106 protein-coding genes (2 of these 106 running past the window's edge) are annotated in these 115,343 nt (G+C 54.6%); 57 read left to right on the top strand and 49 right to left on the bottom strand.

Features of this window, described 5'->3' with window-relative positions; genetic code table 11:
- The 3 genes in view from ftsX to ftsY are tightly spaced (at most 6 nt apart) and all read right to left on the bottom strand, a layout consistent with a single transcriptional unit that may run on beyond the window.
- Positions 1 to 81 carry the start of a permease-like cell division protein FtsX gene (gene ftsX / locus FVB43_RS14950; RefSeq protein ID WP_133846608.1) on the bottom strand. It extends 912 nt beyond the left edge of the window, so only the first 81 of its 993 coding nucleotides appear in the window; it begins with the start codon at positions 79 to 81; the stop codon falls past the left edge of the window.
- Positions 71 to 739, bottom strand: coding sequence for a cell division ATP-binding protein FtsE (gene ftsE, locus FVB43_RS14945; protein WP_133846607.1), 669 nt, complete (start codon positions 737 to 739; stop codon positions 71 to 73). The genes ftsX and ftsE overlap by 11 nt, the downstream gene beginning before the upstream one ends.
- Positions 740 to 745: 6 nt before the next feature.
- Positions 746 to 2,164, bottom strand: a complete 1,419-nt coding sequence (gene ftsY / locus FVB43_RS14940) for a signal recognition particle-docking protein FtsY (protein ID WP_167864250.1) — start codon at positions 2,162 to 2,164, stop codon at positions 746 to 748.
- A 174-nt stretch (positions 2,165 to 2,338) separates the two neighbouring features.
- Between ftsY and rsmD the strand changes: the two genes are divergently transcribed.
- A complete protein-coding gene (gene rsmD / locus FVB43_RS14935; protein ID WP_133844251.1) occupies positions 2,339 to 2,944 on the top strand; it encodes a 16S rRNA (guanine(966)-N(2))-methyltransferase in 606 nt (201 codons plus the stop codon).
- Positions 2,934 to 3,203, top strand: coding sequence for a DUF1145 family protein (locus FVB43_RS14930; protein WP_133844253.1), 270 nt, complete (start codon positions 2,934 to 2,936; stop codon positions 3,201 to 3,203). Before rsmD ends, FVB43_RS14930 begins: the two co-directional genes overlap by 11 nt.
- A gap of 64 nt (positions 3,204 to 3,267) precedes the next feature.
- Here FVB43_RS14930 and FVB43_RS14925 read toward each other — a convergent pair whose 3' ends face one another.
- A complete protein-coding gene (locus tag FVB43_RS14925; protein WP_133844255.1) occupies positions 3,268 to 3,627 on the bottom strand; it encodes a DUF2500 domain-containing protein in 360 nt (119 codons plus the stop codon).
- Positions 3,628 to 3,779: 152 nt separating this feature from the next.
- Here FVB43_RS14925 and FVB43_RS14920 point away from each other — a divergent pair, with 152 nt between their 5' ends.
- The gene (locus FVB43_RS14920) at positions 3,780 to 4,406 is read left to right on the top strand and encodes a lysoplasmalogenase (protein WP_133844257.1); all 627 of its coding nucleotides are present in this window, start codon (positions 3,780 to 3,782) and stop codon (positions 4,404 to 4,406) included.
- Positions 4,407 to 4,716: 310 nt separating this feature from the next.
- A complete protein-coding gene (locus FVB43_RS14915) occupies positions 4,717 to 6,984 on the top strand; it encodes a zinc/cadmium/mercury/lead-transporting ATPase (protein WP_159337807.1) in 2,268 nt (755 codons plus the stop codon).
- 239 nt (positions 6,985 to 7,223) lie between these two features.
- Here the strand turns inward: FVB43_RS14915 and tusA are convergent, their stop codons facing one another.
- On the bottom strand, positions 7,224 to 7,469 hold the full coding sequence (gene tusA / locus FVB43_RS14910; RefSeq protein ID WP_133844261.1) for a sulfurtransferase TusA: 246 nt from the start codon (positions 7,467 to 7,469) through the stop codon (positions 7,224 to 7,226).
- 206 nt (positions 7,470 to 7,675) lie between these two features.
- Between tusA and FVB43_RS14905 the strand changes: the two genes are divergently transcribed.
- Together FVB43_RS14905 and FVB43_RS14900 are read left to right on the top strand one after the other, a co-directional pair.
- Positions 7,676 to 8,341 carry a 7-cyano-7-deazaguanine/7-aminomethyl-7-deazaguanine transporter gene (locus tag FVB43_RS14905; RefSeq protein ID WP_133844263.1) on the top strand — a complete coding sequence of 222 codons (666 nt, stop codon included), beginning with the start codon at positions 7,676 to 7,678 and terminating at the stop codon, positions 8,339 to 8,341.
- Positions 8,342 to 8,499: 158 nt separating this feature from the next.
- Positions 8,500 to 9,060, top strand: coding sequence for a DcrB family lipoprotein (locus FVB43_RS14900; RefSeq protein ID WP_167864249.1), 561 nt, complete (start codon positions 8,500 to 8,502; stop codon positions 9,058 to 9,060).
- A gap of 58 nt (positions 9,061 to 9,118) precedes the next feature.
- On the opposite strand, the gene iolE is transcribed toward FVB43_RS14900, so the two are convergent.
- From iolE to iolD, 4 genes are all read right to left on the bottom strand, one after another.
- On the bottom strand, positions 9,119 to 10,015 hold the full coding sequence (iolE, locus tag FVB43_RS14895; protein ID WP_133844267.1) for a myo-inosose-2 dehydratase: 897 nt from the start codon (positions 10,013 to 10,015) through the stop codon (positions 9,119 to 9,121).
- Positions 10,016 to 10,059: 44 nt separating this feature from the next.
- Entirely contained in the window at positions 10,060 to 10,944 is an 885-nt protein-coding gene (locus FVB43_RS14890; RefSeq protein WP_133844269.1) for a sugar phosphate isomerase/epimerase family protein, read from the bottom strand.
- 91 nt (positions 10,945 to 11,035) lie between these two features.
- On the bottom strand, positions 11,036 to 12,049 hold the full coding sequence (iolG, locus tag FVB43_RS14885; protein ID WP_167864248.1) for a bifunctional inositol 2-dehydrogenase/D-chiro-inositol 1-dehydrogenase: 1,014 nt from the start codon (positions 12,047 to 12,049) through the stop codon (positions 11,036 to 11,038).
- A gap of 199 nt (positions 12,050 to 12,248) precedes the next feature.
- Complete coding sequence (gene iolD, locus FVB43_RS14880; protein WP_167864247.1) at positions 12,249 to 14,189, bottom strand: 3D-(3,5/4)-trihydroxycyclohexane-1,2-dione acylhydrolase (decyclizing); 1,941 nt, start codon at positions 14,187 to 14,189, stop codon at positions 12,249 to 12,251.
- Positions 14,190 to 14,786: 597 nt separating this feature from the next.
- Here iolD and FVB43_RS14875 point away from each other — a divergent pair.
- Both FVB43_RS14875 and FVB43_RS14870 read left to right on the top strand, forming a co-directional pair.
- Positions 14,787 to 16,709 (top strand): bifunctional 5-dehydro-2-deoxygluconokinase/5-dehydro-2-deoxyphosphogluconate aldolase, encoded by a 1,923-nt coding sequence (locus FVB43_RS14875; protein WP_167864246.1) that lies wholly within the window; start codon positions 14,787 to 14,789, stop codon positions 16,707 to 16,709.
- A 243-nt stretch (positions 16,710 to 16,952) separates the two neighbouring features.
- The gene (locus FVB43_RS14870) at positions 16,953 to 17,807 is read left to right on the top strand and encodes a MurR/RpiR family transcriptional regulator (RefSeq protein ID WP_159337799.1); all 855 of its coding nucleotides are present in this window, start codon (positions 16,953 to 16,955) and stop codon (positions 17,805 to 17,807) included.
- Positions 17,808 to 17,962: 155 nt separating this feature from the next.
- Here the strand turns inward: FVB43_RS14870 and iolB are convergent, their stop codons facing one another.
- Entirely contained in the window at positions 17,963 to 18,784 is an 822-nt protein-coding gene (iolB, locus tag FVB43_RS14865; protein WP_133844279.1) for a 5-deoxy-glucuronate isomerase, read from the bottom strand.
- Positions 18,785 to 18,831: 47 nt separating this feature from the next.
- Positions 18,832 to 20,337, bottom strand: coding sequence for a CoA-acylating methylmalonate-semialdehyde dehydrogenase (locus FVB43_RS14860; RefSeq protein WP_133844282.1), 1,506 nt, complete (start codon positions 20,335 to 20,337; stop codon positions 18,832 to 18,834).
- A gap of 573 nt (positions 20,338 to 20,910) precedes the next feature.
- Between FVB43_RS14860 and FVB43_RS14855 the strand changes: the two genes are divergently transcribed.
- Complete coding sequence (locus FVB43_RS14855) at positions 20,911 to 21,726, top strand: TIM barrel protein (protein WP_167864245.1); 816 nt, start codon at positions 20,911 to 20,913, stop codon at positions 21,724 to 21,726.
- Positions 21,727 to 21,845: 119 nt separating this feature from the next.
- Here the strand turns inward: FVB43_RS14855 and FVB43_RS14850 are convergent, their stop codons facing one another.
- A complete protein-coding gene (locus FVB43_RS14850; RefSeq protein ID WP_133844287.1) occupies positions 21,846 to 23,054 on the bottom strand; it encodes an MFS transporter in 1,209 nt (402 codons plus the stop codon).
- A 151-nt stretch (positions 23,055 to 23,205) separates the two neighbouring features.
- Between FVB43_RS14850 and FVB43_RS14845 the strand changes: the two genes are divergently transcribed.
- The 4 genes from FVB43_RS14845 to FVB43_RS14830 all read left to right on the top strand — a co-directional run bounded on the left by FVB43_RS14845 (position 23,206) and on the right by FVB43_RS14830 (position 27,885).
- Positions 23,206 to 23,910: an ABC transporter ATP-binding protein gene (locus FVB43_RS14845; RefSeq protein ID WP_133844289.1), complete on the top strand. Its 705-nt coding sequence runs from the start codon at positions 23,206 to 23,208 to the stop codon at positions 23,908 to 23,910.
- A complete protein-coding gene (locus FVB43_RS14840) occupies positions 23,907 to 24,881 on the top strand; it encodes an ABC transporter substrate-binding protein (RefSeq protein WP_133844292.1) in 975 nt (324 codons plus the stop codon). The genes FVB43_RS14845 and FVB43_RS14840 overlap by 4 nt, the downstream gene beginning before the upstream one ends.
- Before the next feature lie 44 nt (positions 24,882 to 24,925).
- Positions 24,926 to 26,581 carry an ABC transporter permease gene (locus FVB43_RS14835; RefSeq protein ID WP_167864244.1) on the top strand — a complete coding sequence of 552 codons (1,656 nt, stop codon included), beginning with the start codon at positions 24,926 to 24,928 and terminating at the stop codon, positions 26,579 to 26,581.
- Between the two features lie 266 nt (positions 26,582 to 26,847).
- Positions 26,848 to 27,885 (top strand): AI-2E family transporter, encoded by a 1,038-nt coding sequence (locus FVB43_RS14830; protein WP_133844297.1) that lies wholly within the window; start codon positions 26,848 to 26,850, stop codon positions 27,883 to 27,885.
- Positions 27,886 to 27,948: 63 nt separating this feature from the next.
- Here the strand turns inward: FVB43_RS14830 and FVB43_RS14825 are convergent, their stop codons facing one another.
- Entirely contained in the window at positions 27,949 to 28,635 is a 687-nt protein-coding gene (locus FVB43_RS14825) for a FadR/GntR family transcriptional regulator (RefSeq protein ID WP_133844299.1), read from the bottom strand.
- Between the two features lie 261 nt (positions 28,636 to 28,896).
- On the opposite strand from FVB43_RS14825, the gene FVB43_RS14820 reads away from it, so the two are divergent.
- Positions 28,897 to 30,186 carry an MFS transporter gene (locus tag FVB43_RS14820; RefSeq protein WP_167864243.1) on the top strand — a complete coding sequence of 430 codons (1,290 nt, stop codon included), beginning with the start codon at positions 28,897 to 28,899 and terminating at the stop codon, positions 30,184 to 30,186.
- 62 nt (positions 30,187 to 30,248) lie between these two features.
- Positions 30,249 to 31,436, top strand: a complete 1,188-nt coding sequence (uxuA, locus tag FVB43_RS14815) for a mannonate dehydratase (protein WP_133844304.1) — start codon at positions 30,249 to 30,251, stop codon at positions 31,434 to 31,436.
- 52 nt (positions 31,437 to 31,488) lie between these two features.
- Here uxuA and FVB43_RS14810 read toward each other — a convergent pair whose 3' ends face one another.
- The gene (locus FVB43_RS14810; protein ID WP_133844306.1) at positions 31,489 to 31,818 is read right to left on the bottom strand and encodes a DHCW motif cupin fold protein; all 330 of its coding nucleotides are present in this window, start codon (positions 31,816 to 31,818) and stop codon (positions 31,489 to 31,491) included.
- Positions 31,819 to 31,856: 38 nt separating this feature from the next.
- Positions 31,857 to 32,078, bottom strand: a complete 222-nt coding sequence (locus FVB43_RS14805) for a hypothetical protein (RefSeq protein ID WP_167864242.1) — start codon at positions 32,076 to 32,078, stop codon at positions 31,857 to 31,859.
- A 48-nt stretch (positions 32,079 to 32,126) separates the two neighbouring features.
- On the opposite strand from FVB43_RS14805, the gene FVB43_RS14800 reads away from it, so the two are divergent.
- On the top strand, positions 32,127 to 33,698 hold the full coding sequence (locus FVB43_RS14800) for an EAL domain-containing protein (protein ID WP_133844310.1): 1,572 nt from the start codon (positions 32,127 to 32,129) through the stop codon (positions 33,696 to 33,698).
- Positions 33,699 to 33,703: 5 nt separating this feature from the next.
- Here the strand turns inward: FVB43_RS14800 and FVB43_RS14795 are convergent, their stop codons facing one another.
- Positions 33,704 to 34,228, bottom strand: coding sequence for a hypothetical protein (locus FVB43_RS14795; protein WP_167864241.1), 525 nt, complete (start codon positions 34,226 to 34,228; stop codon positions 33,704 to 33,706).
- Positions 34,229 to 34,657: 429 nt separating this feature from the next.
- Here FVB43_RS14795 and proP point away from each other — a divergent pair, with 429 nt between their 5' ends.
- On the top strand, positions 34,658 to 36,163 hold the full coding sequence (proP, locus tag FVB43_RS14790; protein WP_159337789.1) for a glycine betaine/L-proline transporter ProP: 1,506 nt from the start codon (positions 34,658 to 34,660) through the stop codon (positions 36,161 to 36,163).
- Positions 36,164 to 36,234: 71 nt separating this feature from the next.
- On the opposite strand, the gene FVB43_RS14785 is transcribed toward proP, so the two are convergent.
- On the bottom strand, positions 36,235 to 39,258 hold the full coding sequence (locus tag FVB43_RS14785; protein WP_167864240.1) for an autotransporter family protein: 3,024 nt from the start codon (positions 39,256 to 39,258) through the stop codon (positions 36,235 to 36,237).
- Positions 39,259 to 39,723: 465 nt separating this feature from the next.
- Here FVB43_RS14785 and ahr point away from each other — a divergent pair, with 465 nt between their 5' ends.
- Positions 39,724 to 40,740: an NADPH-dependent aldehyde reductase Ahr gene (ahr, locus tag FVB43_RS14780; protein ID WP_133844318.1), complete on the top strand. Its 1,017-nt coding sequence runs from the start codon at positions 39,724 to 39,726 to the stop codon at positions 40,738 to 40,740.
- Between the two features lie 57 nt (positions 40,741 to 40,797).
- Here ahr and FVB43_RS14775 read toward each other — a convergent pair whose 3' ends face one another.
- Positions 40,798 to 41,814: a LacI family DNA-binding transcriptional regulator gene (locus FVB43_RS14775; protein ID WP_167864239.1), complete on the bottom strand. Its 1,017-nt coding sequence runs from the start codon at positions 41,812 to 41,814 to the stop codon at positions 40,798 to 40,800.
- 464 nt (positions 41,815 to 42,278) lie between these two features.
- On the opposite strand from FVB43_RS14775, the gene FVB43_RS14770 reads away from it, so the two are divergent.
- The 5 genes from FVB43_RS14770 (at position 42,279) to FVB43_RS14750 (ending at position 49,827) form a co-directional block, all read left to right on the top strand.
- Positions 42,279 to 42,995, top strand: a complete 717-nt coding sequence (locus tag FVB43_RS14770) for a gluconate 2-dehydrogenase subunit 3 family protein (RefSeq protein WP_167864238.1) — start codon at positions 42,279 to 42,281, stop codon at positions 42,993 to 42,995.
- 37 nt (positions 42,996 to 43,032) lie between these two features.
- Positions 43,033 to 44,805 (top strand): GMC family oxidoreductase, encoded by a 1,773-nt coding sequence (locus tag FVB43_RS14765; RefSeq protein ID WP_167864237.1) that lies wholly within the window; start codon positions 43,033 to 43,035, stop codon positions 44,803 to 44,805.
- 1 nt (position 44,806) lies between these two features.
- The gene (locus tag FVB43_RS14760; protein ID WP_167864236.1) at positions 44,807 to 46,120 is read left to right on the top strand and encodes a c-type cytochrome; all 1,314 of its coding nucleotides are present in this window, start codon (positions 44,807 to 44,809) and stop codon (positions 46,118 to 46,120) included.
- Between the two features lie 329 nt (positions 46,121 to 46,449).
- The gene (fhuE, locus tag FVB43_RS14755) at positions 46,450 to 48,609 is read left to right on the top strand and encodes a ferric-rhodotorulic acid/ferric-coprogen receptor FhuE (protein ID WP_242462154.1); all 2,160 of its coding nucleotides are present in this window, start codon (positions 46,450 to 46,452) and stop codon (positions 48,607 to 48,609) included.
- A 135-nt stretch (positions 48,610 to 48,744) separates the two neighbouring features.
- On the top strand, positions 48,745 to 49,827 hold the full coding sequence (locus FVB43_RS14750; RefSeq protein WP_133844320.1) for a diguanylate cyclase: 1,083 nt from the start codon (positions 48,745 to 48,747) through the stop codon (positions 49,825 to 49,827).
- On the opposite strand, the gene FVB43_RS14745 is transcribed toward FVB43_RS14750, so the two are convergent.
- From FVB43_RS14745 to FVB43_RS14735, 3 genes are all read right to left on the bottom strand, one after another.
- Positions 49,806 to 51,098: an NAD(P)/FAD-dependent oxidoreductase gene (locus tag FVB43_RS14745; protein WP_133844324.1), complete on the bottom strand. Its 1,293-nt coding sequence runs from the start codon at positions 51,096 to 51,098 to the stop codon at positions 49,806 to 49,808. The genes FVB43_RS14750 and FVB43_RS14745 overlap by 22 nt on opposite strands.
- 20 nt (positions 51,099 to 51,118) lie before the next feature.
- Positions 51,119 to 51,541, bottom strand: coding sequence for a RidA family protein (locus FVB43_RS14740; RefSeq protein ID WP_133844326.1), 423 nt, complete (start codon positions 51,539 to 51,541; stop codon positions 51,119 to 51,121).
- 151 nt (positions 51,542 to 51,692) lie between these two features.
- Positions 51,693 to 52,832, bottom strand: a complete 1,140-nt coding sequence (locus FVB43_RS14735) for an ornithine cyclodeaminase family protein (protein ID WP_133844328.1) — start codon at positions 52,830 to 52,832, stop codon at positions 51,693 to 51,695.
- 181 nt (positions 52,833 to 53,013) lie between these two features.
- Here FVB43_RS14735 and FVB43_RS14730 point away from each other — a divergent pair, with 181 nt between their 5' ends.
- Together FVB43_RS14730 and FVB43_RS14725 are read left to right on the top strand one after the other, a co-directional pair.
- Positions 53,014 to 53,847, top strand: coding sequence for an AraC family transcriptional regulator (locus tag FVB43_RS14730; protein WP_238337090.1), 834 nt, complete (start codon positions 53,014 to 53,016; stop codon positions 53,845 to 53,847).
- Between the two features lie 180 nt (positions 53,848 to 54,027).
- Positions 54,028 to 55,422, top strand: a complete 1,395-nt coding sequence (locus tag FVB43_RS14725) for an APC family permease (protein WP_133844332.1) — start codon at positions 54,028 to 54,030, stop codon at positions 55,420 to 55,422.
- Positions 55,423 to 55,550: 128 nt separating this feature from the next.
- Here FVB43_RS14725 and betA read toward each other — a convergent pair whose 3' ends face one another.
- From betA to betI, 3 genes are read right to left on the bottom strand one after another with little or no spacing between them, the layout of a single operon-like run.
- Complete coding sequence (gene betA / locus FVB43_RS14720) at positions 55,551 to 57,230, bottom strand: choline dehydrogenase (protein ID WP_133844334.1); 1,680 nt, start codon at positions 57,228 to 57,230, stop codon at positions 55,551 to 55,553.
- 20 nt (positions 57,231 to 57,250) lie between these two features.
- Complete coding sequence (betB, locus tag FVB43_RS14715) at positions 57,251 to 58,723, bottom strand: betaine-aldehyde dehydrogenase (protein ID WP_133844336.1); 1,473 nt, start codon at positions 58,721 to 58,723, stop codon at positions 57,251 to 57,253.
- A 34-nt stretch (positions 58,724 to 58,757) separates the two neighbouring features.
- Entirely contained in the window at positions 58,758 to 59,345 is a 588-nt protein-coding gene (gene betI / locus FVB43_RS14710) for a transcriptional regulator BetI (protein WP_133844338.1), read from the bottom strand.
- A 160-nt stretch (positions 59,346 to 59,505) separates the two neighbouring features.
- On the opposite strand from betI, the gene FVB43_RS14705 reads away from it, so the two are divergent.
- Entirely contained in the window at positions 59,506 to 61,065 is a 1,560-nt protein-coding gene (locus FVB43_RS14705; protein ID WP_167864235.1) for a BCCT family transporter, read from the top strand.
- 61 nt (positions 61,066 to 61,126) lie between these two features.
- On the opposite strand, the gene FVB43_RS14700 is transcribed toward FVB43_RS14705, so the two are convergent.
- Complete coding sequence (locus FVB43_RS14700) at positions 61,127 to 61,768, bottom strand: GntR family transcriptional regulator (protein ID WP_159337786.1); 642 nt, start codon at positions 61,766 to 61,768, stop codon at positions 61,127 to 61,129.
- A gap of 102 nt (positions 61,769 to 61,870) precedes the next feature.
- Here FVB43_RS14700 and FVB43_RS14695 point away from each other — a divergent pair, with 102 nt between their 5' ends.
- Together FVB43_RS14695 and FVB43_RS14690 are read left to right on the top strand one after the other, a co-directional pair.
- The gene (locus FVB43_RS14695; RefSeq protein ID WP_159337784.1) at positions 61,871 to 62,335 is read left to right on the top strand and encodes an OsmC family protein; all 465 of its coding nucleotides are present in this window, start codon (positions 61,871 to 61,873) and stop codon (positions 62,333 to 62,335) included.
- 478 nt (positions 62,336 to 62,813) lie between these two features.
- Entirely contained in the window at positions 62,814 to 63,044 is a 231-nt protein-coding gene (locus FVB43_RS14690) for a transcriptional regulator (RefSeq protein WP_133844346.1), read from the top strand.
- A 39-nt stretch (positions 63,045 to 63,083) separates the two neighbouring features.
- Here the strand turns inward: FVB43_RS14690 and FVB43_RS14685 are convergent, their stop codons facing one another.
- Entirely contained in the window at positions 63,084 to 64,268 is a 1,185-nt protein-coding gene (locus FVB43_RS14685; protein ID WP_159337782.1) for a BaiN/RdsA family NAD(P)/FAD-dependent oxidoreductase, read from the bottom strand.
- Positions 64,269 to 64,510: 242 nt separating this feature from the next.
- On the opposite strand from FVB43_RS14685, the gene pitA reads away from it, so the two are divergent.
- Positions 64,511 to 66,010: an inorganic phosphate transporter PitA gene (gene pitA / locus FVB43_RS14680; protein WP_133844350.1), complete on the top strand. Its 1,500-nt coding sequence runs from the start codon at positions 64,511 to 64,513 to the stop codon at positions 66,008 to 66,010.
- Between the two features lie 84 nt (positions 66,011 to 66,094).
- Here the strand turns inward: pitA and uspB are convergent, their stop codons facing one another.
- Positions 66,095 to 66,430, bottom strand: a complete 336-nt coding sequence (uspB, locus tag FVB43_RS14675) for a universal stress protein UspB (RefSeq protein WP_133844352.1) — start codon at positions 66,428 to 66,430, stop codon at positions 66,095 to 66,097.
- Between the two features lie 312 nt (positions 66,431 to 66,742).
- Between uspB and uspA the strand changes: the two genes are divergently transcribed.
- A complete protein-coding gene (gene uspA, locus FVB43_RS14670) occupies positions 66,743 to 67,180 on the top strand; it encodes a universal stress protein UspA (RefSeq protein WP_133844354.1) in 438 nt (145 codons plus the stop codon).
- A 64-nt stretch (positions 67,181 to 67,244) separates the two neighbouring features.
- On the opposite strand, the gene rsmJ is transcribed toward uspA, so the two are convergent.
- Together rsmJ and prlC are read right to left on the bottom strand one after the other, a co-directional pair.
- Positions 67,245 to 68,033 (bottom strand): 16S rRNA (guanine(1516)-N(2))-methyltransferase RsmJ, encoded by a 789-nt coding sequence (gene rsmJ / locus FVB43_RS14665; protein WP_167864234.1) that lies wholly within the window; start codon positions 68,031 to 68,033, stop codon positions 67,245 to 67,247.
- Between the two features lie 7 nt (positions 68,034 to 68,040).
- A complete protein-coding gene (gene prlC / locus FVB43_RS14660; RefSeq protein WP_133844358.1) occupies positions 68,041 to 70,083 on the bottom strand; it encodes an oligopeptidase A in 2,043 nt (680 codons plus the stop codon).
- 226 nt (positions 70,084 to 70,309) lie between these two features.
- Between prlC and FVB43_RS14655 the strand changes: the two genes are divergently transcribed.
- Both FVB43_RS14655 and FVB43_RS14650 read left to right on the top strand, forming a co-directional pair.
- Positions 70,310 to 71,134 (top strand): CPBP family intramembrane glutamic endopeptidase, encoded by an 825-nt coding sequence (locus FVB43_RS14655; protein WP_133844360.1) that lies wholly within the window; start codon positions 70,310 to 70,312, stop codon positions 71,132 to 71,134.
- A 94-nt stretch (positions 71,135 to 71,228) separates the two neighbouring features.
- Entirely contained in the window at positions 71,229 to 72,071 is an 843-nt protein-coding gene (locus tag FVB43_RS14650) for a 23S rRNA (adenine(2030)-N(6))-methyltransferase RlmJ (protein WP_133844363.1), read from the top strand.
- A 112-nt stretch (positions 72,072 to 72,183) separates the two neighbouring features.
- On the opposite strand, the gene rnz is transcribed toward FVB43_RS14650, so the two are convergent.
- The gene (gene rnz / locus FVB43_RS14645) at positions 72,184 to 73,098 is read right to left on the bottom strand and encodes a ribonuclease Z (protein ID WP_167864233.1); all 915 of its coding nucleotides are present in this window, start codon (positions 73,096 to 73,098) and stop codon (positions 72,184 to 72,186) included.
- 223 nt (positions 73,099 to 73,321) lie between these two features.
- Here rnz and FVB43_RS14640 point away from each other — a divergent pair, with 223 nt between their 5' ends.
- The 5 genes from FVB43_RS14640 to FVB43_RS14620 all read left to right on the top strand — a co-directional run bounded on the left by FVB43_RS14640 (position 73,322) and on the right by FVB43_RS14620 (position 76,353).
- A complete protein-coding gene (locus FVB43_RS14640; RefSeq protein WP_167864232.1) occupies positions 73,322 to 74,179 on the top strand; it encodes a YPO3983 family protein in 858 nt (285 codons plus the stop codon).
- Entirely contained in the window at positions 74,163 to 74,627 is a 465-nt protein-coding gene (locus FVB43_RS14635) for a DUF943 family protein (protein WP_167864231.1), read from the top strand. The genes FVB43_RS14640 and FVB43_RS14635 overlap by 17 nt, the downstream gene beginning before the upstream one ends.
- 83 nt (positions 74,628 to 74,710) lie before the next feature.
- A complete protein-coding gene (locus tag FVB43_RS14630) occupies positions 74,711 to 75,190 on the top strand; it encodes a DUF943 family protein (RefSeq protein ID WP_167864230.1) in 480 nt (159 codons plus the stop codon).
- A 133-nt stretch (positions 75,191 to 75,323) separates the two neighbouring features.
- The gene (locus FVB43_RS14625) at positions 75,324 to 75,791 is read left to right on the top strand and encodes a DUF943 family protein (protein ID WP_167864229.1); all 468 of its coding nucleotides are present in this window, start codon (positions 75,324 to 75,326) and stop codon (positions 75,789 to 75,791) included.
- Positions 75,792 to 75,873: 82 nt separating this feature from the next.
- The gene (locus FVB43_RS14620; protein ID WP_167864228.1) at positions 75,874 to 76,353 is read left to right on the top strand and encodes a DUF943 family protein; all 480 of its coding nucleotides are present in this window, start codon (positions 75,874 to 75,876) and stop codon (positions 76,351 to 76,353) included.
- Positions 76,354 to 76,447: 94 nt separating this feature from the next.
- On the opposite strand, the gene rtcR is transcribed toward FVB43_RS14620, so the two are convergent.
- The gene (gene rtcR / locus FVB43_RS14615) at positions 76,448 to 78,031 is read right to left on the bottom strand and encodes an RNA repair transcriptional activator RtcR (protein WP_133844378.1); all 1,584 of its coding nucleotides are present in this window, start codon (positions 78,029 to 78,031) and stop codon (positions 76,448 to 76,450) included.
- A gap of 515 nt (positions 78,032 to 78,546) precedes the next feature.
- On the opposite strand from rtcR, the gene FVB43_RS14610 reads away from it, so the two are divergent.
- The 10 genes from FVB43_RS14610 (at position 78,547) to gorA (ending at position 87,770) form a co-directional block, all read left to right on the top strand.
- On the top strand, positions 78,547 to 79,680 hold the full coding sequence (locus tag FVB43_RS14610; RefSeq protein ID WP_133844380.1) for a slipin family protein: 1,134 nt from the start codon (positions 78,547 to 78,549) through the stop codon (positions 79,678 to 79,680).
- Between the two features lie 2 nt (positions 79,681 to 79,682).
- The gene (locus tag FVB43_RS14605) at positions 79,683 to 80,900 is read left to right on the top strand and encodes an RtcB family protein (RefSeq protein ID WP_133844382.1); all 1,218 of its coding nucleotides are present in this window, start codon (positions 79,683 to 79,685) and stop codon (positions 80,898 to 80,900) included.
- Positions 80,901 to 80,917: 17 nt separating this feature from the next.
- On the top strand, positions 80,918 to 81,700 hold the full coding sequence (locus tag FVB43_RS14600) for a nucleotidyltransferase domain-containing protein (RefSeq protein ID WP_167864281.1): 783 nt from the start codon (positions 80,918 to 80,920) through the stop codon (positions 81,698 to 81,700).
- Between the two features lie 174 nt (positions 81,701 to 81,874).
- Positions 81,875 to 82,723 (top strand): YPO3983 family protein, encoded by an 849-nt coding sequence (locus tag FVB43_RS14595; RefSeq protein WP_159337759.1) that lies wholly within the window; start codon positions 81,875 to 81,877, stop codon positions 82,721 to 82,723.
- Positions 82,707 to 83,171 (top strand): DUF943 family protein, encoded by a 465-nt coding sequence (locus tag FVB43_RS14590; RefSeq protein WP_167864227.1) that lies wholly within the window; start codon positions 82,707 to 82,709, stop codon positions 83,169 to 83,171. The genes FVB43_RS14595 and FVB43_RS14590 overlap by 17 nt, the downstream gene beginning before the upstream one ends.
- Before the next feature lie 152 nt (positions 83,172 to 83,323).
- Complete coding sequence (locus FVB43_RS14585) at positions 83,324 to 84,175, top strand: YPO3983 family protein (protein ID WP_167864226.1); 852 nt, start codon at positions 83,324 to 83,326, stop codon at positions 84,173 to 84,175.
- Complete coding sequence (locus FVB43_RS14580; protein ID WP_133844386.1) at positions 84,159 to 84,623, top strand: DUF943 family protein; 465 nt, start codon at positions 84,159 to 84,161, stop codon at positions 84,621 to 84,623. The genes FVB43_RS14585 and FVB43_RS14580 overlap by 17 nt, the downstream gene beginning before the upstream one ends.
- Positions 84,624 to 84,776: 153 nt before the next feature.
- Positions 84,777 to 85,640 (top strand): YPO3983 family protein, encoded by an 864-nt coding sequence (locus tag FVB43_RS14575; protein ID WP_167864225.1) that lies wholly within the window; start codon positions 84,777 to 84,779, stop codon positions 85,638 to 85,640.
- Positions 85,624 to 86,085 (top strand): DUF943 family protein, encoded by a 462-nt coding sequence (locus FVB43_RS14570; protein ID WP_167864224.1) that lies wholly within the window; start codon positions 85,624 to 85,626, stop codon positions 86,083 to 86,085. Before FVB43_RS14575 ends, FVB43_RS14570 begins: the two co-directional genes overlap by 17 nt.
- A gap of 332 nt (positions 86,086 to 86,417) precedes the next feature.
- The gene (gorA, locus tag FVB43_RS14565; protein WP_167864223.1) at positions 86,418 to 87,770 is read left to right on the top strand and encodes a glutathione-disulfide reductase; all 1,353 of its coding nucleotides are present in this window, start codon (positions 86,418 to 86,420) and stop codon (positions 87,768 to 87,770) included.
- Positions 87,771 to 87,899: 129 nt separating this feature from the next.
- Here gorA and FVB43_RS14560 read toward each other — a convergent pair whose 3' ends face one another.
- On the bottom strand, positions 87,900 to 88,964 hold the full coding sequence (locus FVB43_RS14560) for a LacI family DNA-binding transcriptional regulator (RefSeq protein WP_133844395.1): 1,065 nt from the start codon (positions 88,962 to 88,964) through the stop codon (positions 87,900 to 87,902).
- A gap of 471 nt (positions 88,965 to 89,435) precedes the next feature.
- On the opposite strand from FVB43_RS14560, the gene FVB43_RS14555 reads away from it, so the two are divergent.
- From FVB43_RS14555 to FVB43_RS14545, 3 genes are all read left to right on the top strand, one after another.
- Positions 89,436 to 91,808 carry a membrane-bound PQQ-dependent dehydrogenase, glucose/quinate/shikimate family gene (locus tag FVB43_RS14555; protein WP_167864222.1) on the top strand — a complete coding sequence of 791 codons (2,373 nt, stop codon included), beginning with the start codon at positions 89,436 to 89,438 and terminating at the stop codon, positions 91,806 to 91,808.
- Positions 91,809 to 91,987: 179 nt separating this feature from the next.
- On the top strand, positions 91,988 to 92,965 hold the full coding sequence (locus FVB43_RS14550) for a hypothetical protein (RefSeq protein WP_167864221.1): 978 nt from the start codon (positions 91,988 to 91,990) through the stop codon (positions 92,963 to 92,965).
- 23 nt (positions 92,966 to 92,988) lie between these two features.
- Positions 92,989 to 93,849 (top strand): hypothetical protein, encoded by an 861-nt coding sequence (locus FVB43_RS14545; RefSeq protein ID WP_167864220.1) that lies wholly within the window; start codon positions 92,989 to 92,991, stop codon positions 93,847 to 93,849.
- Between the two features lie 65 nt (positions 93,850 to 93,914).
- Here FVB43_RS14545 and FVB43_RS14540 read toward each other — a convergent pair whose 3' ends face one another.
- From FVB43_RS14540 to FVB43_RS14530, 3 genes are read right to left on the bottom strand one after another with little or no spacing between them, the layout of a single operon-like run.
- A complete protein-coding gene (locus tag FVB43_RS14540) occupies positions 93,915 to 95,786 on the bottom strand; it encodes an amidohydrolase (protein ID WP_197931292.1) in 1,872 nt (623 codons plus the stop codon).
- Entirely contained in the window at positions 95,776 to 96,360 is a 585-nt protein-coding gene (locus FVB43_RS14535) for an antibiotic biosynthesis monooxygenase (RefSeq protein WP_133844403.1), read from the bottom strand. Before FVB43_RS14535 ends, FVB43_RS14540 begins: the two co-directional genes overlap by 11 nt.
- 40 nt (positions 96,361 to 96,400) lie before the next feature.
- Positions 96,401 to 97,042, bottom strand: coding sequence for a hydrolase (locus tag FVB43_RS14530; RefSeq protein WP_133844405.1), 642 nt, complete (start codon positions 97,040 to 97,042; stop codon positions 96,401 to 96,403).
- A 130-nt stretch (positions 97,043 to 97,172) separates the two neighbouring features.
- On the opposite strand from FVB43_RS14530, the gene FVB43_RS14525 reads away from it, so the two are divergent.
- Complete coding sequence (locus FVB43_RS14525) at positions 97,173 to 98,081, top strand: LysR family transcriptional regulator (protein ID WP_133844407.1); 909 nt, start codon at positions 97,173 to 97,175, stop codon at positions 98,079 to 98,081.
- A 42-nt stretch (positions 98,082 to 98,123) separates the two neighbouring features.
- Here the strand turns inward: FVB43_RS14525 and FVB43_RS14520 are convergent, their stop codons facing one another.
- On the bottom strand, positions 98,124 to 98,996 hold the full coding sequence (locus FVB43_RS14520) for an EamA family transporter (protein WP_133844409.1): 873 nt from the start codon (positions 98,994 to 98,996) through the stop codon (positions 98,124 to 98,126).
- Positions 98,997 to 99,058: 62 nt separating this feature from the next.
- On the opposite strand from FVB43_RS14520, the gene FVB43_RS14515 reads away from it, so the two are divergent.
- Positions 99,059 to 99,595: a MarR family winged helix-turn-helix transcriptional regulator gene (locus FVB43_RS14515; protein WP_133844411.1), complete on the top strand. Its 537-nt coding sequence runs from the start codon at positions 99,059 to 99,061 to the stop codon at positions 99,593 to 99,595.
- A 118-nt stretch (positions 99,596 to 99,713) separates the two neighbouring features.
- On the opposite strand, the gene FVB43_RS14510 is transcribed toward FVB43_RS14515, so the two are convergent.
- Positions 99,714 to 101,291, bottom strand: coding sequence for an MFS transporter (locus tag FVB43_RS14510; protein ID WP_133844413.1), 1,578 nt, complete (start codon positions 101,289 to 101,291; stop codon positions 99,714 to 99,716).
- 2 nt (positions 101,292 to 101,293) lie between these two features.
- Positions 101,294 to 101,419, bottom strand: coding sequence for a hypothetical protein (locus tag FVB43_RS24760; protein ID WP_259152251.1), 126 nt, complete (start codon positions 101,417 to 101,419; stop codon positions 101,294 to 101,296).
- Between the two features lie 174 nt (positions 101,420 to 101,593).
- Between FVB43_RS24760 and FVB43_RS14505 the strand changes: the two genes are divergently transcribed.
- Positions 101,594 to 102,412: an alpha/beta fold hydrolase gene (locus tag FVB43_RS14505; RefSeq protein ID WP_167864219.1), complete on the top strand. Its 819-nt coding sequence runs from the start codon at positions 101,594 to 101,596 to the stop codon at positions 102,410 to 102,412.
- 203 nt (positions 102,413 to 102,615) lie between these two features.
- Here FVB43_RS14505 and FVB43_RS14500 read toward each other — a convergent pair whose 3' ends face one another.
- The 4 genes from FVB43_RS14500 to FVB43_RS14485 all read right to left on the bottom strand — a co-directional run bounded on the left by FVB43_RS14500 (position 102,616) and on the right by FVB43_RS14485 (position 106,535).
- Complete coding sequence (locus FVB43_RS14500; protein WP_159337736.1) at positions 102,616 to 103,470, bottom strand: alpha/beta hydrolase; 855 nt, start codon at positions 103,468 to 103,470, stop codon at positions 102,616 to 102,618.
- Positions 103,471 to 103,700: 230 nt separating this feature from the next.
- Positions 103,701 to 104,624 carry a substrate-binding domain-containing protein gene (locus FVB43_RS14495; RefSeq protein ID WP_159337734.1) on the bottom strand — a complete coding sequence of 308 codons (924 nt, stop codon included), beginning with the start codon at positions 104,622 to 104,624 and terminating at the stop codon, positions 103,701 to 103,703.
- Positions 104,625 to 104,733: 109 nt separating this feature from the next.
- Positions 104,734 to 105,510, bottom strand: a complete 777-nt coding sequence (locus tag FVB43_RS14490) for a TIM barrel protein (RefSeq protein WP_159337732.1) — start codon at positions 105,508 to 105,510, stop codon at positions 104,734 to 104,736.
- A gap of 5 nt (positions 105,511 to 105,515) precedes the next feature.
- Positions 105,516 to 106,535, bottom strand: coding sequence for a Gfo/Idh/MocA family oxidoreductase (locus FVB43_RS14485; RefSeq protein ID WP_159337729.1), 1,020 nt, complete (start codon positions 106,533 to 106,535; stop codon positions 105,516 to 105,518).
- A 193-nt stretch (positions 106,536 to 106,728) separates the two neighbouring features.
- On the opposite strand from FVB43_RS14485, the gene FVB43_RS14480 reads away from it, so the two are divergent.
- Together FVB43_RS14480 and FVB43_RS14475 are read left to right on the top strand one after the other, a co-directional pair.
- Positions 106,729 to 108,705 carry a sigma-54-dependent Fis family transcriptional regulator gene (locus FVB43_RS14480; RefSeq protein WP_167864218.1) on the top strand — a complete coding sequence of 659 codons (1,977 nt, stop codon included), beginning with the start codon at positions 106,729 to 106,731 and terminating at the stop codon, positions 108,703 to 108,705.
- A 48-nt stretch (positions 108,706 to 108,753) separates the two neighbouring features.
- Positions 108,754 to 109,425 carry a TerC family protein gene (locus tag FVB43_RS14475; protein WP_133844426.1) on the top strand — a complete coding sequence of 224 codons (672 nt, stop codon included), beginning with the start codon at positions 108,754 to 108,756 and terminating at the stop codon, positions 109,423 to 109,425.
- Between the two features lie 78 nt (positions 109,426 to 109,503).
- Here FVB43_RS14475 and FVB43_RS14470 read toward each other — a convergent pair whose 3' ends face one another.
- The 5 genes from FVB43_RS14470 to FVB43_RS14450 form a co-directional block, all read right to left on the bottom strand.
- Complete coding sequence (locus FVB43_RS14470; protein WP_133844428.1) at positions 109,504 to 110,001, bottom strand: TIGR00645 family protein; 498 nt, start codon at positions 109,999 to 110,001, stop codon at positions 109,504 to 109,506.
- A gap of 130 nt (positions 110,002 to 110,131) precedes the next feature.
- A complete protein-coding gene (locus FVB43_RS14465; RefSeq protein WP_133844430.1) occupies positions 110,132 to 110,437 on the bottom strand; it encodes a type II toxin-antitoxin system RelE/ParE family toxin in 306 nt (101 codons plus the stop codon).
- Positions 110,415 to 110,681 carry a type II toxin-antitoxin system ParD family antitoxin gene (locus FVB43_RS14460; protein WP_133844432.1) on the bottom strand — a complete coding sequence of 89 codons (267 nt, stop codon included), beginning with the start codon at positions 110,679 to 110,681 and terminating at the stop codon, positions 110,415 to 110,417. The genes FVB43_RS14465 and FVB43_RS14460 overlap by 23 nt, the downstream gene beginning before the upstream one ends.
- A gap of 93 nt (positions 110,682 to 110,774) precedes the next feature.
- Positions 110,775 to 110,993, bottom strand: a complete 219-nt coding sequence (locus FVB43_RS14455) for a hypothetical protein (RefSeq protein ID WP_133844434.1) — start codon at positions 110,991 to 110,993, stop codon at positions 110,775 to 110,777.
- Between the two features lie 13 nt (positions 110,994 to 111,006).
- A complete protein-coding gene (locus FVB43_RS14450) occupies positions 111,007 to 111,339 on the bottom strand; it encodes a helix-turn-helix domain-containing protein (protein WP_133844436.1) in 333 nt (110 codons plus the stop codon).
- Positions 111,340 to 111,543: 204 nt separating this feature from the next.
- Between FVB43_RS14450 and FVB43_RS14445 the strand changes: the two genes are divergently transcribed.
- On the top strand, positions 111,544 to 112,455 hold the full coding sequence (locus FVB43_RS14445) for a LysR family transcriptional regulator (RefSeq protein WP_133844438.1): 912 nt from the start codon (positions 111,544 to 111,546) through the stop codon (positions 112,453 to 112,455).
- A gap of 7 nt (positions 112,456 to 112,462) precedes the next feature.
- On the opposite strand, the gene FVB43_RS14440 is transcribed toward FVB43_RS14445, so the two are convergent.
- Positions 112,463 to 113,368, bottom strand: a complete 906-nt coding sequence (locus tag FVB43_RS14440; protein WP_159337725.1) for a siderophore-interacting protein — start codon at positions 113,366 to 113,368, stop codon at positions 112,463 to 112,465.
- Positions 113,369 to 113,560: 192 nt separating this feature from the next.
- Here FVB43_RS14440 and FVB43_RS14435 point away from each other — a divergent pair, with 192 nt between their 5' ends.
- Positions 113,561 to 114,691 carry a GNAT family N-acetyltransferase gene (locus FVB43_RS14435; protein ID WP_159337723.1) on the top strand — a complete coding sequence of 377 codons (1,131 nt, stop codon included), beginning with the start codon at positions 113,561 to 113,563 and terminating at the stop codon, positions 114,689 to 114,691.
- Positions 114,692 to 114,710: 19 nt separating this feature from the next.
- On the opposite strand, the gene FVB43_RS14430 is transcribed toward FVB43_RS14435, so the two are convergent.
- Positions 114,711 to 115,343: the 3' portion of an ABC transporter ATP-binding protein gene (locus FVB43_RS14430; protein ID WP_167864217.1), read on the bottom strand. 1,200 nt of this gene lie beyond the right edge of the window; the window shows 633 of its 1,833 coding nt (coding positions 1,201-1,833); the start codon falls outside the window, past its right edge — the gene reads right to left on this strand; it ends in the stop codon at positions 114,711 to 114,713.

Below are 115,343 nucleotides of genomic sequence, written 5' to 3'. Positions count from 1 at the left end.
TTTCAGCGCTTTGCTTTTAGATGGCACCTTCTGCTTCACCGCTTTGGCTGCTGCCGGGCGGGGATTGCGCTTATTCGCCACGATGACCTCCGTGCAAACGTCCCTGGTTTAGCGTCATCAGTCGATACTGACGGCTGCCAATCAGTCCCATATCATGCGTCGCCATCAGAACGGTGACGCCCACACGGTTGAACTCTTCAAACAGACGCAGAATATCTTCTGATAATGCCTCATCAAGATTACCGGTTGGTTCATCCGCCAGCAGAACGGCGGGCTTGTTGACGACCGCACGGGCGATGCCCACACGCTGTTGTTCACCGCCAGACAGCTGAATCGGGAAGCTTTTTGCTTTATCGAGCAGGCCAACTTTATCCAGTGCGGCTGAAACGCGACGGCGAATATCTTCACCGCTGGCCCCGCTGATAATCAGCGGGATCGCCACGTTGTCATACACCGAGCGATCCATCAGCAGATGGTGATCCTGGAAGATCATACCGATCTGACGGCGCAGAAACGGGACTTCACGGCTTTTCAGACGGCTGATGTCGTGGCCGCCAAACCAGATATGCCCGGCACTCGGGCGCTCAATGCCACAGATCAGCTTCAGCAAGGTACTTTTCCCCGCCCCGGAATGTCCGGTCAGAAACGCCATTTCGCCAGGACGCAGATGAAAATCTACCCCCTGCAGCGCTTGCCGACCGCCGAGATAAGCCTTACTGACTTCTTCAAAGCGAATCATCCTAATTTAATCCTCTCGGGCAAAAAGTGCCTCTATAAAATCGTCAGCCTTAAACGATCGTAAATCTTCAATACCTTCGCCAACGCCGATGTAGCGAATCGGAATGTTGAACTGATCTGCCACCGAGAAGATCACCCCACCTTTCGCTGTACCGTCAAGCTTGGTCAGGGTAATCCCGGTCAGGCCGACGGCCTCGTGGAACAGTTTAGTCTGGCTGATGGCATTCTGGCCGGTGCTGGCATCGATTGTCAGCATTACCTCATGCGGCGCCTGCTCGTCGAGCTTCTTCATCACGCGGGTGATTTTTTTCAGCTCTTCCATCAGGTGCGATTTATTCTGTAAACGCCCGGCCGTATCGGCGATCAATACGTCAACGTGGCGCGCCTTCGCAGCCTGGATGGCATCGAAGATCACTGAGGCGGAATCTGCGCCGGTATGCTGCGCCACGACGGGAATATTGTTTCGTTCGCCCCACACCTGCAACTGCTCAACGGCAGCGGCACGGAAAGTATCGCCTGCGGCCAGCATCACGGATTTACCTTCAGCCTGGAACTGACGCGCCAGCTTGCCGATAGTGGTGGTTTTACCCACACCATTGACGCCGACCATCAGGATAACAAACGGCGTTTTCCCCGTAACATCCAGCGGCGCTTCAACCTTAGCAAGAATCTCAGCCATTTCGCTTTTCAGCAGGCCGTACAACGCTTCGGCATCACGTAACTGCTTACGGCTCGCCTGCGCCGTCAGGCTGGCAATAATGCGACGTGTGGTATCCACGCCAACGTCTGCAATCAGCAGCTGCTCTTCCAGCTCTTCAAACAAATCGTCATCAATTTTTTTGCCGCGGAACAGGCCGATGAAACCAGAACCCAGATTTTCACGGGTTTTGACCAGGCTGCGCTTCAGACGGGCAAAGAAACCTTCTTTGGTCGGGCGAACCTGCTCCACCACTGGGTGAAGTTCTTCTTCCACAACCTCAGCGGCCAGGGCAGCCGCTTCGGCTTCGGCACGGGCTGCCGCTTCGGCTTCGGCACGGGCTGCCGCTTCGGCTTCGGCTTCGGCTTCGGCACGGGCAACCGCTTCGGCTTCAGCACGGGCAGCCGCTTCAGCTTCAGCACGGGCAGCTACTTCGGCTTCAGCACGGGCAGCCGCTTCGGCTTCGGCACGTGCTGCCGCTTCGGCTTCGGCACGGGCTGCCGCTTCGGCTTCGGCACGGGCAGCCGCTTCGGCTTCAGCACGGGCAGCCGCTTCGGTTTCGGCGTTGTGAGCGTTTTCAGGGGCAGAGTCAGCGGCAGGGGGCACTTCCGCTGGCGTATCGGCAGAGGGCTGCGGTGATAACGTTTCTTTTACTTCATCCTGTGGCGTCTGTTCTTCGCGCCCCAGACCAAGCCAGGAAAAAAAGCCACGTTTTTTATTCTTTGCCATGGTGCAACCACACTCCTCGCGGGAAAAACGATCCGGTTCCGGTACGAAAATTAATCTGTTAATTAATCTCTTAGTCTAACACTTTCTGCCAAGCGCATCACAGCACCCTTTTTACGTTTCCTCCGCCCGGTTAGCCCGTTAAACTATGCAACAAATTATTAAGAGTTCAGCAAGATGAATAAGAAACCCCGCAGCGGCGCAGCAGGACAAATACGTATTATTGGTGGGCAGTGGCGCGGTCGTAAGCTGCCGGTTCCCGACAGCGCGGGCCTGCGCCCGACCACTGACCGGGTACGCGAAACCCTGTTCAACTGGCTGGCCGCTGATATTCAGCAGGCAAAATGCCTCGACTGCTATGCGGGGAGCGGTGCACTCGGTCTGGAAGCACTGTCACGCCATGCTGCCAGCGCCACATTGCTGGAGCTGGAGCGCCCGGTGGCACAGCAGCTGGAAAAAAACCTCGCGACCCTTGGAGCGAAGAGCGGACGCGTGGTCAATACCAACACCCTGCAATTTCTGGCGCAAAAAGGGGATGAACATCAGCTGGTCTTTATCGATCCACCGTTTCGTCAGGGACTGCTGGAGAAAACCACCCAGTTACTGGAGAGCAACGGCTGGCTGAGCGATGGCGCGCTGGTGTATGTTGAAAGTGAAGTGGAGCACGGCATCCCGCCCGTCCCGGTAAACTGGCAGCTTCACCGCGAGAAAATTGCCGGACAGGTAGCCTACCGCCTGTATATTCGTCACCGTGTTGACAAGGAGATTTCCAATGCTGATTAATGCAGGCCGCGTGCTGATGCTGTTCGTCTGGGCCTTTTTACTGCTTAACGTGGTACACCCGTTCCCGAAACCGCTCACGTACTTTGTTAACGTCGCGCTGTTTTTCATGGTGATTATGCATGGTCTGCAACTGGTGCTGATGCGCACCACTCAACCGAAAGGCGCAGAAAAACTGAGCGGCCTGATGCAGATTAAAGTGTTTTTCTTCGGGGTATTTGAACTGCTGGCCTGGCAAAAGAAGAATTTTCCTAAGCAGTAACCCACCGCGTTCCCTCATCAAGTTCGGAGTCTGTGTGCCGGAAAGATAATTTTCCGGCATCGCATCAGGGTGCTGTCTCAGGCACAAAACTGATAAAGCGTGAACCTTTGACCTTCAGCTCACCTTTACTGCCCTTATCGATCTGATGATAGTCCCCGGCAGTTAACTCCAGCTTAAAATCACCTGCCCCGTTTAACGGGTGGAACCAGGCTTCATAACGCATATCCTCTACCGGAATATGTTCGCGCTGGCGTGAACGGCGGTTCGGTGCCGGGTATTCTCGCTTGGATTTCACTTCCACCACCAGAGACCGTACCGGCGAAGCATCATTAACCGCCACTTCACGCCGCTGCTTAATAAATTGACGGGTTGCTAAGATGGCGATCACGGCCAGTACGATAAAAAAGATCAGAGGGGGCTTCATGTTTTCTTCATCCTCCTGAAGGTAAAAAGGTGAGTATGTGCATCGCGTGCGCAACAGGATACAACCGGAGACCTCTCATTGTCACATCACCCCCCCTTCACCTAGACTGAGTGAAGTTGCATCACTTTCATCTATAACAACAGGGACAATTTATGATTTGGTCATTCCTTGCGGTTCTTTTTTCCGGCTGGCTGTATGTTGATGCCTCCTATCGTGGCCCACAGTGGCAACGCTGGGTATTTAAACCCGTCACCATGTTGCTGCTGCTGGCCTGGGCGTGGCAGGCTCCGGTGCTGGCAACCACTGATTACCTGATTCTGCTGGGCGTACTGGCAACACTGGTGGGTGATGCGCTCACGTTACTGCCCACCAAACGTATGCTGTATGCCATCGGTGCTTTCTTCCTGTCGCACCTGCTTTATACCCTCTACTTCGCCAGCCAGATGACGCTCAGTGTGTTTTGGCCCATCCCGTTAGTGCTGTTGATCGTCGGTGGCGTGGTAATCGCCACGATCTGGAGCCGTCTGGAAGAACTGCGCTGGCCGATCTGCACCTTTTTCGGTATGGCACTGCTGATGGTCTGGCTGGCGACGGAACGTTATTTTGTTCTGCCGTCCGAAGATGCCTTTACCCTGATGGCCGGAGCAATATTGCTGCTGCTGGGTAACATCGTCTGGTTAGTCAGCCATTATCGCCGCCGCTTTAGCGCTGACAGTGCGATTATCGCCGCCTGCTATTTCGGCGGTCACTTTATGATTGTGCGCGCCCTGTGGTTGTAATTTGTACCATACCCTAAATAATTCGAGTTTCAGGACTAAAAGGCTTTAGCCTTTTTGAACCGCGCAACGCGCTGCCCCCCTGGGGCGAGGCCAGGCCGAGTAACGCGGCAAGCCCGCAGGGTGAGCCTCACGGATGAGGCTCATAGTCTCCAGCAGCATAGATAACTATGTGACTGGAGTGAGCGGGTGCAGCCAACGCACCTGAGGCTCGAAGTATGACGGGTATAGCGCTTGACTCTGGAGTCCACTCCAGAGTGTAAGATGGGTATCGACGGGCATTGGTGCCCGCCGATACCTGTCAGGAGGCGTTATGCACCAGCACTCTTCATGTGGTTGTGGTCACCACCACGCCAGTCAACAGCACGGATGCAGCACCCGCCCGCGCCCCGTTATTCAAAAAATCACCGCTGTCAGCGCAGCCAGCGTTGATGCCCCCTGTTGTGAAGATGCAGCCTGCAGTTCGGGGAACGACCCCGATGATGAGGGCGACAGGCCCACTGGCGCTTTAAGCTTTAGCTGGCTGGTGACAGGGATGGACTGCCCGGCCTGCGCACGCAAGGTAGAAACCGCAGTAAAACAACTTCCTCAGGTAGCCATGGCGCGCGTGGTATTTTCCAGCGAAAAACTGCGGGTCGATGCCAGCAGCGATATCCGTGATGACGTTGAACGGGCAGTGGCTCGCGCCGGTTTTCAATTACAGCGCAGCGATGCTCCCACCGCACCTAAAGTTGAACAGAGTTTCTGGCAGGAGAATGTGAACCTGATTCTGCTGGCTGTACTGATGGCGATAAGTGCACTGCTGAGTAGCCTGAATCATCCGGCAGGCACGCTGGCCTTTACCCTGACCACACTGGTTGGCGTCTGGCCGATTGGCCGCAGCGCCCTGCGTCTGATGCGCAGCGGGTCGCCATTCAGCATTGAAACCCTGATGACCGTTGCGGCTCTCGGCGCACTGTTTATCGGCGCTACCGCAGAAGCGGCGATGGTACTGCTGTTGTTTATGCTGGGAGAGCGGCTGGAGTCCTTTGCCGCCGGGCGTGCACGCAAAGGTGTGACTGCGCTGATGGCACTCAAGCCGGATACAGCGCTACGCCTGCGTTCAGGTCTGCGTGAAAACGTGGCGGTGAACGCGTTACGCCCCGGAGATGTCATTGAGGTGGCCGCCGGTGCGCGGCTGCCCACCGATGCGAAACTGCTCAGTGCTTTTGCCAGCTTTGATGAAAGTGCCCTCACCGGGGAGTCAGTGCCGGTTGAACGCCAGAAAAATGAAACCATCGCCGCTGGTTGCCTGAGCGTGGATCGACTGGTGCAGCTGGAAGTAGTGTCCGAACCCGGTAAAAGTGCCATTGACCGCATTCTGCATCTGATTGAAGAAGCCGAAGAGCGGCGCGCGCCTATTGAACGTTTCCTCGACCGCTTCAGCCGTATCTACACCCCGGCCATTATTGCACTGTCGCTGGCAGTAGTACTGGTACCGCCGCTGTTTATGGGGGCTGAATGGCAACCGTGGATCTATAAAGGATTAACACTGCTGCTGATCGGTTGCCCGTGCGCGCTGGTGATTTCCACCCCGGCGGCGATTACCTCCGGGTTGGCTGCTGCGGCACGCCGGGGGGCATTAATTAAAGGCGGTGCGGCGCTGGAAAACCTGGGCAGCGTACGTACCATCGCCTTTGATAAAACCGGCACCCTGACCGAAGGCAAACCGCAGGTCACCGCTATTCTGCCGCTGGCCGCACTGGATGAGGATCAGTTACTGGCAACGGCTGCCGCCATTGAACAGGGTTCCTCCCACCCGCTGGCGCTGGCGATTGTGGCGGCGGCAACAGACCGACAGCTGACCATCCCTGGAGCCGAATCACAACGCGCCCTGGCGGGCAGCGGCGTGGAAGCCGTTGTGAGTGATCGCTTACTTTCCATCTGCGCACCATCAAAACTGCCTGAAGCGTTGCTGGCACCGCAGCGTGAGAACGTGGAAACCCTGGAAAACGCGGGCAATACCGTGGTGCTGATGCATGATGGCCAGCAGCTGCTGGGAATCATCGCGCTGCGCGATACGCTGCGTGCCGATGCCAAAGCTGCACTGGACGAGCTGAAGTCATTGGGCATCCAGGCCGTGATGCTGACGGGCGATAATCCGCGCGCGGCGGCGGCCATCGCCGCTGAGCTGAATATTGACTACCGCGCAGGCCTGTTACCGGAAGATAAAGTCGCGGCGGTCAGCCAGCTTAATCAGCAGCAGCCGGTAGCAATGGTCGGTGACGGCATTAATGATGCTCCGGCGATGAAGGCCGCTACCATCGGTATTGCAATGGGCAGCGGCAGTGATGTCGCACTGGAAACCGCCGATGCCGCACTGACCCATAACCGGCTTAATGGCCTGGCCGCGATGATCCGCCTGTCGCGCGCAACCCATACCAATATCCGCCAGAATGTGGCGTTGGCGCTGGGGCTGAAAGGGCTGTTCCTGGTGACGACGTTACTGGGGATAACGGGACTGTGGCTCGCGGTATTGGCAGACTCGGGGGCGACAGCGTTAGTGACCGCTAACGCACTGCGGTTGTTACGAAAGAAATAGCGGGGTAAACGTTGGGCGAGGCATGCCTCGCCCCTACGGAGTAATGCAACGTTCCGGGGGTATACCAGAGGCCAGGCATCCATCGCCACGACAGGATAGCGCAACGTACCGGATTGTCCCGGGTGTCGGGCATGCATCGCCCACTGGGATAGTGCCGGGTTGTCCCAGGGGTCGGGCATGCATCGCCCACTGGGATAGTGCCGGGTTGTCGTAGGGGTCGGGCATGCCCGACCCACACCTTACAATCCTTTCTTCAGCAAAAACTGATACGGCAGAACATCGGTGTTCTGAGCCACCAGCGTATGCTCCATAAAACGGCAGAAGCCAGGGATATCACGCGTGGTGGCCGGGTCATCAGCGATAATCAACAGGGTTTCACCGTCTTGCATATGGCGCACAGTCTTGCGCACCATCATCACCGGTTCCGGGCAGCGCAGGCCCAGCGCATCTAGGGTCTGATCGGGATTGGCGAAAAGGTCGCTCATGATATTCTCAGTCATTATGTTACGGACGGCGTCTATTTTAGCGCCAGTCGGTGCGTGTGCAAGGATTGCCTGCAACGATAACGTTTGCGTTAAAATTAACCATTGCATTAGCAGGTCAAAGCGGTAATATGCCGCGAATTCGCCTGAGCGAAACACAGACAAATTTTCATGGGTTCCCTCACCCCAATCTAAAAAGGCTGACAACAATGATCGCTTTTTCTACGCGCCAGCGCACCCACGCGCTGGTCTGGCTGTCCCTTTTCCATTTGCTGGTGATCACCTCCAGTAACTATCTGGTGCAGCTGCCGGTGGCAATTTTTGGTTTGCACACCACCTGGGGCGCGTTCAGCTTCCCATTTATCTTCCTGGCGACTGACCTGACGGTACGGATTTTCGGTGCCCCACTGGCACGACGCATTATCCTTGCCGTGATGATCCCGGCGCTGTTTATCTCCTACACCATCTCAGCACTGTTTTATCAGGGTGAATGGCAGGGCTTCGCAGCGCTGGAAGAGATGAATCTGTTTGTTGCCCGCATCGCCTGCGCCAGCTTTATGGCCTATGCGCTCGGCCAGATCCTCGATATCCACGTGTTCAATCGCCTGCGCCAGAAAGCCGCCTGGTGGATGGCACCGGCGGCGGCGATGTTCCTCGGCAATATCAGCGATACCCTCGCTTTCTTCTTTATTGCCTTCTATAAAAGTCCTGACCTGTTTATGGCCACCCACTGGGTGGAGATCGCCCTGGTGGATTACAGCTTCAAAGTGCTTATCTGTATGGTGTTCTTCCTGCCAGCTTACGGCGTGCTGCTGAATGCCGCGCTGAAACGATTAGCAGAGAAATCCAATAGCACCCGCGTCAACTTCGGTTAATCTGAGGTTTGAACTCAGGCCGTTATATACCCCAAGTCATTCGAGCCGCAGCCAACACCGCTGCAGCGTGAAGTACGACGGGTATAAGTTGCTTTTGAAGGCTGAATACGATTGTATAAGCACCTGATCTCTACGCGACCAATGTGAAAGGAACCCTGATGCGTAACTTACTGAAATATGCCGGAATCGCGCTGCTGGTAGCTGGACTGGCTGCCTGTGATGGCAAAAAAGATGAGAAAGCTGCCGCCGATGATAATGGCGTCAGCAGCAGTCAGTCCAATCAGAATGTCACTCTGATGGATGGCAAACTGAGCTTCATCCTGCCGGCAGGCATGTCTGACAAGAGCGGCAAGCTCGGCACTCAGGCGAACAATATGCACGTCTATGCGGATGAGTCAGGCCAGAAAGCGATCATCGTGATTGATGGTGAGAGCACGAACGAAGGTCTGGATGTGCTGGCAGGTCGTCTTGAAGCGCAGCAGCGTAATCGTGATGCACAGCTTCAGGTCGTGACCAACAAAGCCATTACCGTGAAAGGCCAGCCGTTACAGCAACTGGACACCGTGATCTCTGCCAATAACCAGTCTTCATGGTCTTCTGTGGTTCTGGGTAAAGTCGATGGCAAGCTGCTGACACTGCAGATCACGCTGCCTGCGGAAAACCAGCAGCAGGCACAAACCGAAGCGGAAAGCATTATCAGCACCATTCAGCTGAAATAATCTGATGGCATAAAAAAAGCCCCCCGCAACTCTGGTGCGGGGGGCTTTTTATTGGCCGTTACAGCCCGGCGTGTTCGCGAATATACTTACGCGCTTTAACTGCATACTCGAACGGATTAGCCAGCGCAGGGTCCTGCTCCGCTTCCACCACCATCCAGCCTTTGTAGCCGAAATCATCGAGAATTTTAAACACCGGATCGAAATCAATCACGCCATCACCCGGAACGGTGAAGGTGCCTTTCTTCACGCCATCAAGGAATGACAACTTCTGACTCTTCACCTGCGCCACAATCTCATCACGCACGTCTTTTAAGTGCACGTGGTTAATGCGCGGAAGGTATTTCGTCAGGATGGCCAGCATGGCTTCCTGGGATCCTTCAGAGTAGTAAGCGTGGCCGGTATCGAACAGCAGATAAACATCATCGTTGGTCTCGGCCATAAAGCGATCCACCTCGGCAGTGGTCTGAATACCGGTGCCCATATGGTGATGCAGGCCCACTGTCATGCCCTTCTCAGCAGCCAGTTTCGCCAGCTCGTTATAGCCTTCCACCGTCAGACGCCACTGCTCATCGGTAAAGTGAGGTTTCTCTTCCAGCACGGCTTTGGTGGTGCCCTGGATACTCAGGCTCTGCTCTGAACAGCCAATCACTTTTGCCCCCATCGCATGCAGGAAATCACGATGGTTGATGAATTCATCAATGGTTTTCGCTTTATCGCCGTTAGCAAAGAAGGTGCTGAACCAGGCATTGACGATCTCGATACCACGGATGTCCAGCATCGGCTTCAGCACCGCCGGATCTCGCGGGTACTTACTGCCCACTTCACTGCCTGTAAAACCTGCCAGCGCCATTTCACTGACGATCTGCTGGAAAGTATTCTCGCTACCCAGCTCAGGCATGTCATCGTTAGTCCAGCCGATCGGTGCAATAGCCAGTTTGACGTTATCTTTGTTCATGGTGTTACCTCAAAGGTTCACCGGGCGGCCACTGCCGCCCTGCTTTATTTTCTCAGCAGCTCACGCTCGATCAGTTCGCGTGTTTCCACTGCCTGACGATTCATTTTTTCCGGGTAACCGAACAGTGAAGAGGCAATAATTGACTCACCACCGACTTTGAACGTGCGGTTAGCAAAGTCCATATCGCGCAGCGTCTGGAACAGCGTCTGGAAATCGACTTCCCCTTCGCCCACACCCACGTGCTGGTGAATCGTGGCATCAACGCCAGGCGGGTTCACAATATAGCGGCAGTGTTTGGTGTGATTCATGGTGTCCGCGATCAGCACGTGCGACAGGTCGACACCGGAATATTCCAGCATGCTTTTCACATCCCCTTTCCCTTTGTCGTAGAAGAAGGTGTGCGGCACGCTGTAGAGATATTTGACGTTCTCACTGCGGAACGATTTCACCATGTCAGCGGTTTCGTTGCTCTCTTCACAGAAATCCCATGGATGAGACTGGATTTCGATGCGGATGCCTTCACGTTCGACGATAGGCAGCAGCTCTTCCATTGAGCGATAGAACATCTCTTCACAGATTTCAGGTTCGTTCGGGTTACCAGAAAGTTCGGTATTAATCACCTGCACACCGGTTTCAACCGCGATCTCTATCATGCGTTTCCAGTTTCTGACGGCGGCCTGACGGCGCGCTTCGTCCGGACCGGACCAGCGGTACACAACGATATAAGAGGAGATTTCCAGCCCGGTCTCACGCAGCGCGTTTTTGTACTCGGTGATGATTTCGCGGCTGGCTTTTGGATGTTTGTAGAACGGGTTGATCTGCGGATGCGGGGACTGCTCAATATATTTGTAGCCCCAGTCAGCCACCTGGTGAACCATTTTTGTGATGCCCAAATCTCGAATGACATCTACATCAAAGGCAATTTTCATCAGACTCTCCGTGATAAATCAGTACGCTGTTTTACGGTGATCCCCCGTCATATCGACGGGGGTTAAGCGCGTCCGGCCTGTAACCTGACGATCAGTTATTGTAGAAAGCCGGGCGCTGCGGCAGTTCCACCGGCTCAATCGCACCGCTTTCCTGCGCTTTCAGGCAGGCATCGGCAGCGACAGAAGCAGCATAGCCGTCCCAGGCGGATGGCCCGGTCAGCTTGCCTGCGGTGGCGTCGTTAATAAATGCTTGTAATTCAACATCGTAGGCATCAATGAAACGGTCTTTCCAGTCGGTCAGGATAGACGTAGACAGTTTGGCGTCTTTACGCATTTGTACGGCGGACGGCTCTGGCAGTTTGGCGATACCTTCTTCACCCACCACTTCACACTGAATGTCATAACCGTAAGCACAGTTCACGAAGATCTCCACGTCGATGCGAATGCCCTTACGGGTTTCAAACAGCACCACCTGAGGATCACGCAGTTTAGCGTGGGTTTTCGACGTGGAACGTGGGAACACCACCTGTACCGATTTGTAATCATCTTCGGTCAGCCAGCGCAGCACATCCAGCTCGTGGATCAGCGTATTGGTGATCGCCATATCGGTGGTATAGCTTTCCGGCACGGTGGGGTTACGGTGCGCGCAGTGCAGCATCAGCGGCTCACCGATTTCACCTTTGGTGATCACCTCTTTCAGCGCACGATAGCCGCTGTCGTAGGGGCGCATAAAGCCAACCTGCACCAGACGTTTACCAAATTTGATTTCGGCATCAACGATACGACGGCAACCTTCCGCGCTCATCGCCAGTGGCTTTTCACAGAATACCGGCTTACCGGCTTCAATCGCCGCCAGAGTGAACTCTTCGTGAGTCGGGTCCCAGGAGGTTACCAGCAGCGCATCAACGTTCGGTGATTTCACCACGTCATGGCCGTTGGCAAACACTTCCGCTTCAATACCAATGCGTGCCAGGGCCGCTTTGGCACCCTCGACGTTGATATCTGAAACCGCCACCACCTGCGCACCCTGCAGCACTTTACTGCAACGACGGATATGTTCCTGGCCGATAGCGCCCGTTCCGATAACACCTAATTTTAAAGTCATGACAGGTCCTTACATGTAGGGGGATAAGAGCGGGCGAAATAAAAATGCCCGTTAAATAAACAACAAATGTTTATACCCAAAATAATTCTCGCTGCAGGAAGGCGGCAAGCCTGCGAATCCCCAGGAGCATAGATAACTATGTGACTGGGGTGAACAGGCGCAGCCAACGCACCTGCAGCGTGAAGAATGAAGGGTATAATTAATATTCACGCGCCTGGTCGATATGTTCGTTCAGCATCTGGGCCACGGCGTCTACGCGCTCTGATGTGGACACCTGGGCACCGCCTACGCGCCACCAGCTGAAGTATTTGTGGATCATGGTTTTTGGCAGAACTTTAATATCAATCAGCGTTGATACCGTCTGTTTCTGCGCATCAATCAGCGCCGCCTGCAACTGCTCAAGGGTGGTGACGCGATAGGTTTTACAGCCGTAGCCACTGGCGATAGCGGCGAAGTCGACCGGCACAAAGCCGCCGTTCAGTTTGCCGCCGTCGGCATTACGGAAACGGAACTCGGTAGTGAAGCTATCCATACCGTGCTCCATCTGCAGGTTGTTAATACAACCGTTAGTCATGTTATCCAGCAGGATCACGTTGATCTTCGCGCCTTCCTGGATCGAGGTCACCAGCTCGGAGTGCAGCATCATAAAGGAGCCATCACCCACCATCGTGAAGACCTCACGGTGCGGTTCGGCCAGCTTAACGCCCAGTGAAGCGCTGACCTCGTAGCCCATACAGGAATAGCCATACTCGACGTGATAGCTGTTGTAATCTTTGGTGCGCCACATACGTTGCAGGTCGCCCGGCAGACTGCCCGCTGCCGCGACAATCACTGAATCCTTTGGGAGGCGCTCATTGAGCGTACCCAGTACGCTGCTCTGAGTCAGGAAGGAGCCAGTCAGACGGTTAAACTCAGCCCATACCGCTTCGCGATCCATATGATCATCAATTTCCGGCACATAGTCGGTGCCGCTGTAGACGGAAGAATAAACACGCTGGGTTTCTTTCAGCAGTTTGCTCTGCGCCTGTGAGACTTTTTCGCCCCAGCCATTGCTGAAGCCGGTTGCCGCCAGACGGCTGTCGAGTGCGGTCAGGGCTTCCTGCGCATCAGCCACCACCTGAACAGCATCCAGCTTGTAGGCATCAAAGTTGCTGACGTTAATGTTGACGTAGCTGACGTCCGGATTCTGGAAAATCCATTTCGAGGCGGTAGTGAAATCGGTGTAACGTGTACCGATACCAATCACCAGGTCCGCTTCTTTTGCCAGCAGGTTCGCCGCCAGGCAGCCTGTTTCGCCCACACCGCCAACGTTCAGCGGATGGTCAGACACGATGGTGCCTTTGCCCGCCTGGGTTTCAGCGAAGGGAATGTTGTAGCGTTCAGCAAAGGCGCGCAGTGCATCACCCGCGCCGGAGTATTTCACCCCGCCGCCACAGATGATCATCGGTTTTTTCTTACCGGCAATCAGTGCGATTGCATCAGCCAGTTGGCCTTCGGTGGGCAGGCGACGCTCCAGACGGTGGACGCGTTTCTGGAAGAAGTAGTCAGGGAAGTCATAGGCTTCACCCTGCACATCCTGCGGCAGTGAAATCGTGACCGCACCCGTGTCGGCCGGATCGGTCAACACACGCATGGCATTAATACAGGCGGTCATCAGCTGCTCCGGACGGCTGACGCGGTCCCAGTATTTGCTGACGGCGCGGAAAGCATCATTGGTGCTGATGCTCAGATCGTGACTTTGCTCAATCTGTTGCAGAACCGGGTCCGGCTGGCGGGTGGCAAACACATCACCAGGCAGCAGCAGCAAAGGAATACGGTTGGCGGTCGCGGTCGCGGCGGCTGTCACCATGTTCGCGGCACCCGGACCGACGGATGAGGTACAGGCGATAATTTCGCGGCGCAGTTTCTGTTTGGCAAAACCGATAGCCGCATGCGCCATGCCCTGCTCATTACGACCCTGGTAGACCACCAGATCGCCGCTATCCTGTTCCAGCGCCTGGCCTAAGCCCAGTACGTTACCGTGGCCGAAGATAGCGAAAATACCTTTAACAAATTTGGTTTCAACGCCGTCTACCGACAGATACTGGTTGTCCAGGAATCTGACCAGAGCCTGTGCTGTGGTTAATCTGATCTTGCCCATTTGCTCTTCCTTTCAGTATCGGTGGCCACATCATAAGGTCCACCGAGGTTCGCATTTGTGGTCGCCTTGGGATCAAAACGGCGACAGCTATAAGTGAAACGTGAGCCGATTATAAACAAATATTTTTTTCACTAAACACAATTACAGAAGAAACATTTCATTTTGCGAGTGAGATCAAATTCTGCGGTGCAACGGGGGTAAATGGGGTGATTTACATCGGGTAAATGAAACGATAACAATACCTTTACTCCCAAAAGAGAAAAATCGTTTCACTTCAATATGTTCCCTGATGCGCGTTAAGAAAGTTGAGAGGCCGCTCACATCTCTGTGATGCCGTGAAGCGCCACTGCCCCATCGGGTAGTGAAATCCACGATGCAAGAGTTTTAACCACCTCACACTTTTGGGGCAATAATTTCATTTCATATTGAATTTGGAATTTTTATTCCTCATACTTCGCTACATGTTAGATCCGGATGTGATCGGGCTGATGGCTCCGATCTGCTGGAAACGCTCAACAGCATCGGCACTACCCACAATCATTGACGTGGCAGTTAAACGGCAAGGAGGCAGGGTAAAAAACAGAGGAAACAACAGGTATGAGTACACAACAGAAGCCGCTCGATGTGATTTGTATCGGGCGCATCGCTGTCGACCTTTATGGCCAGCAAATCGGTGCGCGCCTTGAAGATGAGACCTCCTTTGCAAAGTATCTTGGTGGCTCCTCTGGCAATGTTGCTTATGGCACAGCGATTCAGGGTCTGAAATCTGCCATGCTGGCACGTGTCGGTGATGAACACATGGGCCGCTTCCTGCGCGAAGAGTTACAACGCGTGGGCTGTGATACCCAGAGCCTGATTACGGATAAAACCCGTCTGACCGGACTGGTGATCCTCGGGATCAAAGATCAGGAAACCTTCCCGCTGGTGTTCTACCGCGATAACTGCGCCGATATGGGCCTGGTCCCGGATGATATCCAGGAAGATTACATCGCCTCCTCACGTGCCGTTGCCGTCACCGGTACGCACCTGTCGCATCCTGATACCCGCGCCGCCGTGCTGAAAGCGCTGGATATTGCACGTCGTCATGGTCTGCGTACCGCACTGGACATCGACTACCGTCCGGTTCTGTGGGGCCTGACCTCACTGGGCGATGGCGAAACCCGCTTTGTGGAATCCGAGCGTGTCACGCAGCAATTGCAGGAAGTGCTGCACTATTTCGATCTGGTGGTGGGAACAGAAGAAGAGTTCCACATTGCGGGTGGCAGCACCGACAGCCTGACTGCGCTAAAAAATGTGCGTAAAGCAACAAAAGCCACGCTGGTGTGCAAACGTGGCCCGCTGGGTTGTGTGGTCTTTGAAGGCGAAATCCCGGACAGCTGGGAACAGACCAAACTGCAAACCGGCGTGCGCGTTGACGTGCTGAACGTACTCGGTGCAGGCGATGCCTTTATGTCTGGCCTGCTGCGCGGCTGGCTCAACGATGAAAGCTGGGAGCAGGCCTGCCGTTACGCGAATGCCTGCGGCGCGCTGGTTGTTTCCCGCCACGGCTGCGCCCCGGCCATGCCGACTAAAGAAGAGCTGGACGACTTCCTGAGCCGTGACAAAGACGTGAAACGTCCGGATCTCGACAGCCGCCTCAACCACCTGCACCGCGTGACCACCCGTAAGCAGCAGTGGAACGAACTGAACATTTTTGCCTTTGACCACCGTAAACAGCTTGCCGATATGGCAGCAGAAGCGGGCGTCAGTGATGCACGTATTCCCGACCTGAAGCTGCTGCTGTTACAGGGCGCGCAGGCTGCGGCGAAAGAAGCCGGTCTGGACGATGGCCGCTGCGGTATCCTGGCAGACACCACTTATGGTCAGCCCGCGCTAAATGCCATCACCGGTAAAGGCTGGTGGATTGGTCGCCCTATCGAATTACCCAGCTCACGTCCGCTGCGTCTGGAACACGGCAACATCGGTTCCCAGCTGATCGACTGGCCGCAGGAGCACGTGGTCAAATGTCTGACTTTCTATCATCCGAAAGACAGCGCAGAGATGCGTCAGGAACAGGATGCGCTGATCCTCGATGTGTGGAACGGCTGTAACAAGTCTGGTCATGAGCTGCTGCTGGAAGTGATCCTGCCGGAGAGCAACCCGGATAAAGATGAGAAATATTATCTGGAGATCCTCACCCATTTCTACAGCCTGGGCATTCAGCCTGACTGGTGGAAGCTGCCTCCGCTGTCACACGCCAGCTGGGAAGCCATCAGCGCGCTGATTGAAAAGCACGATCCACACTGCCGTGGCATTCTGCTGCTGGGCCTGGATGCACCGGAAGCTGAACTGAAAGCAGGCTTTGCTGCCGCCGCGAAATCACCGTGGGTGAAAGGCTTTGCCGTGGGTCGCACCATCTTCGGCCAGCCATCACGTCAGTGGTTGCAGGGTGAGCTGGATGATGCCGCACTGATTGAGAAGGTAAAAAGTAACTACCTGACGCTGATCGGCTACTGGCGTGAGGCGCGTCCGGCGAAATAAAACGCCGTACAGCCGTCCGTATATGTACGGTACGGCCATAAGGGTGACCTGGTATAGGGTCACCCTTTTTTTTTGAAACGAATTTATTATTTTGCGCGGCGCACGCAGAAGGTTACGATTTTGTGAACTGATTCCCAACCCTGATGAAATAGAAGCCGCTGCTTTCGTCATCAAGTGAAATTTTTTGTTCATCTGGTAGAATAACGCACAGAAGAACACTATTTTACTTTTTGCGAGCCGTTAATGACTAATAATCCGACCCAACTTTCTCTGTTGCAGGACGATATCCGTCGCCGCTACGACACTCTCAGTAAACGCCTGAAGCAGGTGGCTCGCTATATTCTTGATAACAGCAACAGCATCGCCTTTGATACCGTTGCCTCTATCGCTCAGCAGGCTGATGTCCCACCCTCTACGCTTATCCGCTTCTCAAATGCCTTTGGGTTTAGTGGTTTCAATGAAATGAAGCAGGTGTTCCGCCAGCATCTGATGGAAGAGACGGTCAACTACACCGAACGCGCACGTTTGTTCCGCCAGACCGCCACCGATGAAACGGCCAGCGCCCCGGAAAGCCCGGCTGAAATCCTCAATGTGTTCACCATGGTCAACTCGCAGGCGCTGCAACAGTTGGCGATGCAGGTCAATCCTGAGCAGCTGGAAAAAGCGGTGAAGATGCTGGATGAGGCTGACAACATTTACGTTATCGGTTTACGCCGTTCATTCAGCGTGGCGTCCTATCTGACTTACGCTCTGCGTCATCTGGAGCGCCGCGCGTTTCTGATCGACGGCCTGGGCGGTATGTTTGCCGAGCAGCTGAGCATGGTGAACCCGAAAGACGTGGTGATTGCCATCAGTTACTCACCGTATGCACGCGAAGCCGTTGAGCTGGTGGAGCTGGGTGCAAAACGTGGCGCACATCAGATCGCGATTACTGACAGCCAGGTCAGCCCACTCGCCGCCTTCAGTGATGTCTGTTTTGTGGTGCGTGAAGCGCAGGTGGATGGTTTCCGTTCCCAGGTCGCCTCGCTATGCCTGGCCCAGACGCTGGCCGTGTCGCTGGCACTGACCAACGTCGACCCGAATAAACCCCGCCCATAAAAAAACGGGTAGCCTGTGAGGGCCACCCGTTTTATCGCTCGTTTTAACATCAACCTTTTATTGCGCCATCGGGCGAGCCATGCCGCGCCCCTACGTCAATGACGGTTTCGTAGGGGGCAGGCATGCCTGACCCCGCGACGATCGTCCATGCGGGATTATCCTTTGCGGGGATACTCATCGCTGTTCACCCAGGCATGATCTTTCTCCCAGGTAAATTTCCACAGACGCACCGGCCCGGCCATCACGTTCAGGTAATAGTTGTCATAACCTGCAACGGTCGACATCGGATGATAACCACGCGGAACGGTAACCACATCCTGATTGTAAGGCGCCATACAGACATCCAGCGAACGGTCGTCGGTATAAACACGCTGCATCGCGAAACCGCGATCCGGGTTGAAACGATGGTAATACGTCTCTTCCAGGTAGGTTTCATCAGGTGAATCTTCCTGATCGTGTTTATGGCTTGGGTACGAACTGGTATTCCCTTCGTCGGTATACACTTCCACCACCAGCAAGCTGTCCGCTGGCTTATCGTCAGGCAGAATGTTGTGTACCAGGCGTTTGTTATTCCCTTTACCACGCTGCTCAACACCGACATCTTCAGGCGCGATCAGACGTGCAGGCAGTTTGCCTTCCGTCGCCGGTGCACTGCACACCGCCAGCTCAAGGTCAGACTCTGCCACCACGACAACCTGCTCGTTATGCGGAACATACACAGAGTAAGGGGGAGTGCGTTCAAACGGCGACATACGTTTGCCGATGTTCGGGAACTCAGCCTGACGGGTTTTCACGGAGGCGAGCCCTGCAACCAGCACCAGGCACAGCTCTTTGCTGCCGCTCTCAAGCGTCAGCGTCTGGCCCTTCTTCAACTGGTATGCATCAAAACCAACATAGCGCCAGCCAGCGCTTTCCGGGGTGACGTGCTGGATACGGCCCTGCGCATCCGGCTGTTTTACTTTGGATAGCAATGACATACAGCCTCTCTGTTCACAGGGGCGAGGCGCACCTCGCCCATATTTAATTATCCCAGCGTAGGCATGCTGAACTCAGATACGGTTTTCTGACCGCTCGGCCAGCGTACGGTGGCCGTTTTCATGCGGGTGTAGAAGCGCACACCGTCCGGCCCGTGCACATTCAGTGCCCCAAACACGGAGCGTTTCCAGCCGCCGAAGCTGTGGAAGGCCATGGGTACCGGAACCGGTACGTTAACGCCAACCATGCCCGCCTGCACTTCACGTACGAAGTCGCGACCGGTATGACCATTGCTGGTGAAGATGGCGCTGCCGTTACCGAATTCGTGGCTGTTCACCAGGTCAAGTGCCGTTTTGTAGTCAGGCGCACGCACGATGCTCAGTACGGGTCCGAAGATCTCTTCACGCCAGATCACCATATCCGTGGTGACGTTATCAAACAGCGTACCACCAACGTAGTAGCCATCAGGATTGCCTTCCACCTGAATGCCACGACCATCAACCACCAGTTTCGCGCCTTCTGCTTCACCTTTGTCGATGTAGCCCAGCACTTTCTTCTGGTGCGCAGCAGAAACAACCGGCCCCATTTCGTTTTCGTCTTTGCCTTTGTGAATGCCAGGGCCAACGCGCAGGGCTTTCACCAGCGGAGTCAGTGCAGCAATCAGTTTGTCTGCGGTGTCGTCGCCCACAGCAACCACAACCGGCAGTGCCATGCAGCGTTCACCGGCGGAGCCGAACGCGCCGCCCATGATGGCATTGACCGTCGCATCCAGATCGGCATCCGGCATCACGATAGCGTGGTTTTTCGCTGCGCCGAAGGCCTGCACACGTTTACCATGGGCGCTGGCGGTGGTGTAGATGTGCTCGGCCACACCGGATGAACCGACGAAGCTCACCGCCTGAACGCGTGGATCTTTGTACAACTGCTCAGCATTTTCGTTCGAGCTGTGGATCACGTTGAACACGCCATCCGGCAGGCCGGCTTCGGTCAGCAGTTCAGCCATACGTACGGACGCTGACGGGTCAAGTGCCGGTGGCTTCAGCACGAAGGTATTACCGCAAGCCAGCGCAATCGGGAACATCCACAGTGGCACCATCGCCGGGAAGTTGAACGGGGTGATACCGGCCACAACGCCCAGTGGCTGCATCAGCGAGTAACTGTCAACGCCAGTACCAACATCAGCAGAGTTCTCACCTTTGATCAGGTGCGGGATACCGCAGGCAAACTCCACCACTTCCAGACCACGGGTCAGTTCACCCAGCGCATCTGACCAGACTTTACCGTGCTCACTGACGATCAACTCGGCCAGCTCATCACGATGCTCTTCCATCAGTGCTTTAAAGTTAAACAGAATACGGGCGCGGCGCAGTGGAGAAGTACGTGACCAGCTATCGAATGCTTCGTGTGCAACGGCAATCGCATTGGCGACTTCATCACTGGTGCTCTGCGTCAGTTCGCGCACCGGCTTACCGGTTGCCGGATCGTAAATCGGAATGGTTTCGTTGCTGGCGCTGAAAGAAGTTTTACCGCCAATAAAGTTTCCTACGATAGTCATGTGCTGGCCTCTTTGAAGTATGAGTTTCCCTCGCAGGCAGTCTGACGTCATACCGCTGCCTTGCCGGGCAAAACCTTGATTCGTGTTGAGACAGTATAATATTGAAATAAATTTTTCAAATATTTCACTTTAGAAAATTCGTTTTTAGCGGCCTGGATCGCATTTTTCAGGGGTAGAGCCCCGGCCATTTCACCCCGGGAATGGACACGGGTAAAAAAAGCCCTCAGCTCAGGCGGTGCGCGGAGCAGTCGTTTCAGGACAACGGTCACATAACGCCACGTTTGGCCCCACTAAAACGCCAGGATTACTCTGTATTTATGCTGGTTTTATCCGGTGTTGAGTGAAATTTTGCGAGACGGATCTAAAAATTTAAATTTCATTATTCACTATATATGAAATAAATGTTCTCTTATGGCCTGTGCATGACCACCGACCAGCCTCGGCGTTAACAAAAATGGCTGGCGGTACGCCCTGACGTGTCGGGTGGCAGAAAGGCAACCCTTGCCATGCCGCTTGAACGCATGACAGGGATGAACTTTTTACCTTCCTACCCTACTCAACAGGAGCCACACGATGGCTATCGATCCAACCCGTTTTTGTATTAACCGTAAAATTGCACCTGCCCTCAGCATCGAGGCATTTTTCCAACTAGTGCAAAAGCTGGGCCTGCATAAAGTTGAACTGCGTAACGATATGAAAGGCGGCAGCGTCACAGACAACCTGAGCCACCAGCAGGTTCGCGATCTGGCAGAAAAGTATGGCCTGGACATTGTCACCATCAACGCACTGTATCCGTTTAACCAGATCAGTGATGACCTGCTGGCCCGTGCCGAAAGTCTGCTGAAAGACGCACAGGGCATTGGGGCGAAAGCGCTGGTCATGTGCCCACTTAATGACGGCACAAAAATTTCAGCCGAAGACACGCAGAAGGCACTGAGCACGCTGGCCCCGTTGTTTGCGCGCTACGGCGTGGAAGGCCTGGTTGAGCCACTGGGCTTCCCGGTGAGTTCACTGCGCTCCGCAGGCCAGGCACAGCAGTTGATTCAACAGGCGGGGGTGCCGTTCAAAATGGTGCTGGATACCTTCCACCACCATCTGTATGAAGGCGCTGAGCAGGACTTTGCCAACGGCATTGATGTGAACCAGATTGGCCTGGTGCATCTGTCTGGTGTCATCGATGGCCGCCCGGTGAACGAGCTGACTGATGAAGAGCGTCTGATGCTGAGTAAGGATGACCTGCTGAAAAGCGTCTGGCAGGTGCAGCGCCTTGAAGAACGGGGCTACACAGGTGTTTACGCCTTCGAGCCATTTGCTTCAGTAATGGATAACTGGAGTGCGGCGGATATCGAACGTGAGATCCGCCAGAGCATTGCATTGTTGCAGAATTAATCAACGGGAGTCGCATTGACAGCGGGCGAGGCATGCCTCGGCCCTACGGGATCCCACGCTGTCGTAGGGGTCGGGCATGCCCGACCCGACAGGCGGCAAATATCTTCATCTTATCTGTGTCATTTGACAACGACCCCTTCGGGGGTCGCTTTTTTCAGCCGCAACGTGGCCACCATCGCCAGACAAACCAGCAGCCCACTCAGCAGATAGATAATCGGCACACCCGCGTAGCTCATCACCAGGCCTGCCAGCGGTCCGGTAATGCCCAGCGCCAGATCCATAAACGCCGTATAGGTTGCCAGCGCACTGCCCTGATTTTGTGGCGGCACCACTTTTACCGCCACCACGCCAATCGCCGGGAACACCAGTGAGAACCCGGCTCCGGTCAGCAACGCACCGACACGTGCCAGCCACGGATCCCACGCCCCCCAGACCATAAACAGGCCGATGGCTTCCACCGCAAAACAGACCAGCGCCACATTCAGCCCGCCGTGGCGGGCAATGGCATTGGGGAACAGTAGCCGGGTACATACAAAGGCCACGCTGAACAACGTCAGCGCAAAGGCCGCGCCATCCCACCCTTTATCCTGATAAAACAGCGTGATAAAGGTCGCAATAACGCCAAAACCCACCGATCCCATTGCCAGCAGCAGGCCAAAACTCCAGATGCGGCCGAGCACAGCGCGGAATGGCAGTGGCTTGCCTTTATTGCTTTTCACCGGGGCTCGTGGTAACGCCAGAAGAATACCCACCAGCGCAATCGCCGTGATAATCCCTGCCAGCAGCATCAGGCCGCCCCAGTGATAAATAGCCACACCAAGCGGTGCGCCAATCGCCATCGCCCCGTAGGTGAAAATCCCGTTCCAGGAGATCACCCGGCCAATATGCAGCGATCCCACCACCCCAACCCCCCACAAGGTTGAGCCGGTCCCGGCAAAGCTCTGTCCAACGCCAAGTATCAGCCGGCCTGCACACAGCAGCAGCAGGCTCAGCAACGGCAGCCCACTGTTCAACGCCGCCAGCAGGTAGCAAATCCCGCTGATAAAGCAGCCGCACAGGCCAACAATCACCACTTTTTTCGGGCCCCACAGGTCGGCATAGCGCCCGGCATGGGGACGACTCAACAGCGTGGTGAAGTATTGCAGGCTGATCACCAGCCCCGCCCAGAAGGCGCTGTAGCCCATCACATCGTGGACATAGCCAGGCAGCACAGCCAGCGGTAAACCGATGGTCATATAGCTGGCGAAATTGAACATCACTACGGAGAAAATACGCAGATTTAAGCGAAAGCCACTTAGCGATATGGCTCCGACGGGCTGCTCAGACATGAAAATCCTGCTCGCAGGGAAAAATGGATGAAATGCCACTATACGCGAAATAGCAGAACCGGTAGCTAGCGCTGGCGTCTTTCTTCCGCCATAAATCCGTCATACAGCCTCCCTATACTTCCCCGCACAAAGTCCCAAAGAGGATAACAAGATGACCTGTTCCCCCACTTCCGTCACGCTGGAAGGCATCCACTATGCCTTCGGCACGCAGACGGTGCTCAACCATCTCGATCTTCATATCGAGGCGGGTAGCATTGTCGCCCTGCTTGGCCCCTCCGGCTGCGGCAAAAGTACCCTTCTGAAACTGCTGGCTGGATTGCTGCAACCGCAGCAGGGCACGCTGCAATTTGGCGAACGCCTGATTGCCAGCCCGGGCCACTGCCTGCCCCCTGAACAACGCGATATCGGTATGGTTTTTCAGGATTACGCCCTGTGGCCGCATATGAGCGTGGCGCAAAACGTTGCCTTTCCCCTGCTGATGCGCCGGGTGGCTGCGCGCGAACGCGACGAGCGGGTGATGGCCGCCCTGCAACGCGTTGGTCTGGCGGATTTCGCCGGGCGTAAACCCGCCGATCTCTCCGGGGGGCAGCAGCAGCGCGTAGCGCTGGCGCGGGCGATTATCGCGGAACCGAAGATTCTGCTGTTCGATGAACCGCTCTCCAATCTTGATCGCGATTTACGTGAATCTCTGTGTCGCGAGATGGCCAGTCTGTTGCGCCAGCTCGGTACGACCGCCGTGTATGTCACCCACGATCGCAGCGAAGCCGAAATGCTGGCTGACCGTATCGTCTGGCTGTCTGCCGGGTCCGTTTCTGCACTTCAAACCGTTACGTCACTCTCTGGGGAACTCGCATGACCTTGTTAAACTCGATGAAAAAAGGAGCACTTTTCGCGATGCTGTTATCTTCCGGCATGATAATGAATGACGCACAGGCGCTGACGGTTTACACCGCCGGGCCGGGATCGCTGGCGAAAAGCCTCGCGGCGGGCTTTGAGAAACAGAGCGGCGTGAAGGTCAATATTTTCCAGGCCACCACCGGCAAGGTCATGGCACGACTGGAGGCCGAACAGGCGAATCCTCAGGCCGACATCCTGATCTCCGCCTCCTGGGATACGGCCGAAGAGCTTGAGAAGCGTGAGTGGCTGCTGCCCTATCAAAGCCCGAATGCCGAAAAGGTGCCCGCCGCGTTCAAAACCGATGCGTATGTGGCACAGGGCATTTCAGCGCTGGGGATTGTCTGGAATACCAAAAGCGGCACCCCGGAGCCGAAAGAGTGGAACGACCTGACCAGTGCAGCCTTTAAAGACCGCGTAACCACCCCCGATCCCTCGCTCTCTGGTGCCTCGCTTGACCTGCTTATCGGCCTGCAAAACAGCATGGGCGACCGGGCCTGGCAGCTGTTCAGTCAGTTGAAGATGAACGGGATGGTGATTGCCGGGCCTAACGCTCAGGCGCTGACCCCGGTGTTACAGGGCGCAAAAGCCGCCGTCTTTGGCGCAGTGGATTACGTTTCCTATAACAGCATTCAGGAGGGTGAAGCGATCAAAGTGATCTTCCCGGCCAGCGGTACGGTGGTGGCACCACGTCCGATGATGATCCTGAAAAGTACGCAGCACGCGGCGGATGCCAAAGCCTTTATCGACTATGTGCTGTCGGAAGAGGGGCAACAGAAAGTGGCCGATGCCTGGTTAATGCCCGCACGTTCTGACGTCGGCGCAAAACGCCCACTGCTCAGTGACCTGAACATTCTGCCAGCCCAAAGCGGTGGTAACGCCGACCGTGGCTCCGTCCTGCAACGCTTTGGCACACTGTTCAGCCATCCTTAATTCTCCCCGGGCGGCGCCTCTGCGTCGCCCCGCAGGAACCCACAATGACCTCTCGTTTACTTCCGCTGCTGACCGTGGCGCTGCTGCTTATTCTGGTCGCCCTGCCGCTGTTGTTTATTCTGCTACAGGCGCTGTTTCCCGCGCTGGCACAGGGATCGCTGGCCGGTGCCTTTACCCCGATCCCGACGCTGCTGGCCGATCCGCAGTTGCCCGCGCTACTCAGCGGTACGCTGAAAACCGGCCTGAGCGTAGCGTTGCTCAGCGCGCTGGTCGGCATTCCTCTCGGCACGCTGCGCGGGCTGTTTCATTTGCCGCTGGCGCGTGTCTGGGATCTACTGCTGCTGATCCCGTTCCTGACTCCACCCTATATTTCTGCCCTCAGCTGGATGCTGGCGCTGCAACATAACGGCTATCTGTATCAGGCGATCGGTCTCGATCTCAACGATCTACTGTTCAGTCAGGGCGGCATTACGCTGGTGATGACGCTGAATATTTTCCCGGTGGTCTACTTTGCCGTGTCGCGCAGTCTGCTGGCGAGCGGACAGCAGCTGGCCATCGTGGCACGGGTACATGGCGCCAGCGCATGGCGGGCTTTCTGGCACATTACCCTACCCATGCTGCTGCCTGCGCTGGCCGCCGGCATCCTGCTGGCCTTTACTCTGGCGATTGAGGAGTATGGCGTTCCCGCCGCGCTCGGTTCACGTGCGGGGGTTGTGATGTTGACCGTTGGTATTGAGGAGCGCCTGGCAGACTGGCCGATCGACCTGCCGGGATCGTCGCTGCTCTCCATGCTGCTGGTGATGGTGGCGCTGGCGGCGTTCGCTTTGCAGAAGAAGCTGGTCGGCAACAAAGATGTCACCAGTATTAACGGCAAGCCCGCGCAGAACAGCGGCATTTCGCTCGGTGCCTGGCGCGCACCGGTGCTGCTGCTGTTTTGCCTGATGGCGTTACTGATGGTGGTGCTCCCGATGAGCTCCATGCTGCTGACGTCACTGCTTTCCACGCTATCCGGCGGGATGCATCTCAGCAATCTGACGCTACGCCATTTCGCGGCGCTGTTTGCGCTACAGGGTGATGCCCTGACGGCGCTCTCCACCAGCCTCGGCCTGGCGCTCGGCGCGGCAGTGATCACCGGGTTGTTAGGGTTTCTGGCGGCCTGGCTGGTGGTGGTACGGCGTATTCGCGGTGCTGCGCTGATCGATGCGTTGTCTCTGCTCCCGGCCGCGCTGCCGGGCGTGGTGGTCGGCGTTGGGCTGATCCTGCTATGGAATCAGCCGTTCTGGCCGCTGACACCCTATAACAGCTGGCCGATCCTGTTGCTCTCCTACTGTTGCCTGCTGCTGCCCTGGCCGGTGCGCTATGTCAGCAGCGCGCTCAAACAACTGGGCAGCAACCTGGAGCCGGCAGCGCGTGTGCACGGCGCCAGCGCCTGGGCAGCATTGCGCCATATCGTGCTGCCGCTGGTGTTCCCCAGCCTGCTGGCCGCAATGCTGATGGTGTTTGCCATCGCCTCGCGCGAGCTGGTGACGTCGCTGCTGCTGGCCCCGGCGGGCACCCAGACAGTATCGGTCTTTATCTGGCGTCAGTTCGAGCAGGGTTCCGTGGGTCAGGGAATGGCGATGGCCAGCATTGCGATGGGCACCGGGCTGGCGTTGATGCTCACTGCGTTGGCGATCCTGCAACGACGCGAGCGCGGATAAATCCGGGTCGGGCGTGCCCGACCCCTACGAAACACCCGCGTGCCCGACCCCGACCCAACACCTGCATACCTTTCCATTGTCACCGGGTCGGGCGTGCCCGACCCCTACAAAACACCCGCGTGCCCGACCCCGACAAAACTTCATTGCCGTAGGGGCGAGGCATGCCTCGCACGTTACCAACGGAAAAACACGACCATTCCTAAAGTGAATGGCTGTCGCGCCAGAGCCGCTACACTTGCTGCGCATATTGTCAAAACGGAGACGCAATGAAGTCATTGCCGCAGGAGAAGATCGGGCAAAATATTTTGCTAAAACTGGCTACGCTGGTGGTAATTCTGGGCGGCATCAAGCTGTCGGCAGAGATCGTGGTGCCGTTCCTGATGGCGCTGTTTTTCGCCATCGTGCTGAACCCGCTGGTGAGCTGGCTGATGCGGCGAAAAATGCGCCGTGGTGTTGCTATCAGCCTGGTCGTGGTGGTGGTGCTGATTGGGCTGGCGCTGCTGATCGCCATGATTGCCGGGTCATTGCAGGAGTTTGGCGAAGTCTACCCACAGCTTCAGGCGCAGGCGGAGCAAAAACTGGCCCTGGTGCAACACGTTGCCGCCCGTTTTCATATCATGATTTCCCCTGAGTCGCTGGCACAGCGGCTGGACCCGAATGCAGTGATGGATGTCGCCACCACCATGCTGGGGCAGTTTTCCGGGGCAATGGCGCAGATCGTTCTGGTGATGATGACGGTGATTTTTATGCTGTTTGAGGTTCATCATCTGCCGTACAAGCTACGTTACGCGCTGGTCAATCCGCAGATCCGTATTGCCGGCATGCATAAGGCGCTGAAGGGGGTCACCCACTATCTGGCACTGAAAACGCTGATCAGTCTGGCAACGGGTGTGCTGGTCTGGCTGGCGCTGCTGGCCCTGGGGGTGAAGTTCGCGCTGCTGTGGGGTGTGGTCGCTTTCGTGCTGAACTTTGTGCCTAATATCGGGCCCGTGATTGCCGGTATCCCCCCCGTGTTGCAGGCGCTGTTGCTGAACACGCCGCTGGAAGCCGGGCTGGTCGCGGCACTGTTTATCGCCATTCATATGCTGCTGGGCAATCTGCTGGAACCCAGAGTGATGGGACGCGGGCTGGGGCTGTCGAGTCTGGTGGTGTTCTTGTCGCTGATATTCTGGGGCTGGCTGCTCGGCCCGGTGGGAATGCTACTCTCTGTCCCACTGACCAGCGTCTGTAAAATTCTGATGGAAACCACCCCCGGCGGCGGCAAGCTGGCGATCCTGTTGGGGAATGGGCGCAAATCAATTTAATCCTCACGGGTCGGGCATGCCCGACCCCTACAAAAACCCTACTGGCCGATATGCCAATCCGTGTTATTCGATAAACAATCGGTCATACACATGCTGTAAATGGCGTTCCATGCAGGCCCGTGCCTGAACGGCATCCCGGGCGATGATGGCACGGGCAATGTCTTCATGATCCTGGTTCATCTCACGCGGGAAATCGCTCTCCGCGTAGTGGCTCTCCAGCCGCACAAAGCGCGAGCTTTTACGTTTATTCCACAGATATTCCATCATATCGCGCAGCACTTCATTCCCGGTCATCTCGGCGATCAGCAAATGGAAACGCTTATCTTCCCGCAGGAATTTCTCATCATTAACGTGTAACTGGATGAGGTCCTGGGTGATCTCCTGCAATTCGGCACGCTGATCGTCACTGCCGTTGCGCGCCGCCAGTTCAGCCGTCATCGCTTCATAGACTTGACGAGCCTGGATCAGCGCCTTCAGGCTGAACTCCTCTTCAACCGGTGTATCTTCGCTTTGCGGCAGCGGATTCATCACGTAAACGCCATTGCCGGTGCGAATTTCCACCCAGCCGGTAATCTCCAGAGCAATCAGAGCCTCACGAATCGACGAACGACTGACGCCCAGCTGCTTCGCTAACTCACGCTCCGGCGGCAAAATGGCACCGGCGGGAAACTGTCCCTTTTTAATGCAGCCAATCAGCAGGTTAGAAATCTGCCGGTAAAGGCGTTCGACTTTCAGTGTTGGTAATTCCATACCCGTTCCAGGCGGCAAAGATGATGGCAGAGCTTATCACAAGGCCCCACAGCCGGGCGAGGCATGCCTCGCCCCTACGGTGTATCTGGCATCACCACCTGATCCCGTATTGGGAAAAATGATCATGCTGCGATCGCGATCACGGAACCCACAGGTCCTTCGCGTTTATGCTCTGGTCCAGCGGCCTGACCACTGGGCCAGACAATGTAACCTGTGACTTTCTGATAAGAAAACGGCCGTTGAGCCGTACAAGGAACACCGATGACGGTTTCAGCCTTTGAATCACCCTTACAAAAATCCAGCCGCCTCAAACGGATACAGACCGTTTCGCTGACGCTGCTGTTCCTCGCCGGGATCATTAACTTCCTCGATCGCGGATCGTTATCGATCGCTAATGCCGCGATCCGCAACGATCTTGGCCTGTCGGCCACCGAGTTTGGCGTGCTGCTCTCGGCATTTTCTCTCTCTTACGGTATTTCCCAGTTGCCCAGCGGCCTGCTGCTGGACCGCTTCGGCCCGCGTATCGTGCTGGGCGGCGGCCTGCTGTTCTGGTCGGTGATGCAGGCGATGGCTGGTGCAGTCAACAGTTTCAGCCACTTCATTATGCTGCGTATTGGTCTGGGGATAGGCGAAGCGCCGTTTATGCCGAGCGGCGTTAAAGTCGTCAACGACTGGTTTAATGCTCGTGAACGTGGCCTGCCGATGGGGATCTTTAACTCCTCAACTACCTTTGGTCAGGCGTTCGCCCCGCCGATCCTCGTGGCGCTAATGCTGGCCTTCGGCTGGCGCATGATGTTTGTGATTATCGGTGTGGCCGGGGTAGCGATTGCTCTCTGCTGGTATGCCTGGTATCGCAACCGCGACCGTTTTGCCCTGACGCCGGAGGAGCAGCAGTACCTCGATCAAGGCTCCACGCCGTCACAGAAAACCCGCGTATCGCTGAAAGAGTGGGGCGCGTTGTTTAAGAAGCGCACCGTATGGGGAATGATCCTCGGCTTCAGCGGCGTGAATTACACCGGCTGGCTGTATCTCTCCTGGCTGCCAGGCTATTTACAGGCCGAGCGCGGTCTGAGCCTGACCAGCACTGGCTGGGTCGCCGCCATTCCCTTTCTGTTTGGTTCGATAGGGATGCTGGTGAATGGCACCGTTGCTGACCGTCTGGCACGCCGTGGCTATGCGCTGGCGAAAACCCGCAAGGCGCTCATCTGCCTGGGCCTGGTCTGTTCCGCTGCCTGTACCCTGTTAGTGGTGCAATCCACCTCAACCGCCATGGCCGTCGGTTTTATCAGTCTGGCGCTGTTCTTTGTGCATTTTGCCGGGACGTCCGCCTGGGGGCTGGTACAGGTCATGGCACCGTCACGCATGGTGGCCTCGGTCAGCAGTATTCAAAACTTCGGTAGCTTTATCTGTGCCTCATTCGCCCCGATTGTCACCGGCTGGGTAGTCGATACCACCGGTTCGTTCAATATGGCGCTGGTGATCTGCTCCTGCGTGACCTTCGCAGGCGCACTGGCTTATTTCTTTATCGTGAAAGATCCGATTGCGGATTAATTAGCTAAATCATTCAACATCAGGGGCGTTATCGCAGGCAGATAGCCCCGAAAGGAGAACGTATGGAACATACATGGCGCTGGTACGGCCCTAACGATCCGGTTTCGCTGGATGATGCTCGCCAGGCGGGTGCGACGGGCATCGTGACCGCTCTGCACCATATCGCTAACGGCGAGGTGTGGCCGGTGGAAGAGATCAAAGCTCGTCAGGCTCTGCTGGCAGAGAAAGGGTTAGTCTGGTCGGTGGTGGAAAGTGTGCCGATCCACGAGTCGATTAAAACCCAGCGCGGCGACTACAAAAAGTACATCGCCAACTATCAGCAATCACTGCGCAATCTCGGTGCCTGCGGCATCGACACCGTGTGCTACAACTTTATGCCGGTGCTGGACTGGACGCGTACCGATCTCGGCTGGACGTTACCGGACGGGGCAAAAGCGTTGCGCTTTGACCATATTGCCTTTGCCGCCTTTGAGCTGCATATCCTGCAACGCCCCGGTGCGCAGCAGGATTATGACGCGCAAGAACAGCGCGAAGCCGCCGCCTGTTTTGCCGCCATGAGCCAGGAAGCGATCGATACCCTGACGCGCAACATTATCGCCGGGCTGCCGGGCGCAGAAGAGGGTTACACGCTGGAACAGTTCCAGGCGCAGTTATCCCAATACGATGGCATCGACAAAGCGCAGTTGCGTGAACATATGGCCGAATTTTTGCGTGCCATCGTGCCGGTGGCGAAAGAAGCCGGGATTGTGCTGGCGGTACACCCGGACGATCCACCGCGTCCGATACTCGGCCTGCCGCGCATTGTGTCCACTATCGACGATATGCAGTGGCTGAAAGAGACCGTCGACAGCGTACATAACGGTTTCACCTTCTGTACCGGCTCTTACGGCGTACGCGCCGACAACGACCTGGTAAAAATGGCGGAAACCTTTGCCGACCGAATTCACTTTGCCCATCTGCGTTCTACGAAGCGCGAAGCGAACCCGAACAGCTTCCACGAAGCCGCCCACCTGGCGGGAGATGTTGATATGGTCGGCGTGATTAAGGTGATTCTGGCCGAGGAGCAGAAGCGCCGCCATGCGGGCAACCAGCGCGCCATTCCGCTGCGCCCGGACCACGGACACCAGATGCTGGATGATCTGCATAAAAAAACCAATCCGGGTTATTCCGCGATTGGTCGCCTGAAGGGGCTGGCGGAGATCCGCGGCGTAGAGTTAGCGTTAAAACAGATTTTCTTCAACGCGGAATAATATCGATCTCAGGCAGGTGCAAACAAGGCACCTGCCGTGTGAAGCAGACAAATCAGTCAACAATAAACAGCTGCGCACCGCTGTCGGTCCACGAACGGTGCGCTTCCGCGTTATCCGCCACCTGATAGCTCATCCCCGCCGTCAGGGTAAACACGCGGCCATCATCCAGCTCAGTGTGTAGCTCACCGGACAGACACAGCAGAATATGCCCCTTGCTGCACCAGTGATCCGCCAGATACCCGGCGGTATAATCCACCCTTCTCACCCGAACCTCACCAAACTGCTGAGTCCGCCACCAGGCCGTACCGGTTTCTCCCGGATGTTCCGTTGCTGTCAGCGTTGACCAGTCCGTGGTGCCAAAAGGGATATCGTTCATCTTCATTATCAGGCTTCCGTGAGTAGTGAAAAAAATAAACTACGTCAGAAGGATACGCGCTGCAAGCCCAGCCGTTCGGGTGGAAAAGAAAGAGGAGTGGTAAAGATTTCAGTATGAGTGATGGTGAATTCAACCGCTTTTTGCATAATAATAACGCTGATGCACAGTGTGCCTGTCACATCAGGCATAAGCGCAAGCAAAAAGGACTTATTTAGTGATTGCCCCGGTGCGCCGATAACCACCGGGTAGTAAAAGGCATTTTTCAATCATCTACCGCCGCTGCGATCCATTCAGGCAGCTAACAGGGGAACCGCTTGCAAGCTCTCGCAAAGCCGAAGAAGAAAAAGTATATCTGGCTGACTCTTACCGGGCTGTTGCCACTGGTACTCTGTCTTATTTTTGCCTTTATTGAAGCCCGTAAAACGGTGATCCACCAGCAAACGCTCACGGCCTCTATGCTACTTGCTCAGGCGGATAATGTCAGCGATCTTGCGTGGAAGATGACCGACCTCTTGCAGCAGTTCCGTCCCCGTGAGTGCTCGGATATTCGTCTGCAGCTCCAGCAGTTCGGCACGCTCTACCCCTACTTCCGTTCCGTAGGTCTCACCCGCGGTAACGAAATCTATTGCTCCTCCGCTTTTGGCACCACCCGGGGAACCCTGGAAACAATGGTACGAGGCGCGCTCCCGGTCGGAAGCGCGCCGTCATGGTCATGGTCCGTTGCGGGAACCTTTGGTGTGAAAGATCGGCCTGCGGTGGTGTTTATACGTGAAACCGACCCCACCTTTGGCACCTATGCTGTCATTGATGGTCAGTACCTGATCGACTTTATGACTGCCGTCGGCCTTAAGCGTGGCTACCATATCACCATGCAGTTTGGCGGTGGCTACCGCATTTCCAGCGGTAAACCCTTGTATATCTATCAGGGTGTTCTGGGCACCAGTAGCTATACCAGCCAGTCCAGCCGTTACCCGATTACCATCAACATCACCGCCCCCCGTGCTGAAGCACTGCAAAGCTGGCGGCAGATAATGTTCACCTTCTTGCCGATGGCGATCATTCTTTCACTGCTGTTTGTCGTCATCACCAATAAATGGTTGAATCGTAAGGCTTCCTTCCGTGACGAAATCCACCGGGGCATTGTCCATGATGAGTTCACGGTGAATTACCAGCCAGTTTATAACCAGCTGACCGGGCAGTTATCCGGGGCTGAATCGCTGCTGCGCTGGCAGCGCCCCGACGGAAGCTGGGTGCGCCCGGATATCTTTATCGCGGCCGCGGAAGACGAAGGAATGATCATCCCGCTGACCCGCCATCTGCTGACGCTGGTAGCCAAAGACTGTGCCGACTGGCAGGTTCCACCCGGTTTTAATCTGGGCATCAACCTCGCTGCCGAACACCTGCAACACCCCGACTTTGTGAGCGATATGCGCCATTTCTCTCGCGAAATTGCCCATCTGAACGCCTGCATTACGCTGGAACTGACGGAACGCAGCCTGATCCGTGATGGTATTGAGGTCGGGAAAAAACTGTCGGAGCTGCGTCGTGAGGGGATGAAGGTGGCTATCGACGATTTCGGTACCGGGCACTGTTCACTGACCTATCTGCAAACGTTCCCGATCGACTATCTGAAAATCGATAAGGGGTTCGTCAACGCCATTGAATCGATTGAGGGCGAAACGCCGGTGCTGGATGCCATTATCCTGCTGGCGCAGAAGCTGGCGATGAAGGTGGTGGCAGAAGGTGTGGAAAGTAACATGCAGCTGGAATATCTGAAAAATCGCGGCGTTGAGTACATTCAGGGTTATTACTATGCCCGTCCGATGGGCAATGAGGAACTGATGCAGTGGATTGCGCAGCGCGATATCAATGGCAGCAAGCCCTGAGTCGATTAAATACGACGCTTTTGCGCAGCGCGCAGCGCGACGTCTATGGTATCGTCCGCCGGGCACGCCACGAATTGCCTCCCCTCGCCGCAGGCATCCAGCATCTGGCGGCGGGCAGCCACACGTTTATTAATGCGCGCCAGCGTTGGCATAATCTGGTCAGCCAGCTGGCGGTATTCCGCATGCCGTTCGCGGGCCTGCACCGAGGCCGTCCGTTCAGCCAGTAACGCGCTTAATGACTGGAAACGCAGGATCAGACGATACGCCCGGCCGGATACCAGCCCTTCTCCCCGCAGTGCCTTGACCTGTTCACCCAGATTTTCACTGTTCAGCGACAACGTTTGCAGCACATTTTCCACGCTTGAGGCGCAGTGAAGCCACTCATTAGTCTGCGCTGTTTTGCCACCGTTCACGTTGGCAACGCCATCGGATAAGACGTGAGTACGGCAATAATACTTTAGATTTTCTTCAACACTGTCCAACATAATCAGCCAGTGGTTTTGGAAATTATTGTTTTTGGTCTGACTCACATCGTCCCCCTAAAAGGCGGCGACGAGTATTACTGATAGATGACAGCCGATCAAGAGCAGAAAGAGGAATTTTTTAAGATTATTCCCACCAAGCCAATGATAAGCTTAACTTATTAATCTACAGATGACTGACACCTCACATTTAATTCTCCAGCACAGTGCTAATTCGCAGAATGAACCGCTGTGGAAACGCCGATTTTTGCCATCTCAGATAAGAGGTTTCTTACTGAAATTATGTCAGCTTGCGAAGAGCCTATATACTGTATAGCTGGCAGAGTGCGCTGCCGTACCGTATTGGCTCATACCAATGCCTGACGATGGCGCATTTTGCAGTTGGTTTTCTCCCGTGAGCGGTCAATCACACCACGGGTCTGACCACAGCGGCGAGATATTTATCCAGGAAAAACAGAAAATTACAGGGTGCTCTATATGAAGCTACGTAGGAAGCGTGTCAAGCCGATTGGGTTAAAAGACGTTACCATCATTGACGATACCAGATTACGCAAGGCGATCACCGCCGCCTCATTAGGCAATGCCATGGAGTGGTTCGATTTCGGTGTTTATGGCTTTGTTGCCTATGCACTGGGGCAAGTTTTCTTCCCAGGCGCCGATCCCGGCACACAAATGATTGCCGCTTTAGCAACCTTCTCCGTTCCTTTCTTAATCCGTCCATTAGGTGGCTTGTTCTTTGGCGCTCTGGGGGATAAGTACGGACGCCAGAAAATCCTGTCTATCACCATCATCATTATGTCGATCAGTACCTTCTGTATCGGCTTAATTCCCTCCTATGCCTCAATTGGTATCTGGGCGCCGATCCTGCTGCTGCTGTGTAAAATGGCACAGGGCTTCTCGGTCGGGGGTGAGTATACCGGCGCATCGATCTTCGTTGCTGAGTACTCTCCTGACCGTAAGCGCGGCTTTATGGGTAGCTGGCTGGACTTCGGCTCTATCGCCGGGTTCGTTCTGGGTGCGGGACTGGTGGTGCTGATTTCAGCCATTATCGGCGAAGCAAACTTCCTTGAGTGGGGCTGGCGTATTCCGTTCTTCGTTGCTCTGCCGTTAGGCATCATCGGGCTTTACCTGCGCCACGCGCTGGAAGAGACGCCAGCGTTCCAGCAGCACGTAGATAAGCTGGAACAGGGCGACCGTGAAGGCCTGGCCGATGGCCCGAAAGTCTCGTTCAAAGAGATCGCCACTAAGCACTGGAAAAGCCTGCTGGCCTGTATTGGCCTGGTGATTGCCACCAACGTCACGTACTACATGCTGCTGACTTACATGCCGAGCTACCTGTCGCATAACCTGCACTACTCGGAGGATCATGGCGTGATGATTATCATCGCCATTATGCTGGGTATGCTGTTTGTGCAGCCCGTTATGGGTCTGATGAGCGACAAGTTTGGCCGTCGTCCGTTTGTGATTATTGGTAGCATCGCGCTGCTGGTGATGGCGGTGCCGTGCTTTATGCTGATTAACAGCGGCGTGATGGGGCTGATTTTTGCCGGCCTGCTGATCCTCGCGGTGATCCTGAACAGCTTCACTGGCGTGATGGCCTCTTCCCTGCCGGCCATGTTCCCGACCCATATCCGTTACAGTGCGCTGGCCAGTGCCTTTAACATCTCCGTACTGGTAGCGGGTCTGACGCCAACCGCCGTGGCCTGGCTGGTAGAAACCACCAATAATCTTTACATGCCAGCTTACTACCTGATGGTCGTGGCAGTGATTGGCCTGGTGACCGGGATTATGATGAAGGAAACCGCCAATATGCCGCTGCGTGGCGCCACCCCTGCCGCTTCAGATATGGCTGAAGCGAAAGAGATCCTGCAGGAGCATCACGATAACATTGAGCAGAAAATCGAAGATATTAGTGAGCAGATTAGCGAGCTGGAAGCCAAACGCTCCCGCCTGATTGATCAGCATCCGCGTATTAACGAGTAGTTCTGATTCTGATGATGAGGGCTGACCGGCCTGTCCGGTCGGCCCTTTTTTATGGGGCAAGCCTGACGCACTCAGAACTGGTATTTCATCCCTATATTCCCGCCGTAGCCTTCCACACCCTGCCCATAGCTGTGCTGGTAGGTCACATCGGCGTACAGGCTGAGAGCCGGATTAACCTGACCGCGAATCCCCGTCCCCAGCTGCCACCAGCCGGAGTGAATATCCGGTGAGAGACTCTCCTGATTCATCGCGATACTGGGAATTTTCCCCATCCGCTGCACCGTATCAACCTGCACCCAGGGCTGGACATCCTGCGCATCATAAAACAGCCTCACCCCACCACGCGCCTGCCCCATGACGTCATGGCTGCGATCGACTTTGGCACCACCCGCACGGATTTCACCATTGTGCAGATACTGCCCCATCAGTTGCAGCTGAGGTTCCAGCTTAAACTCGCCGCTGACGGTAAAAGGAACGCCCGTTTCAGCCGACAGCAGAGTACTGTAGCTGCCTTGCCCGGTGTTGTTGATACTTTTGTAGTGGTTACGATACCAGGTGACCTGACCCACGGTATCCAGATACGCCCCCTCCTCATTATCAGCCGTGAAATACCCCCCAAGGCTGTATGCCGTGGTATTAATTTTACCGGTATTGACCGACAAGCCACTACGCTGGCTACGAGCATAGTCACGTGCACTGCTGTGGATATCACCGAGGGTCACCATCACGCCTGAACGCGCCTGAATGTCAGGCGTTACACTCCCCCGCCACAGATCCCCCCCCAGCTGCATAAAGGCGGTGGTGCTGTCATACCCAAACTGGCCTGCTCCGTAGATATCATGCCGCCCATAGATGCGGCCCCAGGCGGCCTCGCCCTCCTGACGGGCACCAAGACGCTGATGGTAGGTTCCGGCCGCCGTGTAAGCATAAGCCGCATTGAGATAAGGCCCAATCAGGTAACCACTGGTCTCTGGACGATAGGGTGCCTCGGGAGCGGGTGCATTGGGGTCGACCACGGGCTTATAGCTGGACTGTAAGTACCATTCATGGCTGTTGACCGGGTTGAGGAAGTACTCATAGTTCCCGGCCAGTAAGGGTTGTGATTGTGTAAAGGTGACATCTTTCGTTTCCCCCGCCACGTTAATGACCGGAATACCCATGTGTGTCTCAGCCCCTTTCCCCCCCTGATTGGTGATATCTACCGTAAAATGGCCTGTGGCATCGCCCTTCACATTCAATCGATCGCTCGGTGAATCGTCGCCATCCAGCCGGGTATGAATACCAATATAGCCGCTGCCGCTCAGGTTATTGTTCACGGTCAGCGTATGGAAATCCTGACCATCAAACAGAACCTTGCCATCCAGCTGGAGCGTATTCAGATCGGAATCCCCGGTCATATTCCAGGTGCTGGTCGAATCCAGTAGGGTACTGCTGACATTTTTCATCATGCCGGTCAGAGTCGAACCGTTTTGCAGATTGAGGTTGACCTGATTACGCACAGAATCTGATATCACGTTGCCATTCAGGGTGGCGTTATCTGCCATCAGATTCACCTGGCTGTTGCGGGCATCTGTACCCTGAGCGTCTTTCAGGGTCAGAGCCTCAAGCACATTGCCATTGCCTCCGGTGGCGACCGTCCCGTTGCTCAGATTCAGATTCAGCGCACTGCCCAGTATTTGAAACGCACTGAAGCCGCCATTCTCTAGCTGAGTATTGTCGAGGGCAGCCTCGCTGAGGGCGTTACCATCTGTATATAATCCGGGGCCATCCGCCGTGACGATAGTACTGTTCGCCACGTTGAGCGTTCCCTTTCTCAACCATAGCCCAATGTTCTTTTCGCCTTTCATGGTCATGTTGATACCGTCGGCGTTGATTTTCGCACCGAGCGCTGCGGCCATCCCCGAACCCCCCGTTCCGGTGGCGGTAATCGATGAGTTGCTTATCGTCATATCACCTTTTGCGCCGCTGGACTGCACACCGGTACTGTTGTTCCCCGTTGTGAGCACATTGATATTTTTTGCATCCAACTGACTTTCCGTGACAATACCGCGACCTCTCTCACCGGTGATCGTGGCCTGAATATTGTCGAGTGATGCTTTACCGCCCTGTGCTGCCACCGCTATACCGTTCTCACCTGAAATGCTGAACACCGTATCCTTCACCTGCAGCAAGGAATCTTTGGTTGTTGTCCAGATGCCGTAAGCATCAGAACCCGATGTCTCGATATGACCTCCGTTAACCTGCGCCGAACCGGCATATTCCAGGCTCACACCATGGGCAAAATCACCGGTGGTGTTGATATTCACGTTATTGAGAACACTTTGTCCTAGCGTCGATATCGCGGTGGCCGTTCTCCCCGTCGTGCTGATACTGCTGTCATTCAGGGTCAATGCAGAACCGGCCTGGTTGCTCTTTTCTACCAGAATCCCCTGGCCCAGATTACTCGCATTAATAATCAGACCGGATGCATTCAGCGTTGCGTTATTAACATGAATACCAAAACTGGAGCTCAGGCCATTGAGAATAATTTGGGAATCTTTTAGCGTTGCCTGAGCCTGTTGAGAAATTTCTATCATATTCAACACGGTGGGGCTATTTGCCGTTAATATCAGGCCATTACCATTAAGCGTTCCGCCAGCAATATCGATGCCCTCATTCATTCTGTTCCCCAGTGTAATATGGGTATTACTGAGATTCAGCGTTGAATTTCCGGTGGCCGAAATACCATAAGCATTTATCCCGGTAACATGAATATTGGTTCCATCCATGTTGAGCGTACCCTGAACAACATTGGCACCGTTGCCATAGCTTCCCTGGGTAGATATGGAGGCTTTATTGATGTCAGCCTGCGCCCCCTGAACGACCCGTACACCGTAAGAGCCAGAGCCGGAAGTGATAAAGTTGAGGTTCGGGTCCGTCACCAGGTGGCTGTTTTCACCACTGGCAGATAGCGCAGGCTGATTATTGCCCGTGGTCATATTTCCCTGACTGACCTGAAGTTTCTGACCATCGTTAACTTCCCATGGTGATGTTGCCGCAGCACTCAGAGGAAACAATAGTAGCGTCACGATATTGCAGGTAAATCGCTTATTCATTTTTCGCATAAAATCCCTTTATTACTTAACTCATCAATAAATACAAAACAGTCCATTTAAACGTCACAACATCATATTCCCCATTGGGTTTAACTCATAAATTAACAATAGGAAAGTACTTTATTCTTCGAAATAAAAAATGAAAAAAAAACGATTAAGCCTCACTAATAAAAATAAAAAACAATAAAATAAAAACAGGCTGTAGCCACTCAGATTATCTGAAAGATATTTTTTCAGAATTAGGATTTCTCTAAGGTAATAGTGAATTACAGTGAACCATGTAAGAGGGATATCGCACTTTTTGCGGCAAAACTGGCGTACACTTTTCACCCTTCAATCAGGAGGGAATGGCTAAATTATCCCCATTCATCGGCGCAGATGGGCAGTTTGTGCGGCAAAAATCCAACTTTCTGCCCTCATAGCGCTACACTTCGCCCTGACCGTAAACTGAATCTGAGGTATTAAGTGAAAATTAAAAGCTACGCAGCAATGAAAGCAGGACAGGCTCTGGAGCTGTATGAGTTCGACGCAGGCGCGCTGAGTGCAGAGGAAGTGGAAGTCGAGGTGGAATACTGTGGCGTCTGCCATTCCGATTTGTCGATGATCGATAACGAATGGGGCATCTCTCAGTACCCGACTATCGGCGGTCATGAAGTGATCGGACGTGTCTCCGCGCTCGGGGATGCGGCAAAAAACAAAGGACTGTCTGTGGGTCAGCGCGTGGGCATTGGCTGGACGGCGAAAAGCTGTCAGCACTGCGATGCCTGCATTAACGGTGAGCAGGTGAACTGCGAACAGGGAACCATCCCGACAATTCTGAATAACGGCGGTTTCGCCGAGAAGCTGCGTGCAGACTGGCAGTGGGTGATCCCATTACCAGAAAGCCTGGATGCGGCGACCGCAGGCCCACTGCTGTGTGGGGGGATCACCGTGTTTAAACCACTGCTGATGAGCAACATTACCGCCACCAGCCGCGTCGGCGTCATCGGCATTGGCGGTCTTGGCCATATCGCGATTAAGATTCTGCGGGCGATGGGCGCTGAAGTGGTCGCATTCAGCTCCACACCGGATAAAAAGCAGTCCATCCTGGATCTGGGTGCCGATGAAGTGATCAACAGCCGTGACCCGGAAGCGTTGAAGTCACAGGCGGGCCGTTTCGACCTGATCCTCAGCACCGTTGCCGTTGACCTTGACTGGAAACCGTACTTCGATGCCCTGGCACCGAAAGGCAAATTCCACACCGTGGGTGCCGTGATGAAGCCGTTCCAAGTGGGCGCATTTGATTTGATCATGGGCGACAAAGCAGTGACCGGTTCGTCTACCGGATCGCCGGGCCAGCTGCGTTCGCTGCTGAAGCTGGCGTCACGTCGCGATATCGCGCCGCACGTCGAGTATTTCCCGATGTCGAAAATTAACGATGCGCTGGACCATGTGCGCGCCGGAAAAGCCAATTTCCGCGTGGTACTGAAAGCGGATTTTTAATCCGTTAATAGCGGGACGATCGTAAAAGGTCGTCCCGCCAGCCTCTAAGGCTCATCCTCAGGCGTTTTCCGGTGTGATCAGCCGGAAATCTACTTTTCCGTCCTCATACAGCGTCGGTTGGTATCCCTCTTCCAGATGGCGCAGCAAAATATCCGTCGCCAGCTGCGCATGCATACGCGCATTTTGATCCAGCGTCATTGCCAGTACATCATCTGCCATCAGGCCCCGGGTGATGCTATACAACTCATGTGTGATATATACACAGCGCCCCAGTAACTGATGCCGATCCAGTGCTGCGCTCACCTCAGTATTCCCTGACCCGGTGTTATACAGGCCGATCACGTCATGCGAATGGCTCAGGCACTCCTCCAGCAGACGGCTGATGACGTCGCGCTGATCCTGCCCGGCAAGCACTTCGCACAGCCGCAGTTGGGGGAACTTCTGCTCCAGTACCGCACGAAACCCGGCAATGCGCTGGCGGTGTGCGCTGTAATCACAGCGGCCGCTGACCATCACCACTTCGCCAGACCCCTTCACCATACGTCCCATCATCAGCCCGGCGGTGCGCCCGGCCTGCATCTGATTAATTCCCACATGGCATAAGCGTTCGGCATCGGGCAGATCGGTCACGATAGTGATTACCGGCACCCCGCGCGCCTTACACACCTCCAGCGCCTCGTACAACGCCGGAGAATGGTGAGCAACCACAATGATCCCGTCACGCTTTGTACTGCTGTCGATGATCAGACGCGCCAGTTTCTCCGGCTGAGTTTCAACGGTAAAGGTCCTCAATAATGTCATGCGCTGATAACCAAGATGATTGGCTATTTCACCAAAATCTTGCGCCAGCTGTTTAAAGAAAAACGATCCGTTTCCACTCAGAAAAACTTCAATTTGCCAGGGTTGCTGATAAGCCACAGGCAATATTCTGTTTAATCCGATTTCCTGCGCAGCCAGTAATACTTTACGCGTTGTTTCGGGTGAAACACCGCCACGTTCATTTAACACCCTGTCAACAGTTGCCACGCCGACACCTGCTTTTTTTGCCAGCATATCAAGCGTATGCTTTTTCATTATTGCTCCAACACTCTCATTTTCTGATGTTATCAGGCAGATGATGGTCGTCACACATCCGTTTTGAAGACACCATAAAAAACCACGAGAAACGCGCAGATAGTATGGAAAAGCCGCGGCCACAGGCAAGATGACAATTGTTGCCAAAAAAAACAGACGTCTTTTTTTGCTCATTATCCATACAAAAAAAGTCACTCTGATGGAAAACCATCAAGCCAAAAGTACCCATCATCGGGTAAAGATTTTATGATACCCGCAATGTTACTAAGTTATTAATTATTTTAAATTCATGTAACTCATAAAAATAATACATCTGGAAAACCCAACGTAAAACTGACCTTAAACGTTGTGACTTCACCACGACCCAATACGTTTTTTATTTATAAACAAACGGGGCGAAGCCATTTTTTCAAACAGACATTCATCGTCAGGCAATTAAATTATTTAAGAAGCAGGGAAATGTCATGAAACGCAGAGAGTTCCTCACGTCAGTCGCCGCCCTCGGCCTGGCTTCTACACTGCCCGTGGCTGATGCCAGGGAAGTGAACGGAGGCCAACCCTGGGAAGCCGGTCAAATCAATACACCCCCACCACCGCCACGTACTGGCGGATTGCAGTATCTCACACGCCATGAATTCGACACCGTAGCAGCCATTGCTGACCGTTTTATTCCTGCTGATGAGATGAGTCTTGGTGGAAAAGAGGCTGGCTGCGCTGTATTTATTGACCGTCAGCTGGCCGGTGATTATGGCAATGCCGTGGCACTTTATCGTCTGGGACGTTTCGTCAAAGGCACCCCAGAGCAGGGACCACAATCGCCGCTGACGCCCGCACAGCGTTATCGCCAGGGACTGACCGCTCTGGATGCCGCCACCCGTGCGCAGTATGGCCAAACATTTCTCAGCCTCAACGATGACCAGCAGGATCAGGTGCTGCACGCGATGGAAGCCAACCGACTAAACATGGGTGCGGAAGTGGAAACCAAGGTGTTTTTTGAGCTGCTATTGCAGAACGTCCGCGAAGGTTTTCTCGCCGATCCGATCTATGGCGGCAATAAAGAGATGACCAGCTGGAAGATGCTGGGCTTCCCCGGTGCCCGTTACGACTTCCGCGATCTGCTGAGCAAAAAAGGGCAGAAGCTGAATATTATCCCCACCAGCCTGATCGACAACACCCTGTAATCCGGCTGCTTATGCCATTGAGTAATAGAGTCCCGAAATGAAAAATGTCCGTCCAAACGCTGATGTCGTCATTGTAGGTCTGGGCTGGTGCGGCTCTCTGATCGCCGAAGAGCTAACCCGCGCAGGCCTGAATGTCGTTGCCATTGAACGTGGCCCGTGGTTCGAAACCGCCACCGATTTTCCACCGTCAATTGATACCGATGAACTGCGCTGGGATACGCGCCGCAGTATGCTGCTTCCACCCGCCGTTGAAACCACCACGTTCCGCAATAACATCACTCAGAAAGCCCTGCCATCGCGCGACTGGAACCTGAATGAACTGGGCTACAATGTGGGGGGATCTGGCACCCACTGGGCCGGTATGGCCTGGCGCTTCACGCCATGGGATCTGGAACCTTACAGTCAGACCGTAGCACGCTATGGCAAAGAGAAAATCGACAAGGGACTGATTTTACAGGACTGGGGAGTGACCTATGACGAGCTGGAGCCGTTCTACGACCGCTTTGAGAAGATCGCCGGGGTGTCCGGTAAAGCTGGCAAACTCAATGGGGAGATCGTTGAGGGCGGCAACCGGTTCGAAGGCAACCGCAGCAACGAATATCCGCTGCCACCGCTGGAAAGTATGCGTCTGACAGACCTGTTCCGTGATGCAGCGAAGTCCCTCGGCCAGCATCCGTTTATGGTTCCGGCAGGCCAGACATCACGCGCTTATGTCAACCCGCTCGGCGTGCGAATGGGCCCTTGCACCTACTGCGGCTACTGCCTCTATTACGGCTGTGGCAACTTCTCCAAATCCAGCCCCAATGCCTGTGTGATCCCGGCGCTGATGCAGCGTGAGAACTTTACCGTGCTAACTGATTCCGCCGTAGTACGGGTCAACAAAGCCGCCGATGGCAAGACCGTCACAGGTGTCACCTATCTCGACAAAAATAAGAAAGAGTGGGAGCAACCAGCCGGGATCGTGGTGCTGTCTGCTTTCCAGATGCAGAACGTGCGCCTGCTGCTGCTGTCGAAAATCGGCCAGCCGTACGATCCAGTGACCAAAACAGGCGTGGTTGGCCGCGCTTACAGTTTCCAGACCGTGTCCGGGGCCAGCTTGTTCTTCAAAGATGAGAACCTCAACCAGTACATTGGTGCCGGGGCGCTATCGCAGCAGGTGGATGATTTCAACGGCGATAACTTCGATCACAGCGATCTCGATTTTATTGGTGGCGCCGGGATTCTGGTAGTGGCACGTGGCGCGCGCCCTATCGGCAATGCCGATGCACTGCCTCCTGGCACACCACGCTGGGGCAAGGCGTGGAAAAAGGCTTACACCCATGCGTTCCAGAACGGCACCTTTATTTTTGGCCAGGGTACCAGCTTCTCGCACGAGGACTACTACCTCGATCTGGATCCGGAATATAACGATGACAACGGCAATCCATTGCTGCGCGTCACCTTCGACTACAACGAGAACGACCGTCGCTCAGCGAAATTTATCGAAGAAAAAAGTGTGGAGATTGGCAAGGCGATGGGTGCTGAAATTGTCCTTGGTACCAACTCCGCCGCAGGCAATTACTCGCCATACAATTTTGCCAGCGATCACACCATCGGGGGAGCGGTGATGGGAACTGACCCGAAAACCAGCGTGCTGAACCGTTATCAGCAGAGCTGGGACGCGCACAACCTGTTTGTGCTTGGAGCCTCCTCCTTCCCGAATAACGCCGGATATAACCCGACCGGTACCATTGGTGCACTCAGTCTGTGGACAGCGAAAGCCATCATTGAGCAGTACCTGAAAACCCCCGGCCCGCTGGTGAAGGTGTGATATGAATAAAATCAAATTAGCGGTGGGTACCCTCGCCGTTGCAGCAGTGGTGGCGGGTGTTCTGCTGTATCAAAACGGCAATACGCGCGCCGACAATGTCGCAGATGACCAGATTCTGATGAAACACCCGCTCACCGCAGATGATGCAGCAGCCGTTGAGCGCGGTCATTACGTGGCGCTGGCAGGTGACTGTGTGGCGTGCCATACCGCACCAGAAAGCAAACAGGCCTACGCCGGAGGCTACGCGATCAGTACGCCGTTTGGTGGCATTTTTGCCAGTAATATTACTCCGGACGCTGATACCGGCATTGGTAACTGGACCGAACGTGATTTCTATCGTGCCGTACGCCACGGCAAGGGGAAAGAGGGACAAAATCTCTATCCAGCCATGCCTTACAACGCCTATGTTAATGTCAGTGACGAGGATATGCACGACCTGTGGATGTACATGCGTTCGGTGAAACCAGTGAATAAAAAGGTGACGGAAACCAGCCTGCCGTTCCCGTATAACATCCGTCTGGCAATGATGGGATGGAATCTGTTGTTCTTTAAAAACGCACCGTTTGCGCCCGACAGTACTCAGTCAGCACAATGGAATCGTGGTGCCTATCTGGTGCAGGGGCTGGAACACTGTGCTGCATGCCATACACCAAAAAATATTATTGGCGGTGATACCGGCGAGTATTTGCAGGGAAGCAATCTTGGCGAATGGTACGCACCAGAGATCACCAGTAACCGTTACACCGGTATTGGCGGCTGGAGCGACGAGCAGGTGGTGCAGTATCTGAAACTGGGTAGCAACCATGTGGCGGTGGCATCCGGGCCAATGGCCGAAGCGGTCACCAACTCCACCCAGCATCTCAGCGACGACGACCTGAAAGCCATCGCGGTTTACATCAAGTCACAGCCGGGCTCTGATCGCCAGAAACCCGCGGCGCTCTCCGCTGACAGTGAACAGATGCGTATGGGAGCGAATGTCTATTCTGCCAACTGTACTGCCTGCCACAACAGCGACGGCAAAGGTATTCCTCATCTGGCGGCCAGCCTGGCGGATAATCCGGCACTGATGGCACCGGATGCTTCTTCGCTGATCACTACCGTATTGCAGGGAGGACGGGGCGCGGTGACACACGGTAACCCGACCAGTGGGGCGATGCCGCCGTTTGCCTGGAAACTGTCAGACAAACAGGTAGCCGCCACAATGACCTATATTCGCAATAGCTGGGGCAATGCGGCTCCCGCCGTAACGGAGCAGGACGTGGCAGAGAAACGCGCGTTGCTGAAACAGCCAGAACAATTCCCGGCGAATCCGTAAACAGCAGTCTCAACAGGGGACAATCGGAAAAAGGATTGCCCCCTGATTGAAGAGAGAAAATGCCCCATTCCCGCACTGACTTCTCGTCCCCAATTTAGTTCCCTTCACGATGAATAAATATTTACATCCCATACTCAAATAATTATAGTTCTCATTTGCTTTACCATTACAGGCACTAATCTGCCTGATTGCCGTATCAGTGGACCTCGCCGCTACTTCATGGATAAGTCAGAGTACTCATACCGCCTAAGGATAACCGGTAGATATTTTCGTGCCCGGTGCAGGTATTGACTCAACATCAGCAACTTATTCCAGGAATGACCGTGCCAATGTCTCGCTCTGAATCCCGTAAGCAGCCTCACTCAGCGCCATTATCTGCATCTCGTATTTTCACCCCATCTGTTGCCGCACTGTTGGTAATGTCGGCATTGCAACCGGCCTTTGCCGCCGACAACGCCAAAACCGATACGCTGACCGTTGAAGCGAATGTTGATGCAACTGCACAGCAGGCCGTCACCGACTACAGCGTTCCGGTGACGTCTGCGGGCACTAAGATGCCGCTGACACTGCGTGATATCCCGCAGTCTGTTTCTATCGTCAGTAAGCAGCGTATGCAGGATCAGGGGTTACAAACCGTTGGCGAGGTACTGAACAATACCGTCGGCGTTTCCGCCTCCAATATTGACTCAGATCGTTCAAATTATTATTCACGCGGCTTCATGATTAATAACTACCTGACTGACGGCATCCCGACCGTTGTCGACAATCAATGGGACCTGGGTGATACCGCCGCTGATACCGCTATCTATGATCGCATCGAAGTCATTCGTGGTGCTAACAGCCTGAGCACTGGCTCCGGCAACCCGTCTGCTTCAGTGAATATGGTGCGCAAACACGCCGACAGTAACGTGCTGACCGGTAACTTCTCTGCAGAAACCGGCAGCTGGGACAAACAGCGCTATACCGGTGATATCAGCACGCCGCTGAATGAATCGGGCACCGTTCGTGGCCGCGCTATCGGCGGTTATCAGGATAACGACAAATGGATCGATCGCTATAACGCACGCAAAAAATTCCTCACCCTGGTGATGGATGCGGACCTGACCGATTCCACTACGCTCTCCTTCGGCTGGGATTATCAGCAGAGCCATACCAATGATCCAAGCTGGGGCGGTCTGCCAACCTTCAATAGTGATGGTAGCCGCACCGATTTTGATCGTAGCTTTAACACAGCATCCGACTGGACTTACAGCGATAAAGAGTCCAATAAAGTCTTCGCCACGCTGACGCAGAAATTTGATAACGGCTGGCAGGCGCAGGTGAATGGCTCGCATGCGAAAACCACCTTTGATACGCGACTGATGTATCCCTACGGCTACCCGGATAAAATTACGGGCCAGGGTGTGGCGGGCGTGAATGGCTGGAACAAAGGTTCACGTAAAGTTGATGGCGTTGACCTGTATGCCAATGGCCCGTTTGAATTACTGGGTCGTACCCACCAGCTGATGGTCGGCGGTAGCTATAGCAAACAGGAAAGCCTGTTCTTCAATACCTTCTCTGATATGTCGGCCATCAATTTCGGTAATTACAATAACTGGGACGGCAATGTTGACGAAGGTAACTGGGGGCCATGGACCGTAGAGAAAGACGACAGCATCCGCCAGAAATCGGCTTACACCGCAGCGCGCTTCTCGCTGACCGATCCGCTGTCATTATTGGTCGGTGCGCGTTATACCGAGTGGCGTGGCAATGGCACCAGCGGCAACAAAACCACCAGCAAGGTCGCGCCATATGCGGGTCTGACGTATGACATTAATGATACGTACTCGGCTTACGCCAGCTATACCTCCATCTTCCAGCCACAGACCTACCGCAACGCGGATGCGCAATACCTTGGCGCAGTGACCGGAAAAAGCTACGAAACCGGCCTGAAAGGCGACTGGAATAACAGCCGTCTGACCGCCACGCTGTCACTGTTCCGTACCGAGCAAAACAACCTGGGCATCAGTACTTATCTCCCTATCGGTACCTCAACGGAATATGCGTATGAATCCGTTGATGCCGTCAGCCGTGGCGTTGAGTTTGAAATAAACGGTGCGTTGACCGATAACTGGCAGATGACCTTCGGTGCATCGCGCTACATCGCAGAACAGCGTGACGGCACCGCCGTGATGCCGGAAGTGCCACGCACCACCGCCAAGCTGTTTACCCGCTATCGTCTGCCGATGTTGCAGGACCTCACCATCGGTGGTGGCGTGAACTGGCAGAATAAAACCTGGGCAAATGTTGCAGACGCCCCTGCGGATTATATCGACCAGTCACCGGTTACCCTCGTGAATCTGTTCAGCCGCTACCAGGTGACGAAGCAGGTTTCCGTGCAGGCAAATATTAACAACCTGTTCGATAAAGAGTATTACGATTATATGGGAACTTACGTGGTGTATGGCGCACCGCGTAACTTCACAGTATCGGCTAACTACTCGTTTTAATGAGATAAAATACCTTTCCCACAATGCCAGCCGCGACGGCTGGCTGGCATTGTTCTCCCGCTCTGATAAAAATACCAACGCGTGACTTTTTTTCCGATTACACTGCACCATCGATCGGCACAATGTCGCTTATTCATGCACTATTACTCTCCTGATGACAGACAATTAAAACAGCGCTCTGAGCGCTTTATTCGTCGCATGTTCGCCATGCGGCAATTGGGCACCTTTTTGTGTTTTTTCCCTATCCTGTCGGTGCTGTTGGAGCTGGGTCGGGGCATGTGGCTGACCATTTTGCTCAGTATTAACGCTTTTATCTGGCCGGTCATTGCATGGATACTGGCACACTCGTCCAGCGATCCGACCGCCACCGAACGGCGAAACCTCACCATTGATGCCGCCTTTGGGGGTGTCTGGGTAGCCCTGATGGGCATCAGCCCGCTGCCGTCACTGATTATCATGGCGGTGCTGGCGTCTGATCGCTATGCCGCCGGTGGCTGGGCGCAGTTAAGACCTGCGCTTGCCGCGTTTCTGCTGGCCTTTATTCCCACCTGGAGCGTGGCCGGTATGCCATTACAGCTGACCTTCAGCACCCGCACGGTGTGGCTGTCGCTGCCGCTGGCTACCTGCTATATGATGGTGCTGAGCGCCGTGTCCTATCAGTTAACCCTGAGCCTGCGCCGTAAAAACCGCGAGCTGGAACGCATTTCACTGATGGACCCCAGCCTGAAAATCCCTAACCGCCGCCTTTTTGACCGCCGCCTGGAAAGCGAATATCTGCGTACCCAGCGCGGTGACAGCCATGCCTGGCTTCTGTTGCTGGATGTGGATAATTTCAAACAGGTGAATGATCGTTTCGGCCATGAAGCCGGGGATTATCTGCTGGCAGAAATCTCCATGCTGCTGCGCACGGAAGTGGGCATCCGGGATATTCCCGCCCGTTTTGGGGGTGATGAACTGGGGGTGATTGTGCGCGATGCCGACAGTAACAGCATTGTGATACTGGCGGCGGCGCTGAAAGAGAAAATTGCTCAAATACAGCTACCGGCGTCACCGAACTTTCAGTGTTCGGTGAGCATCGGCATTGCCCCGGCGGCCAAAGCAGACTCCATTCATCAGTGGCTGCGGAATGCCGACCAGGCGCTGTACAACGTCAAACGCACGGGCCGCGATGGCATCCAGCTCTGGCAGCCGGAGCCTCAGAACCTCTCAAACCGATAAGGGCGCGGATCGATAATCGGCGCTGCAGCCGACACCAGATCGGCAGCCAACTGCCCCGCCGCCGGTGACGTCCCGAACCCATGCCCTGAAAATCCTGTTGCCAGCGTCAGACCCGGAATTTTCGCCACCCGACCAATCACCGGGTTCGAATCCGGGGTGACATCAATAGCTCCGGCCCAGGCATCCGCAATCACTGCCTTTTCAAACGCGGGCCAGGCGGCTCTCAGGTTGGTCATCGCTTCCTGATTCAGCACCGGGTTCACCTGCGGGTCCAGCGTGCGAACCTGTTCAAACGGCGAACGGCCATGGGCTTTCCAGCGACGCGGCAACGCCAGATCCCTGACAAAATTTTTCCCGACGGAGATACGCAGGAAGCTGCGCTGCGTGCGCAACTGTTGCAGGTAGCGCGAACCGATTAACAGATGGTCCAGCGTCAGCGAGGCATCCAGCGCACCGCGTTGAGTAATGATAAAGCCGCCGTCATGATGCTTACGAAACGAGAAATCCGGTGCACCCACGGCAATGTCTGTCGGCCCTTCCATCGGCGTGGTGCGCAATACTGAGCAGATCAGCGGCAGCGTTGGCAGCGAAACACCGAGGTTACCGAGAAAACGTCGTGACCACAGCCCGCCCGCCAGCAGCACCTGCTCGCAGCGGATCTCACCCTTTTCCGTCACCACGCCACTGACGTTACCCCCCGCCAGCGACAGGGTACGTACCGCGCAGTTCTCAACGATCGTCACCCCTTTGGCAATGGCCGCGCGAGCGATGGCGCTGGAAGCCAGCGTCGGTTCGGCCCGGCCATCGGATGGGGTATAAATCCCTCCCGCCCAGTTGCCCCGGCCGCCCGGCACCCGCGCCGCAATCTGCTGCGCCGTCAGTAACTGTGAATCCAGGCCAAGATGCTCAACCGATTTCAGCCAGCCCTCATGCATCGCCATCTGCACATCAGTTCGGCCGACAAACATAATGCCCGCCTGGCGATAACCTACATCCTGCCCGGTGCGCTCCGGCATTGCGGCCCACAGGCGGTCGGCAGCCAGTGCCAGGGGAATATCATCGGCCATGCGGCTGGTTTTACGCACCCAGCCGAGGTTACGTGAAGATTGCTCCCCCGCCAGGCGGCCTTTTTCCAACAGTACAACGGGAATATTACGTTCTGCCAGCGCCAGCGCGGCGGTTAACCCGACGATACCGCCGCCAATCACCACGACGGTGGTGGCAAGGGGCAATGTCGTGGCGGTCTGAACCGGGGTGATCACAGGGGCCATACATACCTTCTTAGCGGGCGTTACAGCGCCACGGTGAGTTCGACAACATTTGCCGCAGAGGCACCACGATACGCGGTCACTTCCAGCTCCACTTTATACACGGTGGAGCCAAGCGGCGGGCAGGTGACCGTCGAAGCCGGGTTTATCCCGCGAAACTTGTCGCCAATAATCGCCATCACCGTCGGCACGTCCTGCGGGTCCTGAATAAAGACGCGCGACATCACCACATCGGCCAGCGAGGCATCTACGGCTGCCAGTGCCTGTTCGATATTGGCGAACACCTGATGCGTCTGTTCGCTGATATCCTCAGGAATTTCTTTGCTTTGCGGGTTACGTCCGGCGGTGTTCGACACGAAAATCCAGTTATCCACTGCCACAATGCGCGAGTAGCTGGCCTTCTCTTCAAAAATCGATCCGGTTTTTACTTTGGTTATCTGAGTCATTTTTCTTCCTTTTGATATATGCAGACCATCCTCTAAATCATTGGCGTTGCGACAAGGCGGCAAGGACATGAATCCCCGGGAGCTTACTCAGGTAAGTGACCGGGGTGAATGTGCGCAGCCAACGCCGTTGCAGCGTCAAGGATGACGAGGATTAATGTAATTCTGGGGTTTCCCACAGATTCAGCTTCACGCCAATACCTTTCTCCAGCGCATTGCGGTAAACCACCGTGCCCCACGCCACGTCCTCTACCGGCATCCCGCCCACCGACATAATGATGATCTCGTCGTCGTTCTGACGGCCGGGTGCATCTCCGGCGACAATCTTGCCGATGTCTTCTAACTGCGCGTGGGTCAGCTTGCCTTCCGCCACCATGTCCATAAAGCGCACGCCAATCACCGGGATGGTGTGATGCGCGGGTTTGGGCACTTCTTCATACCAGGCGTGATAGAGCCCCGTGTTATCCAGCACTTTGCGGACATCGGCCTGTTCCATGCCTTCATCGATATTGCACAACGCAGGCATCGCCAGAAATGCACCGGGTTTTACCCATTCACGTTTCACCAGCGGGTAGGTAGACGGGTCGCCCACTTCGCCAGAGCTGCAATAGGTGACGATATCCGACCCGCGCACCACCGCTTCCAGGCTGTCGACCACCTCAATGGTGGTGATCTGCGGGAACGTCACGGTGATCCAGGAGATAAAGGTGTCCAGACTGTTCTGCCCGCGTCCTTTGATTTTAATGGTGTCGATCAGCGGGCAGACGGCGATAAACGCCGCGACGGCGGTTTTGCCCATCACGCCAGGCCCCAGCAGACCAATCACTTTTGCATCTTTGCGCGCTAAATGGCGGGCGCCCACGCCAGGGACAGCGCCTGTACGGTAGGCCGAAAGCAGGTTGGCGGACATATGCGCCAGCGGGGCGCCTGTATCGGCATCGTTCAGCGTGAACATCAGGATGGAACGCGGCAGCCCTTTCTGGCGGTTGGCAATATTCGAGCCGTACCATTTGACGCCAGCGGTACAAAAACTGCCGCCCAGGTAGGCAGGCATCGCCATTAAACGGCGATCGGCGGTGGGTTTCGGCATGGTCGGGAACGGTGAGTCCTCCGGGAAGGTGACCATCGCACCGTGCGAGTCGTTGTTCGATCCTGCCATGCGATAGTCGCCCTGATACAGCAGGCCAAACATCTCTTCCATCGTATCCACGCAGGCGGGCATATCGGTGACCCCGGCGCGGATCATGTCCGGTTCTGAAAGGTAGATGAAATCGATTTTAGTTGAGTCAGACATGCCGGTTACCCCGTTAAATGAGTGAATGACGTTGCGCGGTCGACGTTGCGCTACACCATGAAAATAACGAGGGATCTTCCGGCCTGTATTGAACTTTTGCGACATGAGGGCGAATCGACAAACGGAAAGTGGCACCCGAATTGCAGTGAGAGTTTGTCATCCCTGTTGCAGGACTCGTCTTATGTCAAACACTCTGGCTTCACATTCGGCGGCCGATATTCAACCGCAGCAACCCTGGTTTGTTCTCAGTGCAGCCAAACACTACTCACTGAAGGCCAGCAGCCACCCGGCGATTTCCCATTTCTATAGCTTTGAAGTCGCCGAGTCGGCCAGCCTGACGCTGGCAGTGCCGGATGGCTGCGTGGATATCGTGTTTGACTGTGATGCTACGCATCCTGTGGCGAGAGTGTGCGGTACTACGCTTGCGGCACGCAGTGCTGCGCTGAACCGCAACCACCGCTATTTTGGCGTGCGCTTTGCGCCGGGAGTGACCCCGGATTTTCTCGATGTGATGGCAGAGGAGCTGACAGATCGTGAGTTTAACTTCTTCGATGTGGTGCCGGATGCACGCCAGGCCTGCGAACAAATCCTGCGTACCCCACTGTTTTTACAGCAGATCGCCCTGTTTAACACCCATTTCACTCCGCGCCTGGTACGCAAAACGTCATTGGTCACTGCAACGATCATTCATACCATCCTGCAACAGAAAGGCAATATCCGCGTGGAGCATCTGGAGGCGTTAACCGGCTATACCTGCCGCACCATTCAGCGCCAGTTTCGTCAGGATACTGGCATGTCACCCAAGGCGTTTGGCCGCATTATGCGCTGCCAGGCGGCACTGCATTCCCTGCACCAGCAAGGGCCGGTGTCGTTTTCTGACCTGGCGCTCGACCTCGGTTTCAGCGACCAGTCGCACTTCCTGCGCGAGTTTAAAAAGCTGATCAGTACCACACCACTCGACTATCAGCGTCAGACCCTGCTCGGTGCGTGGGGCGAGCGTATTCGTTATCACTAAGGGCGAAAAGTTAGCGCCAGGTTAGCGTGAAGTAGCACTAAAACAGTGCGACTGTTGCACCCTGGTGCTGTCCGATTTTTTCTATCCGCACCCGCCGTCACTGATAAATGATGCCAGCAGTACCTGGCCTCGGAAGAACACTTCCTGAGTACGATTTCACTGTCATCTAAGGCGCTGGCGATGAGCAACTCTACCGGTTTAAGAAAAAATACCCTGGGCTTATTTTCCCTGGTCTTCTTTGTTGTGGCGGCAGCCTCTCCCCTGACCGGCGTGGTCGGCGGACTTCCGGTGGCTATGTTCACCGGGAACGGCGGCGGTATTCCTGTGATCTATATTATGGCCTGCGCCATTTTGATGATCTTCTCGGTCGGCTATATCGCCATGAGCCGCCATGTCAGCGACGCGGGCGCGTTCTATACCTATATTTCGAAAGGGCTGGGGGAAAACTGGGGGGCGTCGGCCTCAGTGCTGGCACTGATCGCCTACTTCTCGGTGCAAACGGCCGTGGTGGCGATGCTCGGCTTCTTTAGCCAGCTGTTTGTTGAGCAGCATCTGGGCGTGCATATTCCCTGGTGGGCGCTGAGTATGCTGTTTGTGGTGATTGCCTGGGTGCTGGGCATTAAGCGCGTGGAGGTGGGCGGTAAGCTGCTGGGCGTGCTGATGGTGGCAGAAGTGGCTATCGTCCTGCTGACCGATGTGATGCTACTGATCAAAAAATCCGGCGATCTCAATATCAGCTCGTTTGAACCTTCCGTGTTTATGCAGGGTAACCTCGGCATTGCCTTTATGTTCTCGATTGCCTCGTTTATCGGCTTCGAATCCACTGCCATCTATGCCGAAGAGTGCCGCGATCCGCATAAAACCGTACCGCGTGCCACGATCTGTGCTTTGCTGCTGATCACCGTCTTTTTCTGCTTTACCAGTTGGGCGCTGGTGCAGGCGTATGACATCGATCAGCTGGTGGAGATTGCGCGTAAAGACCCCGGCAACTTCGTCTTTGATATTACCCGTCAGTATGTCGGCCAGTGGGCGGTGGAGACCATGTCGGTGCTGCTGATCACCAGCCTGTTCGCGGCAGCGATGGCATTTCATAATAATATTTCACGCTACATTTTCAGTATCAGCCGTGATGGCCTGATCTGGAAAGAGCTGTGCGAGACACATCCGACCAACGGCACACCGCACAAAGCCAGCCACGTGCACAGCGTGATCCTACTGATGATGCTGGTGGGCATGGGCAGCATCGACCTTGACCCAATGGCACAGATTTTTGCCTTTGGATCGGCGATCGCCACGCTGTCGATTCTGGTATTGCAGGTGGGTGTATCGGCGGCGGTGATCCTGTTCTTCCGCCGTTTAGAGCACCACAATAATAGCGCCTGGCAGGTCTTCTGGGCACCACTGCTGGCCATGACGGCGATGTCAGTCACTATTATTCTGGTGATCAACAATTTGCAAATTCTGAGCGGCAGCGACTCGAAGCTGGTGCAGCTCATCCCGTGGTTTATCGCGGTTTGTTCAGCGGCAGGCTATGCGATGTCAGTGAAGCGCAAAGGACGTACACTCCCTGCCTGAGAGGCCGGACTCGCGGAATGCAATACGAATGGCGGCGACGGTGTTTTATTGCCGCCCCGGACAGCAGAACGCTCCCGCCTTTACAGGTCGGAAGCGTTCTGTGAACACGTTACTTTGAATACGCTTATTTAATCCCGAACACGCCGTACAGGTGCACCATTAGCCACATAGTACGGAACGTCACTACGGGCCAGTGGCGGACGCCCACGGATCATATCGGCTATTTTTTCAGCGATCATGATCGTTGGCGCGTTAAGGTTTCCGGTGGTGATGCGCGGCATAATGGAGGCATCCACGATGCGCAGGTTCTCCATGCCATGCACTTTGCCATCATGTCCAACCACGGCCATTTCATGATAACCCATCGCATTCGAACAGGAGGGGTGATAGGCCGTTTCAGCATGCTCGCGGACAAAACGGTCCAGGTCGGCATCACTTTGACAGCTCGCACCCGGCGAAATTTCCTTGCCACGATAAGGATCCAGCGCACGCTGCTGGATGATTTCACGCGTAAGGCGAATAGCCGCACGGAATTCACGCCAGTCCTGATCCTGGGACATATAGTTAAACAGGATACTCGGATGGTCATGCGGGTTCTTCGAGGTGACCTGCACACGGCCACGACTCATTGAACGCATCGAACCTACGTGTGCCTGGAAGCTATGGACTTTAATCGGATTCGAGCCGTTATAGTTAATCGCGATCGGCAGGAAATGATATTGAATATTTGGCCATTCAAACTCTTCGTGGCTGCGAATAAATCCGCCCGCTTCAAAATGGTTACTGGCACCAATACCCCTCCCCATAAACATCCACTCCGCACCAATCAACGGCTTATTATGCAGCTTCAGCGCAGGAACCAGCGAAACGGGCTGCATGCACTCATACTGCAAATACATTTCCAGATGATCCTGCAAGTTTGCGCCAACACCGGGCAGATCGTGAACAACTGGAATATCCAGGCTTTTTAACAGCTCACCCGGGCCAACGCCTGAGCGTTGCAGGATTTGCGGAGAAGCAATCGCCCCCGCACAAAGCAACACTTCACGTCGCGCACGTGCCGAGTGCGGGATCTCTTTTTGTAGCCAGGCCACTCCGGTCGCCCGTTTGTTCTCAAACAAAATACGATCGGTCACGGCATGGATTTCAATCGTCAGGTTTGGACGTTGACGCGCCATGTCCAGATAGCCCCGTGCGGTACTCGCACGACGCCCATGTGGCGTTACGGTGCGATCCATCGGGCCAAAACCTTCCTGCTGGTAACCATTTAAATCGTCAGTACGCGGATAACCTGCCTGCACACCCGCTTCAACCATTGCGTGGTAAAGCACGTTGTTATCGTGTTTTGGCGTAGTCACGCTGACCGGACCACAGTCACCATGATAATCATTGCCGCCAATATCGCGGCGTTCCGCTATTTTGAAGTACGGCAGGCAGTCAAGATAACTCCAGTTTTCCAGACCTTTCTGTTTCGCCCAGCCGTCATAATCCATGGCATTACCACGGATGTAACACATCCCATTGATCAGCGACGATCCGCCCAGCCCTTTACCACGACCGCACTCCATGCGTCGGTTGTCCATAAAGGGTTCTGGATCGGTCAGATAGGCCCAGTTATAGCGCCGTCCCTGTAACGGATAAGCCAGTGCCGCAGGCATCTGCGTACGGAAGTCCTGACGGTAGTCCGGGCCTCCGGCTTCCAGTAACAGCACGCTGACATCAGCGTCTTCTGTCAGGCGCGTCGCCAGTACGTTACCCGCTGAACCCGCACCAATAATGATGTAGTCATATTCCCTGATAGTCGTCATAAAAACCTCAATGTCCTTATTTAAAAAACAGATTGATAGCGTTCCAACTCAACCTGGATTGACTTGATACGCGTGTAATGGGCGAGCGTGCTTATCCCATTTTCACGTCCAACACCGGATTGTTTGTAGCCGCCTACCGGCATTTGCGCAGGCGATTCTCCCCAACTGTTGATCCAGCAGATACCGGCTTCTAACTGATGAATGGTGCGGTGAGCTTTTGCCAGATCGCGTGTGATGACACCTGCCGCCAGGCCAAAGTGGGTATTGTTCGCACGGTCAATGGCTTCCTGCTCATCGTCCCAGGTCAGAATGCTCATGACCGGCCCAAAAATCTCTTCTTTGACGATGGTGTGATGATCTTCGCAGTCGGTGAAAATCGTCGGCTGAACGTAAGCACCTTGTGCAAAAATGCCTGATGTTTCGCGCGCACCACCGCACAATAAACGTGCCCCTTCCGCTTTGCCGCTGTCGATATAGCGCAGGACATTTTCCATATGGGAAAAACTGGTCAGCGGACCGAAATTGGTGCGGGGATCCATTGGTTCCCCCATGCGAATACGCTTAACGCGAATTTCCAGCGCCTTTTCCAGTGCGGCTTTCTGTGAACGATGCACAAACACGCGTGTCCCGTTGGTACACACCTGCCCGGAGCTGTAGAAATTCGCCATCATTGCGATGTCTGCGGCCAGTTCGATATCAGCATCGGCCAGAATCAGCAGCGGTGACTTGCCGCCCAACTCCATCGTGACGTCTTTAAGCGATGAAGCCGCCGCGCTGGCCATGACTTTCTTACCGGTTTCAATACCGCCAGTGAAGGAAATTTTTTCAATACGTGGGTGCTGTGTTAACCATTCACCGACTAAACGCCCTGCCCCCTGAACCACGTTAAATACACCATCTGGCAGACCCGCCTGCGTGTAGATCTCAGCCAGTTTAAGTGCGGTCAGCGGAGTCACTTCGCTAGGTTTGAAAATCATCGCGTTACCTGCGGCAAGCGCGGGGGCCGATTTCCACAACGCAATCTGGATCGGATAGTTCCAGGCACCGATCCCGGCCGTCACGCCCAGCGGTTCACGCCGCGTATAGAAGAAGCTGCTATCGCGTAGCGGATACTGCTCACCTTCAATGGATGTTGCCAGGCCAGCGTAATACTCCAGCACATCCGCGCCCGTGACGATATCGACAACCGAAGTTTCAGAGAAAGGCTTGCCGGTATCCAGCGTCTCCAGGTGGGCCAGCTCATCATTGCGTTCACGCAGGATGTCTACGGCACGTAACAAAATACGTGAACGCTCCGTTCCGGTCATTGAGGCCCAGATTTTTTGGCCACGTTCTGCACTCGTGACCGCTCGTTCAACATCGTCCTCGGTTGCGCGCTGCACCTCAGCCAGCACCTCACCGTTTGCCGGGTTGATCGTTTCAAACGTCTCTGGGCCACTGGCGTCAGTCAAACGACCATCAATATAAAGTTGTTGCAGGGGGAGTTTCGCCATCAGTACGGTTCCTTTTGTCAGTTGGCTTGGGGATTCAGATTCTGTTACTTAGCTTATTTTCAACATAGTCGAAGGCAATTTCGCATGCCTTCCGTGCATTAAAATCGATGCCAGCCAGGCTACCGCGTAGCCATAATCCGTCAATCATTGCCGCCAGGCCTCGGGCAGCTCTGCGTGCTTCGTCCTGCGGTAAACAGCGGCGAAACTGGCAGCAAATGTTGGAATACAGTCGGTGATCGTTGACCCGCTGCAAACGACGTAACGCGGGCTGATGCAGACTTGCTGCCCAGAAATCAAGCCAGGCACGCATTGATGTTCCGCTGGTCTGGCTGCGGTGAAAGTTGCCTTCGATAATGGCGAACAGTTGCGCTTCAGGGGTGTCCTGCGCGCTACTCCGGCAGGTAGCCACTGCATCGTGCAGGTCGCACAGGATGCGGCGCATCGTGGCGTTTAACAAACCGTCTTTGTCGCCAAAGTAGTGGCTGACAATACCCGTAGACATCCCTGCCTGGCTGGCGACCTGAGATAACGTCACACCCGCTAAACCGACGTCACCTATGGTTTCGAAGGCCGCAGTGATCAACTGCTCTTTGCGTTGTTCAGGTATGGCTTTACGGGACATTTCAACTCCAGGTGGCAGCGACCACACATTTAAAATTCACTGATTGAACGTTCAATCAATCTACATTATGCTACGAAAATGTCAAAGACGTGGTTATTAAATGTTAATGACCATGTCTTTATAAGATGGATTTTACGCTTTACACCATGGAACTGTTCATATGACTGAGATCGCGCCAAAACCGGTCGGCCATGCACCGATCAGACTGAATGCTCCCGTTTTTTTTAGCTCTGCTGTCGTTATCCTGCTGTTAGGACTGCTGGTGGTGATGTTTCCTACCGGAAGCCATCAATGGCTTAACAGCGCCCAAATCTGGATGGCGGATGTGTTTGGCTGGTACTACATGCTGCTGATGATCGCGTGCATGATTTTTGTATTCTGGCTTGCCCTTTCCCGCTTCGGACACATCAGACTGGGCGAGGAGGGGGAAGCACCGCAGTTTAGTTATCCTTCATGGATTGCCATGCTTTTCTCAGCGGGTATTGGAATCGCACTGGTGTATTACGGTGCCTATGAGCCACTGGACCACTTTCTGCAACCGCCAGAAGGCCAGGGGGGAACGCCTGAGGCCGCCCGTCAGGCCATGGCGATTACATTCCTGCACTGGGGCCTTCACGGCTGGGCGCTGTATGCGCTCATCGCCACAGCACTGGCCTATTTTGCTTACTGCCGCGGATTGCCTCTGGCGCTGCGTTCGGCCCTTTACCCTATTTTTGGTGAGAGGGTTCACGGCTGGGCCGGGCATTTAGTCGACAGCTTTGGCATTCTGGTCACCGTGATTTCGATGGTCACTAACCTCGGTATCGGGGCATTGCTGGTGAACTCCGGCCTGCACTATCTGTTTGATATCCCACAAACGCCACATGTGCTGTTGATACTGATTGTTGTGATGATGATTGTGGCAACGCTAGCCGCCGTCACCGGCGTCGAGAAAGGCATCGCGATGCTCTCTAACATCAACGTTGGCTTCCTGTGCTTACTGTTGCTGTTCGTCTTCGTCACCGGCCCAACGCTCAATCTGATCAACGGGATGCTTCAGAATACGGGCGATTACCTGACATCGATTGTCGGGAAGAGTTTTGATGTGTATCTCTATGGCAAAGCGCGTCGCTGGCAGGGTGCATGGACGCTTTTCTACTGGGCGTGGTGGGTTGCCTGGGCACCGTTTGTCGGCTTGTTTATTGCCCGTATCTCAAAGGGACGTACCATCCGTGAGCTTATCCTGGGTGTCATGCTGATCCCGTTAGGCTTCACCCTCGCCTGGCTGTCTATTTTCGGCAATACCGCGATCAGTCTTGTGCTGGAGCATTCAGATAAAATTCTGGGTCAGGTTGCGTTGAAAGATCACCCTATGGCGGTTTTCAAACTTTTCGAATACCTCCCCTTCACTAAAATCACTGCGGGTTTCACTATTGTCATCAGTTTTGTGCTGTTCCTGACACCTGTCGATTCAGGCACGCTGATGATTGCTAATCTATCCAGCAAGGGGGGAACCAATGACGATGATGCACCTGCCTGGCTACGCATTTTCTGGGCTTCTGTCACCACGTTAGTCTGTGCAGGCCTGTTGTATGCTGGCAGCTTCAGCGCCATGCAAACCGCTGTCGTGATTTGTGGCTTACCCTTCTCTGTGGTGATCGTGCTGTATATGGCAAGCCTGTACCGCGATTTGCAGAAATTTGGTGATAAGACGATGATGCAGGCAGACCGCCAGGGCTAGTCTGGCGATACTGCACAATATCGTTTAAACCATCAATGCCCCTGACTATCAACGTCAGGGGTTATTGAAGGGAGATTCGTGTCAGTACCACCTGCCGGGCAGACTCAATATGCCTGATGGTTTCCTCGCGTGCCTGCTGCGCATCCCCGCGCGCATACGCATCAAGAATGGCGGCATGTTCATGCTGGAACGCGGGAGTATCCGCCAGCAGTCGGCGTTGCAGATATTCGTAGCGCTCAATCTGCGCGCATAACTCTGCGATCATTTTCAACAGCCTGCCGTTATGACAGCCGCGATAAAGAAGGGTGTGAAACTCGCGGTTCAGCTCTCCCTGCTTTTGCACGCTCACCGTACTCTCCAGTAATTGATGAACCAGTCTGACACGCGCCAGCGTCTCTTCGTCGCGGTGGATCACGCTGTGATAAATCGCCTCCCCCTCCAGCAGCGCACGCAGCGTGTAGATCTCATTCACATCATCGACGGTTAGGGCTCTGACAGCAGCACCTCGGTTACGCTGCGTTTCAACAATTCCTTCGCGTTCAAGCTGCTGGATGGCCTCACGCAGCGGGATGCGGCTGACGGCAAACTGACTGGCCAGTTCACGTTCGATCAAGCGTGCGCCATCAGGCAGTTCGCCCTGATTGATCATGTCGCGCAGGGAGGCTGCAATAACATCTGCCGTGGAGCCTGGTTTAGTCAGCATCAGTGTATTCTCAACAAAACAGTTGGAATAATGGTATACCATCTGCTTTACTTGCACAATCAACGTGAGCGGTTATCCGCATTTCCCTCAGGAGCAAGCAACATGGCACAACGTGAACATCACTATCAGGTTTCGGTTGAATGGACAGGGAATAAAGGACAGGGCACCGCATCCTACAAGGCATACGACCGCGACTACCAGATGAGTGCGGGCGAGAAAGCACCGATTGCAGGCTCATCCGATCCGGCATTTCTGGGCGATGCCACACGATGGAACCCTGAGGATCTGCTGGTTGCTTCGGCTTCGGCCTGCCATAAATTATGGTATCTGCACCTGTGCGCTGAAGCCGGAATTATTGTCCAGGCTTACCGGGATGACGCGGAGGGAACAATGGTGGAAGGCAAGACAGGCTGCTTTACCCGCATTGTGCTAAAACCGCAGGTGAGCATTTCCTCAGGCGACCCGGAGCTGGCGCGCATGCTGCATCACCGGGCCCATTCGCTTTGCTATATTGCCAACTCGCTGAACTTCCCGGTGCAGTGCGAACCAACGATTGTGCAGTATTAGTATTGAGCTGAAAAAAACAGGGCCACCGAAGCGTTGTGTGCCCTATCAGTCAGAAAGGAAAAAACGATTAAAGATTCACTTCCCCTTCCAGGCTATGCACGGCGCGGCCTGGCATTTTATGCCCTCGTTTTTGATAAATTTCCGCTACTTTAACGATGCATACATTTAATCAAAATTCCCTTCTCTTTTTTCTAAACAGTGCCACAATGAAATCAGAAACATAATGTGCGATTAAATAGCGCGCTACTTAAAGTTCTACGATTGATTATAAAAAAGATGCAACACCGGGGATTTTTAATACCTGCAACACCAGGGAAAACTCTTACAGATACGTGGTTTTGTCAGCATGCCAGCCACATTTAGACATTCTGATTTCAGCTTGTAGCCGACTGACACCGTGATGTCGTTCTTCAGATAAAGGCTGCTTTCGTTTAATCCCGGCCACCCTGGTGGCCCCGTACAATAATGAGAAACGCCTATGCCAACCCGCACATCACAGCGCCCCGTGCCAGTCATGACTAACGTGCGTGAACTTCGCCTCGCCGCCGGTCTTTCTCAGGAAGGCGCCGCCGAGCGCTTTAACCTCAGCCTGCGTGTCTGGCAAACGAAAGAGGCCGCCAGTAAGCCGGCGCTACTCAGTCAGGTTGAATATGAGTTCCTGTTGCTGCTGGCAGGCCGCCATCCGAATTTCACTCTGACAGCGCAGTAAATAAGACAGCAATGCGCAGGATGATGACGTCATACTCACTCACAGCGCCTGCGCACATGCCCATGCGGAACTCCATGCCCACTGGAAGTTATAGCCTCCCAGCCAGCCGGTCACATCCACCACTTCACCGATAAAATAGAGCCCTGGAACATCACGCGCCTCCATCGTTTTCGATGACAGCTGGGTGGTATCGACGCCGCCCAGCGTGACTTCGGCGGTGCGGTAGCCCTCGGTTCCGTTAGGCTGCACGCGCCACTGGTGCAGCGCAGTCGCCAGATCGGCCTGCTGACGGCTGTTCAGCTGCTTCAGCGTGTACTCCGGTACGGTCCCCAGCAGTTGCAGGCACTCAACCAGACGTTTCGGCAGCAGTTTTGCCAGGGTGTTTTTCAGGCTCTGATTAGGATGACTGTTACGCTCATCATTAATAAACGCGTCAATGTCCTGGCCTGGGGAAAGGTTAACGGTGACAAATTCACCCGGTAGCCAGTAGCTGGAGAGTTGCAGGACCGCCGGGCCAGACAGGCCACGATGGGTAAACAGCAGCGCTTCTTTAAATACCGTGCCGTCTTCGGCGGTGAGTACCGATGGCACCGAGACGCCGGATAGTGTCTGAAGCTGTTCCAGCAGCGGTTTATGCAGGGTAAACGGCACCAGCCCGGCGCGGGTGGGAAACACCTTCAGGCCAAACTGTTCAGCCATTTTATAGCCGAACGGCGACGCACCCAGCCCCGGCATCGACAATCCACCGCTGGCGATCACCAGTTTCTCTGCCTGTACCTCTGTGCCGTTCAGTTGCAGCGTGTAGCCGCTGTCGTCACGCGTGACGGACACCACCTCACTGCGCAAGCGTAATGTGACCTGCCCGTTCTCACACTCTTTCAGCAGCAGGTCAACCACCTGCTGGGCAGAGTCGTCACAGAACAACTGTCCCAGGGTTTTCTCATGCCAGGCAATACCGTGACGGTTAATAAGATCGATAAAATCCCACTGGGTATAACGCGCCAGCGCTGATTTACAAAAATGCGGGTTATGCGACAGGTAAGCCGCAGGTTCGGTGTAAAGGTTGGTGAAATTACAGCGTCCGCCGCCCGACATCAGGATTTTACGCCCGGCTTTTTTGCCATTATCAATCAGCAGCACCCGCAGCCCTTTTTGCCCCGCCTGGGCTGCACAAAACAGACCCGCTGCGCCTGCGCCTACTACGATAACGTCAAACTTTTCCACCACACACTCCGCGCCGACTCTCAAAAACGCTGATTGTAGTGAGTTGGGGGCGGGGATACCAGCTTCAGGCCCCAATCGGGGTTGAAACATTTTGTAACTTTATGATTTTTTAGTCTTTTCACCCGTAACTGTCATCACATTGACACGTTACTGTCAAAAAAAGTCTATATTTCCCTTTCCCCGGGTGCGGTTTGTCGCTGATAATGCGCCGCGTTCATGTCCTCCAAAATGGCGTAACGCTTATGCTACATCTGTTTGCTGGTCTTGATTTTCATACCGGCCTGTTACTGGTACTCGCTCTGTTGTTTGTCTTGATCTACGAAGCAATCAATGGCTTCCATGACACGGCCAATGCAGTCGCTACCGTGATCTATACCCGTGCAATGCGCTCGCAGTTAGCGGTTGTCATGGCAGGGGTGTTCAACTTCTTTGGTGTACTGTTGGGCGGCTTAAGCGTGGCTTACGCTATCGTCCATCTGCTACCCACCGATCTGCTATTGAATGTGGGATCGGCTCACGGGCTGGCCATGGTCTTTTCCATGTTGCTTGCCGCTATTATATGGAATCTCGGCACCTGGTACTTCGGGTTACCGGCTTCCAGCTCTCATACTCTGATTGGTGCCATCATTGGTATCGGCCTGACCAACGCGTTGCTGACTGGCACCTCGGTGGTGGATGCGCTGAACATTCCCAAAATGATCGGTATCTTTATGTCGTTGATTATTTCACCGATTGTCGGCTTAGTGATTGCCGGTGGATTGGTGTTTATCCTGCGCCGCTTCTGGAGCGGGAATAAAAAACGTCAGCGGATTCATATGACTCCAGCCGAGCGTGAAAAGATCGATGGCAAGAAAAAGCCACCGTTCTGGACCCGTATCGCGTTGATTGTCTCGGCGATTGGCGTCAGCTATTCGCACGGCGCAAACGACGGCCAGAAAGGTATCGGCCTGATTATGCTGGTACTGATTGGCGTTGCACCGGCAGGCTTTGTGGTCAATATGAACTCCAGCGGTTATGACATCACTCGCACCCGCGATGCGGTCAACCATCTGGAACAGTATTACCAGCAGCATGCCACCTCGCTGAAGCATATCATCGAGATGTCACCGCCTGCGTTGCCAACGCCGGAAGAGGTGCCAACAGGTCCTCATGAGTTCCATTGTGATGCGGCGCGTGCTTTGCCTGCCATCCAGCGTGCTCAGGGTCTGCTGAACAACCTCTCCAGCTATGATGCGTTAAGCGTGGAACAGCGCGGCCAGCTGCGTCGCCTGCTGATGTGTATCTCAGACACCGCAGAGAAAGCCGCCAAGCTGCCGGAAACCAAGCCTGACGACAAACGCTTCCTCAACAAGCTGAAGGGCGACCTGCTCAACACCATTGAGTATGCTCCGGTGTGGATTATCCTGGCCGTCGCGTTGGCGCTGTCACTGGGTACCATGGTTGGCTGGCGTCGTGTTGCCACCACTATCGGTGAGAAAATCGGTAAAAAAGGCATGACTTACGCACAGGGGATGTCTGCTCAGATGACGGCAGCCGTCTCAATCGGTGTGGCAAGTTATACCGGGATGCCGGTTTCAACCACCCACGTCCTCTCCTCTTCCGTTGCCGGTACGATGCTGGTTGACGGCGGCGGCGTGCAGGGGCGCACCATTAAGAACATCCTGCTGGCGTGGGTCTTCACCCTGCCGGTCTCGATTGTCCTTTCCGGTAGCCTGTACTGGCTGGCACTGAAGCTGATTTGATGCGCAGCGGGTGGACCGAAAAAGGTCCGCCCGATAGAACGCATGATTCATCCAGAAGGCGCCCCCTTATCAGGGGCGCCTTTTTTAATGCCAGATGGCCAGCCCAATAAGACTGATAAACACCAACCCACAGAGTGAACTGGTTAATAAAAACTGCCCACGAACGCGCTCGCAGCGTCGGATAAATTCATCATCGTGATGATCAAGATAACGCTGTGCCCAGATATACCCGATCAGCCGCACCTGTTTACTCGGCTGCCCATGAGACGTAAAGAATCCAGCGCCATCTACATACTGATACAGCAACGGATCGCATCCACGCAGCACCACTAACAGCGCCCGCAGTGAAGAGAAATAGCGCGCCATATTCACCAAACAAACGACACAAAGAGCCCAGAAAAGCGCAATGGTGCTGATCATGATCCCCTCCCGGCCACTCATCACGGAAATGCATAACCCGGGCAAAGCCGGATACGCCCCACGATGGTTTCGCCAACCTTATTATTAAGATGATTGCTGCATGCCGATTGACGCCACATAACGCTTTTGCTGCCGTCAATTATCAGTGTAGGAGATATGTTTAAATTTTTTCCAGCGATGTTTACTGCGTCCACCAGCAAAGGGACAAAAATTCATGTTGATCGCCCTCGCAAACGCCGCCGCATGCCACAACACCCGGTAACATTTTTCGCTATACTCACTCTCAACACTTACGTGAAAAGGAGTATTCAAATGGCCTATAAACATATTCTGATTGCCGTCGATCTCTCGCCGGAAAGTAAACTGCTGGTCGACAAAGCGGTTTCGATGGCACGACCTTACGATGCGAAGGTGTCCCTGATCCACGTTGATGTGAACTATTCAGACCTCTACACCGGCCTGATTGACGTCAACCTTGGGGATATGCAAAAACGTATTTCTGAAGAGACGCACACTGCACTGACGGATTTGTCCAACAGCGCGGGCTATCCGATTGCGGAAACGTTAAGCGGTAGCGGTGACCTCGGCCAGGTGCTGGTCGATGCCATTAAGCAGTATCAGGTGGACTTAGTGGTTTGCGGGCACCACCAGGATTTCTGGAGCAAGCTGATGTCTTCCGCACGCCAGCTGATCAACACCGTGCATATCGATATGCTGATCGTACCGCTGCGCGACGAAGACGAAGATTAATGTGCCGGGCGGGCTGACCGAAAAAGAAGGTCAGCCGCTACGCCAAAAAAGAAGATCAGCCCCATTATGTCAGGGACGCCCCTTCTTCCCGGTCGTCCCGTGGGGCATTTACGGGTGAATAAATATCAAAACGGTGGCTCTTGGTGGTGACCGCATTCGGTGTGGCAACATCGGCGATGGGCGGCGCATAATCAGGCCGTTTCACCACAACGCGTTTTTTGGCCAGCTGGCGCGCGGGCAGCAGCAGCCCGTCGGCATCTTCATCCGGGCCCACCAGCGACTGGAAAACACGCATCTCTTTCTTCACCAGCGCGCTTTTTTGCTTATGCGGGTACATCGGATCGAGGTACACCACATCAGGCGGAGGGCTGATATCCGTCAGTGCATTGAGACTGGAAGCATGCAGCAGCGTCAGACGCTCACGCAGCCAGAAACCAATCTCCGTATCGGCATAGCCACGACGTAAACCGTCATCGAGCAGCGCGGCGACGACCGGGTTACGTTCCAGCATCCGCACCCGACAGCCAATCGATGCCAGTACAAAGGCATCCCGTCCCAGCCCGGCGGTCGCATCCACCACATCCGGCAGATAGCCACTTTTGATACCGACGGCTTTCGCCACAGCCTCACCGCGGCCACCGCCGAACTTACGCCGGTGCAGCATCGCCCCGGAGACGAAATCAACAAAGATGCCGCCCAGCTTCGGCTCATCGCGCTTACGCAGCTCCAGATGTTCCGGGGTCAGCACCAGCGCCATCAGCGCGTTTTCATCATGCACCAGCTGCCAGCGGGCAGCTAAAACAGATAAGGCGCCGTTTCCGGCGCCCGTTTCATCTAACAAACAGATGTTCACTGATGACTTACCCTTTGATACCGTAGTGTTTCAGCATCGCATCCAGCTGTGGCTCACGACCACGGAAGCGACGGAACAGCTCCATCGGCTCCTCCGATCCGCCCCGCGTCAGGATATTGTCGAGGAACGACTGCCCGGTTTCCCGGTTAAAAATCCCCTCTTCTTCAAAGCGGGAGTAGGCATCTGCCGCCAGCACATCGGCCCACAGGTAGCTGTAGTAACCTGCGGCATAGCCACCGGCAAAGATATGGCTGAACGCATGCGGGAAGCGGCCCCACGATGGGCCAGGCACCACGGCGACCTGCGCTTTGATCTCTTTCAGAATATCAAGAATACGGGCACCTTTCGCCGGGTCGAACTCGGCATGCAGGCGGAAATCGAACAGGCCGAACTCCAGCTGACGCAGGATAAACAGCGCTGCCTGATAGTTTTTGGCCGCCAGCATTTTCTCCAGCAGATCCTGAGGTAACGGTTCACCGGTTTCGAAATGACCGGAGATAAACGCCAGCGCTTCCGGCTCCCAGCACCAGTTTTCCATAAACTGGCTTGGCAGTTCGACGGCATCCCACGGCACACCGCTGATGCCGGACACGCCTGGGGTTTCAATGCGTGTCAGCATATGATGCAGGCCGTGACCGAACTCATGGAACAGCGTGGTGACTTCATTGTGGGTGAACAGTGCAGGTTTGCCGCTAACCGGACGATTGAAGTTACAGGTCAGATAGGCCACGGGTTTTTGCAGCGTGCCATCGGCTTTACGCATCTGTCCCACGCAGTCATCCATCCACGCCCCACCGCGTTTATGTTCACGCGCATACAGGTCAAGGTAGAAGCTGCCGCGCAGCTCACCGCTTTCATCGAACAGATCGAAGAAACGCACATCAGGGTGGTAAACATCCACATCGTGGCGTTCGCTGGCGGTGATGCCATAAATGCGTTTCACCACTTCAAACAGACCATCCAGCGCACGCTGGGCCGGGAAGTACGGACGCAGTTGCTCATCACTGATGGTGTACAGATGTTGTTTCTGCTTTTCGCCGTAGTACGTCAGATCCCAGGGCTCCAGATCCTCAACACCGTGCTCTTTCTTCGCGAAGGCACGCAACTGAGCGACTTCCTGCTCAGCCTGCGGACGGGCGCGTGTTGCCAGCCCGTTCAGGAAATCAATTACCTGTGCCGGGTTTTCGGCCATTTTGGTCGCCAGCGACTTCTCAGCATAGGATGCAAAACCCAGCAGTTGAGCCAGTTCATGGCGCAGTGCCAGCTCTTCCGCCATCACATCGCTGTTGTCCCACTTCCCGGCATTTGGCCCCTGATCAGAGGCGCGAGTGGAGTAAGCACGGTAAATCTCTTCGCGCAGCGCCTGGTTGTCGCAGTAGGTCATGACGGGCAGATAACTTGGAATATCCAGCGTCAGCAACCAGCCGTCCTGCTCTTTGGCTTCCGCCTGTGCTTTCGCTGCGGCCAGGGCACTTTCCGGCATCCCGGAGAGCTCTTTTTCATCGGTAATCAGCTTGCTCCAGCCCATTGTGGCATCGAGCACGTTGTTGCTGTAGGTCGAACCCAGCTCTGACAGACGCGCGGCGATTTCACCGTAACGCTGCTGCTTCTCTTTCGACAGACCAATACCAGACAGCTCGAAATCACGCAGCGCGTTATCGATAGCTTTCTTCTGCGCAATATCCAGAGCCGCGAAGTTGTCGCCCTCTTTCAGGTCACGATAGGCCTGGTACAGACCTTCGTGCTGCCCCATCCAGGTGCTGTATTCTGACAACAGCGGCAGCGCCTGCTCATACGCCTGGCGCAGTTCAGGGCTGTTTTTTACCGAGTTCAGATGGCTGACCGGCGAGAACAGGCGGCTCAGGCGATCGCCCACTTCGGCCAGCGGCTGCTCAAGGTTATCCCAACTGTACGGCGCCCCCTGGGCCACCACGCGTTCTACCGCCGCACGGCAGTCATCCAGCGCCTGGGTCACAGCGGGGACCACATGTTCAGGTTTAATGGCGGAGAAAGGGGGAAGCGTAAAAGAAGAGAGTAACGGATTGGTCATAGCGCAGTCCTTTAATCGTTGTATGGGGCGCGTTTTCACGCACGATTTCTTTAACATGAGGGTAAGTGTAGTGAAAATCAATGGGTCAGCGTGTCGGCAACGGCTTTCCCCCCGTGCTACCCACCCTTTTCACCGCATTTTACGCATTGCCACACTCAGGTGAGCATTGCATACTCCCCCCGCTTTCATACATCGTATTACTCCGTTACAAACAGGGAGTTTATTTATGTGGTATACGCTGGCGGCCTCGTTACTTTTTTTACCCTTTTATCTGCGCAGTTCACTGATATTACTGACGATCGCCCTCGTCCTGGCTGTGCTGGATCAGACGCTGCTGCCGCCCGGCATTATCGCACTGACGGTGATGGGTGTTGTCGCGGTGTACTGCGCGGTTCAGAAACAACCTCACGCTTTCGCGCTACCCGGTGAAATTATCCTGGTTTTCAGCGCAGTGGCGCTGATGCTGCACATGATCCCTGGAGTGAATAATCTCATCATTGTTTCTGGTGAACAGGCCGGGCCACAGAGTGCGCCCTTTACCTTTTACTACAACCTTGATAAAGCGCTGATCCCGTTTCTGTTACTGGCCTGCCTGCCCACGCTGTTGAAGCGCCCGGCAAAGCCCCCGGCTAACGTGCTCTGGTGGCTGGTTCTGCTAATGTCAATGCCTTTGCTATTGCTGTTGGCGACCTTTGCTGGCGGCCTGAAGGTGGAACCCCATCTGCCTTCGTGGCTGGGATCGTTTATGCTGGCCAATCTGTTTTTTGTCTGTCTGGCAGAAGAAGCGCTATTTCGCGGCTATATCCAGCAGCGTTTAAGCCAGCTGCTGGGTGACAAACGGGCGCTGCTGATTGCAGCACTGTTGTTTGGTCTGGCCCATTTTTCCGGCGGACTGCTGCTGGTGCTGTTTGCCACGATGGCCGGTGTGATCTACGGCCTTGCCTGGCTGTGGAGCGGACGTTTGTGGGTGGCTACACTGGTGCATTTCTCCTTTAATATGCTGCACCTGCTGCTGTTTACCTATCCGTTCTGGCAGCACATTCCGACCTGAACGCGCTTTTTTAAGCCGTTTTCGCTATAATGACCGCAACCTGTGCCGCCCACTGGCGGCACGCTTGTTTTTACCATCCGGATTATCCCAATACATGCTCAGTTATCGCCACAGCTTCCATGCCGGCAACCATGCCGACGTTCTCAAACACACCGTGCAGAGCCTGATTATCAGCTCGATGAATGAGAAGGAAAAACCCTACCTCTATCTCGATACCCATGCGGGTGCCGGGCGCTACCTGTTAAGCGGTGAGCATGCGGAACGTACCGGAGAGTATCTGGAAGGCATTGCACGCATCTGGCAGCAGGATGATCTGCCGGAAGAGCTGGCGCCTTATATCAGCGTGGTGAAGAACTACAATCCCGGTGGCAAGCTGCGTTACTATCCGGGCTCTCCGCTGATTGCACGCCATCTGCTGCGTGAGTACGACCAGTTACAGCTGACTGAACTGCACTCCAGCGACTTCCCGATGCTGCGCAGTGAATTCCAGAAGGACGATCGTGCACGTCTCGCCCGCGCCGACGGCTACCAGCAGCTGAAGTCCAAGCTGCCACCGCCGTCACGCCGGGGTCTGATCCTCATTGACCCGCCGTACGAAATGAAAAGCGATTACCAGGCCGTGGTGCAGGGTATTCAGGAAGGGTACAAACGCTTCGGTACGGGCGTGTTTGCCCTGTGGTATCCGGTGGTGCTGCGCCAGCAAATCAAGCGTATGTTCAACGAGCTGCAGGCCACCGGCATTCGCCGTATTCTGCAAATTGAGCTGGGCGTTCGCCCGGACAGTGACCGCTTTGGCATGACCGCCTCCGGGATGATTGTGATTAACCCACCGTGGAAGCTGGAGCAGCAGATGAAAAATGTGCTGCCGTGGCTGGAAAAAGTGCTGGTGCCATCGGGCACCGGTTACTCCAAAGTCAGCTGGATTGTGCCGGAATAACGTTGTGGCCTGCGGGTCGGGCATGCCCGACCCCGACCCCAACAAAACCCGCGCTACCCTGTAGAGGCGGGGCATGCCTCGCCCAGGTTTATGAGGCACAACTCGCCCGGGTTTATAATGTAAACACCGCGAAATCGTGCGCCATCTCGGTGTGCGGAAATACCGCCCGACACTCCTCCAGCAGCCTTTCACAGTCAGCCCGCAGATAGCGAGAGCTGAGATGCGTCACAATCAGCCGTTTCGCCCCACTCTCCTGCGCCACTGCTGCTGCCTGCGCCGTGGTGGAATGCCCTCGACTGTTGGCTTTCTCTTCCATCGCCACTTCAAGCGTTGCCTCATGCACCATCAGGTCGACGCCCGCTGCCAGCACCGTGGCTGCCGCTGTCGGAGCGGTATCGCCAAAGATGGCCAGGCTGCGCCCTTTTATCTTCTCGCCGACATAATCCCAGCCATTAATCACTCTGCCATCAGCCAGCGTGACGCTGCGTCCGTGCTTCAGGTCATAAAAATACGGCCCGGCAGGCACGCCGTCTGCCGCCAGCTTCGCCGCATCCAGCGCGCCGGGTTTATCATGTTCATCAATGCGGTAACCGTAGCACTCAACCGGGTGGGTCATCGGGTATGCCGTGACGAGGAAATGTTCATCACGGCACACTTCACCCGCCGTTATCTCGACAATCTCCAGCGGGAAAGTCAGCCACGAGCCGCTGAGGCTGATCGCGGTGTCGACAAAGGTTTTGAGCCCTGAGGGGCCATAAATTGTCATCGGATCGGTGGAGCCGTTCATCGATCGGCTGGTCAGCAGCCCCGGCAGGCCAAAAATATGATCGCCGTGCAGGTGGGTGATAAAGATCTTCTCGATCTTGCCCGGTTTGATCGGGGTGCGCAGGATCTGATGCTGCGTCCCTTCGCCGCAGTCAAACAGCCAGGTGGCATTACGCACGCCCTGCAAATCCAGCGCGATGCTGGTGACGTTACGTTCACGGCTTGGCGTTCCGGCGCCGGTGCCTAAAAACTGCAATTGCATAATCAACCCACTCCTTCCGTTATGATCCGATGACCCACATCACTTCAACACGCCCAGTTTAACGCAAAATGTACCGAGACTGGTGTCGTCGCAAAATATCCATTTCCGCCAGCGGTGCTGACATCCGCTCCGCCACCGCTTATTATTTTCAGCGAAAAAAATCATAACGGAAGATTTAACCCTTAATCATTGATGACGGGTTTAACACAAGGAGAGTTTTCATATGACCGCACTGCAATGGCCCTGCACTCTGTTCAAGACGCAAAAACGGATGGACGACTATAACGCCCCGGATATGCAATATGGTGATTTAACCCAGGAGCAGTTAAAGAAAAATTTTCTTCTGACAACAGTATCTGAACGGGTCGACCCTTACGCGCTGAAGAAGATTACCGCCTTCAATCGGCCACAGTCGATGTTTGCTGGTTCCCGTCGTGAGACCGATGGCGAGACAATTTCCCGTAGTGAATGCGCCCGGATTATGTTTGATGAATTCCGCTCATTGTCCCATACGTTTTCAATTTACGGCCCTTACAGACACCTGATTGGCAACATGATCACCCATATGCAAAACGCCAACGGTGCAGCATTTACCAGTATGATTTTGGATGCGGCGCTGAAAGAACAGATTTTGCGTGACGGGTCTCCGGAAAATAGTACACGTTTACGATTGGAAAAGGCTTTTAAAGAAAATATAGATTGGGATGAAAAGTGCTACCCCGCTGATCGAAAAGATGAGTTACGTAAAGCAATATCTTCAGGAAAGCTCCCTAAATTTGACCGAACCCAGGATATTTTTAATGGCATGAGCATCACCGTTCATGATACCTGGGCAACGCAGATCACGCTCAAATCTCTGCAGATAGATAACGACCGCTACCATGCGGTGTTGCATTACAAAGTGCAGGACCACTTCGGCCTGGATACTCTGGATATTTCTAAATCTAAATTCAAACAGTTCCATTTTTTCCGCCTCTGGTTTGTACTCCAGCGCTACAATAAATTTGGTTTTAAACCCTTTATGACCAATATGGAAGCCACTATTGATATTGTCGGAGTCCGTAATGAAAGCAAAAACTAAGATGGCATTTTATGCAATACTCTCTTTGAGTGGCCTGTTAATGGGTTACCTTTACTGGTTGTCACAACGCCCTGTAGAGATTGTCGCTGTTCATGAGGATGGCAACCATAGTTATGTGCTGGTAAATAATTTCCCTTTCACCTTTAAAGGAAAATTAAACTGGTGGCTGGAAAATAAAACGATGTTAAAAAAGCAGTATGACATCCCAAAACCTTCATCCTATGGTTCATCCACTGTTATCTTCTGGATATTTGGCGAAGGTTATAAAGAAGAGGGGAAATATGACCTATTTTGTTTTGAAGATATGAAAACAAAATTCAACTGCATTGAAAAAGAAGCTGTTTTTTCTGTAAGTGAAAGTAAAAATATGGGAGTTATGTTTACTGTAAAAGATGGAACATATCGATTACGTGAAAATGGTGAAATCGCGAAGTATATTTACAACTAATTCCAAAGTACTTTTCACAAAAACACGCTAGCACATAAAACAAGGATTGTTTATGAAGTCAACCCACATTACGGGAGCCCGTAATGAAAATAAATATTAAAAAAACCGCCTACACACTACTACTGGCGGCCGGTATTCTGCACGGTTGTTTCCTCTGGTATTCGCATCGCCCTGTAGAAATCGTTGCCGTTCATCATGGAAGAAGTGGTTACAGCGATGTTCTTGTCAAAAACTTCCCCTTTACTGATAAAGGTAAAATTCACTGGTGGCTGAAAAATAAGGCCATGCTAAAGGAAAAATACAACGTGCCTAATCCGGAACCAGACGGCTCATTTTCTCTTACCGTCTGGCTATTCGGAGACGGTTACAAAGAAGAGGGGAAATATGACCGACTCTGCTTTGAAGATATGAAAACGAAAGTGAATTGTATCGAAAAAGACATCGTTTTCTCCGTCGACAACAGCAAAAACATGGGAACCATGTTTGAGGCCTATGATGGCACTTATCGTTTGCAAAAAAATGGCGAAGTCGTGAAATATGTTGATCACTATGAAGTGTGGTGAATTTATCTGCCAGATTCAATAAAGAACGACATTAAACCATCCGCACAGGACAAGCCTGTGCGTTGATCAGAATCATCGTTAACGATTAAACAAGGATTGTTTATGAAGTCAACCCACATTACGGGAGCCCGTAATGAAAATAAATATTAAAAAAACCGCCTACACACTACTACTGGCGGCCGGTATTCTGCACGGTTGTTTCCTCTGGTATTCGCATCGCCCTTTAGAAATCGTTGCCGTTCATCACAGAAGCAGTGGCTTCAGCGATGTTCTTGTCAAAAATTTCCCCTTTACTGATAAAGGTAAAATACACTGGTGGCTGAAAAACAAGGTGATGCTAAATGAAAAATACAATGTGCCTAATCCGGATAAAGAGGGCTCATTTTATCTTACTTTCTGGCTGTTCGGTGACGGTTATAAAGAAGAGGAAAAGTATGATCGCCTCTGCTTTAAGGATATGAAAACAAAAGCGAATTGCATCGATAAAGACGCAATCTTCTCCATCGACAACAGCATAAATATGGGGATGGTGTTCAGAACATATGATGGCACTTATCGTTTGCAAAAAAATGGCGAAGTCGTGAAATACGTATATCACTAACGTCAAGATCGTCACTCATAAAACGTTATAAATAGACAAGGATCGTTTATGACAACCACGACTAAAATTATGAGATTCCGTAATGAAAGCAAAAACTAAGATGGCATTTTATACGCTTCTCTTTGTGAGTGGCCTGCTACTCGTTTACCTTTACTGGCTGTCGATGCGCCCTGTAGAAATTGTTGCAGCTCATCATAGAAGCAGTAGTTTTAGTGATATTCTTGTCAGAAACTTTCCATTTACCGACAGAGGTAGAATAGCTTGGTGGCTAAAAAATAAAGAGATGCTAAAAGAAAAATACAACGTGCCTAATCCAAATCCAGATGGTTCATTTTATCTTAATGTTTGGCTGTTCGGTGACGGTTATAAAGAGGTGGGTAAGTACGACAGACTTTGCTTTGAAGATATGAAAACGAAAAAAAACTGTATTGAAAAGGACATAGTATTCACGGTTAGTTACAGTAAAAACATGGGAGCCATGTTCGAGGCCTATGATGGCACTTATCGTTTGCAAAAAAATGGCGAAGTCGTGAAATATGTTGATCACTATGAAGTGTGGTGAATTTACCCGCCGAATTCACTGAAGCGCATCGTAAAACGATCGGCACAGCCCCGCAATATAACGCGCCGGGGCTGCCACCTTCACTCGCTTGCCGTTATCGCTCCGGCACTCCGCCGGACTTCACGCTTTCCCAGTCTAAGGCAAAGCGCGCCAGATACTTGCGTAGCCGGTCGGCGTCATTAGGCTGCTTCTTCTGCTGGCGCGAAACGGCAAACAGCGTGCGTCCGGCCTCGGACAGGGAAGATGACTCACGGCAAACCTTCAAAACCGTTTCCAGCTGGCTGTGGTCAAACAAATCCAGCGTTTCCGGTAAAACAACGGCAGGTTCGAGCTGCCAGCTGGCGCGTAAGCGGGCAATCTCCTCTTCCACCTGCGGCAGCTCAATGCGCCCATTGTCTGCCAGCGTTGCCATGCGCGTCACCGAGGCACTCAGTTCGCGGAAGTTCCCGCGCCACACGGCAGCAGGCGCGCAGGCAAATTGCAGATAACGCTGACGAGCCTGCGGCTCAAAACGCACCTGCGACTGCGCACTGCTGGCAAAACGCAACAGTTCAAATTCCAGGTTAGGTTCAATATCTTCCCGCCGCGCCGCCAGTCCTGGTAGGGTAAAGCTCCACATATTGATGCGGGCGTAGAGATCCTCACGAAAGCGCCCTTCCGCCACCCACTGGCGCATATCGCGATGCGTCCCGGCAATCAGCTGAAAATCACTGCTCACCTCTTTATCCGCGCCGAACGGCAGAAAGCGTTTCTCTTCGATGGCTTTCAGTAACATTGCCTGCTCATCCAGCCCCAGTTCGGCAATTTCATCGAGGAAAAGCATCCCGCCGTCCGCTTCACGCAGCAGCCCGTTACGTGCCTGCAATGCCCCGGTAAAGGCCCCTTTCACATGACCAAACAGCGTAGACATGGCGTTATCGCCGCGTAACGTTGCGCAGTTCACAGCGACCAGCCGTCCGCTGACCCGATGGCGCGACTGACGCAGCTGATAAATCCGTTCTGCCAGAAACGATTTTCCTGCTCCTGTCGGCCCGGTCAGCAACAGCGGCGCATCCGAGCGCAGCGCCACACGCTCAATCTGGTCGATCAGGTTGTTAAAGGTCGCATTACGCGTGGAGATCCCGCCTTTCAGCAACGACACCGACTCCTGACGTTCGCGCATAAAGCGGCTGGTCAGCGTGGCATAACGGCTGAGATCGAGGTCGATTAGCGTATAAACACCCTCGGTTTTTCCGCTCTCCTGTTCACGCGGGGCGGGCGCGGTCTGTAGCAGACTGGCTGGCAGGTAACGCGCCTCGGTCAGCAGGAACCAGCAGATCTGAACCACATGCGTTCCGGTGGTGATATGCACCAGATACTCTTCGTTCTCAGTATCAAAAGGATAATGGCGGGAAAAATCGAGCAGCGTGGTATACACCTCTTCGAAGTCCCAGGGGTCATTGAGGGTGATCTGATTCAGCCGCACTTCGGTGTCCGTTGAGACCAGCGCCACATCTTCAGCCATCTGCTGCGCCATCGTCTGACGGTCAGGCTGATGCAGCAGTTCAAGGCGATCGATGGGCAAATCGGGCTGCATACACAGCCCCAGCGTGGGCCGCCATTTGTTCCAGCGGTTTTCCCGTTTGCCACGCTTGTCCAGGGTGGTCCCCAGCATACCGATCACGACTCTGCGCTTCATACCCTATCCCTTTATCGCAATATTTATCCCACAGGATAAATTCAGTATTCCCCTGCCAGCAATACCTTTTGTTCCTGAAAATATAAATCCATTAATAATCAATATATTATAATTTTATTCGCGATTTTTCTTCACCTGGCACGCTTCTGGCAATAGTTACCCCGTCAACATGACAGTTACCCCGTCAACATGCTGGAATTGCACGGGTTACGAACCCCGCCAGCGCACCGGGAACGGATGACCGTTTTCCCGCAGGCGTTCTGCCAGCATGAAGACATTGAGCGAAGGGCACAGGGCCAGAACGGGTTCGACTCCCGATTTCGCACCTCTCTCCAAAGAGACTATTAGCAGTACCCAGGCTGTGCAGTCAGCAGCCCACCCGGAGCACCGGCAAACGCGTCGGGTCTGGGGCATCACCTCCGCGCCACCGCCAGTTTCGGGTGCCGCTCAGATGCTCCCCCTGACTTCACGCTGCTGCCCGTGCTCTGCGGTGCACCCTTAATGAAGGAGATAATATGTTTAACAACATCAAAATACGGAAAGGCCATATCGCGTTGCTGGTAAAGAACGACGAATACCAACAGATTCTGCCAGCCGGGGAGTATCGTTTCCGCGACTGGCGACGTCAGCTCAAGGTGGCCACCTTTGAGCTGAATCAACCGCTGGATAACACGCTGGCGGACTACCTGCAGCAGCACCATCCGCAGTGGGTGAGCGAGTTTTGCCAGACCGTCGCGGTGCCTGAAACCTGCGTCGGGCTGCACTATAAAAATGACCTGCTGGTAGAACTCCTGCCGCCGGGTACACGCCGCCTGTGGTGGCTGAACGGCAGCGAGCAGCGCGTCGATCTGCTGCCCACCGATGACGTGGCGATCCCGACCTCCATTGTTGCCAGCTTGATGCAACCCCAACTGCGCCAGCACGTGGTGGCCGGTCACGCCGGGGTACTGCTGGCGCTGGTGCCCGCCTGGCATGTGGGGATCCTGAAAGTGGATGGTATGGCGCAGGCGCTGCTGCCACCGGGTACTCGCGGCTACTGGCGATTTAATCATCAGGTTGAGGTCGACGTGGTGGATACCCGCGTGCAGGCGCTGGAAGTCAGCGGCCAGGAGATCCTGACGCGCGATAAAGTCAGCTTACGCATTAACCTTGCTGCCAACTGGCGTTACAGCGATGTGATGAGTGCCTGGGGGCAGCTGACCAAACCGCTGGAATACCTCTACCGTGAGTTACAGTTTGCGCTGCGGGAAGCGGTGGGAACACGCAGCCTGGATGAGCTGCTGGAAAACAAGCAGGTGATTGACGAACTGGTCAGTACGCAGATCCGCCAGAATGTCGCCGCCTGGGGGATGGAAGTGATATCCGTGGGTGTCAAAGACATCATCCTGCCGGGAGAGATGAAGACCATCCTCTCCCGACTGGTGGAAGCGGAAAAATCTGCGCAGGCTAACGTGATCCGTCGGCGTGAAGAGACCGCCGCCACGCGCTCGCTGCTAAACACCGCAAAAGTGATGGAGAACAACCCGGTGGCACTGCGTCTGAAAGAGCTGGAAACCCTGGAAAGGGTGGCAGAGCGCATCGATAAAATCTCCGTGTTCGGCGGCCTGGACCAGGTGCTGAACGGACTGGTACAGATCAAAGGAAACTGACAATGAGTATGCAACAACTGACCGCGCCGGGCGCGGCAATGATAAAAATGTGGACCGAGGGCGTCCCCGTCGATCCCAAAGCGCAGCAACAGCTGCTGAATACGGCACGGATGCCATTTATCTACCGCCATCTGGCCGTAATGCCGGATGTGCACGTCGGTAAAGGCTCGACCATCGGCAGCGTGATCCCAACCAAAGGGGCGATTATCCCGGCGGCGGTTGGCGTGGATATTGGCTGCGGGATGATGGCAGTGCGTACGTCGCTAATGGCCAGCGATCTGCCGGATAATCTGTTCGGCATCCGCAGTGCCATTGAACGTGCGGTGCCGCATGGTCGCAGCAGTGGACGTTCACGTAATGACCGGGGGGCATGGAATACGCCACCGCATGCCGTGGATATCCACTGGCAGGTACTGGACGCGGGCTTTAAACGCATCACCGATAAATACCCGGCGCTGCTGAAAACCAACCATTACCACCACCTTGGTACGCTGGGCACCGGGAACCACTTTATTGAGCTGTGCCTGGATGAAGCACAGCGGGTCTGGGTGATGCTGCACAGCGGTTCACGCGGCGTCGGCAATGCCATCGGTAACCTGTTTATCACCCTCGCCAGGGAAGATATGCAGCAGCACATCGCGAATCTGCCGGACCGCGATCTGGCTTACTTCAGCGAAGGAAGCCAGCACTTTGCCGACTACATTGAGGCGGTGGAATGGGCGCAGGAGTTTGCGCGTCACAACCGCCAGGTGATGATGCAGCAGACGCTGACGGCACTGGCCCTGGCACTGTCGACGCCGTTTATCGCCGAAGAGCAGGCGGTGAATTGCCACCACAATTATGTGCAGCGTGAACAGCACTTTGGTGAAGACATCCTGGTGACCCGTAAAGGCGCGGTGTCAGCTCGTAAAGGCGAGATGGGGATTATTCCCGGATCGATGGGAGCAAAAAGCTTTATCGTGCGCGGGCTGGGCAATGAAGAGAGTTTCTGTTCATGCAGCCACGGCGCCGGGCGGGTCATGAGCCGCACCGAAGCGAAAAACCGCTTCACGGTGGCCGACCAGCAGCGCGCCACCGCCCACGTTGAGTGCCGCAAAGACAGCAACGTCATCGATGAGATCCCGATGGCGTATAAAGATATCGATGCCGTGATGGCCGCACAGTCATCACTGGTAGAAATTGTGCATACGCTGCGTCAGGTCGTGTGTGTTAAAGGATAAGGAGCAACCTGATGAAAATGGAAGAAACGATCAGCCCGGCTATGCGTGAGCGGGTGTTGACAGCATTAGAAGCGATCGAAGCCCGCCACCACGTGCGCGTGCTGTATGCCTGCGAGTCCGGCAGCCGGGGCTGGGGATTTTCCTCCCCCGACAGTGATTACGATGTGCGCTTTATCTATGTGCATCAGCCCGAGTGGTATCTGCGCATCGAGCCACCGCGGGATGTTATCGAACTGCCGATCGACAGCGAGCTGGATGTCTGCGGCTGGGAGCTGCGTAAAACACTGGGGCTGCTGAAAGCCGCCAACCCGACGCTGATGGAGTGGCTGGATTCACCCGTCATCTATCGCCAGCACCCTGAAACAGTACAGGCGTTACGTGGGCTGGTGCCGGATTTCTTCAGCGATCTGCGGGCGCGCTATCACTATCTGGCCATGGCCAAGAAGAACTTTCGCGGGTATCTGCAGGACGAACAGGTGCGGCTGAAAAAGTACTTTTACGTGCTGCGCCCGCTGCTGGCCGTGCAGTGGATTGAGGCCGGAAAAGGCGTTCCGCCGATGCGTTTTGATCGACTGATGGCGGGTACGGTCAGTGACCCGCTGCTGCGTGCGGAGATCGAGGCATTGCTGGAGCGTAAACGCCAGGCGGGCGAAGCTGAACACGGCCCGCGCCGTGAACGCATCCATGCCTTTATTGAACAACAGCTGGCGCAGCAGGAACGCCCGCCGCTCTCCGATTGCGCCCGACGTGATGTCAGCGCACTAAACCATCTGCTGATGCAGACCGTGCTGACACCGTAATGCAAACAGGCACAGGCTTCGCTCTGTGCCCCCATCATGGTGCGACCTTTTATGGACGCCAGCTGTATTTACACAACACCCCACCACTGCTTATTATTTCACCGATGACAAGCATCAAGGACGACATACCCAACACCGTTTTGGAAACGGGTATCATACAAGGAGCGTTTTATTATGGCCGCACTCCCCTTACCCTGCACGCTGTTCACCACGCAAAACCGCATGGACGATCACCATGCCAAAGATATGCAATGCGGTGACCTGACGGCGGAACAGTTAAAAACACGGTTTCGCCTTGCTCATGTCTCCGGGCGAGTAAACCCTTTCACGCTGACAAAATTCACCACGTCTAACCGACCGCCATCAATGTACAGTAGCTCACACGGCGCGAGTGAAAAAATAAGCCGTCAGGAATGTGCCCGCATTTTGTTTGACGAGTTCCGCGATTTATCGCGGACATTCTCTATTTACGGTCCTTACAGACATCTGATCGGTCAGATGATCACGCATATGCAGAACGGCAACGGTGCGGCATTTACCAGTATGCATTTGGATTCGGCATTGAAAGAGCAAGTATTGAATGATAACTCTAAAAACAGTACATACCTTATTTTAAAAGAAACCATTAGCTCAAAGATAGATTGGGAAAAGAAATATTACCCATCAGAACAGAAGGGCGAACTGCGAGACGCAATATCCAGAGTAAAGTTGCCAAAATTTGACAGGCTTCAGGATAATTTTAACGGCATGGGTATTACCGTCCACGACACATGGGCAACACACATCACACTAAAATCGTTGCAGATTGATAACGATCGCTATCGTGCGCGGGTACATTACAAAATTCAGGATCACTTTGGCCTGGACAATGATGATATATTAAACGTCAAATTCAAGTATTTCCCGTTTTTTCGCATCTGGTTCTTACTTCAACGCTACGATAAATTTTCGTTTAAACCTTTTATGACCAATATGGAAGCCACTGTTGAGATTACCGGAGGTCGTAATGAGAGAAAAAAGTAAAAAAACGGTCCATGCACTACTCTTTTCTGGCTGTATTATTGCTGGTTACACTACCTGGCTATCGTTACGTCCAGTGGAAATTTTCGCAGTTCATAAAAAAAATAATTATAGTGACATTCTGGTAAAAACCTTTCCGCTCACAGAAAAAGGAAGAATAGATTGGTGGATGGAAAACAAATCAAAATTAAAAGAAGAATACAACATTCCAAAACCTGATGACGATGAATCATTCACTGTAATATTCTGGAATTTTGGTGAAGGGTACAAAGTAACAGATGGTAATGACCGGCTTTGCTTTGAGGATATGAAAACAAAAACAAACTGTATCGATAAAGATTCTCTGATGATGGTAAAATACAGTAAAAACACAGGGCTGTATTTTCGCATGGACAGTGGAATATATTATTTAAAAGACAACGGTGAAATGATAAAGAAAAAATACGAATAGATGAGATGCCAGCGCGCTAAATTGCCTGCTGACGTAGACCGTTCTTTTTACAAAACAGCCCGCGATCGTTTATTATTTCACCGACAAAGACCGTCATGGACAATATACCCAAAATTATTTGGAAACGGGTATCACACAAGGAGCGTTTTATTATGGCCGCACTACCCTTACCCTGCAAGCTGTTCACCACGCAAAACCGCATGGACGATCACCATGCCAAAGATATGCAATGCGGTGACCTGACGGCGGAACAGTTAAAGACACGGTTTCGCCTTGCTCATGTCTCCGGGCGAGTAAACCCTTTCACGCTGACAAAATTCACCACGTCTAACCGACCACCATCAATGTACAGTAGCTCACACGGCGCGAGTGAAAAAATAAGCCGTCAGGAGTGTGCCCGCATTTTGTTTGACGAGTTCCGCGATTTATCCCGGATATTCTCTATTTACGGCCCTTACAGACATGTCATCGCTCAGATGATCACGCATATGCAGAACGGAAACGGTGCGGCATTTACCAGTATGCATTTGGATTCGGCGTTGAAAGAGCAAATTTTGAATGATAATTCTCCGGAAAACAGTACACGTTTAATCTTGAAAAAAGCATTTAGTGTAAATATAGATTGGAAAAATAAATGTTATCCAGTCAATAAAAAGGAAAAAATGATCAAATCTATCCTTGATGGAAAACTACCTAAATTTGACAGATTTCAGGATAACTTCAACGGTATGGGGATTACCGTCCACGATACATGGGCAACGCATATCACACTAAAATTGTTGCAGATTGATTACGATCGCTATCGTGCGGTAGTGCATTACAAAGTGCAGGATCACTTTGGACTGGATAACGCTGATATTTTGAACACTAAATTCAAAGATTTTATTTTTTTCCGTATCTGGTTCGTTCTTCAGCGCTACGATAAATTCGGATTTAAACCTTTTATGACCAATATGGAAGCCACCGTTGAAATTACCGGAGGACGCAATGAGAAGAAAAATTAAGAAAACCCTTTATGCCTTATTGGTTTTAGCGGTTATATTGCATGCTGGCTTACTCTGGTGGTCAAAGCGGCCAGTGGATATTGTTGCCGTTCATAAAAGCGGTAGCCATAGCTATGTTTTAGTAAAAAACTTCCCGTTTCTGGATAAAGAAAAGATCAACTGGTGGGCGAAAAACAAAGCCATGTTGAAAGAAAAATATGACATTCCCAACCCAGAAAAAGAGGGTTTTTATTCTGTGATTTTTTGGGATTTTGGCGAGGGTTATAAAGAAACGGATGGCTATGACCGACTCTGTTTTGATGATATGAAAACAAACATCAACTGTATTGATAAAGAGAAGTACTTTACCGTCTGGAATGGCAGGAATAATGATATCTCATTTGGCGTTCATGATGGTGAGTATTTCATTAAACAAAACGGTCAGATGGTAAAAAGAAAATACGAATAGATGAAATCTCAGCGTGCTGAATCGCCTGCTGATGCAGGCCGTTCTGTTTACAAAACACCCCACTACCGCTTACTATTTCACCGATGACAAGCATCAAGGACGACATACCCAAAACCATTTTGGAAACGGGTATCACACAAGGAGCGTTTTATTATGGCCGCATTACACTTACCCTGCACGCTGTTCGAAACACAAAACCGCATGGACGATCACCATGCCAAAGATATGCAATGTGGCGATTTAAGCCAGGAACAGTTAAAAACACGGTTTCGCCTTGCTCATGTCTCCGGGCGAGTAAACCCTTTCACGCTGACAAAATTCACCACGTCTAACCGACCGCCATCAATGTACAGTAGCTCACACGGCGCGAGTGAAAAAATCAGCCGTCAGGAATGTGCCCGCATTTTGTTTGACGAGTTCCGCGATTTATCGCGTACATTCTCTATTTACGGTCCTTACAGACATCTGATCAGTCAGATGATCACGCATATGCAGAACGGCAACGGTGCGGCATTTACCAGTATGCATTTGGATTCGGCGTTGAAAGAGCAAATTTTGAATGATAATTCTCCGGAAAACAGTACACGTTTAATCTTGAAAAAAGCATTTAGTGTAAATATAGATTGGGAAAATAAATGTTACCCAGTCAATAAAAAGGAAAAAATAATCAAATCTATCCTTGATGGAAAACCACCTAAATTTGACAGATTTAAGGACAACTTCAATGGTATGGGAATTACCGTCCACGACACTTGGGCAACGCAGATTACGCTAAAGTCGCTACAGATTGATAACGACAGCTACCGTGCTGTAGTGCATTACAAAGTGCATTACAAAGTGCAGGATCACTTTGGTCTCGATAACGCTGATATTTTAAACACTAAATTCAAAGATTTTATTTTTTTCCGTATATGGTTCGTTCTTCAGCGCTACGATAAATTCGGATTTAAACCTTTTATGACCAATATGGAAGCAAACATTGAAATTACTGGAAACCGTAATGAAAGTAAAAAATAAGAAAGCATTCTATGCTTCCTCCTGTGTTTGTGCGGTTCTCCTCTGTCTCTGCACTTGGTTGTCCCTTCGTCCAGTAGAGATAGTCGCCATTCATAATGATGGTGAGTTCAGCTCAGCTTTGGTTAAAAACTTCCCATTAACTAATAGTGGAAAAATAAACTGGTGGTTGAAACACAAAGAAGCACTGGATTCGAAATATAAAATACCCAATCCAGATAGTGATGGCAGTTTTACTATTGTTTTCTGGTTATTTGGTGATGGATATAAAGAGCAAGGTAAGTACGACCGACGATGCTTTATTGATATGAAAACTAAAGAAAACTGCATTGATAAAAACCGGGTTTTTTCCGTTGAGACGGGTAGAAATAATGACATATTATTCACTGTGCGCGATGGAATATATCGCATGAATAAAAAGGGTGAGATTGTGAAGTATGAATATTAAAAAGAAAACACCCGTAAAATAGCTACCTGCTGATGTAGTCAGCGCTACCCCAAGCCATCCCAGGCACAGGGCTTGCTCTGTGCCTTCCCTATCACAATCATAGACGCAATCTTTGGGGGTTTTCCCCTTGTGGCGTTACACTCTACGCCAGCTGATTTAACTCACTCAGAGTCTGTCCCACCAGGCGTTATTGTTACAGCCAATTTGGACACGGAAAGCGCGGAGGAACCGGAGCGTACACGGAGTACGTGAGGATTCTGAGCACTGCCCGGGTTCAAAATGGCAAATAAAATAGCCTGGTGGGACAGACTCTCACTTAACCGGAAGACTCGATGACCAGACATTATGACTACCTTGCCATCGGCGGCGGCAGCGGCGGTATCGCCTCCATCAACCGTGCGGCCATGTATGGCCAGAAATGCGCGATAATCGAAGCGAAAGATCTCGGCGGCACCTGCGTGAACGTTGGCTGCGTACCGAAGAAAGTGATGTGGCATGCGGCACAGATCGCCGAAGCAATCCATAACTACGGCCCGGACTACGGCTTCGATACCACCGTTAACCAGTTCAACTGGGACGTTCTGCTGAAAAATCGCAGCGCTTATATCGACCGTATTCACACCTCTTACGACAACGTGCTGGGCAAGAATAACGTTGACGTGATGAAAGGTTATGCCCGTTTCGTTGATGCGCACACAGTGGAAGTCAACGGCGAGAAGATCACTGCTGATCATATTCTGATCGCCACCGGCGGCCGCCCAAGCCAGCCAACCATCCCGGGCGCAGAATACGGCATTAACTCCGATGGCTTCTTTGAGCTTCAGGCCCTGCCGAAACGCACTGCAGTTGTCGGTGCAGGCTATATCGCCGTCGAAATTGCTGGTGTGCTGAACGCGCTGGGTTCTGAAACCCATCTGTATGTGCGTAAACATGCGCCGCTGCGTAGCTTCGATCCACTGATCGTCGACACGCTGGTGGAAGTGATGAACACCGAAGGCCCGACGCTGCACACCGAGTCGGTTCCTAAAGCGGTAGTGAAAAACGCCGACGGTAGCCTGACCTTACAGCTGGAAAACGGCAAAGAGCAGACCGTTGACTGCCTGGTGTGGGCGATTGGTCGTGAGCCAATGACCGACAACCTGAACCTTGAAGTGACCGGCGTGAAGCTGAACGAAAAAGGGTACATCAGCGTTGATAAGTACCAGAACACCAACGTGAAAGGCATCTTCGCCGTCGGTGATAACACCGGCGCGGTCGAGCTGACGCCGGTCGCGGTTGCCGCAGGTCGTCGCCTGTCCGAGCGCCTGTTTAACAACAAGCCGGACGAGCATCTGGACTACAGCAATGTGCCAACCGTGGTGTTCAGCCACCCGCCAATCGGCACAGTCGGCCTGAGCGAGCCAGAAGCACGCGAGAAGTTTGGTGATGACCAGGTGAAAGTGTACAAATCTTCATTCACCGCCATGTACACCGCTGTGACCCAGCACCGCCAGCCGTGCCGCATGAAGCTGGTGTGCGTGGGCGCCGATGAGAAAATCGTCGGTATTCATGGCATCGGTTACGGTATGGACGAGATGTTGCAGGGCTTTGCCGTCGCACTGAAAATGGGCGCGACCAAGAAAGACTTCGACAATACCGTGGCGATCCACCCAACGGGTTCGGAAGAGTTTGTGACGATGCGCTGATCCCTTTAGCGGATAAGTACAACAAAAAACCATGACCTTGTGTCATGGTTTTTTTTCGCCTCATCCCCACCAAGGGGGTTGAGACGTTCCGCGCGCTAGCCGAAGGGATGCTGAACAGAGCCCTGGCAATCAGCTGCGGCAGGCGCAGCCGCACTGGGCCATTTCGCCATGCACTTCGCGGCTGAGGTGTGAATGACGGATCTTCAGTTCACCTTTGCGCCAGGCCCCCTCTTCATCCGCGCGGTTGTCGAGCAGGCGGTTCAGCGCTTCGGTAATCTGCAAGTCGCAGCGCTGCGCCCAGGTGGTCAGGTTCCACATGGAAGAGCGGGCTTCTCCTACGTCATCAAAACCCACCACCCCGATATGTGCACCCTGACCGAAGTCGCGGATCGCCTGCATCGCACCAAAGGCCAGCACATCATTTTCGCAGAACAGCGCATCCACGCGCTCAGAGGCCCAGGTGTTTTTCAGGTAGGTCATCATCGTCTGATAGGCCATTTCCCGATCGTAGTGACCCGCCACCAGCACTTTATCCAGCGTTTTATTCGCGGCATCCAGACTGGCGGCGTAGCCCTCCATACGCAGCAGGTGGGTCGACGATGTCTCCTGGCCTTTCATATAGCCAAAACGGTGATAACCCTGCGACAGCAGCAGACGCCCGATCTCGGCGCCGGCGGCATACCCGTCCACACTCACCACTTCAACATCGGCACTGTCGGTACTGCGGCACACGTGAATACTGGGGATCTGGTGCAACTCGTCCACGGCAACAATCAGTTCATCACTGAAGATGGTGGCCAGGAACAGCAATGCATCAACCTGCAACTGCCCGGCCATTTGCAGCACTGACTGGTAGTTCGCGTCAGAATCCACATTCAGCAGCAGTGCCATATAGCCGCGCTCATTCAACTGACGCGTAACCTCGTTGAGCATTTTCAGTGTGTGGGGATTGGTAAACTCATCGGCCACCACCCCAATAATATGGGTTTTTCGCTGCTTCAGGCTGCGTGCCAGCAGGTTAGGCCGAAAGCCGAGTTTTTTCGCCGCCGCCAGCACTTCTTCCCGTGCCAGCGGGGAGATTGAGGCATCCGTTTTGAACGCCCGCAGCACGGTCCATTTAGAAACCCCGGCAAGTTCTGCCACATCACTGGCCGTCGCTTTCTGAGTCTGTTTTTCTTTCACTGTATTTTTCATGATGAGTTAAACGCCCGCACTCCGGTGGCTGAACCTGTTGCCAACAGAATAGAGTAATCTCGCCGCCCCCAAAAGTACGGGGTGGCGGATGTGTGATTTCCCCCGCCTTTACGTCCCCCTTTATCATCAACATGTTACATCGATGTTTATTATTGCTACCGTTGGCAACATCCTTTGCCAACGGTAGCAAAGTCAGGTAAAATCCGACCCCGCTCACACTATTACCATAACCCACTGTTTTTAAATGACTAAAAACCGCATTACCCCATCTTTTGCTGTGGTTAATATTTGGCGAAAAACCGCCTTTTGAAAAAAAATGTTATCAGTACGTGGCAGAAAGGTGCAACGCGGTGCAAAAGGAAAGTGGTGCAAGCGCATAACAACTTTAAATATTTCTTCATTGATGTCGGGCAAGAGTCGATTCACCTATCGTCCTGAAAAGGAATTGTTCAGTATGGAAAATATCTCATCATGAAAAACAGTCGCAATATTCTGGTTACTATCATCGGGATAGCCCTGGTACTTCTGGGCCTGTCCCTTGCCGGTGGCGGTATCTACCTGATCACCCTGAAGGGGTCCTGGTTCTACCTCCCTGCCGGCCTGGCGATGGCCGCCACCGGTCTGGGACTGGTCAGGAGAAATGGCTGGGCGCTGTATCTCGCCTGGGCATTACTGATTGTCAGCCTGATCTGGGCATTCAGTGAAGTCGGTACTGACTTCTGGCAGTTAGTGCCGCGTACCGTCACCTTCCTGGTTGTCGCATTGCTGGCCACGCTGTGTGCCCCGCTGTTGCGCAAAAAAGACCAGACCCGCGTCATCGGCTGCAAAGTGGCAGGCGGTTTCTCCGTGGTACTGGCTATCGCTATCGTGGCGATTTTTGCCAACATGTTCCGTATCCATCCGGAAGTGGAAGCCAGCGGCGAGCCTGCCACCGTTCTGGATGAAAAAGCAGCTGACGACAGCGGCAACGACTGGGCGGCCTATGGTCGTAATACCGGTGGTCAACGTTTCGCGCAGTTCAACCAGATCAATACCACTAACGTGAAAGATCTGAAGGTTGCCTGGACGTATCACACGGGCGATCTGGCGATTAACGGCTCCGAATATCAGGTTACGCCACTGAAAGTCGGTAACACCATGTACCTGTGTACCCCGCTGAACAAAGTCATTGCACTTGACCCGGTCACCGGGAAAGAGAAGTGGCGCTTCGATCCAAAAATCGAAGAAACCGAGGGTAACAAGCAGTGGAAACGCTGCCGTGGCGTGGCATATACCGAGCTAAGCCCGGCACAACAGGATGGCACTCCGCCTGCGATTGCCGGTAACAAACGCATTATCAGCACCACCGTTGATGGCCGCATCTTCTCGCTGGATGCCGAAACCGGCAAGCTGGACACTAGCTTCGGTGACAACGGCTTTGTGAACCTGCTGAACGGCCTTGGCCCAACGGCGCATGGCTCTTACTATCTGACGTCTGCGCCGCTGGTGGCTGATGGCGTGGTGATGGTCGGCGGTAAGCTGAACGATAACCTGACCACCGGTGAAGCCTCCGGCGTGGTGCGTGGCTTCGACGCCCGCAGCGGCAAAATCCTCTGGGCATGGGATGCATCCCGTGGCGCGAAAGACAGCTCTCCGCTGCCGGAAGGCCAGACCTACGCCATTGAAACCCCGAACTTCTGGGGTACCGCGGCCTATGATGCGAAGCTGGGCATTGCCTACTTCCCTACGGGTAACCAGACGCCTGACTTCTGGACCGGTAACCGTCATGACTATTCTGATGAATACAATGACGCTATCGTTGCCGTTGAACTGAAAACCGGTAAAGAGATCTGGCATTTCCGTACCGCCAATCACGACCAGTTTGACTATGACGTCTCTTCCCAGCCGATTCTCTACGATATGCCGGGCAAAGATGGCACCACCACGCCAGTGCTGATCCAGTTGACCAAACGTGGCCAGATCTTCGTGCTTGACCGCCGCACCGGTAAGCCAGTGGTGCAGGTTGAAGAGCGTAAAGTTTCAACCGACGCGATGCCGGGCATGAAAGTGGCAGCAACTCAGCCGTACTCGGCGATCTCCGTGGGCACCGCTGCGTTGAAAGAATCCGACATGTGGGGCGCTTCCATCTTTGACCAGCTCTACTGCCGCGTGCAGTTTAAAGAGATGCGTTGGGAAGGCGAGTTCACTCCGCTCTCTGACAAAAAACGCACCCTGATTTACCCGGGCTACTACGGTGGCTTCAACTGGGGCGGCGGGGCGATTGACCCGTCTACCGGTACGCTGATCGTCAATGATATTCGTATGGCGCAGTGGGGCAAATTTATCAAACGTGAAGATGCCGAGAAGAAAGGGATGAAAGCCAGCACCGAGGGCGAGTACTCCAAACAGCTGGGTACGCCGTGGGGCGTGGAACGTTCGATGTTTATGTCGCCACTGGGCATTCCTTGCTTCAAACCGCCGTTTGGTTCGATGACAGCCATCGACCTGGCAACCGGTAAAACCCGCTGGCAGATGCCGATGGGCAGCATTAAAGATGCGCCAATCAACGGCGTGGCACCGGGTCTGGATATCCCACTGGGTATGCCAACCATGGGTGGCCCGCTGGTGACAAAAGGTGGCCTGACCTTCTTCCACGGCTCGCTGGACTACTTCGTTCGTGCGCTGGATAACAACACCGGTAAAGAGTTGTGGCGTGGCCGTCTGCCCGTTGGCGGACAGGGCGCACCGATGACCTATATCGCGGAAGACGGTAAGCAGTACGTGGTCGTAGTCGCAGGCGGCGCTACGCGCACCGGCACTAACGACAACCGTGGTGATGATGTGATTGCTTACGCGCTGCCATAAGCCTGACGCATTCTGAACCCGGTAAGAACGAAACAGGCCAGCGATTGCTGGCCTGTTTTTTTATGGGTCTGATAGCCCCCTGAGTCGAACAATGCTCTAATGGATTATTGCCATTTTGCGTGCAGTGTCGCGTATTCTGACGGGCCAGCCAATACGCCAGGCCCGCTTAAAGGGACTCAATGAAACTCGTTTCGCTTTCTGCTTTGGTGTTTTCCGGCCTGCTTGCGTTCTGTGCCAGCGCATCGGCAAAATCATTAGAAGACTTCAATCACTTGCCCCCCGTCTATGGCAGTTCGGATCAACTCTCCCCTGAACCGCATTTGCTGGCAGAATTTAAAGATAAAAAATTTGTCTGCCGCACGGAGGAGGACGCCACGCCGAAGGAAAGCCCCGCGGCAGCCGCGGCCTTCCGCCAGTTGGTGGACTATGCAGCAAAGGGCGACCCGGTGAATAACTTCTGGCTGGATGCCGGGAATCGTAAAAAACGCGAAGACCTGCTGGCAGCCGCGGTGAAGGCCGGCAGTTGGAAGGCGGTTTACCTTGATACTCTCTGGACACTGCGTTATCCGGCCACCCCTGAGGCCGCAACACAGGCCAGTGCCACCCTGCAAAAGATGATTCAACAGGGTATCCCCATCGCCATGTCTGACTATGCCGCCTCACTTTATGGCCGTGATTACAACACCATGTATACGCTGCTGTCAGCGGCGGTCGATCACGGCAGCCCGCAGGCGATGGACCTGGCCGGTGGGACCATTGTTCCGCAGGCCAGAGAGTTGCATCCGATCGGCAAAGCGATGCTGGAATGTGCCGTTAAACAGGGTTATGCCCCGGCGTATGCCAGCCTTGGCAAGCTGGCATGGATGCAGGGACATCGTTTAGACGCTTACCGACTGTGGGCAAAAGGGGTGAATCTGGGATGTGCCGCCTGCAGTTCCCCCCTCGAGTCGCTGGCCCGGGTGCGATCGGGCTACAACACCGCCACCCCGATGCTGGATCTCATGCCAGAGCTGGCCGCGATTAATGCATTCTACAGCAACAATTTTTTCTATGAATTGAGTGGCCTACGCGACTTTGAACGCCCCTTACCTGAAAAACTGGCGTTTCATCTCAATGACAAAGAGCTGTTAAAACTGCTGAAACTAGAGCAGCGCTGATGATCAGACAGGGAGGCTGGACAGTGAAATCGTTACTGCTTTTTCTGCTGGTGCTACTGTCGGGGTGTGATAACGCCAGTACGCCAGTGACCCGCACCGTAAAGGTGTGGCTGGGCGACAGTATCGAACCGATGCAGGCGGCATTAGGCAAGGATCTCACCCGCGACTGCGATGACACGATGTGCTGGTATAATTTCACCAAGCCCTCGAAAAGCGGCAATACCCTCAATCTGATCCTCGGCGGCGATCGCTCTTTCACCATCAATGGTGTGTTCTCTTTTTCCGCCCCGGTCTACAAAGAGAACCACGATCGTTTTGATGAAATCAATATTTACCCTCTCGGCCTGCCGGAAGACAGCCTGCTGGCGGATAGCAGGGTGTGGTTCTATCAACTGGTCGGCCGCCTTCAGGCTGCCGGTTGGCAGCGTTTTATCACCCAGAATGAACCGCGTCTTCCGGGGTCTGAAGTGGCTAATGCCATGCGGATTGAACAGGTGATGACCGCTTCCAGCCTTTCGACACCGTTTAACGATCCGTCATCCCACCTCAATAACGCCCAGTGGCTGGCACTGCCGTTTTTAGCGGACTGGTATTTTTATCGTGGTAACGAATACCTGACCCTCAGCGCACAGCGTGAGAACAGTAAAACCGCGCCCGCCGAGCGCGGCACTTATCTGTTCACCCTGGCGTTCCGTAGTGAGGAACAGACGTACCAGGATTACTTCAAGTATGAGGATCGCCACCGCTGGAAAACCCTGCTGCCTGCATTACTGAAAAAGATGGCCACACAGCGTGCGCAGCAGGAAGCACGACTGCGCGCGGCAGGCATCAGGATTGATGAGAACTATCGCGACCCGGTGATTCGTGCACTGAGTGTGCCCTAAGCCCGTGACAGGAACCTGTGATTAGCAGGTCAATGTAGGGGTCAGGCATGCCTGACCCCCTGCGATCAGAACGCAAAGCAGGAACAGCCCAGCGCCCCCCAGAAGGCATTGTCATCGGATACCGGCACGCTGGAACGGCGCGCGACATCATGCGAATGACTGTGCACACCACAAGGTCCGCTGCACTGGTGCGGCTGTGAGGCAAAGGCCACGCGACCATTCGCCAGCGGTGGCGCACTGCGGTAATGGCCTGGTGTGGTCACGACCGGAGACCATTCCGGCAAGACCGGTATCAGCGGCGGTGACAACGGGCTGAAACTGCCTGCGGCATACACCACGTCGCCATTCACCACGGTCAGCACCGACTCAATGCTTTTGATCGCCTCTTCGTGCACGCTGAAATAATCCTGTGACAGGATTGCCAGGTCAGCCAGTTGCCCCACTTTGATCTGCCCTTTTTTGCCCTGCTCGCTGGAAAACCAGGCGCTGCCCTGCGTCCACAGCATCAGCGCCGTTTCACGGTCCAGACGAGCATTGACGTCATACATCGCCATACCGCCCACGGTGCGGCCAGACACCAGCCAGTAGAGCGCCGTCCACGGGTTGTAACTGGCCACTCGGGTGGCATCCGTGCCCAGACCAACCGGCACCCCCGCTTCCAGCATTTTCGCCACAGGAGGCGTTTGCTTCACCGCTTCATGACCGTAGCGCTCGGCAAAATATTCGCCCTGAAACGCCATGCGATGCTGGACCGCAATCCCGCCGCCCAGCGCTTTAACCCGCTCGATATTGGCTTCGGTAATGGTCTCTGCGTGGTCAAAAATCCAGTGCAGACCGTTGAACGGAATCTCCCGGTTAACCTTCTCGAACACGTTCAGCATACGGCTGATCGATTCGTTATAGGTGGCGTGCAGACGGAACGGCCAGCGGTGTTCGACCAGGTGACGTACCACACGCTCCAGCTCATCTTCCATTCCGGGTGCCAGGTCCGGACGCGGCTCCAGAAAGTCTTCAAAGTCAGCGGCCGAGAACACCAGCATCTCGCCCGCGCCGTTATGGCGATAAAAGTCTGTGCCCTGCCCCGGTTTCAGCATATCGGTCCAGCGTTCAAAATCTTCCAGCTCGTGACCCGGTCGCTGAGTAAACAGGTTGTAGGCAATGCGTACCGTCAGCTGCTTTTTCTCGTGCAGTTCGCTGATCACCTCGTAATCATCCGGGTAGTTCTGGAAACCGCCGCCTGCATCAATGGCGCTGGTCAGGCCCAGACGGTTCAGCTCGCGCATAAACTGACGGGTGGAGTTCACCTGCTGTTCCAGCGGCAGCTTCGGCCCTTTTGCCAGCGTGGAGTACAGCAGCATCGCGTTAGGACGGGCAATCAGCATCCCGGTCGGGTTGCCGTTACCGTCGCGCTGGATCTCGCCGCCCGGTGGGTTTGGCGTATCTTTGGTATAACCCACCACACGCAGGGCGGCACGGTTCAGCAGCGCACGATCGTAGAGGTGCAGAATAAAGACCGGCGTGTCCGGTGCGGCTTCATTGATTTCATCCAGCGTTGGCATACGGCGCTCGGCAAACTGGAACTCGTTCCAGCCACCGACCACACGCACCCACTGTGGATTTGGCGTACGCAGCGCCTGCTCTTTCAGCATACGTAAAGCATCGGCCAGCGACGGCACGCCTTCCCAGCGCAGCTCAAGGTTGTAGTTCAGCCCGCCGCGGATCAAATGCAGATGCGAGTCGTTCAGCCCCGGGATCCCGGTGTGGCCTTTCAGATCCACCCGCTTTGTGTCATTCCCGGCAAACTGCATCACTTCTGCTTCGCTGCCTACGGCCAGGAACTTACCCTCTTTAATCGCTACCGCCGTCGCCAGTGGGTTTTCACGGTCAACCGTATGGAATTTACCGTTGGTCAGAATCAATGAGGCATTATTCATCATTACTCTCCAGGCTGGTTTTCCCGCGCGGGGACAACCAGTCGTTTAATAAGCGCGTTATCGCCGGCATCCACAGATATACCACCAGGCCAACCACGCAGGCATCGTTAAGAAAGTGTCCCCACAGCGTTCCTTTACTGGCGGGCAGCAACGCCCCCCAAAACCAGGGAACCAGATTAGTGGAGGGAAAAATCACCACCAGCGTCACCAGAAACTGTTTCCACTGTTTCGGTGCTGCCCGTCCCGGCTCGGCCGGGGTAAACCAGAACGCCGCCCCGGGGCGCATCTCAATATGCTCCTGCCCCGCCAGCATCCCCGCCAGCTCTCCCACACGCGCCGCCCGCTGTGGCGAGTTAAGCCACTGATAAAGATTATCCAGGTTGTCGAATCTGACCAGTATCGTCCAGGTCATTTCACCGTGTACCGGGCGCAGTACATTCACGCCAAGATGACCGGGGAACAGCGCCGCCTGCGGTAAAATAGTTTCCAGCCAGCGTTGATAGTCGTCTTGCTTCGCGGGCAGCAGGCGATGCGTAATCACCAGGGTAATGTGTTCAGGCTGATGGGGGTAATCCACGACGTTCTCCTTAATGCCCCCCGCCAGGGGGGCCAGGCCATCAGGCTTTGCGGGCCGGGGCGTTGTGTACCATCGTGTAGGCGTAATCCACGCCCATGCCGTACGCTCCGCTGTGCTCGCGCACCAGATCCATCACGTCGTCGTACGTCTCTTTACGTGACCAGTCGCGCTGGTACTCCAGCAACACCTGCTGCCAGGTCACCGGGATCGCGCCCGCCTGCACCATACGGTCGATAGAGCGCTCGTGCGCATCCACGCTGGTGCCGCCGGACGTATCGGTCACCACGTAAACTTCGAAGCCCTCTTTCATCGCCATCAGCGCCGGGAAAGTCAGGCACACTTCGGTCCACAGGGCCGAGATAATCAGCTTCTTACGCCCGGTGGCCTTCACTGCCTTCACGAACGCTTCATCTTCCCAGGAGTTCATCGAGGTACGCTCAATCGGCGTAGACTCCGGGTGCACTGCCAGCAGCTCCGGCCAGATATAGCCGCTGAAGCTTTCGGTTTCCACCGAGGTGTAAATCGTCGGCACGTTAAAAATCTTTCCTGCTTTTGCCAAAGCAACGGTGTTATTTTTAAGCTGCTGACGATCGATGTTGGCAACACCGAAGGACATCTGCGGCTGATGGTCGATGAAAATCAGGGTGGAGTTCTGTGGGTCCAGCAGGTCGAATTTAGACATTTTTTTATTCCTTTTACGTTTCAGGTTTCGGGTTTGTCTTGCGTGTTAACACAATACGAAATGGCCGCCCGGGTTGATAACGGAAAGAATTGAGGTTGTTGTTAAACAAATTTTGGGTTTGGGGAAAACCATGCGATTAAACCTTGAAGCGCTGCTGATTCTGGATGCACTGGACCGACACGGAACCTTTGCCGCAGCGGCGGCCAGGCTGTTTAAAACCGCCTCTGCGCTGAGTTACACGGTGCAAAAGATGGAAAGCGATTTGAATATCACGCTGCTGGATCGCTCCGGTCATCGTGCAACATTTACCCCCACCGGGCGCTTAATGCTGGAAAAAGGTCGCATTCTTTTGCGCGCCGTGGGGGAGCTTGAGCAGCAGGCGCAGTATGTGGAAAGCGGCTGGGAAAGTAAGCTCACGATCAGCCTTGATGCTTCGGTGCCGTTTTCCCTGCTCTCTGGCCTGATTGATGCGTTTTATCAGGAGCATCATCATACTCAGTTGCTGTTCCGCCAGGATGTGCTGGCGGGCTGCTGGGAGGCGCTGAGTTATGGGCTGGCCGATATTGTATTCGGCGCGGTTCAGGAACCGGTGCGCCACAGCGGTGTCAGCTGTGTGCCGGTTGGCTGGCTGGAATATGCCTTCGCCATTGCGCCCCATCACCCGCTGGCGGCGCTGCCTGCCCCATTATTGCGCGAGCAGATCCGCCAGTACCGCGCGGTAGTGGTCCACGACAGCTCACGCCATGCCGAAGGCACCGATTTACGCGTACTGGATGAGCAGCCGATTCTCAGCGTGCACAGTTTCAGCGATAAACTGCAGGCACAGGTGGACGGGCTGGGCTGCGGCTATCTCCCGCGCTATCTGGCGGCCCCGCATCTGGAAAGCGGCGCGCTGGTCGAACGCCAGCTGGACAGTGAAACCCGGCGTGACCAGGCATTTCTGGCCTGGAGCGACAGCGCCACCGGGAATGCGGCCATGTGGTGGCGTGAGCGGCTCCAGAACTTCGAGGGTATTCGCAGCGTGTATGCCGCGGAGTGAATACTGCGCCCGGGGTCACCCGGGCATCAGCCTTTGCCGCTCTTAGCGGGCGCGTGTGGTTGTCCACTGCACGGCAAATACGCTCGCCAGCACGACAACCAGCCCCAGTAACGCCGTACCGGTGATGGATTGCCCCAGTAACGCCCAGCCCAGTACCACGGCAGCCAGCGGGCTAAGTAAACCTAACGAAGCCACGGCCACCGTCGGCAAACGGGCCACACCGCGGAACCAGAGTGAATAGGCGAGCAGTGCCCCGGCCAGGCTGAGATAGCTGTAGGCGGCCCACTGCGTCAGAGTCAGTTCCGGCAGTGGCGCATCGACCTGCCACGCCACGGGCGCCAGCATCAACCCACCAATCACTAACTGCCAGCCGGTGAGCGACAGCACGGGGAGATCCACTCGCCAGCGGCGCGTCAGCCAGACACCTGTCGCCATGCAGGCGGCGCCCAGGAATGCCGCTGCCATGCCGAGGGGTTCGAACACCGTCTGTGGCGAGAGCAGCAACACGGCCATTCCCACCACTCCCGCCACCGCGGACCACAGTGTGGCTTGTGCCGGTGATCGGCGATCCACCGCCCAGACCAGCACCATCACCAGCAACGGCTGGATAGCGCCCAGCACCGCAGCCAGGCCACCGGGCAGGCGATAGGCCGCGACAAACAGCAGAGCCTGGAAGACACCAATGTTTAAGGCACTGAGCACGATCAACCGCCACACGTCACGCCGGGCGGGCATCTGTCGCGTGAAAAGCAGCAGCAACAGGCCTGCGGGCAACACGCGGATTAATGCCGCGGTGAATGGCCGATCGGGTGGCAGAAGTTCAGAGGTCACAATATAGGTGGAGCCCCAGATGGCAGGCGCCAGGGCGGTCAGCAAGACATCGCGCCAGTAGCGCAAAGAGGGTGTAGTGTTCATGACATTACCTTCAATTCAAGATATTATGATTCTGTTGATCAACTATCTTGAAGTCAAGACAAATGAATAATCGAACCCCTCCAACGCCGCGTGATGCGGTCGATATCATTCTCGAACAATGGCGGCGCGAACGCCCCGATCTGGATGCCAGCCCGATGGGGCCGATCGGACGAATAAAGCGTTGTGCCATCCTGCTTGAGCAGCAGTTGGAAGTGGGTTTTGCCCGCTTTGATTTAGTGAGCTGGGAGTTCGATATGCTGGCCACGTTGCGTCGTTCTGGCGCACCTTATTGCCTCAGCCCGACCGCACTATTCTCCACATTGATGGTGACATCGGGCACCATGACCCACCGCCTGAAGCGGCTGGAAACCCGGGGGCTGATAATGCGTACAGCCAGCCAGCAAGATGCACGCAGCACCCTGGTGCAGCTCACACCCGAGGGGCTGGAACTGATTGAACGCGCCGTGGGGCCGCATGTTGAGAACGAACGTCAGATGCTATCGGTGTTGCCCGCGGAGGTGCTGGCGAGTCTTGATGCGTCTCTCTCTCAGCTGATGCAGGCGTTAGAGTGCCAGCAGGATAATACGAACAAGACGTAACAAAAGGGCCGCAATAACGGCCCTGGAGGGATGATTATCATGCAGTCAGTCATATCGACTCTGTCGGTGGGGAGTGGGAGCCTGCGCTGTTCGTTGATCGCTGCGAGATCACTGCCCTTCAGCCCAGCGAAATAAAGTGCCTGACCAACGGTTTTTCCTCTCCCTGATGGAAACGGGTCACGCTGCTTTGTAAATCCGCATCGGCATGGGAGACGCGCTGATGCTGACGCAGATGCTCATGCCAGGACTCCACCAGGAACCACTCGATCAGCGTGGTGGCATCGTGGCTGTGCTCGGCAATGCCCCAGGCGTAAGCCCCATCACGGCGGCGGGTAAGCGACAGGTTTTTAATCTCTGCCAGAAACGCCGGACGATCTTCGGGTGCGACCTGGTACTCAATCTGAATCATCACCGGGCCACGATCTGCCGTGACGGGTGTTTCTAACGCGGGCTGATCCCAGTGACCGGACGGTTGCAGGTCAGCCTCGCCTGCCGGAAGTTTAAGGCGCAGACACAACAGCGCGGAAAGCGTCAGCGCCAGAGCGGCAATCAGCAGGGTTCCCACCAGGCCGGTTTCCTGTGCCACCAGCCCCCAGAACAGGCTGCCTGCGGCCATAGCACCGTTGAAAATCATCAGATAGACCGCCAGACCGCGACCCCGCACCCAGTCGGGCAGCACCGCCTGCGCCACACCGTTCAGTGAGGTCAGCGCAATAATCCAGCTGATGCCCAGCAGCACCATTAGCGGCAGAGCCAGCGCTTTGATCGGCAGCAGGGCAATGACCACCATCACCAGCGCGGAAAGCCCCGCCGACAGCAGCATTAACCCGTCAACGTTCATCCGCTGACGCAGGACAGGCAGCAGCAGCGCCCCGGTAATCGCCCCGATACCAACCGCGCCCAGCAGCGTGCCGTAAAACCCGGCGCTGCCCTGTAACAAATGACGCGCCACCAACGGCAGCAGTGCCCAAATGGCGCTGGCAAAAAAGAAGTAAATCGCGGTGCGCACCAGCACCCGGTGCAATTCACGGCTGGCTTTGACGTAGCGAATGCCCGCACGGAACGCCCCGAAGAAATGTTCAGACAGCTCATTTTTCGCTTTATGCGGCCGCTTCCACCAGATCAGCGCAGCGATAACGAACACATAGCTCAGGACATCCGCCCCGTAGGCTGCCCAGGCACCGAGTGCTGCCAGCAGCAGACCGCCGGTTGCCGGGCCCACTGCACGGGCGATATTGATCCCCAGCGAGTTAAGCGCCACCGCATTCTTCAACTGCGGACGAGGCACCAGCTCCGGCACAATCGCCTGCCAGGCCGGGCCCATCAGCGCAGCGCCGATACCGCCAATAAAGGTCAGTGCCACCAGATACTCGACGGTCAGCAGATTATTATGCGAGAGGATCAGCAGCGTACCGCTGACGCTGGCCAGCAGCAGCTGGACAAAAATCAGCAGGCGACGGCGATCAAGAATATCGGACAGCACCCCGGCCGGGATTGCCAGCAGGAAAATCGGTAAGGTGGCGGCAGTCTGCATCAGTGCGACAGCCGCCGGGTTAGATGACAGCCCGGTCACCAGCCATGAACTGGCAACATCGCGCATAAAACTGCCGGTATTGCCGAGGATGGTCGCGGCCCAGATCACCGCAAACAGCCCTTGCTTAAGCGGCGCAAAAGCACCGGATGACGTTGTCTTCATGGTCAGGCTCCAGGACGAAGTGCAGCAGCCGCCTGTTCGCCCATGCCGTACGCACCGCTGTGCTCACGCACTCGATCCATCACGTCGTCGTACGTGTTCTGTGGGTCCAGCAGGTCGAATGTAGACATGGTCAATTCCTCTTTTCGTTATCAGTAAGCGATGTAGTGAGCGAGTGTTTCGCTGCTGGAAACAAGACTAATGGCGACTAGAATTTGCTGATAGCGGAAAGAACTGGGCAACTCGTTAAGATTTTTTTGTTAGTCACAACATCACGTCATCCATCCACCTTCGAGGAAACAGAAATGAGCACATTCACTACGCAGGACGGCACGCAAATTTATTTCAAAGACTGGGGCACGGGTAAGCCGGTCCTGTTCAGCCACGGCTGGCCGCTGGATGCCGATATGTGGGACAGTCAGATGAATTTCCTTGCCGAACGCGGCTACCGCGTTATCGCCTTTGACCGCCGTGGCTTTGGCCGCTCTGACCAGCCGTGGGAAGGGTACAACTACGATACCTTTGCGTCAGACATCAACGATCTGATCCAGCATCTTGATCTGCATGACATTACGCTGGTGGGCTTTTCAATGGGCGGCGGCGATGTGTCGCGCTATATCGGCCGCTACGGCAGTGAGCGCGTCAGCGCACTGGTGCTACTGGGGGCGGTGACGCCGATCTTCGGTAAGACAGACGACCATCCTGAAGGGGTAGAAAAAGCGGTATTTGACGGTATTCGTGATGGATTACGCAAGGATCGTGCGCAGTTTATCAAAGACTTTGCCACGCCGTTCTACGGCATTAACGCCGGGCAAACAATTTCCGACGGCGTGCTGGCCCAGACGCTGAATATCGCGCTGCTGGCGTCGCTGAAAGGCACTATTGACTGCGTGACGGCGTTTGAAGAGACTGATTTCCGTGGCGATATCGCGAAAGTGACCGTGCCAACGCTGGTGATCCACGGCAGTAACGACCAGATTGTGCCGTTTGAAGCCACCGGTAAACTGGCTGCCGCGATGATCCCCGGATCGGAGCTGAAAGTGTACGACGACGCGCCGCACGGCTTTGCTGTGACCCATCAGGATCAGTTAAATCAGGATCTGCTGGCGTTTTTGCAGCGGTGATATTATCGCAGGCGGGGCATGCCCCGCCCCTACACTTTGCAGGGTAATACGTAGGGGTCAGCATGCCCCGCCCCTACTTTGCAGGGTCATACGTAGGGGTCAGCATGCCCCGCCCCTACTTTGCAGGGTAATACGTAGGGGTCAGCATGCCCCGCCCCTACTTTGCAGGGTAATACGTAGGGGTCAGGCATGCCTGACCCGCATCAGCTGCGCGCCGCCAGCCACACGGCATAGGCCTCATCCCAGATGGCGGCAGGCGTTCCTGCCTTGCCAAGGCCAAAACCATGCCCCCCCTGCGAAATACGGATCATCTGCACCGAAACCCCGGCCTTGCGGCAGATATCGTGCATGATCACGCTGTTTTCCGGGTCTGAGGTACGGTCATCTTCCGCCTGAGCGAGGAACAAGGGCGGGTAAGCACGGGTGACATAGTTCTGTACTGACCAGTTGGCCTCTTCCGCCGGGGACGGATGATTGCCCACCAGCGACAGATGCGTATTGGTGTGCGTGTAAGGGGGTTCGAGGGTGATCACCGGGTAAATCAGCCCCACGCTATCAGCTTTGGGGACAATCTGGTCAATCGCATCCTGCGGAGCATAGGACGCATAATCCGGGCGCGCCGCCGCCAGACCCAGCATATGTCCACCGGCCGAGAAGCCGAGCAGGTGCACATTGTTTTCCATTGAACGCACCAGGCGAATCGCCCGCTGTGCATCCTGAAACGCCACGCGGTTGCCATCCTGCCAGTGTTCACCCGGCAGACGATAGCTGAGCACATAGGCGGTATAGCCTTTGCTGTTCAGCCAGCGCGCCACCGGCCACCCTTCCCGGCCCATGCCAATCCAGCGATAGCCACCGCCAGCGGCGATCAGTACCGCCTTACCGTTAGGATTCTCCGGCACAAAGCGCTGAATGCCCGGGCTGACAATGTTTGACCACGATCCATTCGCAGAAATGCGCAGCGCTCCCGTCGGGCCGCCGCCGCCTGGCGGTTCGTCCGGCCATAGCGGGAAAAAGTCCTGACGGGCGAACAGCTTATCGGTGCTCATGGCAAGCATAAACGCGCCGGTGCCCAGGATGAACCGACGGCGACTAATCAAGATGCATGTCCAACATTCTCAGCAGAAAACAGGGAAGGTATTGTTGAGCCACTAAGGAATAGGCTCAGTGGCGAAATAGTATGCATATCGAAAAGAAAATGCCACTGAGATCACACTTTTTTCATCACGGAATGGAAAATAGTCAGGAAGGTGTCTAGCGGGCCCTGGGGGCCAGGGCCCGGCGGGAATTATTTCACGTTTTTGCTGACAAAGGCTTCGTAGTTATCTTTGGTGATCACCTGATACGGGATCCACATAAACTTGTCGCCATTTTTGCCGTCAATGACCTGTTTTGCCATGGTAACCGCGCCTTTACCCTGGCCTGCGGCATCCTGGAAAACGGTTAATGCCAGCTTGCCGTTTTTAATAAATTGCAGCGCATCCGGGGTGCCATCGATCCCGGCGACCAGGATATCTTTCTTACCGCTCTGATTCAGCGCCATAATCGCGCCAATCGCCATCTCATCGTTGTTGGCAGCAATCGCATCGATCTTATTGCCGGACAGCAACCAGCCGGAAGTGACATCCACGGCTTCGTTACGCATCCACTGGGCAGACTGCTTCTCAACCACTTTCATCTCTTTATATTTGGCGATGACATCTTCCGTGGCTTTGGTGCGCTGACGTGCTTCTTCTGCCGACAGGGCGCCCATCAGAATGGCGACATTCCCTTTGTAGTTCATTTTTTTCGCCAGCGCTTCCATCTCCATGCGCCCGCCCAGCAGCGAATCGGAGCCAACATAAGCCATCTTTCCGCTCAGTTCGACTTCCGGTTTACGGTTAACAAAAATCAGCGGAATATTGGCGCGTTTTGCCGCCTCCATCATCGGTTTTACTCCCTGGGTATCCACCGGATTGAGGATGATGGCGTCCACGCCCTGGTTAATAAAGTTCTCAACCTGCTGTACCTGTACCGCGATATCACCTTTAGCATCTTCAAACTGTCCCTGGATCTTCTCTTTTTCCATCTCTTTCGCCATCTGCGTACGCAGAATGGAGACAAAGTTAAGATCGAAGTTCGCCAGTGCAACACCGATACGCAGATCTTTTGCCTGGGAAGCGGGTGCCAGTGCAAGAGCACCAATCAACAGTGCGATTTTATTCACGTTCATGGATGGATTCCTGTAGGTGTAGGTAAGTTATTATTTTGAGTAGTGAAAAGAATGAACGGTGCAGGTCCTCCTGAAAAAAAGCGGCCAGGGCTGGCCGCATCATGTTTAATTAATCAAAGTGCGCTTTAAAGCTTGCCAGGGCCGCTTCGCTGTCCCCTGACGCCCAGCCTTCAAGTGCAATGACCCCCCGATAATTCATGGCCCGCAGGGCTTTCGCCACTGCACGGTAGTTAATCTCACCTGTCCCCGGCTCACAGCGGCCCGGTACGTCAGCGACCTGGATTTCACCAATCGCATCGCCACTGCGCTGCACCAGTTCGATCAGATTGCCTTCGCCGATCTGCGCGTGGTACAGGTCAAGATTCATTTTCAGATACGGGCTGTTTACCGCCTCCACCAGCGCCAGCGTATCGGCGGCTTTGGCAAACGGCGTGCCCGGATGGTCAACGGCAAGGTTGAGATTTTCCAGAGTAAATACGCGCCCGGCTTTCTCACCCAATGCGGCTAATTTTTCCAGCGTACGCACGGCTTTTATCCACATCGGGCCAGTGACAATCTCCACGGGCTTGACGGGCAGCCCCTGATTATCCAGGCCGGTGCCGTGCAGGTTCAGGCTCGGGCAATTAAGACGTGCTGCCACGGCCAGCGACTCTTCGGCGCTGCTTAACAGGTTGGCGATCTCGTCATCGTCCGTCAGATTGCCGGTCAGGTAGCCGGTCATGGAGGTAAAACTCGCCCCCGTTGCAACCAGCGCATCGATGTCTTTATTGTTCCAGTGCCAGATTTCAACGCCAAAACCCAGCTGATGAATACGCTTCACACGTTCGATAAAGGGTAAATCCAGAAAAACCATTTCGGCTGAGACCGAAAGACGATAATCCGACATCGTTGTTATCCTCGTAATTGAATCGGTTTGCCCTGCTGAACAGAGGCAATACAGGCCAGTGCGATTTCCAGCGCATTACGCGCATCTTCGCCGGTGGCGCGTGGGATTTGACCGCTGGCGGCACAGCGGACAAACTCGGTCAGTTCGGCAATGTAGGCATCGGCCAGCAGGTCGGTATCCTGACGGGAGGTCTCAATGGCAATTCCGGCAGCGCCGTAGCGCACACAGTTATTGACGTTAATATTGCCCATCTGGAACATGCCGTTACTGCCGAAGACTTCCGCACGTACGTCATAACCATAGACAGCTTCAAAACTGGCATCCGCGACGGCAATCGCGCCGTTATCGAAACGAATGGTCACCACCGAGGTATCCAGCAGCCCTTTGTCTTTGAAGTCCGGGCGCACCAGCGCGTCAGCAATGGCATACACTTCCACCGGTTTCGCGCCGGGGTTGCAGTGCAGCAGCGTGTCAAAATCGTGGATCAGCGTTTCCAGATAGATAGTCCACGGCGGGATGCCGCTCGGGTCACGCAATGGAGAAGGGTCGCGGGTCAGGGAACGGATCAGCTGCGGCGTGCCGATCTCACCCTTTTTGATTGCGTCCAGCGCGGCGGCGAAGCCGTTAGCAAAACGGCGGTTAAAGCCCACCTGCAACACCACGCCCGCTGTTTTCGCGGCAGCAATCGCGTGGTCAGCCTCTTCGAGCGTGATGGCCATCGGTTTTTCACAGAAAACATGTTTCCCGGCCCGGGCAGCCGCGGCCACCAGCTCTGCATGCGTCCGTGCCGGTGTCGCGATCAGCACCGCATCAATGTCAGGATCGTCGAGCATCAACTGGGGCTCGCTATAATATTTGCCCGCACCCAGCTTCTCCGCCAGACGCTGCGCAGCTCCCGGCACGGGATCGGCCACCGCGGCCAGCACCGCCCCCGGAACCTTTTGCGCCAACGAGGTCGCATGGAAGCTCCCCATGCGCCCTGCTCCGATTAACCCCACACGCACGATCTGTTTTGTTACTGACATCTTGTTCCCCTTCAGGTGGCTGGCTGACTGTTTTTTTGTCGTTAAACAGACATAAGCAAACCCTATGCCAGAGTGCGGAACACTGCAGGGCGCGCCTTTCTCTTCCTGTCGCGATCACAAAATGCACACAAAAAAAACATGTCAACTTAACATGTCTATAAAATGGACATTCCATTAGTGGGAGGGAAGCAAAATGAATCAACCGACGTTAGCCGGTGCGATCAACGCAGAGTGTGATGGACAACTAAGCCTGCCTGCGGGCAGTGAAGCCAGCCGCTGGGACAGCCTGCTGGAACAGGCGAGGCGGGATTTTGATGCCGGGCGCGAGCCGGAGTTTGTCCGCCCGGATGTCCTCAGTTCATGGAAAAGCAGCCGTGCTGCCGGGATCGATCCTGCGTATTTTGCTTACACCTTCCCACCCGAGGAACGGGTCAAACAGATTCTGGCCGACAATGCCGAGCTGATTGAGGTGGCGGGCAGCATTATGGAAAATCTGCTGGCCTATAACCCGGACGGCCACATTAATCTGACCAATGCGCAGGGGGTTACGCTCTCCTGCTGCGGTCGCGATCTGACCCCGATAGGCAGCATCCTGACCGAATCAGAGATGGGCACCAACTGTACCGCGCGCTGCCTGAAACAGCAGCGGCTGGTGTATATGCTCAACGGTGAAAACTGGAAAGCGGCCTTGCGTGAGCGCCATCTGCAATGTGCTGCCGCGCCCATCCGCGATGCTGAGGGACGGATGATCGGCGTACTGACGCTGACCGCCAGCCAGGACAATTTCCACTACCATACTCTCGGTACCGTGCAGGCGGCCGCCGAAGCGATCGGCCAGCAGCTGATCCTGCGTGCGTTGCTGGCGGAGCAGAAGTCGATCCTCGAAACGCTGAACGAAGGGGTGATCGTGCTCGATCGCTCAGGGGTGATCAAAACCATCAACCGCTATGCCCGACAGATCTTCCACGGACTGGCACGCGCCGGCCATCAAGTGGATGCGGTACTGAACCCGGAACATACGCGCCTGGCGACCATGACCTTCTGCAACGACCGCGAAATCGTCTTCAGCCCTGCCGAGAATCAGCGCGTCTGCTGCCTGGTATCGGTGATGCCCGCGCCAGGCGGCGGTAAGATTATCGCCCTGCGAGAGAATCAGCGTATCCGCGCCATTACCCGCCGGGTGATGGGGGCGAGCGCCAGCTATACCTTTGATATGCTGTGCGGCAGCGCACCGGCTTTGCAGGTCGCGATGGATAAAGCCCGTAGCTGCTGTCGCAGCGACAGCACCGTGTTACTCACCGGAGAGAGCGGCACCGGCAAGGAGCTGTTTGCTCAGGCGATCCATAACGGCAGCCTGCGTTGCGGCGAGCCTTTTATTGCTGTTAACTGCGGTGCGCTGCCGCGCGATCTGGTACAGAGTGAGCTGTTTGGTTATATGGACGGTGCGTTTACCGGATCGCGGCGCGGCGGTGCCGCAGGTAAGTTCGAACTGGCAGAAGGCGGGACGCTGTTTCTTGATGAAATTGGCGATATGCCGCTGGAAGCGCAGACCAGCCTGCTGCGCGTATTGCAGGAGAGTGAAGTGGTGCGCATTGGCGCGTCGCAGCCGGTGAAAGTCAATGTCCGTATTATCGCTGCCACCAACTGCAATCTGATCCGGGCAGTGGAAACCGGCGCGTTTCGCCGCGACCTCTACTACCGCCTGAACGTGATTTCTATTCCCATTCCCGCCCTGCGCGAACGCAGCAGCGATATTCCGGCGCTCACCGAGTGGTTCCGCGAAAAAGTCTGCACCCAGCTGAAAAAGATCAACGTGCAGTTTACCGCCGGGGCAATGGACGCTTTAAGCCACTACCACTGGCCGGGTAACGTCCGTGAGCTGGAGAACATTGTTGAACGGGTGATCAATATGAACGACGGACTGTTTATTGATGTGCCGGATCTGCCCGATGAAGTCATCCGGCGCACGTCCTCTCCCCCTGCGGTTCATCCTGCGGAGCCGCAGCAGGCAGCTCGGCTTGATGTGAATGAGCGCGCGCATATTATTAGCACGCTGGATGCACTGAACGGCAATCTGCGCCAGGCAGCTCAGTTAATGGGGCTGTCACGCGCCGGGTTATATAATAAACTGAAGAAATATCAGATCAGTGCTGACGAGTTTCGCCGCTGATCGCTTCGGTCACTGCGGTGACCCTTTCGCTGTGTTGACTGAGTGCTTATGTGGTTCGAACATCTTGATTTTGCCGTTATCCTGCTACAAATCGTATTAATTGATCTGTTACTGGGTGGCGATAACGCCGTCGTTATCGCCCTCGCCTGCCGTAAACTGCCGCCGCACATGCAGAAAAAAGCGATTATTCTCGGCACGCTCGGGGCGATTGTTGCCCGCGTTGTGCTGCTGATTATTGCCGTTCACCTGCTGGCGCTGCCGTGGCTGAAGATCGTCGGTGGCCTGCTGTTGCTGTGGATTGGCTTTAAGCTGGTCGGCAGTGAAGAGGAAGAAGCCAACATCAATGGCGATAACCGTCTGTGGAAAACCGTGCTGACCATTACGCTGGCCGATGTGGTGATGTCGCTGGATAACGTGCTGGCCGTGGCCGCAGCGGGTAAAGGCAACGTCTGGCTGGTGTCGTTCGGGGTGTTGATCAGTATTCCGATTATTGTCATGGGCAGCAAACTGGTACTGACGCTGCTGACGCGCTTCCCGTTTATCGTCACGCTCGGCGGAGCACTGATTGGCTGGATTGCGGGCAGTATGCTGGTCACTGACCCGGCACTGCTGCGTTATACCGCTGCGATCCCGCATCTGCACTGGATTGCCGGGACCATTGGGGCATTGTTAGTGGTGGGGTACGGTGTAGCAAGACGGCGGGTTCAGGTTAAGTCATAACGGTGGTATCGATGTTGCGGGCCGACCGGAAAAAGGGTCAGCCCGCAGAGCGGGAAACAAAACGTTTTACGCCTGAGCTTAAATCTTCTCTTTCTTCGACATGCTATCCAGATACCCCATCACAAACGCCGACAGCACAAACGTCAGATGAATAATCACGTACCACAGTAGCTTGTTATCCGGGATATTCTTCGCATCCATAAACACCCGCAGCAGATGGATAGAGGAGATGGCCACAATCGATGCCGCAACCTTATTTTTCAGCGACCCCGAATCCATCTTGCCCAGCCAGTTAAGCTTCTCTCTGTTCTCATCAATATCCAGCTTAGACACAAAGTTTTCGTAGCCGGAGAGCATCACCATCACCAGCAGACCACCAACCAGCGTCATGTCGATCATCGAAAGCAGCACCAGCACCATGTCATTTTCCGACATCTCAAGCACGTGTGGCAGCAGATGGATCAGCTCCTGGAAAAACTTAATGGCCAGCGCCACTAACCCCAGCGACAGCCCGAGGTAAATCGGTGCCAGCAGCCAGCGCGCAGAGTAAATCAGGTTTTCGACGAAACGTTCCATAGCATCCAGTTCACAATTCAACAGGGCGAACAGTATACCCGATGGCTGATAGACTTTTTCAAGGCATGCGCGCTTAAAACAACGGAATTTAAGCGACTTTACGTTGAGAACATCAATGAAGGGGCAAGAATCAGAACCAATGTTGTTGTCGCTTTACATCCCGTGAATGATGCAACACTCTGACAACCAGAATATCTTCGTATTCTGGTCTGAAAAAAAGAAGATGTTCTGCCGCCACTAAAGAGAACATATTTTCGCCAACTTCTGCACGCCGCTGACCAATTTCATGGTGCTTTAGCATATCCAGTGCAGTGAAAATACGATCAATATAAGCATCAGCGGCTACCTCTCCATAGTGACTCACGCCATAGCTAAAGATATCTTTGAGATCGTCCCGCGCTTTGGGCGTGAGCTTAATCCGTTTTCCCTGAGTCATGGCGTTTTCCCTTCACTTCCCTGATAAAGGCATTGCGATCCCACTCCTGCGGAACGCCACTCTCTAATCCCTCGGCGAGGAGCAATCTTAATTGCGCAAGTTTCGATTGTGCCTGTTGCTCTCTGAGCAATCGTAACGACTCACGAATCACTTCACTTTGCGTTCTGTAATCACCCGATTCAATCAGAGATTCAACATACCCGCGCAGCTCGTCACCTAAATCCACTGTCATGGTTCTGGCCATTGCATTCCGCTCTGTAAGATTAGTTCTTACAAATCTAACTGACTACTCTTCAGACATCCAGCCCTGTGCTGATAAATCCGCACAGATCCTATATTATTCCCGGACCGGCAGCGCCTCTTCATTACTGCCCTGTGGCAGCAAATCGTTAATCGGGCGCATCATCTTTTTCATCTGGCGCTCATAGCCGAACGGGCTGCCCTGACCGCTGTCGGTCTGCATCGTAAGCTGTGGCTGACTTGCCGCAAAGGCCTGGGTGAAAGGATGAAGAGACAGCACCGCCAGCACGGCGGCCATTTTAGTCAACTGGCGCACGGGTCCTCCGGACTTAATGATATTGACGGAACTGAATGCGGTAATCGCGCGGGGTAACATTGAAGTGCTTTTTAAACACCCGCTGGAAGCACTGCTGGGAAGAGAAACCGAGGTCCATCGAGATCGCCATAATGCTTTTGGTCGAACTGACCAGGCAGCGTGCAGCCTGATCAAGACGGCGGCTGCGAATAAACGTCGCCAGGGTGATGCCCCTTTGCTCTTTAAACGCACGTTGCAGGTGCCACTTCGAATAGCCAGATTTTGCCGCCACGGCTTCAATATTGAGGCCTTCTTCTAAGTGATCGTCGATCCAGTCGACGATAACGTCCACGATTTCATTTTTCATTTTTAGCTCCGCGATGACGGGCGCATGACGCCCACTCCTGCCTTAAAAGAACAAGGAAGTTATTTATTATTTTGATTTTATTGAAGTAATTACGATATGAAAAAAAAGGGAGAACATATCAAAAAAACGTGGAAGGGATGGTATTAGACCGCTTAAAATAGTTCAAATAGATAATATAAATCTTTGATAATAGATAAGGGCTATATGCCAGCTAACATGGATCTCAACCTGGTGCGGGTATTTATCGCTATTTATGAAACCCAAAGTGTCAGCGGGGCTGCCGAACGTTTGTTCATTACTCAGCCCTCTGCCAGCTATGCCCTAGCCCGGCTGCGGGTTGCGACGGGTAACGAGCTGTTTAAACGCAGCCGTAAAGGGATGCAACCGACTCCCACCGCCAGTCAGCTCTATACGGTTTTTAAAAAGTCTCTCAGTGGCATTGAGAAGGCGGTGGCAGACACCCGCAGCTTCTCTCCGGACACATCCTTTCACAAATTTCGTCTCGCCCTCTCTGACCTTGGCGAACTGCTGTTGCTACCCGGTCTGGTGAAACATCTGCGCGCCGTTGCCCCTAACGTGCAGCTGGAGGTGATCCCGGTAGAGATGCGAAAACTGGATGAATGGTTGCTGACCGGAAAGGTCGATGCCGCGCTGTGCAGCCGTAACGAGAGTATTTCGCTGGCGCAGCGTGACCGGATTATGGACGAGTGTTATGTCTGCCTGTTGAACGACCAGCACCCGCGCATTGGCGACACCCTGACGCTGGATGCCTACCTGGAGGAACAACACATTATTGTGTCGACCATCAGCGGGCATTATATGGTGGAAGAGCGGATAAAAGAGTATGGCTATGAGCGCCGCATTGCACTGGAAGTCCCGCACTTTGCGGCGCTGGGCGAGCTGATTGCCTCCAGCGAACTGCTGGTGACGCTGCCCTCCAGCGCGGCGAAAATCTATGTCGCACGAGGCAACGGGCGCATCATCGAACTGCCGTTTGAGCTACCGAATCTTGAGGTGTACCTGTACGGGCACACCGAGATCGGGGATATCACTGCCAAAACCTGGTTCTATAACCTGCTGAAAAACGTCAGCCCATTGCTGATGGTCCGCCGGTAACAGAGGGTTAGTCGTTGCGGCGCGGGCCACGGCTCCAGTAGGCCATAAAACTGATGCACTCCGGCGACAGGCCGCGCTCACCAATCAGATAGCGGCGCAGTTGTTTAACGGCGCTGGACTCGGCAGCAACCCAGCCATGAAAGCGTTTATCTCCGCTATCGGCACGGTCCCAGAGGATATCGCCATCCTTCTCTTCATGCAGCTCACCGCGCACCAACGCACTTTCCGGCAGCATCACCCGCTGCTGCACCGCCTGCAGTAACGCTTCACCATGAGAGGCACCGGTTTCTTCACGCGGCAGCCAGTGGATGTCGGCAAAAGTATAGTGGCTGAGATCAACACAGTCGCCGCGTTTCGGCATTTCCAGGAACATCTGTAACTGCGGCGGGTTGCTCCAGCCAGCCAGCTGTTCAAGGATCGCTTTCGCCGCCGGGAGTGCCGTTTCATCTGCAACGACCAGCGCGCGCTCCACGTCAGGGTGCGGGTCCCACTCGTAGCCACCGCTGCTGGTCGGGCAGGCGCGATTTGGTGCCACCATTTGCAGCGCTGCACCCGGCTCAGCATTCAGCGCCCAGGCCGAAGCCGGGCCTTCGGTACCGTGCATCACAAACTCGACTTCTACTTCTCCGGCATCAGCATTGACGTGACGAAGGGTATAGGTACGGGCAATCGGACGGATATCCTGCGGCATCGCGCGGGCTGTTTCCCACCAGGTTTTATCACCCTCATCGGTCAACGTTGAGGGCGTGCCGTTGAGGGAAGGAAACAGCAGTTTTATCCGCTGATCCGGTGCATCCATTTTCATCTGACGCACGTCATCACCGCTGAATACGCAGCACAGCATCGAAGGAGAAAGTACCTGCTTACGCGCCAGCACTACATTAAACAAGCGATAACCCTGAACACTCGCCATAAACCCGCCTTGTAAACCTGAAAGCCGCGCACGTGTGATAACGCACATAAGGTCGGCAAGAATAGCAAAGCCAGATGATAATGAGAATGAGAACGAGGCTTCTTTACATCACCCTCGTGGAATAACGGATTGATCCCGGCGCAAAAAGCCGTCAACGTAGCGCTTTCCCTGTGGTAAATGCGGAGCACGCCGATGTCCCTGACTGTCCTGACGCAACTGGCCGATATTCCGGCCAGTCAGTGGGATGCCCTGGCCCCCAACTCTCAGCCTTTTTTACGTCATGCTTTTCTCTCCACTCTGGAAGAGAGCGGTGCGGTCAGCCGCGCTTCGGGCTGGCTGCCGCAGCATTTGCTGTGGATGGAAGAGGGAACGCCGCGTGCGGCCATGCCTGGCTACGCGAAAAATCATTCGATGGGAGAATACGTTTTCGATCACGCCTGGGCAGAGGCCAGCGAGCGGGCAGGGATTCCTTATTATCCGAAGTGGCTGTCGGCGGTGCCATTCAGTCCGGTCAGCGGCGCACGACTGCTTGGGAGCGATCGCCAGGCCGCGCAGCTGTTACAGGCCTTACCTGCGTTTCTGGCCGAACGGCAGCTCTTCAGCGGCCATATTAATTTCAGCGATGAGCGTATTCACCAGGGGCTGGAGCAGGATCCGCGCTGGCTGCCGCGCCTCGGCTGCCAGTATCACTGGCACAACCGGGGTTTTCGCGATTTCCAGGATTTTCTCGACCTCCTCACCTCGCGCAAGCGCAAACAGCTGCGCAAAGAGCGCGAGCTGGTTGCCAGCCAGGGCGTGGAGTTTGTCTGGTATCAGGGCGCAGAGGTGACGGAGGCGCAGTGGGATTTTGTTTACGCCTGTTACGCCAATACCTACCGCGTGCGCGGCCGTCAGCCTTACCTGCCGCGCCTGTTTTTCAGCCTGTTGGCCGAGCGCATGCCGGAAGCGATTCGCGTGGTGATCGCCAGCCAGCACGGAGAGCCGGTGGCCATGGCGTTCAGTCTGGTGGATGGCAACACCTTCTACGGCCGCTACTGGGGTTGCCTGGAAGAGTTCAACCGCCTGCATTTTGAAACCTGCTTCTATCAGGGGATGGAGTACGCCATTGAGCACGGGCTGCAGCGTTTTGATGCCGGTGCTCAGGGTGAACATAAGCTGATTCGTGGTTTCGAACCGGTGCTGACAGAATCCTGGCACCTGCTGCGCCACGCTGGGCTGCACGATGCGGTCGCCGATTTCCTGCATCAGGAGCGTGAAGGCGTGCGCAACTGGGCAGAGGAAGCCAAAGCCTCGCTACCGTGGCGGCAGCCCGACGGGCAGTGATACCCGTCGGGCATGACCATCATCCTTCGCCGACAAATCCGCCGGTCTGGTGGCGCCACAGGCGCGCATACAGGCCGCCTTTTGCCAGCAGTTCGCTGTGGCTGCCAATTTCGGCAATCCGGCCCTGCTCCAGCACCACCAGCCTATCCATACGGGCGATGGTCGATAGCCGGTGGGCAATCGCAATCACGGTTTTCTCTCCCATCAACGTCTCCAGGCTCTCCTGAATCGCCGCTTCCACTTCGGAATCCAGCGCGGAAGTGGCTTCGTCCATAATCAGAATCGGCGCATCCTTCAGCAGTACGCGGGCAATCGCAATACGCTGGCGCTGCCCACCGGACAACTTCACGCCGCGTTCACCCACCTGGGCATCCAGCCCGGTGCGGCCCTGCGGATCGGACAGCAGGGGAATAAATTCATCGGCTTTCGCCTGATGAATAGCGCGCGTTAACGCCTCTTCGCTGGCATCCGGCCGACCGTACAGCAGGTTCTCGCGAATCGAACGGTGCAGCAGGGAGGTATCCTGGGTGATCATCCCAATCTGTGCACGCAGGCTCTCCTGAGTGACATCGGCAATGTTCTGACCATCTATCAGGATGCGGCCACCGTTCAGGTCATACAACCGCAGCAGCAGATTCACCAGCGTGGATTT

This window comes from Erwinia rhapontici (genome assembly GCF_012271765.1).
Classification (GTDB): Bacteria; Pseudomonadota; Gammaproteobacteria; order Enterobacterales; family Enterobacteriaceae; genus Erwinia; species Erwinia rhapontici.
The sequence above is the reverse complement of the archived record's forward strand: the minus strand, read 5'-3'. Positions and strand labels throughout refer to the sequence as shown.

Coding starts and splice junctions, on each gene's coding strand:
- rsmD (WP_133844251.1), top strand. CDS start 2,339: ATGAATAAGAAACCCCGCAGCGGCGCAGCAGGACAAATACGTATTATT.
- FVB43_RS14435 (WP_159337723.1), top strand. CDS start 113,561: ATGTCCCTGACTGTCCTGACGCAACTGGCCGATATTCCGGCCAGTCAG.
- iolE (WP_133844267.1), bottom strand. CDS start 10,015: ATGAACAAAGATAACGTCAAACTGGCTATTGCACCGATCGGCTGGACT.
- ftsY (WP_167864250.1), bottom strand. CDS start 2,164: ATGGCAAAGAATAAAAAACGTGGCTTTTTTTCCTGGCTTGGTCTGGGG.
- FVB43_RS24760 (WP_259152251.1), bottom strand. CDS start 101,419: ATGTCTACATTCGACCTGCTGGACCCACAGAACACGTACGACGACGTG.
- FVB43_RS14690 (WP_133844346.1), top strand. CDS start 62,814: ATGCCAACCCGCACATCACAGCGCCCCGTGCCAGTCATGACTAACGTG.
- FVB43_RS14925 (WP_133844255.1), bottom strand. CDS start 3,627: ATGAAGCCCCCTCTGATCTTTTTTATCGTACTGGCCGTGATCGCCATC.
- FVB43_RS14855 (WP_167864245.1), top strand. CDS start 20,911: ATGGCTATCGATCCAACCCGTTTTTGTATTAACCGTAAAATTGCACCT.
- FVB43_RS14620 (WP_167864228.1), top strand. CDS start 75,874: ATGAAAGCAAAAACTAAGATGGCATTTTATACGCTTCTCTTTGTGAGT.
- uxuA (WP_133844304.1), top strand. CDS start 30,249: ATGGAACATACATGGCGCTGGTACGGCCCTAACGATCCGGTTTCGCTG.
- FVB43_RS14440 (WP_159337725.1), bottom strand. CDS start 113,368: ATGGCGAGTGTTCAGGGTTATCGCTTGTTTAATGTAGTGCTGGCGCGT.
- FVB43_RS14500 (WP_159337736.1), bottom strand. CDS start 103,470: ATGCTTGCCATGAGCACCGATAAGCTGTTCGCCCGTCAGGACTTTTTC.
- uspB (WP_133844352.1), bottom strand. CDS start 66,430: ATGATCAGCACCATTGCGCTTTTCTGGGCTCTTTGTGTCGTTTGTTTG.
- FVB43_RS14695 (WP_159337784.1), top strand. CDS start 61,871: ATGGCACAACGTGAACATCACTATCAGGTTTCGGTTGAATGGACAGGG.
- FVB43_RS14460 (WP_133844432.1), bottom strand. CDS start 110,681: ATGGCCAGAACCATGACAGTGGATTTAGGTGACGAGCTGCGCGGGTAT.
- FVB43_RS14835 (WP_167864244.1), top strand. CDS start 24,926: ATGACCTCTCGTTTACTTCCGCTGCTGACCGTGGCGCTGCTGCTTATT.
- proP (WP_159337789.1), top strand. CDS start 34,658: ATGAAGCTACGTAGGAAGCGTGTCAAGCCGATTGGGTTAAAAGACGTT.
- FVB43_RS14555 (WP_167864222.1), top strand. CDS start 89,436: ATGAAAAACAGTCGCAATATTCTGGTTACTATCATCGGGATAGCCCTG.
- FVB43_RS14510 (WP_133844413.1), bottom strand. CDS start 101,291: ATGAAGACAACGTCATCCGGTGCTTTTGCGCCGCTTAAGCAAGGGCTG.
- FVB43_RS14625 (WP_167864229.1), top strand. CDS start 75,324: ATGAAAATAAATATTAAAAAAACCGCCTACACACTACTACTGGCGGCC.
- FVB43_RS14745 (WP_133844324.1), bottom strand. CDS start 51,098: ATGGCCCCTGTGATCACCCCGGTTCAGACCGCCACGACATTGCCCCTT.
- FVB43_RS14860 (WP_133844282.1), bottom strand. CDS start 20,337: ATGACTATCGTAGGAAACTTTATTGGCGGTAAAACTTCTTTCAGCGCC.
- iolD (WP_167864247.1), bottom strand. CDS start 14,189: ATGGGCAAGATCAGATTAACCACAGCACAGGCTCTGGTCAGATTCCTG.
- uspA (WP_133844354.1), top strand. CDS start 66,743: ATGGCCTATAAACATATTCTGATTGCCGTCGATCTCTCGCCGGAAAGT.
- FVB43_RS14875 (WP_167864246.1), top strand. CDS start 14,787: ATGAGTACACAACAGAAGCCGCTCGATGTGATTTGTATCGGGCGCATC.
- FVB43_RS14840 (WP_133844292.1), top strand. CDS start 23,907: ATGACCTTGTTAAACTCGATGAAAAAAGGAGCACTTTTCGCGATGCTG.
- FVB43_RS14505 (WP_167864219.1), top strand. CDS start 101,594: ATGAGCACATTCACTACGCAGGACGGCACGCAAATTTATTTCAAAGAC.
- FVB43_RS14750 (WP_133844320.1), top strand. CDS start 48,745: ATGCACTATTACTCTCCTGATGACAGACAATTAAAACAGCGCTCTGAG.
- FVB43_RS14585 (WP_167864226.1), top strand. CDS start 83,324: ATGGCCGCACTACCCTTACCCTGCAAGCTGTTCACCACGCAAAACCGC.
- betB (WP_133844336.1), bottom strand. CDS start 58,723: ATGGCGAAACTCCCCCTGCAACAACTTTATATTGATGGTCGTTTGACT.
- FVB43_RS14655 (WP_133844360.1), top strand. CDS start 70,310: ATGTGGTATACGCTGGCGGCCTCGTTACTTTTTTTACCCTTTTATCTG.
- FVB43_RS14445 (WP_133844438.1), top strand. CDS start 111,544: ATGCCAGCTAACATGGATCTCAACCTGGTGCGGGTATTTATCGCTATT.
- FVB43_RS14635 (WP_167864231.1), top strand. CDS start 74,163: ATGAAAGCAAAAACTAAGATGGCATTTTATGCAATACTCTCTTTGAGT.
- FVB43_RS14490 (WP_159337732.1), bottom strand. CDS start 105,510: ATGTCGGATTATCGTCTTTCGGTCTCAGCCGAAATGGTTTTTCTGGAT.
- FVB43_RS14740 (WP_133844326.1), bottom strand. CDS start 51,541: ATGACTCAGATAACCAAAGTAAAAACCGGATCGATTTTTGAAGAGAAG.
- FVB43_RS14570 (WP_167864224.1), top strand. CDS start 85,624: ATGAAAGTAAAAAATAAGAAAGCATTCTATGCTTCCTCCTGTGTTTGT.
- FVB43_RS14640 (WP_167864232.1), top strand. CDS start 73,322: ATGACCGCACTGCAATGGCCCTGCACTCTGTTCAAGACGCAAAAACGG.
- gorA (WP_167864223.1), top strand. CDS start 86,418: ATGACCAGACATTATGACTACCTTGCCATCGGCGGCGGCAGCGGCGGT.
- pitA (WP_133844350.1), top strand. CDS start 64,511: ATGCTACATCTGTTTGCTGGTCTTGATTTTCATACCGGCCTGTTACTG.
- FVB43_RS14580 (WP_133844386.1), top strand. CDS start 84,159: ATGAGAAGAAAAATTAAGAAAACCCTTTATGCCTTATTGGTTTTAGCG.
- fhuE (WP_242462154.1), top strand. CDS start 46,450: ATGTCTCGCTCTGAATCCCGTAAGCAGCCTCACTCAGCGCCATTATCT.
- FVB43_RS14470 (WP_133844428.1), bottom strand. CDS start 110,001: ATGGAACGTTTCGTCGAAAACCTGATTTACTCTGCGCGCTGGCTGCTG.
- FVB43_RS14870 (WP_159337799.1), top strand. CDS start 16,953: ATGACTAATAATCCGACCCAACTTTCTCTGTTGCAGGACGATATCCGT.
- FVB43_RS14520 (WP_133844409.1), bottom strand. CDS start 98,996: ATGAACACTACACCCTCTTTGCGCTACTGGCGCGATGTCTTGCTGACC.
- ftsE (WP_133846607.1), bottom strand. CDS start 739: ATGATTCGCTTTGAAGAAGTCAGTAAGGCTTATCTCGGCGGTCGGCAA.
- FVB43_RS14475 (WP_133844426.1), top strand. CDS start 108,754: ATGTGGTTCGAACATCTTGATTTTGCCGTTATCCTGCTACAAATCGTA.
- FVB43_RS14630 (WP_167864230.1), top strand. CDS start 74,711: ATGAAAATAAATATTAAAAAAACCGCCTACACACTACTACTGGCGGCC.
- iolG (WP_167864248.1), bottom strand. CDS start 12,049: ATGACTTTAAAATTAGGTGTTATCGGAACGGGCGCTATCGGCCAGGAA.
- betA (WP_133844334.1), bottom strand. CDS start 57,230: ATGACGACTATCAGGGAATATGACTACATCATTATTGGTGCGGGTTCA.
- FVB43_RS14550 (WP_167864221.1), top strand. CDS start 91,988: ATGAAACTCGTTTCGCTTTCTGCTTTGGTGTTTTCCGGCCTGCTTGCG.
- FVB43_RS14515 (WP_133844411.1), top strand. CDS start 99,059: ATGAATAATCGAACCCCTCCAACGCCGCGTGATGCGGTCGATATCATT.
- prlC (WP_133844358.1), bottom strand. CDS start 70,083: ATGACCAATCCGTTACTCTCTTCTTTTACGCTTCCCCCTTTCTCCGCC.
- FVB43_RS14605 (WP_133844382.1), top strand. CDS start 79,683: ATGAGTATGCAACAACTGACCGCGCCGGGCGCGGCAATGATAAAAATG.
- FVB43_RS14495 (WP_159337734.1), bottom strand. CDS start 104,624: ATGAACGTGAATAAAATCGCACTGTTGATTGGTGCTCTTGCACTGGCA.
- FVB43_RS14560 (WP_133844395.1), bottom strand. CDS start 88,964: ATGAAAAATACAGTGAAAGAAAAACAGACTCAGAAAGCGACGGCCAGT.
- FVB43_RS14820 (WP_167864243.1), top strand. CDS start 28,897: ATGACGGTTTCAGCCTTTGAATCACCCTTACAAAAATCCAGCCGCCTC.
- FVB43_RS14525 (WP_133844407.1), top strand. CDS start 97,173: ATGCGATTAAACCTTGAAGCGCTGCTGATTCTGGATGCACTGGACCGA.
- FVB43_RS14775 (WP_167864239.1), bottom strand. CDS start 41,814: ATGAAAAAGCATACGCTTGATATGCTGGCAAAAAAAGCAGGTGTCGGC.
- rtcR (WP_133844378.1), bottom strand. CDS start 78,031: ATGAAGCGCAGAGTCGTGATCGGTATGCTGGGGACCACCCTGGACAAG.
- FVB43_RS14465 (WP_133844430.1), bottom strand. CDS start 110,437: ATGACTCAGGGAAAACGGATTAAGCTCACGCCCAAAGCGCGGGACGAT.
- FVB43_RS14540 (WP_197931292.1), bottom strand. CDS start 95,786: ATGATGAATAATGCCTCATTGATTCTGACCAACGGTAAATTCCATACG.
- FVB43_RS14575 (WP_167864225.1), top strand. CDS start 84,777: ATGGCCGCATTACACTTACCCTGCACGCTGTTCGAAACACAAAACCGC.
- FVB43_RS14810 (WP_133844306.1), bottom strand. CDS start 31,818: ATGAAGATGAACGATATCCCTTTTGGCACCACGGACTGGTCAACGCTG.
- FVB43_RS14530 (WP_133844405.1), bottom strand. CDS start 97,042: ATGTCTAAATTCGACCTGCTGGACCCACAGAACTCCACCCTGATTTTC.
- FVB43_RS14915 (WP_159337807.1), top strand. CDS start 4,717: ATGCACCAGCACTCTTCATGTGGTTGTGGTCACCACCACGCCAGTCAA.
- FVB43_RS14770 (WP_167864238.1), top strand. CDS start 42,279: ATGAAACGCAGAGAGTTCCTCACGTCAGTCGCCGCCCTCGGCCTGGCT.
- rnz (WP_167864233.1), bottom strand. CDS start 73,098: ATGCAATTGCAGTTTTTAGGCACCGGCGCCGGAACGCCAAGCCGTGAA.
- FVB43_RS14905 (WP_133844263.1), top strand. CDS start 7,676: ATGATCGCTTTTTCTACGCGCCAGCGCACCCACGCGCTGGTCTGGCTG.
- FVB43_RS14600 (WP_167864281.1), top strand. CDS start 80,918: ATGGAAGAAACGATCAGCCCGGCTATGCGTGAGCGGGTGTTGACAGCA.
- FVB43_RS14700 (WP_159337786.1), bottom strand. CDS start 61,768: ATGCTGACTAAACCAGGCTCCACGGCAGATGTTATTGCAGCCTCCCTG.
- FVB43_RS14705 (WP_167864235.1), top strand. CDS start 59,506: ATGACTGAGATCGCGCCAAAACCGGTCGGCCATGCACCGATCAGACTG.
- iolB (WP_133844279.1), bottom strand. CDS start 18,784: ATGTCATTGCTATCCAAAGTAAAACAGCCGGATGCGCAGGGCCGTATC.
- FVB43_RS14900 (WP_167864249.1), top strand. CDS start 8,500: ATGCGTAACTTACTGAAATATGCCGGAATCGCGCTGCTGGTAGCTGGA.
- betI (WP_133844338.1), bottom strand. CDS start 59,345: ATGTCCCGTAAAGCCATACCTGAACAACGCAAAGAGCAGTTGATCACT.
- FVB43_RS14725 (WP_133844332.1), top strand. CDS start 54,028: ATGAGCAACTCTACCGGTTTAAGAAAAAATACCCTGGGCTTATTTTCC.
- FVB43_RS14785 (WP_167864240.1), bottom strand. CDS start 39,258: ATGAATAAGCGATTTACCTGCAATATCGTGACGCTACTATTGTTTCCT.
- FVB43_RS14610 (WP_133844380.1), top strand. CDS start 78,547: ATGTTTAACAACATCAAAATACGGAAAGGCCATATCGCGTTGCTGGTA.
- FVB43_RS14765 (WP_167864237.1), top strand. CDS start 43,033: ATGAAAAATGTCCGTCCAAACGCTGATGTCGTCATTGTAGGTCTGGGC.
- FVB43_RS14735 (WP_133844328.1), bottom strand. CDS start 52,832: ATGTCTGACTCAACTAAAATCGATTTCATCTACCTTTCAGAACCGGAC.
- FVB43_RS14825 (WP_133844299.1), bottom strand. CDS start 28,635: ATGGAATTACCAACACTGAAAGTCGAACGCCTTTACCGGCAGATTTCT.
- tusA (WP_133844261.1), bottom strand. CDS start 7,469: ATGAGCGACCTTTTCGCCAATCCCGATCAGACCCTAGATGCGCTGGGC.
- FVB43_RS14450 (WP_133844436.1), bottom strand. CDS start 111,339: ATGAAAAATGAAATCGTGGACGTTATCGTCGACTGGATCGACGATCAC.
- FVB43_RS14730 (WP_238337090.1), top strand. CDS start 53,014: ATGTCAAACACTCTGGCTTCACATTCGGCGGCCGATATTCAACCGCAG.
- FVB43_RS14595 (WP_159337759.1), top strand. CDS start 81,875: ATGGCCGCACTCCCCTTACCCTGCACGCTGTTCACCACGCAAAACCGC.
- FVB43_RS14890 (WP_133844269.1), bottom strand. CDS start 10,944: ATGAAAATTGCCTTTGATGTAGATGTCATTCGAGATTTGGGCATCACA.
- FVB43_RS14480 (WP_167864218.1), top strand. CDS start 106,729: ATGAATCAACCGACGTTAGCCGGTGCGATCAACGCAGAGTGTGATGGA.
- FVB43_RS14920 (WP_133844257.1), top strand. CDS start 3,780: ATGATTTGGTCATTCCTTGCGGTTCTTTTTTCCGGCTGGCTGTATGTT.
- FVB43_RS14850 (WP_133844287.1), bottom strand. CDS start 23,054: ATGTCTGAGCAGCCCGTCGGAGCCATATCGCTAAGTGGCTTTCGCTTA.
- FVB43_RS14760 (WP_167864236.1), top strand. CDS start 44,807: ATGAATAAAATCAAATTAGCGGTGGGTACCCTCGCCGTTGCAGCAGTG.
- FVB43_RS14930 (WP_133844253.1), top strand. CDS start 2,934: ATGCTGATTAATGCAGGCCGCGTGCTGATGCTGTTCGTCTGGGCCTTT.
- FVB43_RS14830 (WP_133844297.1), top strand. CDS start 26,848: ATGAAGTCATTGCCGCAGGAGAAGATCGGGCAAAATATTTTGCTAAAA.
- FVB43_RS14485 (WP_159337729.1), bottom strand. CDS start 106,535: ATGTCAGTAACAAAACAGATCGTGCGTGTGGGGTTAATCGGAGCAGGG.
- FVB43_RS14650 (WP_133844363.1), top strand. CDS start 71,229: ATGCTCAGTTATCGCCACAGCTTCCATGCCGGCAACCATGCCGACGTT.
- FVB43_RS14845 (WP_133844289.1), top strand. CDS start 23,206: ATGACCTGTTCCCCCACTTCCGTCACGCTGGAAGGCATCCACTATGCC.
- FVB43_RS14590 (WP_167864227.1), top strand. CDS start 82,707: ATGAGAGAAAAAAGTAAAAAAACGGTCCATGCACTACTCTTTTCTGGC.